The sequence below is a fragment of the Pseudomonas sp. AN-B15 genome (assembly GCF_019056475.1).
Taxonomy (GTDB): Bacteria; Pseudomonadota; Gammaproteobacteria; order Pseudomonadales; family Pseudomonadaceae; genus Aquipseudomonas; species Aquipseudomonas parakoreensis.
In genome coordinates this window covers 3,095,409-3,210,751 of sequence record NZ_CP049737.1, presented here as the reverse complement: position 1 = coordinate 3,210,751, position 115,343 = coordinate 3,095,409, and the positions used below count along the sequence as shown (strand labels likewise).

The 115,343-nt window shown below is 58.6% G+C and carries 98 protein-coding genes and 3 pseudogenes (1 of these 101 only partly in view); 49 read left to right on the top strand and 52 right to left on the bottom strand.

Annotated features, from left to right (window positions below; genetic code table 11):
- Window positions 1-29: 29 nt before the first annotated feature.
- Complete coding sequence (locus GTQ41_RS14370; protein WP_047294735.1) at window positions 30-1,355, top strand: sigma-54 dependent transcriptional regulator; 1,326 nt, start codon at window positions 30-32, stop codon at window positions 1,353-1,355.
- Window positions 1,356-1,441: 86 nt separating this feature from the next.
- Here GTQ41_RS14370 and GTQ41_RS14365 read toward each other — a convergent pair whose 3' ends face one another.
- The 9 genes from GTQ41_RS14365 to GTQ41_RS14325 all read right to left on the bottom strand — a co-directional run bounded on the left by GTQ41_RS14365 (window position 1,442) and on the right by GTQ41_RS14325 (window position 9,647).
- Complete coding sequence (locus GTQ41_RS14365) at window positions 1,442-2,764, bottom strand: hypothetical protein (protein ID WP_041064443.1); 1,323 nt, start codon at window positions 2,762-2,764, stop codon at window positions 1,442-1,444.
- Between the two features lie 45 nt (window positions 2,765-2,809).
- A complete protein-coding gene (locus GTQ41_RS14360) occupies window positions 2,810-3,556 on the bottom strand; it encodes a hypothetical protein (protein ID WP_047294733.1) in 747 nt (248 codons plus the stop codon).
- A gap of 44 nt (window positions 3,557-3,600) precedes the next feature.
- Window positions 3,601-4,281, bottom strand: coding sequence for a C39 family peptidase (locus GTQ41_RS14355; protein WP_041064439.1), 681 nt, complete (start codon window positions 4,279-4,281; stop codon window positions 3,601-3,603).
- 63 nt (window positions 4,282-4,344) lie between these two features.
- On the bottom strand, window positions 4,345-5,346 hold the full coding sequence (locus GTQ41_RS14350; protein ID WP_007964628.1) for a hypothetical protein: 1,002 nt from the start codon (window positions 5,344-5,346) through the stop codon (window positions 4,345-4,347).
- Between the two features lie 73 nt (window positions 5,347-5,419).
- On the bottom strand, window positions 5,420-5,992 hold the full coding sequence (locus GTQ41_RS14345) for a hypothetical protein (RefSeq protein ID WP_047294730.1): 573 nt from the start codon (window positions 5,990-5,992) through the stop codon (window positions 5,420-5,422).
- Between the two features lies 1 nt (window position 5,993).
- The gene (locus tag GTQ41_RS14340; protein WP_047294729.1) at window positions 5,994-6,443 is read right to left on the bottom strand and encodes a hypothetical protein; all 450 of its coding nucleotides are present in this window, start codon (window positions 6,441-6,443) and stop codon (window positions 5,994-5,996) included.
- A gap of 335 nt (window positions 6,444-6,778) precedes the next feature.
- Window positions 6,779-7,303, bottom strand: a complete 525-nt coding sequence (locus tag GTQ41_RS14335; RefSeq protein WP_047294727.1) for an AAA family ATPase — start codon at window positions 7,301-7,303, stop codon at window positions 6,779-6,781.
- On the bottom strand, window positions 7,300-7,863 hold the full coding sequence (pnuC, locus tag GTQ41_RS14330) for a nicotinamide riboside transporter PnuC (RefSeq protein ID WP_047294725.1): 564 nt from the start codon (window positions 7,861-7,863) through the stop codon (window positions 7,300-7,302). Before pnuC ends, GTQ41_RS14335 begins: the two co-directional genes overlap by 4 nt.
- Before the next feature lie 149 nt (window positions 7,864-8,012).
- Window positions 8,013-9,647, bottom strand: a complete 1,635-nt coding sequence (locus tag GTQ41_RS14325; RefSeq protein ID WP_047294723.1) for a methyl-accepting chemotaxis protein — start codon at window positions 9,645-9,647, stop codon at window positions 8,013-8,015.
- 302 nt (window positions 9,648-9,949) lie between these two features.
- Here GTQ41_RS14325 and GTQ41_RS14320 point away from each other — a divergent pair, with 302 nt between their 5' ends.
- Window positions 9,950-10,780 (top strand): undecaprenyl-diphosphate phosphatase, encoded by an 831-nt coding sequence (locus GTQ41_RS14320; RefSeq protein ID WP_047294722.1) that lies wholly within the window; start codon window positions 9,950-9,952, stop codon window positions 10,778-10,780.
- The gene (locus GTQ41_RS14315) at window positions 10,777-11,205 is read left to right on the top strand and encodes a DUF1294 domain-containing protein (RefSeq protein ID WP_047294720.1); all 429 of its coding nucleotides are present in this window, start codon (window positions 10,777-10,779) and stop codon (window positions 11,203-11,205) included. Before GTQ41_RS14320 ends, GTQ41_RS14315 begins: the two co-directional genes overlap by 4 nt.
- A gap of 114 nt (window positions 11,206-11,319) precedes the next feature.
- Here the strand turns inward: GTQ41_RS14315 and GTQ41_RS14310 are convergent, their stop codons facing one another.
- Together GTQ41_RS14310 and GTQ41_RS14305 are read right to left on the bottom strand one after the other, a co-directional pair.
- Complete coding sequence (locus GTQ41_RS14310; protein ID WP_041064415.1) at window positions 11,320-11,679, bottom strand: MmcQ/YjbR family DNA-binding protein; 360 nt, start codon at window positions 11,677-11,679, stop codon at window positions 11,320-11,322.
- Window positions 11,676-12,581, bottom strand: a complete 906-nt coding sequence (locus GTQ41_RS14305) for a LysR substrate-binding domain-containing protein (protein ID WP_217325291.1) — start codon at window positions 12,579-12,581, stop codon at window positions 11,676-11,678. The genes GTQ41_RS14310 and GTQ41_RS14305 overlap by 4 nt, the downstream gene beginning before the upstream one ends.
- A 125-nt stretch (window positions 12,582-12,706) precedes the next feature.
- On the opposite strand from GTQ41_RS14305, the gene GTQ41_RS14300 reads away from it, so the two are divergent.
- Both GTQ41_RS14300 and GTQ41_RS14295 read left to right on the top strand, forming a co-directional pair.
- Window positions 12,707-13,318: an FMN-dependent NADH-azoreductase gene (locus GTQ41_RS14300; RefSeq protein WP_047294717.1), complete on the top strand. Its 612-nt coding sequence runs from the start codon at window positions 12,707-12,709 to the stop codon at window positions 13,316-13,318.
- Between the two features lie 238 nt (window positions 13,319-13,556).
- Window positions 13,557-14,594, top strand: coding sequence for a dienelactone hydrolase (locus tag GTQ41_RS14295; RefSeq protein WP_041064406.1), 1,038 nt, complete (start codon window positions 13,557-13,559; stop codon window positions 14,592-14,594).
- Between the two features lie 106 nt (window positions 14,595-14,700).
- Here GTQ41_RS14295 and GTQ41_RS14290 read toward each other — a convergent pair whose 3' ends face one another.
- Together GTQ41_RS14290 and GTQ41_RS14285 are read right to left on the bottom strand one after the other, a co-directional pair.
- Window positions 14,701-15,888, bottom strand: coding sequence for an MFS transporter (locus GTQ41_RS14290; RefSeq protein WP_047294715.1), 1,188 nt, complete (start codon window positions 15,886-15,888; stop codon window positions 14,701-14,703).
- A 278-nt stretch (window positions 15,889-16,166) separates the two neighbouring features.
- Window positions 16,167-17,753, bottom strand: a complete 1,587-nt coding sequence (locus GTQ41_RS14285) for an ABC-F family ATPase (RefSeq protein ID WP_041064399.1) — start codon at window positions 17,751-17,753, stop codon at window positions 16,167-16,169.
- Window positions 17,754-18,148: 395 nt separating this feature from the next.
- Here GTQ41_RS14285 and GTQ41_RS14280 point away from each other — a divergent pair, with 395 nt between their 5' ends.
- From GTQ41_RS14280 to lpxO, 3 genes are all read left to right on the top strand, one after another.
- Window positions 18,149-18,622: an anti-virulence regulator CigR family protein gene (locus tag GTQ41_RS14280; RefSeq protein WP_047294713.1), complete on the top strand. Its 474-nt coding sequence runs from the start codon at window positions 18,149-18,151 to the stop codon at window positions 18,620-18,622.
- 175 nt (window positions 18,623-18,797) lie between these two features.
- Window positions 18,798-19,331: a hypothetical protein gene (locus GTQ41_RS28635; RefSeq protein WP_254369332.1), complete on the top strand. Its 534-nt coding sequence runs from the start codon at window positions 18,798-18,800 to the stop codon at window positions 19,329-19,331.
- Between the two features lie 474 nt (window positions 19,332-19,805).
- Entirely contained in the window at window positions 19,806-20,705 is a 900-nt protein-coding gene (gene lpxO / locus GTQ41_RS14270; protein WP_047294711.1) for a lipid A hydroxylase LpxO, read from the top strand.
- A 131-nt stretch (window positions 20,706-20,836) separates the two neighbouring features.
- On the opposite strand, the gene GTQ41_RS14265 is transcribed toward lpxO, so the two are convergent.
- Window positions 20,837-21,709, bottom strand: a complete 873-nt coding sequence (locus GTQ41_RS14265; protein WP_047294709.1) for a Ku protein — start codon at window positions 21,707-21,709, stop codon at window positions 20,837-20,839.
- Between the two features lie 192 nt (window positions 21,710-21,901).
- Here GTQ41_RS14265 and GTQ41_RS14260 point away from each other — a divergent pair, with 192 nt between their 5' ends.
- Window positions 21,902-22,243 carry a hypothetical protein gene (locus tag GTQ41_RS14260; RefSeq protein ID WP_047294653.1) on the top strand — a complete coding sequence of 114 codons (342 nt, stop codon included), beginning with the start codon at window positions 21,902-21,904 and terminating at the stop codon, window positions 22,241-22,243.
- A 52-nt stretch (window positions 22,244-22,295) separates the two neighbouring features.
- Complete coding sequence (locus GTQ41_RS14255) at window positions 22,296-23,441, top strand: PQQ-dependent sugar dehydrogenase (protein ID WP_217325289.1); 1,146 nt, start codon at window positions 22,296-22,298, stop codon at window positions 23,439-23,441.
- A gap of 130 nt (window positions 23,442-23,571) precedes the next feature.
- On the opposite strand, the gene rimI is transcribed toward GTQ41_RS14255, so the two are convergent.
- Entirely contained in the window at window positions 23,572-24,690 is a 1,119-nt protein-coding gene (gene rimI, locus GTQ41_RS14250) for a ribosomal protein S18-alanine N-acetyltransferase (RefSeq protein WP_217325288.1), read from the bottom strand.
- A 92-nt stretch (window positions 24,691-24,782) separates the two neighbouring features.
- Between rimI and GTQ41_RS14245 the strand changes: the two genes are divergently transcribed.
- The 3 genes and pseudogenes from GTQ41_RS14245 to ilvA form a co-directional block, all read left to right on the top strand.
- Complete coding sequence (locus tag GTQ41_RS14245; RefSeq protein WP_047294647.1) at window positions 24,783-26,357, top strand: RimK family protein; 1,575 nt, start codon at window positions 24,783-24,785, stop codon at window positions 26,355-26,357.
- A 7-nt stretch (window positions 26,358-26,364) separates the two neighbouring features.
- Window positions 26,365-27,288, top strand: a complete 924-nt coding sequence (locus tag GTQ41_RS14240) for a magnesium transporter CorA family protein (RefSeq protein ID WP_047294645.1) — start codon at window positions 26,365-26,367, stop codon at window positions 27,286-27,288.
- A gap of 340 nt (window positions 27,289-27,628) precedes the next feature.
- A pseudogene (ilvA, locus tag GTQ41_RS14235) lies at window positions 27,629-28,624 on the top strand (threonine ammonia-lyase, biosynthetic); the annotation flags it as partial.
- Between the two features lie 30 nt (window positions 28,625-28,654).
- Here the strand turns inward: ilvA and GTQ41_RS14230 are convergent.
- Both GTQ41_RS14230 and eco read right to left on the bottom strand, forming a co-directional pair.
- On the bottom strand, window positions 28,655-28,960 hold the full coding sequence (locus GTQ41_RS14230) for an NIPSNAP family protein (RefSeq protein WP_003225174.1): 306 nt from the start codon (window positions 28,958-28,960) through the stop codon (window positions 28,655-28,657).
- A 21-nt stretch (window positions 28,961-28,981) separates the two neighbouring features.
- A complete protein-coding gene (gene eco / locus GTQ41_RS14225; RefSeq protein WP_047294643.1) occupies window positions 28,982-29,467 on the bottom strand; it encodes a serine protease inhibitor ecotin in 486 nt (161 codons plus the stop codon).
- Between the two features lie 370 nt (window positions 29,468-29,837).
- Here eco and GTQ41_RS14220 point away from each other — a divergent pair, with 370 nt between their 5' ends.
- Window positions 29,838-30,107, top strand: coding sequence for a DUF1652 domain-containing protein (locus GTQ41_RS14220; protein ID WP_047294641.1), 270 nt, complete (start codon window positions 29,838-29,840; stop codon window positions 30,105-30,107).
- Here GTQ41_RS14220 and GTQ41_RS14215 read toward each other — a convergent pair.
- Both GTQ41_RS14215 and GTQ41_RS14210 read right to left on the bottom strand, forming a co-directional pair.
- A complete protein-coding gene (locus tag GTQ41_RS14215; RefSeq protein ID WP_047294639.1) occupies window positions 30,104-30,502 on the bottom strand; it encodes a hypothetical protein in 399 nt (132 codons plus the stop codon). The genes GTQ41_RS14220 and GTQ41_RS14215 overlap by 4 nt on opposite strands.
- Window positions 30,503-30,592: 90 nt before the next feature.
- Entirely contained in the window at window positions 30,593-30,862 is a 270-nt protein-coding gene (locus tag GTQ41_RS14210) for a DUF2790 domain-containing protein (protein WP_047294637.1), read from the bottom strand.
- 489 nt (window positions 30,863-31,351) lie between these two features.
- On the opposite strand from GTQ41_RS14210, the gene GTQ41_RS14205 reads away from it, so the two are divergent.
- On the top strand, window positions 31,352-31,651 hold the full coding sequence (locus tag GTQ41_RS14205) for a hypothetical protein (protein ID WP_047294635.1): 300 nt from the start codon (window positions 31,352-31,354) through the stop codon (window positions 31,649-31,651).
- Window positions 31,652-31,725: 74 nt separating this feature from the next.
- On the opposite strand, the gene GTQ41_RS14200 is transcribed toward GTQ41_RS14205, so the two are convergent.
- The 5 genes from GTQ41_RS14200 to GTQ41_RS14180 form a co-directional block, all read right to left on the bottom strand.
- Window positions 31,726-32,202, bottom strand: a complete 477-nt coding sequence (locus GTQ41_RS14200; protein WP_230679380.1) for a DUF3304 domain-containing protein — start codon at window positions 32,200-32,202, stop codon at window positions 31,726-31,728.
- Window positions 32,203-32,267: 65 nt separating this feature from the next.
- Complete coding sequence (locus tag GTQ41_RS14195; protein WP_155416814.1) at window positions 32,268-32,588, bottom strand: hypothetical protein; 321 nt, start codon at window positions 32,586-32,588, stop codon at window positions 32,268-32,270.
- A 28-nt stretch (window positions 32,589-32,616) separates the two neighbouring features.
- Entirely contained in the window at window positions 32,617-33,495 is an 879-nt protein-coding gene (locus GTQ41_RS14190) for a hypothetical protein (protein ID WP_047294705.1), read from the bottom strand.
- Window positions 33,492-34,490 carry a hypothetical protein gene (locus tag GTQ41_RS14185; RefSeq protein WP_047294631.1) on the bottom strand — a complete coding sequence of 333 codons (999 nt, stop codon included), beginning with the start codon at window positions 34,488-34,490 and terminating at the stop codon, window positions 33,492-33,494. The genes GTQ41_RS14190 and GTQ41_RS14185 overlap by 4 nt, the downstream gene beginning before the upstream one ends.
- Entirely contained in the window at window positions 34,487-36,697 is a 2,211-nt protein-coding gene (locus GTQ41_RS14180) for a type VI secretion system tip protein VgrG (protein WP_080963278.1), read from the bottom strand. Before GTQ41_RS14180 ends, GTQ41_RS14185 begins: the two co-directional genes overlap by 4 nt.
- A 374-nt stretch (window positions 36,698-37,071) precedes the next feature.
- Here GTQ41_RS14180 and GTQ41_RS14175 point away from each other — a divergent pair, with 374 nt between their 5' ends.
- Window positions 37,072-38,373: an OprD family porin gene (locus GTQ41_RS14175; protein WP_047294629.1), complete on the top strand. Its 1,302-nt coding sequence runs from the start codon at window positions 37,072-37,074 to the stop codon at window positions 38,371-38,373.
- Between the two features lie 111 nt (window positions 38,374-38,484).
- Here the strand turns inward: GTQ41_RS14175 and GTQ41_RS14170 are convergent, their stop codons facing one another.
- The 12 genes from GTQ41_RS14170 to GTQ41_RS14115 all read right to left on the bottom strand — a co-directional run bounded on the left by GTQ41_RS14170 (window position 38,485) and on the right by GTQ41_RS14115 (window position 51,679).
- The gene (locus GTQ41_RS14170; RefSeq protein ID WP_041064347.1) at window positions 38,485-39,105 is read right to left on the bottom strand and encodes a lipoprotein; all 621 of its coding nucleotides are present in this window, start codon (window positions 39,103-39,105) and stop codon (window positions 38,485-38,487) included.
- A 42-nt stretch (window positions 39,106-39,147) separates the two neighbouring features.
- Window positions 39,148-40,086 carry a carbohydrate kinase gene (locus GTQ41_RS14165; protein ID WP_047294627.1) on the bottom strand — a complete coding sequence of 313 codons (939 nt, stop codon included), beginning with the start codon at window positions 40,084-40,086 and terminating at the stop codon, window positions 39,148-39,150.
- Window positions 40,087-40,099: 13 nt separating this feature from the next.
- Window positions 40,100-41,596, bottom strand: a complete 1,497-nt coding sequence (gene xylB / locus GTQ41_RS14160) for a xylulokinase (protein WP_047294626.1) — start codon at window positions 41,594-41,596, stop codon at window positions 40,100-40,102.
- Between the two features lie 152 nt (window positions 41,597-41,748).
- Window positions 41,749-43,224 (bottom strand): mannitol dehydrogenase family protein, encoded by a 1,476-nt coding sequence (locus GTQ41_RS14155; RefSeq protein WP_047294624.1) that lies wholly within the window; start codon window positions 43,222-43,224, stop codon window positions 41,749-41,751.
- Window positions 43,225-43,241: 17 nt separating this feature from the next.
- On the bottom strand, window positions 43,242-44,345 hold the full coding sequence (locus tag GTQ41_RS14150; RefSeq protein ID WP_047294623.1) for an ABC transporter ATP-binding protein: 1,104 nt from the start codon (window positions 44,343-44,345) through the stop codon (window positions 43,242-43,244).
- A 123-nt stretch (window positions 44,346-44,468) separates the two neighbouring features.
- Window positions 44,469-45,299: a carbohydrate ABC transporter permease gene (locus GTQ41_RS14145; protein ID WP_047294621.1), complete on the bottom strand. Its 831-nt coding sequence runs from the start codon at window positions 45,297-45,299 to the stop codon at window positions 44,469-44,471.
- Window positions 45,300-45,307: 8 nt separating this feature from the next.
- Window positions 45,308-46,234 carry a carbohydrate ABC transporter permease gene (locus GTQ41_RS14140; RefSeq protein ID WP_047294620.1) on the bottom strand — a complete coding sequence of 309 codons (927 nt, stop codon included), beginning with the start codon at window positions 46,232-46,234 and terminating at the stop codon, window positions 45,308-45,310.
- A 173-nt stretch (window positions 46,235-46,407) separates the two neighbouring features.
- Window positions 46,408-47,718, bottom strand: coding sequence for a sugar ABC transporter substrate-binding protein (locus GTQ41_RS14135; protein WP_047294617.1), 1,311 nt, complete (start codon window positions 47,716-47,718; stop codon window positions 46,408-46,410).
- A 233-nt stretch (window positions 47,719-47,951) separates the two neighbouring features.
- The gene (locus GTQ41_RS14130) at window positions 47,952-48,857 is read right to left on the bottom strand and encodes an AraC family transcriptional regulator (protein ID WP_041064319.1); all 906 of its coding nucleotides are present in this window, start codon (window positions 48,855-48,857) and stop codon (window positions 47,952-47,954) included.
- Window positions 48,858-48,925: 68 nt separating this feature from the next.
- Complete coding sequence (locus tag GTQ41_RS14125; protein WP_047294613.1) at window positions 48,926-49,795, bottom strand: phospholipase; 870 nt, start codon at window positions 49,793-49,795, stop codon at window positions 48,926-48,928.
- Between the two features lie 146 nt (window positions 49,796-49,941).
- Complete coding sequence (locus tag GTQ41_RS14120) at window positions 49,942-51,234, bottom strand: glycosyltransferase (RefSeq protein ID WP_047294611.1); 1,293 nt, start codon at window positions 51,232-51,234, stop codon at window positions 49,942-49,944.
- 82 nt (window positions 51,235-51,316) lie between these two features.
- Complete coding sequence (locus GTQ41_RS14115) at window positions 51,317-51,679, bottom strand: response regulator (RefSeq protein ID WP_047294609.1); 363 nt, start codon at window positions 51,677-51,679, stop codon at window positions 51,317-51,319.
- A 260-nt stretch (window positions 51,680-51,939) separates the two neighbouring features.
- Between GTQ41_RS14115 and GTQ41_RS14110 the strand changes: the two genes are divergently transcribed.
- Genes GTQ41_RS14110 through GTQ41_RS14090 form a run of 5 tightly spaced genes read left to right on the top strand, consistent with a single transcriptional unit; the run spans window position 51,940 to window position 58,493 of the window.
- The gene (locus tag GTQ41_RS14110) at window positions 51,940-55,440 is read left to right on the top strand and encodes a response regulator (RefSeq protein ID WP_047294608.1); all 3,501 of its coding nucleotides are present in this window, start codon (window positions 51,940-51,942) and stop codon (window positions 55,438-55,440) included.
- The gene (locus GTQ41_RS14105) at window positions 55,440-56,273 is read left to right on the top strand and encodes a protein-glutamate O-methyltransferase CheR (RefSeq protein ID WP_041064296.1); all 834 of its coding nucleotides are present in this window, start codon (window positions 55,440-55,442) and stop codon (window positions 56,271-56,273) included. Before GTQ41_RS14110 ends, GTQ41_RS14105 begins: the two co-directional genes overlap by 1 nt.
- Window positions 56,270-56,863: a chemotaxis protein CheB gene (locus GTQ41_RS14100; RefSeq protein WP_047294607.1), complete on the top strand. Its 594-nt coding sequence runs from the start codon at window positions 56,270-56,272 to the stop codon at window positions 56,861-56,863. Before GTQ41_RS14105 ends, GTQ41_RS14100 begins: the two co-directional genes overlap by 4 nt.
- The gene (locus GTQ41_RS14095) at window positions 56,857-58,071 is read left to right on the top strand and encodes a hybrid sensor histidine kinase/response regulator (protein ID WP_041064291.1); all 1,215 of its coding nucleotides are present in this window, start codon (window positions 56,857-56,859) and stop codon (window positions 58,069-58,071) included. Before GTQ41_RS14100 ends, GTQ41_RS14095 begins: the two co-directional genes overlap by 7 nt.
- 44 nt (window positions 58,072-58,115) lie before the next feature.
- Window positions 58,116-58,493 carry a response regulator gene (locus tag GTQ41_RS14090; RefSeq protein ID WP_016774860.1) on the top strand — a complete coding sequence of 126 codons (378 nt, stop codon included), beginning with the start codon at window positions 58,116-58,118 and terminating at the stop codon, window positions 58,491-58,493.
- A gap of 114 nt (window positions 58,494-58,607) precedes the next feature.
- Here GTQ41_RS14090 and GTQ41_RS14085 read toward each other — a convergent pair whose 3' ends face one another.
- The 9 genes from GTQ41_RS14085 to GTQ41_RS28795 all read right to left on the bottom strand — a co-directional run bounded on the left by GTQ41_RS14085 (window position 58,608) and on the right by GTQ41_RS28795 (window position 70,564).
- Window positions 58,608-60,278, bottom strand: coding sequence for an ATP-binding protein (locus GTQ41_RS14085; RefSeq protein WP_047294605.1), 1,671 nt, complete (start codon window positions 60,276-60,278; stop codon window positions 58,608-58,610).
- Window positions 60,275-61,777, bottom strand: coding sequence for an ATPase domain-containing protein (locus GTQ41_RS14080; RefSeq protein WP_047294604.1), 1,503 nt, complete (start codon window positions 61,775-61,777; stop codon window positions 60,275-60,277). Before GTQ41_RS14080 ends, GTQ41_RS14085 begins: the two co-directional genes overlap by 4 nt.
- A 140-nt stretch (window positions 61,778-61,917) precedes the next feature.
- The gene (locus GTQ41_RS14075) at window positions 61,918-62,973 is read right to left on the bottom strand and encodes a tetratricopeptide repeat protein (RefSeq protein ID WP_047294601.1); all 1,056 of its coding nucleotides are present in this window, start codon (window positions 62,971-62,973) and stop codon (window positions 61,918-61,920) included.
- Window positions 62,974-63,231: 258 nt separating this feature from the next.
- The gene (locus GTQ41_RS14070) at window positions 63,232-64,653 is read right to left on the bottom strand and encodes an efflux transporter outer membrane subunit (protein WP_041064275.1); all 1,422 of its coding nucleotides are present in this window, start codon (window positions 64,651-64,653) and stop codon (window positions 63,232-63,234) included.
- Complete coding sequence (locus GTQ41_RS14065) at window positions 64,653-67,841, bottom strand: efflux RND transporter permease subunit (protein WP_047294599.1); 3,189 nt, start codon at window positions 67,839-67,841, stop codon at window positions 64,653-64,655. The genes GTQ41_RS14070 and GTQ41_RS14065 overlap by 1 nt, the downstream gene beginning before the upstream one ends.
- Before the next feature lie 15 nt (window positions 67,842-67,856).
- Window positions 67,857-69,110: a multidrug efflux RND transporter periplasmic adaptor subunit MexE gene (mexE, locus tag GTQ41_RS14060; RefSeq protein ID WP_047294597.1), complete on the bottom strand. Its 1,254-nt coding sequence runs from the start codon at window positions 69,108-69,110 to the stop codon at window positions 67,857-67,859.
- 273 nt (window positions 69,111-69,383) lie between these two features.
- On the bottom strand, window positions 69,384-69,836 hold the full coding sequence (locus GTQ41_RS14055) for a DUF805 domain-containing protein (RefSeq protein ID WP_047294596.1): 453 nt from the start codon (window positions 69,834-69,836) through the stop codon (window positions 69,384-69,386).
- Between the two features lie 15 nt (window positions 69,837-69,851).
- A complete protein-coding gene (locus GTQ41_RS14050; protein ID WP_041064263.1) occupies window positions 69,852-70,199 on the bottom strand; it encodes a DUF4190 domain-containing protein in 348 nt (115 codons plus the stop codon).
- Window positions 70,200-70,429: 230 nt separating this feature from the next.
- Window positions 70,430-70,564 carry a hypothetical protein gene (locus GTQ41_RS28795; protein WP_257012240.1) on the bottom strand — a complete coding sequence of 45 codons (135 nt, stop codon included), beginning with the start codon at window positions 70,562-70,564 and terminating at the stop codon, window positions 70,430-70,432.
- On the opposite strand from GTQ41_RS28795, the gene GTQ41_RS14040 reads away from it, so the two are divergent.
- Window positions 70,563-70,829 (top strand): hypothetical protein, encoded by a 267-nt coding sequence (locus GTQ41_RS14040; RefSeq protein WP_047294593.1) that lies wholly within the window; start codon window positions 70,563-70,565, stop codon window positions 70,827-70,829. The genes GTQ41_RS28795 and GTQ41_RS14040 overlap by 2 nt on opposite strands.
- Before the next feature lie 192 nt (window positions 70,830-71,021).
- Window positions 71,022-72,200 carry a sugar transporter gene (locus GTQ41_RS14035; protein ID WP_047294591.1) on the top strand — a complete coding sequence of 393 codons (1,179 nt, stop codon included), beginning with the start codon at window positions 71,022-71,024 and terminating at the stop codon, window positions 72,198-72,200.
- Window positions 72,201-72,655: 455 nt separating this feature from the next.
- Here the strand turns inward: GTQ41_RS14035 and GTQ41_RS14030 are convergent, their stop codons facing one another.
- Both GTQ41_RS14030 and GTQ41_RS14025 read right to left on the bottom strand, forming a co-directional pair.
- Complete coding sequence (locus GTQ41_RS14030) at window positions 72,656-73,321, bottom strand: hypothetical protein (RefSeq protein ID WP_131670492.1); 666 nt, start codon at window positions 73,319-73,321, stop codon at window positions 72,656-72,658.
- A 594-nt stretch (window positions 73,322-73,915) separates the two neighbouring features.
- Window positions 73,916-74,409: pseudogene (locus GTQ41_RS14025) on the bottom strand (IS5 family transposase); the annotation flags it as partial.
- A gap of 233 nt (window positions 74,410-74,642) precedes the next feature.
- Between GTQ41_RS14025 and GTQ41_RS14020 the strand changes: the two are divergent.
- From GTQ41_RS14020 to GTQ41_RS14005, 4 genes are all read left to right on the top strand, one after another.
- Complete coding sequence (locus GTQ41_RS14020) at window positions 74,643-75,380, top strand: hypothetical protein (RefSeq protein ID WP_047294586.1); 738 nt, start codon at window positions 74,643-74,645, stop codon at window positions 75,378-75,380.
- Window positions 75,346-75,666 carry a hypothetical protein gene (locus GTQ41_RS14015; protein WP_155416813.1) on the top strand — a complete coding sequence of 107 codons (321 nt, stop codon included), beginning with the start codon at window positions 75,346-75,348 and terminating at the stop codon, window positions 75,664-75,666. The genes GTQ41_RS14020 and GTQ41_RS14015 overlap by 35 nt, the downstream gene beginning before the upstream one ends.
- Before the next feature lie 174 nt (window positions 75,667-75,840).
- On the top strand, window positions 75,841-76,902 hold the full coding sequence (locus tag GTQ41_RS14010; protein ID WP_047294582.1) for a hypothetical protein: 1,062 nt from the start codon (window positions 75,841-75,843) through the stop codon (window positions 76,900-76,902).
- A gap of 30 nt (window positions 76,903-76,932) precedes the next feature.
- Window positions 76,933-77,991, top strand: a complete 1,059-nt coding sequence (locus tag GTQ41_RS14005; protein WP_047294580.1) for an alpha-xenorhabdolysin family binary toxin subunit B — start codon at window positions 76,933-76,935, stop codon at window positions 77,989-77,991.
- A 211-nt stretch (window positions 77,992-78,202) separates the two neighbouring features.
- Here GTQ41_RS14005 and GTQ41_RS14000 read toward each other — a convergent pair.
- Window positions 78,203-78,304 (bottom strand): annotated as a pseudogene (locus GTQ41_RS14000) (IS5/IS1182 family transposase); the annotation flags it as partial.
- Between GTQ41_RS14000 and GTQ41_RS13995 the strand changes: the two are divergent.
- Window positions 78,288-78,983, top strand: coding sequence for an SAVED domain-containing protein (locus tag GTQ41_RS13995; protein WP_230679379.1), 696 nt, complete (start codon window positions 78,288-78,290; stop codon window positions 78,981-78,983). The pseudogene GTQ41_RS14000 and the gene GTQ41_RS13995 sit on opposite strands and share 17 nt — an antisense overlap.
- Before the next feature lie 458 nt (window positions 78,984-79,441).
- On the opposite strand, the gene GTQ41_RS13990 is transcribed toward GTQ41_RS13995, so the two are convergent.
- Window positions 79,442-80,356, bottom strand: coding sequence for a LysR family transcriptional regulator (locus tag GTQ41_RS13990; RefSeq protein ID WP_047294579.1), 915 nt, complete (start codon window positions 80,354-80,356; stop codon window positions 79,442-79,444).
- 270 nt (window positions 80,357-80,626) lie between these two features.
- On the opposite strand from GTQ41_RS13990, the gene GTQ41_RS13985 reads away from it, so the two are divergent.
- The 4 genes from GTQ41_RS13985 (at window position 80,627) to pgm (ending at window position 86,849) form a co-directional block, all read left to right on the top strand.
- Window positions 80,627-81,649, top strand: coding sequence for a zinc-dependent alcohol dehydrogenase family protein (locus GTQ41_RS13985; RefSeq protein ID WP_047294577.1), 1,023 nt, complete (start codon window positions 80,627-80,629; stop codon window positions 81,647-81,649).
- 547 nt (window positions 81,650-82,196) lie between these two features.
- Window positions 82,197-83,657 carry a hypothetical protein gene (locus GTQ41_RS13980; RefSeq protein ID WP_047294575.1) on the top strand — a complete coding sequence of 487 codons (1,461 nt, stop codon included), beginning with the start codon at window positions 82,197-82,199 and terminating at the stop codon, window positions 83,655-83,657.
- 48 nt (window positions 83,658-83,705) lie between these two features.
- On the top strand, window positions 83,706-85,106 hold the full coding sequence (locus tag GTQ41_RS13975) for a GntR family transcriptional regulator (RefSeq protein WP_047294573.1): 1,401 nt from the start codon (window positions 83,706-83,708) through the stop codon (window positions 85,104-85,106).
- 96 nt (window positions 85,107-85,202) lie between these two features.
- On the top strand, window positions 85,203-86,849 hold the full coding sequence (pgm, locus tag GTQ41_RS13970; RefSeq protein ID WP_047294570.1) for a phosphoglucomutase (alpha-D-glucose-1,6-bisphosphate-dependent): 1,647 nt from the start codon (window positions 85,203-85,205) through the stop codon (window positions 86,847-86,849).
- Window positions 86,850-87,022: 173 nt separating this feature from the next.
- Here pgm and GTQ41_RS13965 read toward each other — a convergent pair whose 3' ends face one another.
- On the bottom strand, window positions 87,023-87,718 hold the full coding sequence (locus tag GTQ41_RS13965; RefSeq protein ID WP_047294568.1) for a pirin family protein: 696 nt from the start codon (window positions 87,716-87,718) through the stop codon (window positions 87,023-87,025).
- 279 nt (window positions 87,719-87,997) lie between these two features.
- On the opposite strand from GTQ41_RS13965, the gene GTQ41_RS13960 reads away from it, so the two are divergent.
- A complete protein-coding gene (locus GTQ41_RS13960; RefSeq protein ID WP_047294566.1) occupies window positions 87,998-90,472 on the top strand; it encodes a UvrD-helicase domain-containing protein in 2,475 nt (824 codons plus the stop codon).
- A gap of 70 nt (window positions 90,473-90,542) precedes the next feature.
- Here GTQ41_RS13960 and GTQ41_RS13955 read toward each other — a convergent pair whose 3' ends face one another.
- Window positions 90,543-90,815, bottom strand: coding sequence for a DUF1652 domain-containing protein (locus GTQ41_RS13955; RefSeq protein ID WP_047294563.1), 273 nt, complete (start codon window positions 90,813-90,815; stop codon window positions 90,543-90,545).
- Between the two features lie 263 nt (window positions 90,816-91,078).
- Between GTQ41_RS13955 and GTQ41_RS13950 the strand changes: the two genes are divergently transcribed.
- From GTQ41_RS13950 to GTQ41_RS13885, 14 genes are all read left to right on the top strand, one after another.
- A complete protein-coding gene (locus GTQ41_RS13950; protein WP_047294561.1) occupies window positions 91,079-91,894 on the top strand; it encodes an AraC family transcriptional regulator in 816 nt (271 codons plus the stop codon).
- Between the two features lie 52 nt (window positions 91,895-91,946).
- A complete protein-coding gene (locus GTQ41_RS13945; RefSeq protein ID WP_047294559.1) occupies window positions 91,947-93,353 on the top strand; it encodes an FAD-binding oxidoreductase in 1,407 nt (468 codons plus the stop codon).
- Window positions 93,354-93,384: 31 nt separating this feature from the next.
- Window positions 93,385-93,729: a cupin domain-containing protein gene (locus tag GTQ41_RS13940; RefSeq protein ID WP_047294557.1), complete on the top strand. Its 345-nt coding sequence runs from the start codon at window positions 93,385-93,387 to the stop codon at window positions 93,727-93,729.
- Between the two features lie 56 nt (window positions 93,730-93,785).
- Entirely contained in the window at window positions 93,786-94,871 is a 1,086-nt protein-coding gene (locus GTQ41_RS13935; protein WP_047294555.1) for a polyamine ABC transporter substrate-binding protein, read from the top strand.
- A gap of 456 nt (window positions 94,872-95,327) precedes the next feature.
- The gene (locus tag GTQ41_RS13930) at window positions 95,328-96,794 is read left to right on the top strand and encodes a serralysin family metalloprotease (protein ID WP_047294553.1); all 1,467 of its coding nucleotides are present in this window, start codon (window positions 95,328-95,330) and stop codon (window positions 96,792-96,794) included.
- A 92-nt stretch (window positions 96,795-96,886) separates the two neighbouring features.
- Window positions 96,887-97,315: an AprI/Inh family metalloprotease inhibitor gene (locus GTQ41_RS13925; protein WP_155416816.1), complete on the top strand. Its 429-nt coding sequence runs from the start codon at window positions 96,887-96,889 to the stop codon at window positions 97,313-97,315.
- Window positions 97,316-97,518: 203 nt separating this feature from the next.
- Window positions 97,519-99,294 carry a type I secretion system permease/ATPase gene (locus GTQ41_RS13920; protein ID WP_047294551.1) on the top strand — a complete coding sequence of 592 codons (1,776 nt, stop codon included), beginning with the start codon at window positions 97,519-97,521 and terminating at the stop codon, window positions 99,292-99,294.
- Window positions 99,291-100,640, top strand: coding sequence for an HlyD family type I secretion periplasmic adaptor subunit (locus GTQ41_RS13915; protein WP_041064170.1), 1,350 nt, complete (start codon window positions 99,291-99,293; stop codon window positions 100,638-100,640). The genes GTQ41_RS13920 and GTQ41_RS13915 overlap by 4 nt, the downstream gene beginning before the upstream one ends.
- Before the next feature lie 2 nt (window positions 100,641-100,642).
- Window positions 100,643-102,007 carry a TolC family outer membrane protein gene (locus GTQ41_RS13910; protein ID WP_047294549.1) on the top strand — a complete coding sequence of 455 codons (1,365 nt, stop codon included), beginning with the start codon at window positions 100,643-100,645 and terminating at the stop codon, window positions 102,005-102,007.
- A 172-nt stretch (window positions 102,008-102,179) separates the two neighbouring features.
- Window positions 102,180-105,131, top strand: coding sequence for an autotransporter serine protease (locus tag GTQ41_RS13905; protein ID WP_217325523.1), 2,952 nt, complete (start codon window positions 102,180-102,182; stop codon window positions 105,129-105,131).
- 303 nt (window positions 105,132-105,434) lie between these two features.
- Window positions 105,435-108,521 carry an autotransporter serine protease gene (locus tag GTQ41_RS13900; RefSeq protein ID WP_047294545.1) on the top strand — a complete coding sequence of 1,029 codons (3,087 nt, stop codon included), beginning with the start codon at window positions 105,435-105,437 and terminating at the stop codon, window positions 108,519-108,521.
- Window positions 108,522-108,577: 56 nt separating this feature from the next.
- Window positions 108,578-110,266, top strand: coding sequence for a polyurethanase (locus GTQ41_RS13895; protein ID WP_217325522.1), 1,689 nt, complete (start codon window positions 108,578-108,580; stop codon window positions 110,264-110,266).
- A 197-nt stretch (window positions 110,267-110,463) separates the two neighbouring features.
- On the top strand, window positions 110,464-112,317 hold the full coding sequence (locus GTQ41_RS13890; RefSeq protein ID WP_047294541.1) for a polyurethanase: 1,854 nt from the start codon (window positions 110,464-110,466) through the stop codon (window positions 112,315-112,317).
- Between the two features lie 256 nt (window positions 112,318-112,573).
- Window positions 112,574-112,948 carry a hypothetical protein gene (locus tag GTQ41_RS13885; protein ID WP_047294539.1) on the top strand — a complete coding sequence of 125 codons (375 nt, stop codon included), beginning with the start codon at window positions 112,574-112,576 and terminating at the stop codon, window positions 112,946-112,948.
- A gap of 120 nt (window positions 112,949-113,068) precedes the next feature.
- Here the strand turns inward: GTQ41_RS13885 and GTQ41_RS13880 are convergent, their stop codons facing one another.
- Complete coding sequence (locus GTQ41_RS13880) at window positions 113,069-113,293, bottom strand: YgdI/YgdR family lipoprotein (protein WP_047294538.1); 225 nt, start codon at window positions 113,291-113,293, stop codon at window positions 113,069-113,071.
- Window positions 113,294-113,498: 205 nt separating this feature from the next.
- Here GTQ41_RS13880 and GTQ41_RS13875 point away from each other — a divergent pair, with 205 nt between their 5' ends.
- On the top strand, window positions 113,499-115,151 hold the full coding sequence (locus GTQ41_RS13875; protein ID WP_047294536.1) for a VRR-NUC domain-containing protein: 1,653 nt from the start codon (window positions 113,499-113,501) through the stop codon (window positions 115,149-115,151).
- On the top strand, window positions 115,148-115,343 hold the beginning of the coding sequence (locus GTQ41_RS13870) for an ATP-dependent DNA helicase (RefSeq protein ID WP_047294535.1). 2,096 nt of this gene lie beyond the right edge of the window; the window shows 196 of its 2,292 coding nt (coding positions 1-196); the start codon lies at window positions 115,148-115,150; its stop codon lies off the right edge, out of view. The genes GTQ41_RS13875 and GTQ41_RS13870 overlap by 4 nt, the downstream gene beginning before the upstream one ends.

The following is a 115,343-nucleotide window of genomic DNA, read 5'->3' as shown; positions in this document are numbered from 1 at the left end:
TTCCTCAAATTTGGCGCCAAGGAACAGTCATGATCGAAGCGCCAGCGTTACGACGTTTATTGGTAGTCGACCCCTGTGACGACTGTCACCGCCTGTTACCCGGATTGCGCGCGGTGGGCTGGGATGTCGACAGCTGTACCCTGGAAAATGCCGCCGATCGGCCATGCGACGTCGGCCTGCTCAGATTGCAACCCTTTCACCTCGAGCGCCCGGAAGCCGTCAAGGAACTGATCAGCCGCAGCGGCACCGAGTGGATCGCGGTGCTGAATCAGGAGGTCCTGCGGTTGCAGAACGTTGGCGACTTCGTCTGCGAATGGTTTTTCGATTTCCATACATTGCCGTTCGATGTCTCGCGGGTCCAGGTGACCCTTGGGCGCGCGTTCGGCATGGCGCGTTTGCGAGGACAAGGTACGATTCACGTCGATCAGCCGGAACACGAGTTGCTCGGCGACAGCAAGCCGATCCGCGAGCTGCGAAAACTGTTGAGCAAACTGGCGCCGACCGAGTCCCCGGTATTGATCCGCGGTGAAAGCGGTACCGGCAAAGAACTGGTCGCGCGCACGCTGCACCGCCAGTCCCAGCGCCACAGCAAGCCGTTTGTGGCGATCAATTGCGGGGCGATTCCCGAACACTTGATTCAGTCCGAACTGTTTGGCCACGAAAAAGGAGCCTTTACCGGTGCCCATCAGCGCAAGGTCGGGCGCATCGAAGCGGCCAACGGTGGCACGCTGTTTCTCGATGAAATCGGCGATTTGCCGCTGGAATTGCAGGCCAATCTGCTGCGTTTCCTGCAGGAGAAACACATTGAGCGTGTCGGTGGCAGCCAGCCGATTCCGGTGGATGTGCGCGTCCTCGCGGCCACCCACGTCGACCTGGAAGCCGCCATCGAGAAAAAACGCTTTCGCGAAGACCTGTATTACCGCCTCAATGTGCTGCAAGTGGTAACCGCGCCATTACGCGAGCGACACGGTGATCTGTCGATGCTGGCCAACCACTTTTCTCATTTCTACAGCCATGAAACCGGCCGCCGTCCACGCAGCTTCAGCGAGGATGCGTTGATCGCCATGGGCAAGCACGACTGGCCGGGTAATGTGCGCGAGCTGGCCAACCGCGTGCGACGGGGTCTGGTGCTGGCGGAGGGGCGGCAAATTGAAGCGCGGGATCTGGGGTTGATCAGTCAGCACTCAATCTCCACGCCGATGGGCACGCTTGAAGACTACAAGACCCGGGCCGAACGCCAGGCCTTGTGCGATGTATTGAACCGGCACAGCGACAACCTCAGCGTCGCAGCGAAAGTGCTTGGGGTCTCCCGGCCAACGTTTTATCGCCTGCTGCACAAACATCAGATTCGCTAGAAAACAAAGATCAAAAGATCGCAGCCTGCGACGACTCCTACAGTTGTAATCCCTGTAGGAGCTGCCGCAGGCTGCGATCTTTCGCTTTAGAAGTAGTACGGGAATTTCAGGCTGAAGGAGAAGTCCGGGGCATCCGGGGTCATGCCGATCGACAGGTTGGGTACGATGGTGAGGTTATCCGTGGCGGCAATGGTCATGCCGACGTTGAAGTAACCCGCGTTTGCGTCACTGGACACCACCGATTGCCAATCCCCGCCATCGGGTTTGAGTTTGCTGCGGCGTTGCACCAGATCAGACATCGAAAACGACATACTCATCTTTTCGTTGAGTGCAAACGCGATACCGGCGCCGATCTGGAAGCTGTCGCCAATGCTGACCTTGCCTGGCGTTTTCTGATTGACGGTGGCACTGATGTCGTCAAACGACTCCTCCAGGTTGTGGGTGTAGGACAGGCTGCCGAACAACACCGCCGGGTCGAACGTCTTGACCAGCGAAACCCCGGGAGTGATCGACCAGACGCCGTTACCGGTGGGCAAGGTATCAGGCACGAACAGGTTGGAGTTGGCATCGGTCTGGCGCAATTTGATCCCGAACGGATCCTTGCCGGTTGGCGCCTTGACTCGCAGGGTGACCACGGCGTCCGGGGTGTTGACCGACTCGTCGAGGAACTTGTAGGCGATACCGAAGTTGACGTCGCCGATGGTTGGATCACGCGAAACATCCTGTTCCGTCGTGACGTTCGATGCACCACCGTTGCCGCCACCGGACTGGTAGGTCGACTCGCGGTAAACCACCGGTACGTTGACGTCGAACTGCCAGCGGTTGTCGAAGTTGTAGCGGCCGGTCAGGTCCAGCGTCCAGGTGTCGGCCTTGATCCGGTCGAGGTTGATGTTGCCAAGAAAGATCGAGTCCAGTGCGAGGAAGCCGTTGAGGATCAGCTGCCGGGTGTCGTAACGCGAGTAGGTCACCCCGGTTTCAAAGCTGAATTTGCCGCCGCCGAAGAAGCCGCTGGCCTCGTCGTAGAGGTTGGACACACTCTGTGCCGGTTGCGAATCGTCGGCCAGCGACTGGCCGTAAGACGCGCCACTGCCCCCTGCTGCGCCCCCCGACGCTGCTGCCGCCCCAGTCCCGGGCGCGCCGGTGCTGGTGGCCACTCTTGGATTGCCTTTCATGTCAGACGGCGACTTGGCCAGCCGTTTGGGTTGCGGCGCTGCCGGTTGATCTTCAACCTGACGAACCCGTTGTTCGAGCACCGCCAGGGCCTTTTGTTGTACTTCGTATCGTTGCTTCAGCTCCAGAAGTTCCTGTTTCAGGGTCTCCACATCTGCGTCGGGTGCTGCTTGCAGCATCGCCGCAGGTAGAAGAGTACTCAAACATACAGCGGCACGCAGTGATACTGATCGATACATGAATAAGCCGTCCCTTTAAGCCCAATGATCGAGACTCAGCGTAGTTCAATATCCGATATTGCGTAGTGCCCTGAGTTGAGTCAGGTTGCAGTCCAGTGCGCCGGGGCTGATGCCGTTATTGTTAAGTACAACATTGAGTTGGGTCATGTTGTTGACCACGTTGGCGCTGCCCAGCAGGCGCGTGTTCTGCAGCAGGCCGCCCTGGGCGATTTGTTGCAGGGCGGTGCCCTGATTTCCCGAGGCCTGGATCGCCATTTGCACGCCACTGCTGCTGGCCGAAACGGCGACGTTGCCAGCGGCATTGCTGGCACCGATGGTTTGCCCGGCAATCAGGGCCTGACCTTGTGCGGGGGCCAGTGGAGGAGGGGTGTTGGCCTCTTTTACGTTGATCGCCACATTGTTGTTGGCGGTGTTGCCGTCGCCGGCGGCGCGTACGCTCTGGGTCACGCCCTGGCTGTTGTTGAGTGCCGCACCACCAATGACATTGCCAGTACCCGGCGTCGGGGTGCTGCCGTTGCCCTGTTCCTTGATGGTCGAGACATAAAATTCCGGTTTGATCGTGGCGGCCTGGATTTGCATCGACGTCGCAGCGCCGATCAGATCACCGCTGGCGTTGCGCCAGGTACTGCTCATGACAATGCCGAAGCTGATGATCCGCCCCGGCATGACGTAACGACCCCGAAGCTGTGACAGCTCCTGATCCTGGATTTCGATAGGTTTGAACCCTGCATTGGCGTAGCCTGACGCGCTCGCTGCCAGGCAGGCGGCGGCCAGCCAGTATGAGGTTTTCATCTGCTGCTCCCGGGACATCCAGCCCCATTCTTTATAATCGGCGATTAAAAGAAGTCGCTCTGTATGAACCCGAAGTCCATCAATTCAGCATCTTTGACAGGGTTGAAGTTATCCAGCTTGTTCTTGGCCGTCAGCGGAGTCGGTGGTGAGCGCAATGCATTGGTTTTGTCATAACCGGGGCCGACGATGGCGAAGACGATGCCGTTCCAACCTTTGACAAAGTCATCATGGGTGTAGCGTTTGTGGCCTAAGACGGGATCTCCGATGTAAACCCAATCCTTGTCCGAACGCTGCAGAACCACGAAATGCTTGTAGCCGCGAATTTCCAACAGTACCACCACCGGGATCGTGACTGCGTCGAGCTTTTCCGGTGGAATCTTGTAACCCCTGGCGCGCATGCCGATGCTTTCTACGTAGCGCTTCATGTCCAGCATGGAAAAACCCTGAGTGCGAACAAGGTCCTGGTCGGCGTTGACCAGCATGCCTTTGATGATGTGCTCCTCATCGACGTCGAGCCAATAGGCCTGGCGCAATACCGTGGCCAGTGCGGCGGCGCCGCAGCTGAAATCGGTTTTCTGTTCGACAATGTCGGCAAACTTGCGCTCACGGATGCTTTGCACGTTTTTGTAGACGAGTACGCCGCCGGGCAGGGCAGCGACGGGCATCTGGGCAGCCTGGGTCAGGCCGGACAGGCAAAGCAGGGCGATAAAGGCAGTCTTACGCATGATCGATACGCCTTTGCGGACTGAGGAAAAGCCCCGTTTCCGGGGCTTTCGTTTCGATCGCGATTACATGCAGGCTTTGCAACCTGCAGCGATGGACAGCGAGTTGCTTTGTTGGTTGCCAACACCGGCGGCGTTGTTGTAACCAGCGTTACCGGAGAAGTTGTTACCAACGTTCGAGATGTTCGCGTTGTTGGTCACAGGGTTTTTCCAGCCATCAGGGGTCAGCACTTGTTGAGTGGTGACGCCAGCCAGGCCGAAGACACCGACAGCTTCGAAGGTGGCTTTCTGATCTTTGCTGCCGCCGTTACCGCCATGGCCGCGATCGTTGTCACCATAGCCGCCACCGCCGTGGCCTTTATCACCTTCGATGGTAGCCTTGCCAACGGCAGCGAACGCGCCGACGGCGGCCACGGTGCCGGTGAGGGTATCTTTTTTGTAGGTTTGAGTGCCGTTATTGGACACAGTCAGGCCAGTGGAGCTTTGGTTCGCAGCAGCAGCCGCGTTAGCTACACGACCACCCGATACAGCAATAGCCAGGTTGTTTTTCTGTTGGTTGAAGTTGCCGGCACTGTTGTTCACGCCAATGTTGCCGGAACCGCCGTTACCCACGTTGTTGAGGTTGGCGTTGTTGGTTGTCGAGTAGTTGGCAACCGCGTTGTTGTTGTTGACCTGAGTGGCGCTGGAGACAGATACCGCGCTGCCGAAGATAAAGCTTTCGTCGGCAGTCGCCAGTGCAGCAGCGTTGTCTTGCTGGTTGCCATCGCCGGCGGTGTTGTTCATGCCGACGTTGCCGTTGGTGCCATTGGCCGAGTTATTGACGTTGGCATCATTTTTGGTGCCTTGGTTGCCCACCAGGTTGCCATCGCTGTTCTGCGTGTCGAGTACGGCAGCCCCGGCGCCGGCTCCGATTTGCAGAAGTTGTTCCAGGGTAGGGCCTTTGGGTTCATGGTTGCCATGGCCATTGCCGTGCCCGTTACCATGATCATTGCCGCCTGCCTGAGCCGCCATTGCCATTACTGCTGCAAGTGCGAAAACCAGTGGTTTGAGAGCCATTGTAGGTTTCATGGTGTTTCTCCATCGTGCTTATTAGTTGGTTAAGTGTTGGTACTTTCTAATTGCACTGCTTTTGTTGTTTGGGTCAGTCAGCGACCCGGATGCTCAGGGTGTTAGCCATACGGTTCCCCACCCCGGCACTCTGGTTCACCTGAATCACCCCTCGGCTGCCGGTGAAGGCCTGATCACTTGTCGTGACCTGGCGACTGCCGGGTGAGGTGCCAGTTGCTCCTGAGCTCGGTAAAAGCGCCACGTTCTGTTGCGACAGGGCGCTGTCGTCAACGCTCTCCGGGGCAGCACTGATGCTGACGCGCGTCACGTTGGCCATCTGGTTGTTCGCCCCGGCCCCCTGGTTCACACCCAGGATTCCGTTGCCATTGCTGAAAGAGGTGCCGCCAATGGTGGCGCTGGCGTTCATCGACGGGTTGGCCGGGGTATCCAGCTTTTGCCTGACGATGGTTGTGGCGCTGGCGTTGGTGCCGATGGCGATCGCTTTGGTGTTGGTCTGTTGCATCTGGTCGCCAGCAGCCTGGTTGACGTTGTAGTTGCCGCGGTACTGGACGCCGGTGTCCTGAATGTTCGCGTTATTGACCGAGTCGGGGGCGGCCAGCGCCTGGACGCAGCCGAAAAGGGCAAGTAAAAGAAGGGAACGATTCATTTCATTGACCTCCGGCCATGCGGGTCAGCGGAGCAAGACCGGAACTCATCGCACGGTTGACGGTGTTGGAGATCGAACCGCCCGCGCCACCGCCGTGACCGCCGCCCATGCCGGGCAGGCCATTGGGATTGGTCAGGGTGTTCATGCCAGGCATGTTGGCGGTGGGCGTGGTGATATTGCCGCGAATCGAAGAACCACTGGCTACACTGGCAAATTCACCGTCATTGAGCTCGGTGCTGGTCATCGCCTGATTGATGCGAGCCGAAGGGTTGGCATTGACCGTGGTTGGGTAGGGGTCTTTGCCACCGCTGCGCCCGATGGGAATGGGCTGGACGTCGCGGTTGAGAACGATCACGCCATTGCCTTCGGCCTGAACGTTGAAACTGATGAATGTGCTGGCGGCTGATCCAATCAGCAGAAGGCAGGTCAGGCCTTTATTGATATTCCCCACGGCGGCAATTCCTTCTTCAGTGGGCTGGCTCTTGTCAGCGTTGCGAAGGAGAGAGCGAAAGCTGTGCCGCTTTTGAGTTGTTGTTGGTTTTCAACGGGTTGGCGCTGGGCCGCACAGGGTTGATACAAAAGCTGTTTCAACGCTGAAACAGTCGTGCAGACGCCCACCGGTTCCATGGCGGCGCAAAGCTCTGGGACAAGGGTTTGCCGGGGACTGTTTCACTGGCGAAACAGATGTCCTGACAAAATGATGAAGGCCGTTGAATTGGCCGCTTTGCGCTCAGGGAGGTGTTTCAGGAATGGACACTTTCGCCCTGAACGGAGCTATTCGATGGATCAATCAGCCAATAACCGGGCGACGGCTTCAAAAGCCTGAACGCGGCGTTGATCCCAATCGCCCTGGATGATCTGCAACGGCTGCTTGTGCTGTTCCAGCCAGTCATGGGTGGCCTGAAAGAACGCCAGGCGTGCGCTCAGTTGTGGCTGGCAACGTTGGCCGTCATCCGTCCAGTCGATCTGCTCCGGGGACAGCAGCAGGTGCAGGTCGTAATGCCTTGCCAGCAGCTCGGGTTCCAGCCATGTCGGGCAGTCGCCAAACAGGGTCTGGCTCCACAGGATATTACTCAGTAAATGGGTGTCGAGAATCAGCAATCGCGGTTGCTGCGCCCGCGCGTGATCTTCCCATTGCAACTGTCCACGGGCGATGTCGGGAATGTCGTTCAGGCAGGTATCGCGAGGATTCTGCTCCATGAACCAGCGCACGTATTCGTCCACCCGCAGGCCGCCGAAGCGCTCCTGAAGGCCTGCGGCCAGCCAGCTCTTGCCGGTGGATTCCGGGCCGGTGAGGACAACCACCTTCATCGCTGCAACGCCGGATCGGCGCGCCATTCCCGCCAGCCTTGCACAGCAATCAGGGTGAACAGGGCATACAGCGCGGCGGTAAGGTACAAGCCCTTATATAGAAACAGACCGACGAAAATCACATCCAGCACGAACCACAGTGCCCAGCATTGCAGGCGTTTCTGTGCCATCCAGAGTTGTGCGACAAGGCTGAAAGCAGTCAGTGCGGCATCAAGCCACGGTTGTGCGGCGTCGGTCCAGTGCGCCATGGCCGCGCCCAGCAGCAGGCTACCGAATGCGCCCACACTCAGGCCGAGCAGAATAGCGCGCCGATCCAGACGTGTGACGTCGCGTCCGTCATGCATTGTCCCGGCGCGGGTCCATTGCCACCAGCCGTAGACTTGCAGCGCGGCGTAGATCACTTGCAGCAACATGTCCGAGTACAGCTTCACGTCATAGAAAATCCAGCTGTACAGCAACACCATGACCAGGCCGATCGGCCAGCACCATGGATTCTGTTTGACCGTCAGCCACACGGCAATCACACCGAGGGCGGCGGCAAACAGTTCAAGCTCGGACATGGGGGTTCCTTGGGAAAATTGAGGAGGGAGCGGATTGTACCCAAAAACCTGTGGGAGCGAGCCTGCTCGCGAACGCGGTATGTCACCAATGCAGATGTTGATTGACATTACGCCTTCGCGAGCAGGCTCGCTCCCACAAGGGTGAGGGGTCAGACGCGGAACTGGCGCAGAAGCTGATTCAACTGCTCGCTCAGTTGCCCCAGCTTCACGCTCGCCGCACTTGACTGCTCCGCCGCCAGCGCAGTGCTGTGAGACAGGCCGGCCGCCTGCGTGACGTTCTGGTTGATGTCCTCGACCACATGCGCCTGTTGCAGCGTGGCGCTGGCAATCGACGCGTTCAGGCCGTTGAGGTTGCGCAGTGCCTGGCCGATGGCGTTGAGACTGGCGCCGGCAAGGCCAGCCTGTTCAATGGTCAGCTGCGAGGCTTTGCTGCTGTCACCGATGACTTTCACGGCCGCTTCGGAATGGTTCTGCAGGCGCTCGATCATGGTCTGGATTTCCGCCGTCGACTTTTGCGTGCGCTGCGCCAGCAGCCGCACTTCATCGGCCACCACCGCAAAGCCCCGGCCCTGTTCGCCGGCACGGGCCGCTTCGATGGCCGCGTTGAGGGCCAGCAGGTTGGTCTGCTCGGCAATCGAGCGGATCACCTCCAGCACACTGCCGATCTGCGTGCTTTCGGCGGCGAGGGTGCGGATCACTTCGACCGCCTGGTCAATGGTGCCGGACAGTCTGTCGATCTGTTGCAGGCTGCCGTCGATGTTGATCTGGCCCTGCTGCGCCTGGGCTTCGGCATCGCGCATTTCAGCGGCAGCATGCTCGGCATTCTTCGCCACATCCTGCACGCCGTAGGTGACTTCGTTGATCGCGGTCGCCACCAGTTCCATCTGCTGCGATTGCTGCTGGCTGCGCTGCTGGGCCTGGGTCGCATCGTTGCCCAGTTCGCTGGACGACTGGCCCAGCGCGCTGGCCGAGATCTGCAGGTCACCGATGACCCGGCGCAACTTGGCGGTGAAGGCGTTGAAGTGATGCGCCAGTTGTGTGACTTCGTCTTGGCCATGGGTATCGAGGCTGCGCGTCAGGTCACTTTCGCCGCTGGCGATATTGGCCATGGCGTTCACGGTTTCCTGCAGCGGGCGCACGATGCTGCGGGCAATCAAAATCACCAGCAGGGCCATGATCAGTGCAATCGCCAGGCCGATTACCGAAGCCTTGATCACCTGGCCCTGGAACTCGCTCTGCACATCATCGACGTAAACGCCGGAACCAAGGATCCAGCCCCACGGCTCGAACAGTTTTACATAGGACGTCTTCGCGACCGGTTCGCTGGCGCCGGGCTTCGGCCAACGGTAATCGACCATGCCCGCGCCTTTGCTTTTGGCGATCGCGACCATCTCGTTGAATACCGCAAAACCGTCCGGATCGCGGATCGCCGAGAGGTTCTGGCCTTCGAGTTTGGGGTTGGTCGGGTGCATGACCATCACGGGGGTGAGGTCGTTGATCCAGAAGTAGTCGCTCTGGTCGTAGCGCAAGCCGCGAATGGCGGTCAGTGCCTGCTTCTGTGCGGCGTCGCGGGTGAGGGTGCCGGCGGTTTCCAGGTCGTGGTAGTAGCTCAGCAAGCCGCTGGCGGTCTGCACCACGTGCTGGGTTTTCTGCGCCTTGGCGTGGTAGAGGTCATCGTGGATCTGCTTGAGCATCAACATACCCAAGGTCAACAACATGACCACGGCCACAATCAAAATGAGCCACAAGCGTCGGCTGATCGACACACTGCGCAAGCTGTTCATAACGCTGCCACTCCGATTTCTTTTTCTTGTAATAAATCAACGCCAGCATCCAACCACGTTTGAGTGGTCGGGCATACGCGACCCAAGTCGTATAACGCCGCAGCACTATTAAGGCTTGTCTGTTAGGATTTCGGCCCCGCGCGCGAAAACCTGAATCCAAGTTGATATTTCACGGAATTTTGACCGTTTCGTGTGGATGCTGTGCGCGCGGAATCGGTACAGCAACAAACAGCTACGCTGATCGCAGTGAACGTAAAAATATTATCGGGGCATGCCAGCGTGCATCGCTCTTTGGGGGACTGATGGATCTTTGGATCGCTTTGCAGGCACTGATTCTTGGCGTTGTAGAGGGGCTGACGGAGTTTTTGCCCATTTCCAGTACCGGACACCAGATCATTGTTGCCGACTTGCTCGACTTCGGCGGCGAACGGGCCATGGCGTTCAACATCATTATTCAGCTCGGCGCGATCCTTGCGGTGGTCTGGGAGTTTCGTCGCAAGATTCTCGATGTGGTAATTGGCTTGCCGACCCAGCCGAGTGCGCGACGTTTTACTGCCAACCTGCTGATCGCATTCCTGCCGGCGGTGGTGTTGGGGGTGATTTTTGCCGACCTGATTCACCAGTACCTGTTCAACCCGATCACCGTCGCGACCGCATTGGTGGTGGGCGGCGTGATCATGTTGTGGGCAGAGCGCCGCCAGCATGAAGTGCACGCCGAAACCGTGGACGAAATCACCTGGAAAGACGCGCTGAAGGTCGGGTTCGCCCAGTGCCTGGCGATGATTCCCGGCACCTCGCGGTCCGGTTCGACGATTATCGGTGGTTTGCTGTTCGGCCTGTCGCGCAAGACCGCGACCGAGTTCTCGTTCTTCCTGGCGATGCCGACCATGGTCGGTGCGGCGGTGTACTCCGGTTACAAGTATCGCCACCTGTTCGTGCCGGCGGATTTCCCGGTTTTCGCCATCGGCTTCATCACGGCGTTTATCTTCGCCATGATTGCCGTGCGCGGTCTGCTCAAGTTCATCGCAAGCCACAGCTACGCGGCGTTCGCCTGGTACCGGATCGTTTTCGGTCTGGTGATTCTGGCGACCTGGCAGTTCGGCTGGGTGGACTGGTCGGCGGCCAAACCATGAGTGATTCCCGCGCACGCCGCCCGGATGGACGCCCGTCCGGTGGCGGCATTCAGCATTTGAAACTGAAACTGGCGGTGCTGCTGATCGTCTGCGCGTTGCCGCTGTTCGGCTCGCTGTCGATGTGGCTGCGCGGCATCTCGTTGGTGCCGTTGACTGCTTATGGAGTCGTCAGTGTGCTGGCGTTTTTCATGTACTGGGCAGACAAACGCAAGGCCCGCGTCGATGCCTGGCGCACGCCGGAGAACATCCTGCATGCGCTGGAACTGGCCGGCGGCTGGCCCGGTGCGCTGATTGCCCAGCAGGTGTTCCGGCACAAGACGCGCAAGGTGTCGTTCCAGATTCTGTTCTGGGTGATTGTGGCGCTGCATCAGGTGTTCTGGATCGACCAGCTGTTTCTGGGTTCGAACCTGCTTTCACTTTTCTGAATCACCACAAATCCCCCTGTAGGAGCTGCCGCAGGCTGCGATCTTTTGATCTTGCTTTTTCAAAGATCAAAGTCAAAAGATCGCAGCCTGCGGCAGCTCCTACAAGGATCGGGTTTAGAGCAGTAATCCGATTTGAGTTTTTTTCGGCAATTTGCCCACCACCAACTGATGCGAACGCGTCAGCAATCCCTGCAGTTCCTCGGCGCCCAGCGGGTAGGGCGGGTGCATGATGATCCACTGTGCCCGCGCCAGATACGGCGCCGGGTGAATACCCGGGCGGTCGCAATGGCCGAGAAACAGATCCTTGTCGACCTTGAATGCCAGTGAATCCCCGCGCAGCCCCTGCAAGGCAAACATCTTGTTGCCGGCAATCGAGAACACCCGCACGCCGCCCCATTTGTAATCCTCGCGCGCGCCCGGCAAGGCCAGGCAGAAGGCGGCGACATCCGCTTCGTTCATCTTTCCCTTGCTCATAACAGCCGCTCCCCACACGCATTGAACGATTCGACCAGATGGTCGATCCACGCCCGCACCGCCGGCATCACCCCGCGCCGGTGCGGATACACCGCCTGCAACCAGCCGCCGGGCAACGACCACTCGGGCAACAGTTGCACCAGCGCGCCGCTTTCGAGATCGGCTTCGCAATACATCATCGGCAGCAGGGTAAAGCCCTGGCCGGCGAGTACGCAGGCTTTGCGCACGATAAAGTCGTCGATGCCCAGGCGCGCTTCCATATTCAGCTCGACGCTATTGCCTTGCTGATCAAGCAAACGCACGTGAACCATGCGGTCGGCTTCCAGCGCGCCAAGTACCGGCAGGTTTTTCAGATCCTGCGGGTGGGCAATGGTTTTGCCTTCGACAAAGGCCGGGCTGGCCACCACCATTTGCGCCTGACGCAGACGGCGGGTGACCAGCAATGGATCTTCATCGCCCAGTTCACGTACGCGCAGCGCCACGTCGAAGCCTTCGGCGACCAGATCCACGCGGCGGTTGAGCAGCACCACCTCCAGCTGCACCTGGGGGAATTTGCCAAGAAATTCGCTGATTACCCATGGCAACATTTCTCGCGCCAGCCCGGTGGGGCACGATACCCGCAAGCGCCCGCGCGGTTCACTGGACATGCTGGCAACGGCTTCGTCGGCCATCTCCGCCTCCAGCAACATCGCCTGACAGTGACGCAAGTAGCGCTCGCCAACAGCCGTCAGGTTCAACTGGCGTGTAGTGCGTTGCAGGAGGCGGGCGCCCAAGCGTTCTTCGAGCTCGGCAATGCGCCGCGACAACCGCGACTTGGGAATGCCCAGCAAGCGGCCGGCTGCCGCAAAGCCACCGGCCTCGACCACTTTGGCGAAATAGTACAGATCGTTGAGATCCTGCATGAAAAGTCCACCGTTCTATCAGTGGGACGAACTATCGCATTGTCGGCGGCTAATCAGCTATTGGTTTCTTCCGTAGGATTGTCTCCATTCCGTCGCCGCCGGCGATTCTTTCCAGGAGATTCCACATGAAACTGCTGCACATCGATTCGAGCATTCTGGGCGACAACTCCGCTTCCCGTCAGCTGAGCAGCCAGGTCGTCAAAGCCTGGCAAGCCGCGGAACCTGCGGCCGTGGTGACCTACCGCGACCTGGCCGCCGACGCCATCAGCCACTTCTCGTCGACCACTCTGGTGGCTGCCGGTACTACCGCTGAACTGCGCGACGCCGCGCAACAGCACGAAGCCGAATTGAGCGCTTCGACCCTGGCCGAATTCATCGCTGCCGACGCCATCGTCATCGCCGCGCCGATGTACAACTTCACCGTGCCGACCCAGCTCAAGGCCTGGATCGACCGCGTCGCCGTTGCCGGCCAGACGTTCCGTTACACCGAAGCGGGTCCGGAAGGCCTGTGCGGTGGCAAGAAAGTGGTGATCGTCTCCACCGCCGGTGGCATCCATGCCGGCCAGGCGAGCGGCATCGCCCACGAAGAATATTTGAAGCTGGTACTCGGTTTCCTCGGCATCACCGACATCGAAATCGTCCGTGCCGAAGGTCTGGCCTACGGTGATGAAGTGCGCAACAACGCAATGAGCGCCGCTCAGGCGAAGATCGCCGGGCAACTGTTCGCCGCTGCGTAAGCATTGCGTAAAGACCAGCTACCGTTCAGGTAGCGCCTCAAAAAACTCTGTATTCTGGTTCTGCAAGGGCCAGGTGCGGAGTTTTTTGTTTCAGACTGTTGCATAATCTGGCCCGGGTTATGCAGTCAAACGATCAACGTCTGAGTGCAACGCCACGCCGGATCACCGAACCTCAGGGTTACGGGCGTGTCGGAACACAAAGGATCTTTCGATTGAGTAACACAGGGTGGGCCATCCGATGATGCGTCTTTGTGCAACGTTACTGATTTGCCTGCTTGGCAGCCTCGGTTCAGTGCATGCCGCGCCCGGGCGACACCCTGTCTGGAGTGTCGGTTACCACGAGATGACGTTCCTCGATCCGCTGGATCTGCAACCGATGCGCGCCATCGCCTTCTATCCCTCCAGCGACCGCGAGCACAGCAGCCTGCTTGAGGGCTACACCGTCGAGGCGGGCGCCGACACCAAGGTTGCCATCGGTCGTTTCCCGATGCTGATGCTGTCCCACGGCAACACTGGCACGCCGCTGGCGCTGCATGACCTCGCCACCTCGCTGGCACGCAAGGGCTTTGTGGTGGTCGCGGTGATTCATCCCGGCGACAACTCCAAAGACCACAGTCGCCTCGGTACCCTGAGCAATCTGTATGGGCGGCCAATCCAGATTTCCGAAGCGATCACCGCCACCCTTGGCGACCCGATGCTCTCGCCGTTCGTCAACGCCGATCAGGTCGGGGTGATCGGCTATTCGGCCGGTGGCGAAACCGCGTTGATTCTCTCCGGTGCGCAGCCGGATCTGGATCGCCTGCGCCGGTACTGTCAGGAGCGCCCGGACGACCGTGACGCCTGCAACACTCAGGGCGAACTGATCGTCGATCGTGATGACTTGCAACCGGTGGCCGATCCGCGCGTGCATGCGCTGTTGCTGATGGCGCCGCTGAGCCTCAAATTTGGCCGTCACACCCTTGCGGACGTGCATGTGCCGGTGCTGCTGTACAGCGGCGATGGCGACAAACTGGTGGCGTTCGACAAGAACGCCGCGGCGCTGGCGCGCAAGCTGCCGACCGCGCCCGACTTCAAATTGCTGGCCGGGGCAGGGCATTTTGTGTTCATGGCGCCGTGCAACGAAGAGCAGATCCGCGCCATGCCGGCGCTGTGCACCGACGCTGATGGCGTGGATCGCGAAGACATCCACCGCAACCTGATTTCCGAGGCCGGACAGTTTTTCTCGCGCACGCTGGGCAGGCCGAGCCGGGCGGGGATGCAGACCGCGGATCAATAAAGATCAAAGATCAAAAGATTGCAGCCTTCGGCAGCTCCTGCCGTGGATTTTTGTCGGCGCTGCCGAAGGCTCGGGCCGCGATCGGACGATCTTGTGATTTCGTTTTTCAGCTCATCGCCCGGCGCTTGAGCAACAAGGTCAACCCCAGCCCGAGCACCGACAACAGCGCCGCACTGAAGAAAATCCACGCATACCCCAGGTTCAGCGCCACCGCGCCCATCAACGGCCCGGCAATCGCCAGTGCCAGATCAAAGAACACTGCATAAGCACCCAACCCCGAGCCACGGCTGGAACTGGGCACCTGCTTGATCGCCTCGACCCCCAGCGCCGGATACACCAGCGATAAGCCAAACCCGGCCAGCCCCGCGCCGATCAAAGCGAACGTGGTCGATGGTGCCAGCCACAGCAGCACCAGGCCGAGGGTTTCGATGCTCATGCAGGCAATGGCCGAGTTGAACCCGCCAAAACGGCTGATCGCCGAAATGAACAGCAGCCGCGACAGGATGAAGCACACGCCGAATACCGTCAGGCAATACGCGGCGCCGCTCCAGCCACGGTTGAGGTAATAAAGGGTGATGAAGGTGGTCAGCGTGCCGTAACCGATCGACGCCAGACTCAAACTGGCCCCATACGGTGCGATGCGCCCGAATACTGCCCAAAAAGACAGCCGTTCGCCGCGCACCACCGGTACCGAGGGTTTATTACGGATGATCACCAGAGCGGCCGCCGCCAGTACCGACAGGGCAATGCCCAGGCTGGTAAAGCCGTAGTCGGCAACCATCACCACGCCCAGTGGTGCGCCAATCGCAATCGCGCCGTAGGAGGCAATGCCGTTCCAGCCGATCGACCTTGCCGTGTGCTCCACGCCGACCTGGCCCATGCACCAGCTGATGGTGCCGACGCCGATCAAACCCTGTGCAACGCCAAGCAGCAGCCGACCGATGATCAGGATAATCAGGCTCGGCACCGGGAAATCCTGCAGCAGCGTCGAAATCAGCGTCAGCAGCCCGCTGAGCACAATCCCCGACAAGCCATACACAATCGCCCGTTTGGTGCCCAGCGTGTCCGACATGCGCCCGGCCATCGGTCGACTGAGCAACGTGGCCAGATATTGCGAGCCGATGACCAGTCCGGCAACGATCGCGCTGAACCCCAGTTGCTCGTGAACATAGCCGGGTAACACTGCAATCGGCAGACCGATGCACAGGAAGGCGACAAAGGTATAGAAAACGATGGAGACGATCTGCAGGGTGATCGCCAGTGAGCTTTGCAAAGGCTGTTGCTGCGCAGACATGTGGACTCGTTCGCGGGCGGCGGTGGGAGAATCGGCATCATGGCTGGGTGCTGAAATAAAAGGAAGCAGGCTAACTAATTTACTTGGAGTCGGTGGTGTTTTTGAGGGCCTCTTCGCGAGCAGGCTCGCTCCCACATTTGGAACGCGATTACCGTGGGAGCGAGCCTGCTCGCGAAGGGCTTCGCAGCACGAAATCAAGATCCCTTGAAATGCAAAAAGCCCTGTCACACCGACAGGGCTTTCGCTTGAAGCTTGGAGCAAGAAGCTCGCAGCTATCTTTAGAACACCACACCCTGACTACGCAGGTAGTCATCGTAAGTGCCGCTGAAGTCAGTCACGCCGTTCGGGCTCAGCTCGATGATGCGCGTGGCCAGAGACGATACGAACTCACGGTCGTGGCTGACGAAGATCAGCGTACCCGGGTAGTTTTCCAGCGCCAGGTTCAGCGCCTCGATCGACTCCATGTCCAGGTGGTTGGTCGGTTCGTCCATCACCAGCACGTTCGGCTTTTGCAGGATCAACTTGCCGAACAGCATACGACCTTGCTCACCGCCGGAGATGACCTTGACCGACTTGAGGATCTCGTCGTTGGAGAACAGCATGCGACCCAGGGTGCCACGAATCACTTGCTCGCCCTGCGTCCATTGACCCATCCAGTCGAACAGGCTGACATCGTCTTCGAAGTCGTGGGCGTGATCCTGAGCGTAGTAGCCCAGCTCCGCGCTCTCGGTCCATTTCACAGAACCGGCGTCGGGCGTCAGCTCGCCCATCAGGGTGCGCAACAGCGTGGTCTTGCCGATGCCGTTCGGGCCAATGATCGCCACGCGCTCGCCGGCTTCCACGGTGAAGCTGAAGTTCTTGAACAGGGTCTTGCCGTCGAAGCCCTTGGACATCTGCTCGATGGTCACGGCCTGGCGGTGCAGCTTTTTGGTCTGTTCGAAACGGATGAACGGGCTGACACGGCTCGATGGCTTGACCTCGGCCAGCTGGATCTTGTCGATCTGCTTGGCGCGGGAAGTGGCCTGTTTGGCTTTCGAGGCGTTGGCCGAGAAACGGCTGACGAACGTTTGCAGTTCGGCAATCTGGGCTTTCTTCTTGGCGTTGTCCGACAGCAGTTGCTCGCGGGACTGGGTCGCGGCCGTCATGTACTCGTCATAGTTGCCCGGGAACAGACGCAGTTCGCCGTAGTCCAGGTCAGCCATGTGCGTGCACACGCTGTTGAGGAAGTGACGGTCGTGGGAAATGATGATCATAGTGCTGTTACGCACGGTGAGAATCGATTCCAGCCAGCGAATGGTGTTGATGTCCAGGTGGTTGGTCGGTTCGTCGAGCAACAGCACTTCCGGATCAGAGAACAGTGCCTGAGCCAGCAAGACCCGCAGCTTCCAGCCTGGCGCCACTTCAGACATCGGGCCGAAATGCTGTTCCAGTGGAATGCCCAGACCCAGCAGCAGTTCACCGGCACGGGACTCGGCGGTGTAGCCGTCCATCTCGGCGAACTCGGTTTCCAGCTCGGCCACGGCCATGCCGTCTTCTTCGCTCATTTCCGGCAGCGAGTAGATACGATCGCGCTCGGCTTTGACCTTCCACAACTCTTCGTGACCCATGATCACGGTGTCGATCACGGTGAATTCTTCGTAGGCAAACTGATCCTGACGCAATTTACCCAGGCGTACGTTCGGCTCGAGCATGACCTGACCGCCGGACGGCTCGAGATCGCCACCGAGGATTTTCATGAAGGTCGACTTGCCGCAACCGTTGGCGCCGATCAGACCGTAGCGGTTGCCGCCGTTGAATTTGACCGAAACGTTTTCGAAGAGCGGCTTGGCGCCGAACTGCATCGTGATGTTAGCTGTGGAGATCAATTGCTTTACCTATCAATGGGTTGCGAGCCGCACATTTGGCGCTTGGGCCATTTCTGGGGCATTTTGGAGCGTTTTCTTCCCTACCCGGTCAGTGTTGGCGGTGGCCAGCAGGCGAGGGGTGAGAGCAGCAACTGGACATGGCGTCCAGGCTGTTGGGCATTAAAGGCGGGATTCATGCCAGACATTGCGCGCATTGTCGCATAAGTCATGCGGCAGTTGTATGGCGGACGCTGACGAACCGGCAGACTGCCTGCATCGGGAAGCGTCAAATGCGCGTTCACGCAGCGGTCTATCGAATTCATGAGTGTCGATGCGGGCTTCCAACAATCGTGGGAGGAACTAAAACGCCTGATATCGTCTACATTTCATCAAGGAATTTCGATGAGAGGACGGTCATGTTTAAAAAACGCTTACTGGTTGCGTCTGTTACCTGTCTGGCCTTGGCGGTGAGCTCTGTAACGGCACTGGCCGATCCGGGAAATGGCAATGGCAACGGCAACGGCAAAGGGAACGGAAAGGGTGGCCCGCAGAACAGTCAGGGACATGGCAACCAAGGGGGCAAAAACAAAGGATCCAGTTCGGGCAATTGGGATCATGCACCTGTGGTCGATCGAAGCGGTGTGCTGAGCGTACTCAACGGCTACCGGGACTACTGGAGCCCGGGTCCGGCGTTGCCTCCCGGTATTCAAAAGAATCTGGCGCGCGGCAAACCGCTGCCGCCGGGCATCGCCAAGAAACTGGATGGACGATTGGCGGGGCGACTGCCTCATTACGACGGATATGAGTGGCAGCAGGTGGGCACCGATTTGATTCTGGTGGCCATTGCAAGCGGGCTTATCTACGAAGTGCTCAATGGCGCTTTCGATTAGTTTGATAGCAAGTCAATGAAACTGACTTTTGAATCCGTTCACCTAAAGTAAAAGCAATACATTCTCACCCACTTTATATATGAGGCGATTGGCTTCCGCTGATCGCTTGTGGGTGAACCAGATCTAAATGAATGCATCTCAGATGACAGTAAAACCAACCCCAGTGGATGCCGTCATGCGTTTTAAAAAGAAAAATCTGTTTGCCGTTATGTCCTGCGTAATGATGTTTGCGGCTGCGCCATTACTGCCTGCTCAACTGTCCATAATGGCCTCTGCCCACGCCAAGGATGGTGGTGGTGGTGGTGGTGGTGGTGGTGGTGGTGGTGGTGGTGGTGGTGGTGGTGGTGGTGGTGGTGGTCACGGTGGTGGCGCCGGTGGTGCTGGCGGTGGAGGCAGTCACGGCGGCGGTGCCGGCAGCGCTGGCCACAGCGGCGACAGTGCCGGGCATTCGGGCAGCGTCTCCAGCAATGGCCGCGCTGAAGGCCAGGAAACGGATCATGACGGCAGGGCCGTACGGGATCATGGCGTCAGTGGCCAACATATTGGACGCGACCACAATACCGACCGCGGGCACGGCCTGGCCACTTCAGGTGTAGCGCATTCGAAGGACACCAAGGGGGTGTCGAAAGCCACGGCGGTCTCCGCCACGACGCCAGGCGATCACAATACCAAGGGATTGAGCAAGGCGAGCCTTTCCACCGATAAATAAGCCCTTACTCGTAACCCGCCAGGTCTCATGCTCGGTTGAGCTCCAAACCTGGCGGGTTTCGCTTCACCCTTTCAAACTCATTTCTCATGGCCCGCGGACCCTTTTCAAGTCAGGTGCGAATTGCATCGGGCTCGGTACGCAGCGGCTGAAGCGTACACGTCAAAGCTCAGCGCAAACGCTGCGGCGCTTCCCGGAATAATCTCTGTTTTGCTCTGCGTCAGCACTCATGCGCCTGCACGAGCGTACTGTCGCGCCTGCCGTTTGGCAGATTCAGCCGACAGTTTTTCACAGATCAGGTTCACCCTTGGTTACAAAGTATGGCTAAAATGCCATCCGATTACCCAATAGCCGCTCACGGCACGGGCTCAAGGAAGTGCCACCGGGACAGTATTTGTATTCATGCCACTGCATCAGACCCTGGGCCTTTGGCCGGCAGGCGCGCAGTTTGTTCACTTTTGACGTGTGACGATTTCCGTGAAACTCATCATTGCCGCTATTTATGTCCTTTCCATTGCATACGTTCACCTTCGTGGTCGTGTGCGTCACAAACTGGGCCGTCAGTTGAGCGACCACTCGACGTTTCTGGCGCCGATCAACTGCTTTCTGTACCTGTTTTCAAAGAAACCAAACAAGCCCTATCTCGATCCTTCCGAGTTTCCGGACCTGAGCCCGTTGCAGGCGCATTGGGAAGAAATTCGCCAGGAAGGGCAGGATCTGCTGCGTGCCGGTGAGATCAAGCGCTCGAATCAGTACGACGATGTGGGTTTCAACTCATTCTTCAAAAGTGGCTGGAAGCGTTTCTACCTCAAGTGGTACGGCGAGAGTCATCCGTCGGCGATGAAACTGTGCCCGCGCACTACCGAACTGGTGCAGAGCATCGGTTCGATCAAGGCCGCGATGTTTGCCGAACTGCCACCGGGTTCGAAACTGGTTCGTCACCGTGACCCTTATGCGGGCTCCTATCGCTACCACTTGGGCCTGGATACGCCGAACGATGCGGGTTGCTACATCAACGTCGACGGTGAAAGCTACCACTGGCGCGACGGTGAAGCGGTGATGTTCGATGAGACTTACATCCACTACGCCGAAAACACCACCGACAAAAACCGCATCATCCTGTTCTGCGACATCGAGCGTCCGATGAAATATCGCTGGGCGGCCGCGTTCAACAGATGGTTCAGTCGCACCGTGATGTCCGCTGCTGGTGCGCCGAACGATGCCGGCGACCGCACTGGCGGGATCAACCGTCTGTTTACCAAGATCTACAAAGTGCGACTGCGTGGCAAAGAGCTGAAAAAGCGCAATCGCGCGCGTTACTACATGGAAAAATGGGCGATCTTTGGCGGTTTGCTGGCGATCTTCATTCTGATCTGACTGGTGTGTCGCACCTGTTTGTCATTGCCAAAGACTGGTGTCCACAGGGGCATTGCAAACCGTGGGCGCCAGCCTGCTGGCAATGACTGTCTCAAAAGCAACCTGTCAGTTACCTGACAGGCGTTGAATATTCATTCCCCAGAGGCTTTTTTGGTTTTCCTTGCCGGCGTGGACTTCGTGGGTTTCTCCGGTTTAGCCTTGGACTTGGCCGGCGCTTTCCCACCCAGACTGCGTTTAAGCAGCTCGGTCAAGTCGATCACATCCGCAGACTTGCGCTCCTCTTCGCCACCCACGGTTTCGACATCCTCGATCTTGCCTTCGTGGGCCTTTTTCTCGACCAGGGCCATGATCTTGTCCTCAAACTCGTCCTTGTAGTCCTCCGGGCTCCAGTCGCCGCTCATGTCCTGCACCAGACGTTTAGCCATGTCCAACTCGCCCTTGGCCAGTTGCGGCTTGGTCACCTCGCTGCCCAGTTCCAGTTCGTCGAGGCCGCGCACCTCCTGCGGCCAGCGCAGTTTCACCAGCACCAGCGCCGATTCCAGCGGCATCAGCGCCGCCAGATATTGCCGAGTGTGCAGGACGACGCGGGCGAGGGCGACCTTGTTGGTTTTGCTCAATGTTTCGCGCAGCAGGGCGTAGACCTTGCCGCCGCGTTTGTCCGGGGCCAGGTAATAAGGCGTGTCGATGTTCTGCAGTGGAATCTGCTCGGCATCGACGAAGGAGAAAATGTCGATGGTCTGCGTGGACACCGGGTGCGCCGAGCGGATTTCTTCCTCGCTGAGCACCACATAGCGGCCCTTCTCATAGGCCACACCTTTGACGATGTGCTCCTTGGTGACCTCCTTGCCGGTGACTTTGTTTACCCGTTTATAACCCACCGGATCCATGCTGCGGCTGTCGAGCCAGTCAAAGTCGACGCCGTGCGAAGACGTTGCCGACACCAGCGCAACGGGGATATGCACCAGTCCGAAACTGATTGCGCCTTTCCAGATTGCCCGAGCCATGGTGAGTCCTCCGCGAATGATGTTCAGGTGACCTGCAGCCGGCGGCGAAAGTTTCCAGCGTTTGCCGGAGACAGCAGTGCTGTCGGTCAAGCCGTGTTACATCTTGTTTAAGGGCGATGGGTTAACAAATCCGAACCCGGGGCGTAGCGTGGACTCGAAGGCTCTATCACCTGTGCATCGAGAGGCCATCCCATGAACCGAATATTGCCCGGCATCATCGTTCTGCTCCTTGGGGCAGGTCTTGTACATGCCGAGGTCACGGCACCGTCCGCGCCGCTGTTGCTGGCACAAAGTCCCACCGGCAACAGCAACAATCCCTACAACAGCCCGATTCGCCGCGCCAATCCCAACAGCATGCAGGGCACCCAGCCCAGTACGCCGGTGATTCGCGGGCCGAATACAGTGCCGGTGCCCAGCACGCCCACCGTTGGCAATGGCGGCATCGGCAATGGTCAGCAGCAACGCTCGGTACCGAGTACACCACCCAGATTCATTCCCAACCCACCGCCGCGTGATGGAGACAGCAACCGTTGAACATCAGGCCTGAGCGCCTGTCAGCCTTCGAAACGAACAAAAGGAATCGTGCATGTTGCGTAAAACCTTTCTAGCCACGCTGTGCGCCGGCACGTTGCTCAGCGCGCCCGCCTTCGCTGCGACCCCCAAAGCGCTGCAGAGCGAGCAGGGCGCCCTTGAAGTCACCACGATTACTCAAGGCCTGGAGCATCCGTGGGCGCTGGCGTTTCTGCCGGATCGTCAGGGCATGCTGGTAACCGAGCGGCCGGGCAACCTGCGGGTGATTACCGCTGATGGCAAGCGTTCCGAGCCCGTCAGCGGCGTGCCCAAGGTCTGGGCCAAGGGCCAGGGTGGCTTGCTCGATGTAGTGCTGTCGCCGGACTTCAGGCAGGATCGGTTGGTCTACCTGTCCTACGCCGAGGGCGGGGGCGCCGGAGACAAGGCCGGGACGGCGGTGGGGCGAGGCCGGTTGTCGGACGATTTGAAGACGATCAGTGATTTCAAGGTGATCTTTCGTCAGGAGCCGAAGCTCTCGACCGGTAACCATTTCGGTTCACGTCTGGTGTTCGACCGCGACGGCTATCTGTTCATCACTCTGGGCGAAAACAACGACCGGCCGACCGCGCAGGATCTCGACAAACTGCAGGGCAAGGTCGTGCGGATTTTCCCTGATGGCAAGGTGCCGGATGACAACCCGTTTGTGGGCCAGTCCGGCGTGCGTCCGGAAATCTGGTCCTACGGCCAGCGCAACCCGCAGGGCGCGGCGCTCAATCCGTGGAATGGCACTCTCTGGGAGAACGAACACGGTCCCCGTGGCGGCGATGAAGTGAACATCATCGAGCGCGGGAAAAACTACGGCTGGCCGCTGGCGACCCACGGCATCAACTATTCCCTGCAACCGATTCCCGAAACCAAGGGCAAAAGTGTCGAAGGTGCGGTTGACCCACACCATGTCTGGGAGAAGTCGCCGGGTGTCTCCGGCATGGCGTTCTATGACGCTGATCGCTTCAAGCCGTGGCAGCAGAATCTATTCATCGGCGCGCTGGTCAGTCAGGAGCTGATCCGCTTGCAGTTCGATGGCGACAAGGTGGTGCATGAGGAGCGGCTGCTGGGTGAGCTTAAACAGCGGATTCGTGATGTGCGGCAGGGGCCGGATGGCTATTTGTATGTGCTGACGGATGAGCAGGACGGTGCGTTGTACAAGATCGGCCTGAAATAATTTCACTTCCAGTTTTCACTGATGTCCTGTGGCGAGCGCGCTTGCTCCCGCTGGGTTGCGCAGCAGCCCCAAGACCTTGTGAGCGCTACGCACTCATGCGGGAGCAAGCTCCCTCGCCACAAAAAAACCTCTAGGGCCTGACAATAGTTGGCACAGCGCGGGCATACACAACCACCGCCGCCCGTAATTTCCCACGCCCAAACCGACTCATCTTCTCAAACTCGTCATGGCTGACCGGCACATGCTGGCAGTCCATCGGTTGACGATGCTGGCTGTGGTCGACATCCGGATCGTGCAGGTACACAAAGTCTTCATCGCAATCGGTGACCACCACCCAATGCGGTGACTTGGAGCGGGTCAGGCGATAGCTGCTGATCAGCACCAGAGGCTGTCCGCCAGCCTGCAGCAGGCGCGGTAAATCCAGATGGTTGCCAATTTTGCGCTCGATATCGGTCTCGTGCATTTGTGCGCTGAACTCCTCATGCACCAGGCGCATGACGTCTTTTTTATGCTCATCGCGCACACCATCGAGAAACAATGGCCCGGCCATGCTGAGCTGCAAACGCACTTGGAAACCTCGACGCCAAGCGGCCAGTGCCAGGCCTTGAGGACTGCAGCCACCATGGCCGGAGGTCATGAACACCGTGGTCGCCTCACGCCAGATCTGCAATTCTTCACGTCGCTCCAGCAAGCGCTCAGGTTGCAGCGCGCCCATGGCCATCAGCAGACAGGCCGGGCCACAAGTGAAATCGGTGGTTTGCGGGTAATAGGGCACCTTGATGTTGCGCGAATCGCGATGCTGAACAATGCGTTTTTCCAGGCGTAACGCATCGGCATGGTCTTCGTAGTAATCGTGAATCAACGCAAAGCGTCGGTAGCCGTTGCGCTCGTAAAGCGCGATGGCGGTGGGGTTGTCGAGGCGCACCTCAAGACGCAGGTACGCGCAGTCATGCTCGACGGCGCAGGCCTCGATACGTTGCAGCAATTGTTTACCCAGCCCAGTACCGCGAGCTTCGCCGGCAATGGCGATGGAATACAGGCGCGCCAGTGATGTGCCGCGATGAAACAGCACCAGGGCGTAGCCGAGCAATTGACCGTCAAGTTCGGCGACCAGCAGTTGCGCATGGGCGCGGGTGATCATCCATTGAAAGCTGCGGCTGGTGAGCCGGTCGCTGGTGAAACATTGCATTTCCAAGGCCAGCAGCGCTGGCAGATCTTCAACTACCGCCAAACGGAAAACAGCATTCATATGACCACCGTAAAAGTTGCGTAACGAAACGGGACTTTCGAAAAACTTCGTGCTTAATAGAAATGGTCTTGTTCTCCAACGGATCAATCTCTATGTCAGCGGTACAGGGTCATTGGCGCGAAGTATCCGAGCAAAGTTTGCCGGCGGCAACTTTTTTAAATCCAGCCATCAGAACTTCCAGTCAAGTGTTGATCATCGTCGAACGCAAGGAAGATTGGGCCTCGTACTTCCCCAGCGAGGACATCGTCACCGCTCAGGAATACCTCGAGCAAACCCGTGACAACGAGCCGGGCAAGCGGGTGCAGGTGATCAATCTGTGCCGCAGCTACAAGTACCTGGGGCACGGTTACTACTGCTCACTGCTGGCAGAAGCCCGCGGCCACAAGGTGATTCCATCGGTGCGCACCATCAGCGAACTGACGAAAAAATCGCTTTACGGTCTGGCACTGGACGATCTCGATAAAACTCTGGAAAAAGCTCTCACGCATCATCTGTACAGCGATACCGAAGGTTTCACCTTGACGCTTTACTTCGGCAAAACGCATATCGAGCCGCTGCAGGATCTGGCTCGACAGTTGTTTGAAGTGTTTCCGTGCCCGATTCTGTTAGTTGAGTTTAGACGAACTAACGGTTGGCACATCGAAGGCATTAAGTCCGGTGCCCTGCACAAGTTGCGCGACGATCAGGAAGATCAGTTCGCCAATGCGCTGGACGGTTTCAGCCGTAAAGTCTGGCGGGCGCCACGCTCGCCGCAAGTGGCGCGTTACGACCTGGCGATCCTCCACGATCCGCAGGAGGCCTTGCCGCCATCCAACGCCAAGGCACTGGAGAATTTCGTCCGGGTCGGCAAGCGCATGGGCATCGACGTCGAGCTGATCGAGCGCAAGGACTATGCGCGGATCGCTGAGTACGACGGCTTGTTGATTCGCGAGACCACCAGCGTCGACAACCACACCTACCGCTTTGCCAAGAAGGCTGAAAGCGAAGGCCTGGTGGTGATGGACGACCCCACGTCGATCCTGCGCTGTACCAACAAGGTCTACCTGACCGACCTGCTCAACAGCCATCAATTGGGCATGCCCGCCACGGAAATTCTCTACAAGGAACGACCGGAAGATTTCGAACGGGTCGGTGAACGCCTCGGTTTTCCGCTGGTGTTGAAGATCCCCGACGGCTGTTTTTCTCGCGGAGTGATCAAGGTCGAAAGCCAGCAGGCGCTGCTGGAAGCCACCGCCGAACTGTTCGAACACTCGGTATTGCTGCTGGCTCAGGAGTTTTTCTACACCGAGTACGACTGGCGCATCGGCGTGCTCAACCGCAAACCGATCTTTGCCTGCCAGTACTTCATGTCCAAGGGCCACTGGCAAATCTACAACCACAAAGCCAAGGGCCAGGACGTTAACGGCGAGTGTCGCACCCTGGCCGTGCACGAGGCGCCGCGAGCGGTGGTGGAACTGGCGGTGAAGACCGCCAACCTGATCGGCGATGGCCTCTACGGCGTGGACCTGAAACAGGCCGGCGACAAAGTGGTGGTGATCGAGGTCAACGACAACCCGAACCTCGACGCCGGTATCGAAGACGCTTACTTGCAGGACGATCTGTATTCACTGGTGCTGGAGGAGTTTGTGCGACGGCTGGAACTCAAACGTCGCGGCCAGGCCTGGTGACGCGCCGATGATCAGCAGCTTCGCACTGACTCATGGCGCGTTGCAGCGGGTCGAGCGGCTGGACGCCGAGGTGATGCTGTTCAGCAATCCCGATGCGGCCGAGCGTGACTTGCTCCACAGCCACTACAAGGTCGACGAACACGCGTTGGCCTCGGCGCTGGACCCGGACGAAGTCTCGCGAATCGAGTTTCACCCCGACCACTTGTTCCTGATCTGGAAACGCCCGGAAAACTATTCCGGCGGTGGTAGCCTGGCGTTTGAGGTGTCGTCCTGCGGCCTGCTTTTTTCGCCCGGTCAGTTGCTGGTGATCGCCACCGATGACACGCCGCTGCACGGCATCGGCACGCGCCAGCCGCTCAACGCGCCGCTGGATGTGTTGCTCGATCTGCTGTTCAACAACATCCACCATTACCTCGGCCATCTGAAGGTAATCAAACTGGTCGCCCGCGAGCTGCAGCAGAAGTTCAACGCCTCGATGCAGAACCAGCATCTGGTGCAGATGTTCAACCTCAGCGAAAGCCTGATCTATTACATCAACGCCCTGCACAGCAACGGCGCGGTGTTGACGCGGCTGCGCAATCATGCGGAAAAACAGCATTTCGGCAGCGAGGCGATCGGACTGATCGACGACCTGATCATCGAAAACAACCAGTGTTACAAGCAGGCGGAGATCTACTCCACGGTGTTCTCCGGGTTGATCGATGCGCGTGGCAACTTGATGAACAACAGCATGAACAATCTGCTGCGCAAACTGACGTTGATCAACGTGGTGTTTCTGCCGTTGAACCTGATTGCGAGCATTGGCGGGATGTCGGAATTCAGCATGATGACGGCGGGTACGCCGTGGTGGATTTCCTACCCGGCGTTTCTGCTGGTGATGTTGTTGGGGGCCGGGGGGATGTTGTTCGGGTTGCGGCGGTTGGCCAAGTGATCCGTGGTGACTTGGCCGACGCCAGCCTATAGCGTCAGCGTCAAATAAACCATTGACTCGCCGGTCGCCGCCGGGCTAATTTCAGGCCCATGACTTCCACCGTATTGCGCTGCCAGCCAAGCATTATTACCGCCATTCCTCATTTGGCGGGCTAGCTCACGACTGCAGCACCCAACCCGCCCTAGAGGCGGGTTTTCATTTTCTGTCTCCGGGGTTTTACCAACGAAAGCTCCCTGTAGGAGCTGCCGAAGGCTGCGATCTTTTGATCTTGCTTTGGATTTGAGAAATACAAAGTCAAAAGATCGCAGCCTCCGGCAGCTCCTGCACACAGCGCCCGGAGATGACGATGAAATACAGCCCCGACCAGCAAACCCTGCTTGAGCAGTACGTGAAAAAGATCCTCGCCGCGCCGGTCTACGACATCGCCGTGCGTACGCCGTTGCAAGCGGCACCGGCGCTGTCCGAGGCGCTGGGCAACCGGATCCTGCTCAAGCGCGAGGACCTGCAACCGACGTTCTCCTTCAAGATCCGTGGCGCTTACAACAAACTGGTGCAATTGAGCGATGCGCAGAAAGCACGCGGGGTGATCACCGCTTCGGCGGGCAACCATGCGCAGGGCGTGGCGCTGGCGGCGCGTGAACTGGGGGTCGCGGCGACCATCGTCATGCCCTCTACCACGCCGGAACTCAAGGTGCTTGGGGTACGAAGTCGGGGTGCCGAGGCGCTGCTGCACGGCGAGAGTTTTCCGTTTGCCCTGGCCCATGCGCTGCAACTGGCCGAGCAAACCGGGCGCACCTTTGTCTCGCCTTTTGATGACCCGGAGGTGATCGCCGGCCAAGGCACGGTGGCCATGGAAATCCTCCGTCAGCATCAGGGGCCGCTGGATGCGATCTTCGTTCCGGTCGGTGGGGGCGGGCTGATCGCCGGCATCGCGGCGTACGTTAAATACCTGCGGCCGGAGGTACGGATCATCGGTGTCGAATCGGAGCATTCGGCCTGCCTGAAGGCGGCGCTGCAAGCGGATGCGCGCGTTGTGTTGCCCAGTGTCGGAACGTTCGCCGATGGCGTGGCGGTGGCGCAGATCGGCGCTTATGGTTTTGAGGTGTGCCGGTTTTGCGTGGACGAGGTGGTCACCGTCAGCAATGACGAGCTGTGCGCAGCGATCAAGAATATCTACGACGATACCCGCTCGATCACCGAGCCTTCCGGAGCATTGGCGGTGGCCGGCATCAAGCAATACGTGGCGCGCAGCGGTGTTCGCGAGCAGACCTTCGTCGCGGTCGACTCCGGCGCCAACATCAACTTCGACAGCCTGCGCCACGTCGCCGAGCGCGCCGCGATGTGCGGCGTCCCGGCGTGATTACACTCAGGGCAGCAGTGGGCGCAGGAAACTGCGCTCGTAGCTGACGATGAATTTCTTCTGCACCAGCGATTCCACCAGCGCCGTGCTTTCCGGGTCGGTCAGCGCGATGTGCCGGTAGCTTTCGTAATCGGCCAGCGAAGGAAAGCTGAACAGGCAATAAGCTATATTGCTCGCGCCCTCGGAGGGCAGGAAATAACCGTGATGAGTGCCGCCCAAGCGCTCGACGATGCCCAGCCAGGCCTTGGCATAGGCTTCGAACTCGGTCAGTTGGTACGGATCGATCACGTATCGCACATGGCAAGTAATCAAGGTTGGTGCTCCCTGTTCAGGTCATTCCGCAATGGCGGTGCCGACCTTGTCCGAAGCCGACCAGATGCGATAGCGCACCTCGACATCTTTCGGGGCGTAGATCACCAGTGGCAGCTTGCTGTTGTAGCGCAGCATGAAGCCGTCACCGACAACCGGGACAAACGCGCGTTTCTTCGCGGTGCCGGGTGGGCAGGCCATCATGGTACTCATCGGGCCGATGACTTTTTCCAGCCGGTAGAACGGGTAGCCCCAACCTTCGAGGTTTTTCTCGTCCAGTACACCACCCAGACGTTGACGATTGCAGTCGACTTCCAGGGTTTTGCCGGCGAGCACTTCAACCTGGAAATTCTCTTCCTGATCCTGTTTGGGCAGGTAGATGACTTGGCGGGTGAAGCCGTTTTCCGCCTTGGGATAGGGTGCAACGTCTTCGAGCTTGGCCGCGTGGGCGAGGGTGGACAGGCCGGCAACGAGCAGACCGATTGTCGCGCGAGCGCGTAAAGAACCCATGAAAGCCTCCTGGCGGGTGTAGGGTGGATGTCGGGCATTCTCACTGTCATCAGCGATGAATGCAAACCGGCGGCGACTTGCAAATTGCAGTGCCCAAGAGGGGCGATCTTGCAATTTGCAACTGGCCAACTGCTGGCCACCGCGCCAAGTGCTTGATTTCAAAAGAGGCTGTATGACCCGATGAAAGGCACGTTTTATGCGTCGCTTTGGTGCAGCGCACCGGCTTCGGGCGCCTACACTCCAATGGGCATTTCGCCGTACAACCGTTTGCCGCACCAGGGAATCAGCGGGGACACACCCGTGCAGGGGCAGCAAAAGCGGTCAACGTGAAGAGTTGATTGGCAGTTTCATCAATAAGGAGAGGTACACCATGTTTCTGTCTGCCTTGGAACTACGCAATATCATTGAAAGCAGTTTTCTGCCTAAACGCTGCCAGTGCACGCTGTCGCCCGACCTGTCGATGACCGTCAAGGTCTTCGGCGACCACCAGACTGACCAGGTTGATCTGCACGTCACGGGTATCGATGCCAGCCATCTGAATGGCTGCCGCGAGATCAACGACCTGATCGCCGGCCTGCGTTCGGATCTGGCGCAACAAACCACGCAGTCGCATTACAGCCCACGATCCAGAGCCGTTTAACTTACGGTTTCACCCAGTTCGACCGTCACGCGCCGGGCCTGCACAAAGCCGAGGCCCAGCGCGAACTCGACCAGCACCGCGAGCAGAATCCCGGGGCCGGCATGGCCGTTCAGCCATTCGCCAAACCCCAGCACCGCCAGACCAAAACAACCGACGATAAACCCGTTGCTCAGGGCATTGCGACCCAGCGACGGCGGCGCGCTGCGCACCAGATAAAACATCACCCCCAACGCCGCAAACAGCACCGCACTGCGCCGCGCGACAAAACCTACCGAGCTCGAATACTCAATGCTCCAGATCGCCAGCAACACCTCCGGGAAAAAGCCCCAGGCCAGCGCCAGTACAGAACACAACGAAGCGGTGATGATCGACAATGTGCGAAACGACAACTGCATGGCGAGTCCTTGCGGCAGTAAGAAGGGACCCCGAGCATAACCCGCGAAGCCTTCATCGCCTACCGCAAAGCCGCAAATCAGAGCCTTCTGTCAGTTCTGGAAGTTGCAGGCGTCAGACATTTTCCGATAGGTGATTTCCGCCGGCTTGCCGGCATTGTCGATGTACTTCATGTCGGCGGTGATGACCTTGCACTGCTGAGTCTGTGGCTCGGTCAGGGAAATCACTTTGTTCACATGCAACGGCATGCCGTACTGATAGGGAACGGGCTGGGTAGCAGCGTTGGTGTCATTGGCCTGAGCCAGCCCGGCGAATGCGCTGCAGGCGAGGGCGGAGGTGAGCAATAGCGTGCGAATGTTCATGAATCGGACTCCCGTGCGACGGAATAAGCGTTCGGCGCCTTACGGCCGAACCTGCCGCACTCGGCGTCAGCCAGGGGCTGAGGTGTGCGGTTCAGTACAGTCTTGGACTGCGGCGTTAAGCGATGGTTAACCGGGCTGAACGCCGGCTGTCTGGCAGAGGGAGGATTTCTCGGGGATGCGGTGCCGATTCCTACAAGGGGTGATGCCTTGTCTGCTTTCGGCGGTGGGAGCGGGGCGGGTATGGTTTGGCGTCGCTGCAAAATCAGCGATTCGGGTTTGGTCACCTGAGAATAATCGATTGCATATGTGCCATCATTTGCACCGCGGAGTTCTTTGACCGTGTAGTGCATTGCTGTGGTGGCCGTGTGCAGGACGCCTTCGGGCGAGCTGAGTTGATTGTTCTCGGTTGACCAAGCCTGTACACGGTCCGCCTCCCATCGTTTGGTCACGGTGCTGGCGGGTTACTTTCGAAACAATCGAGTAATCAATATGCTTACACCAAATCCGCTCCCAAACCGCTATCACCCGCTCAACAGCAGCGTCACCGACAGCGCGCCAATGGTCATCGACACCCAAGCCAACCCCCAAGACATCCTCGAGTCCGCCGTCCAGCGCATCCGCGCCTGCAGCGACCTGCTCGAAACCCTGCACTGCCTGTGCTTCCGGCATGGCGATGTTCAGGACATTCCACACATCACCCATGCGCTGTACCTGCTGGCGCAGGACGGCAATGATTTGCTGCAGGTGGCGCAGCAGCAGATGCTGGATTGGAAGGCGCCGGTTTGCTGATTTGCCTAACGGTTAAGCATTCACGGGCAGGTGAGTTATCTGCCCGTGCTTAGGCGGATGCCATTCGAGGGTTTTCAGAGACGGGGAGTTTCATCTGGGACAGGATCGAATGGACTAATCAAGCCAGGGCTCCATTTCAGTTCAACAACATTTCCGGGCAAAAAACGGACGTGAAGATAATCATCACCGCGTTCCCGACGAGGGAGAGGCACGGTTGCTTCATGATTTTCTTTCTTGACTCCTTGCCTGAGCTGTTCGCCTGTACGGCTGAGTATCCACTTGATCTGAACCGTTTTCCCTTCGATTTTCTGGCAACACATAATTCCGCCACCGCCCATTGCAGCCAAATTGCCACCCCAAAAATCATTGACCCAAAAACTAAGAATTGGCCGATCCGTGTGGTTCTCCGATGTCAGCATGGCGCCGGGTGTGCGAAATAACCCCAGAATTTTCGGGGCGGCGTAGATAAATATCAAAGCCACCAAAGCCAGGAAGATCCGTCTTCGTCGCCAGGCTCTGCGCCGGCGTGCGTCCGCAGCAATATCTATCAAGCGATTAAAACCCCATCAAGAGAGCGATGCCCAGACTTTGAGCCCGCGATGAGATTTGCCTTGATTTAGGTCGATGCACTTGGAGACTCTGCTGAAGGTTTGCGCATCATCTGCTCCAGATAGTCAGGGGCCATCCCTTTGGTTTTATTCAGGCTCGGCATGTCGAATTCTCGAACGCGGAAATACTTCGGTATTGGAGCACCCGTGCCTTTAAGTATCTGTTGGATCATGTATTGATCGTTTAAGGAAAATTCGAGCAGATCTTCCACGTCGAACCTGAGGCCTTTGGGGCCGGGAGCGAACCACTTGTCCAACAGCGCTTTCACTGGGGCGTAAGGGAAGCTGGTTTTCAATTTCCAGGCTTCCCGATCTACGTCTTCAGCCAACTGAGTTCGGCACGAGGGTAGCCCAGCCTTATTGAATTGCTTTTATGACAGGGTCTTTGTAGTTTTCATCTATTTCTATTCCAGCAGCCCGCGCATTGTTTTCGGCAGCGGCGCGAGCGTCATGGTCACGCTTCAATTGAGCAGGCAACAGCTCTTTCCATTTCGCTTTTTCTTCATCTTTGGTAAAGCCTGAAGACCAAAAATCGCGCTCGCTCAGGAATTCCATCGACAACAAATAGGTGCCGGTCTCGTTCGGGGTGTCTTTGGAATCGCGACGCCAAGCTTTAAATGTCAGATAGACGCCATCATTGTAAAAGTACCAATTATAAAATGATTCAATTTGCAACCAGCGATCAATGTCGAGTTCGTAATCAGGATCCAGCCAAGGATGACTGGAGGTCAAGTATCCCAGTACGCTATCGGGCGAGGGTATTTTTTTTAGCTGAGAACCGGAAATTCGTGGATCTCCTGGATAGTAATAGTGTTTCCAGCCAGCCGCTTGTATTTTCTTTAGCAGGTTATAAATGAAGGTTTTTTGTTTTTCGTGCGGGCTGTTGTCAGGAAGTCCTCTTACTGTGAGGTCAAGATTTTCAATAGTGTCGCCGACTTTTTTGTCTACCACCATTGTGATGCTTGTCGCTTTTTCAATTGTAAGTGAGCTGCTTGAGTTTTTTACTGTGATAGTAGGCAGCTCTTTTTCATTTGCCGATCTTTTAAATTTGTACCAGCAGAGGTCTAACTCACTCATGCATTCTTGAGAGAATTTTAATGGACTATTTTGGACGGCTTTTTCTATTTGGTCGTGCAGCTCTATCTCAATGTTGTTTTGTGCGGTTGTCATGTTGGATTCACCATTGTTGCAAGCGGCAAGTAGCAGGCCAGAAAAAAGCATCCATAAAAACTTCATTTTGCATTTGACCATGTGGCGATTGTCTTGATTTGGCCTTCCATGTAGCTTTCTCGTTCTCCCATGAGTTTATGGTATTGCTTGGCAATGGACCCAATAAATTCCATCCGATCTGTTTCGTCGTAAAGATCGCCTTCCGACATCTGTACTCTGAGGTCAGGACTCTCAACATCGCAAGCGGTACTTAAGGCAGCTACTCGCACCGGTACAAATGGTGCCCACTCGAAACCTGCTTGCATTTTTAGCGTAGCTCTAAATGGCGTACTTTCATAAATCAGTGGTTGCAGGATACGACGTTGCTCATGGTCAGCGATGGCAAGCAGAGAAGTAAGCTGGGCATTTCTTCTTGCAGGTCCCTGAGAAAGCTCCTCTGTTGCTTTGATGGCTTTAAAGCCTTTCACAATATCGTTGGTTACAGCCAGGTTGTTCAGAATTGACAGTGCGTCATCTGCCCAAGGCAAACTGTCGATGTTGGTTTTTATTTGTCCCTCACAGCTCCGCGCGTTGCGTTCCGGAGCGCACTCATCAAACTGGTCTTTATATTTTGCGTAAAACCAATGCCAAACAAAAATATCCTGAAATAGCCAGAAATTCCCTTTACCTAACGAATTTTTACCAATTCGCAAGGGGGGCTGTACGATTGGCGGGGTGAGAGCTAGATAAGGGTCATTAGGAATAAAGTCCAGTCCACACTTAACTTGTTTGCTTGCAAATGCAGCTAAGCCCATCCAGTAGAATCTACCTTTCAATTCTGGCTTTCCATCTTCACCAGTCTCGAGATAGAACCCTGCATACGCAGCCGCAATTCTCGCGGCTCGCGCACTGAAGTCAGATATCAGCTCGTACTTTCCTGAGTTCGCAGTACGTCGCTCGCTCAGGCGTCGTATAGCTTCTTCTTGCCCCATGGCCCAAAGTTTTTCGCAACCAAGAATGACTTCATGCACAGAGCATTTTTTGTCGTTGGTAGTAAATGTTGTAATCGGTTGAGCACTCATTTTTTTCGACTCGCCTCATAGTCATCCGCCCCAGAAGGAACAGTAAGCTCATCCCATACCAGATGAGCCTTCACGGGCTCTTTAGCGTCTGTTTGCACTCGAGGATGAAGTCCATCCGCATCGCTTTTTGATATTTGCGGTGCTGTTTCGGAAGGAATAATCAGTGCAGCCTTCACGGACTTGACAGGTTTTCCGTGTTTTGTAACGAACTTCAGTTGTTCGTCAAAGCGCTCCTCTATTACTTTGGCTTTAAGTACGCTTCCGGCTCTAGCCTGATCTGCAATTACCGGAATCAACGGCACTAAAATCCCGATCCCAGTTCCCACCCCAGGCGCACCACCGGTATTCACCTTCACCTCAGCCCCGCTGATGGTCACTCCACCGGCATCGACCTTCACAAAGCTCCCGCCCGCCTTGGCCGTGAGTTCCATACCTCCCTCAACCACCACCTTGTCACCCGCGTGATAGTGAATCTCGGTCCCGGCCTCGACAAATTGCGCCGTACCGACTTTCACATGCTGCGTCACGCCCACCGTCAGGTGATCGTCCGCGCGCATTTCACTGACGCGATTCAAATGGGTGATGCGGTGCTCTTCGACTTTGAATTCGCTGTAGGTGTTGGCTTCAACCGTGTCATGCCGCTCATTCCCCACGCGGATCTTCTGGTCGTGCTCGATGTTCTCATCCCAATCGCGCTGGGCATGGATGTAGATCTGTTCCACACCCTTTTTGTCTTCAATCCGAAACTCGTTGTAGCCCTTGCCGCCCGGGGAGCTGAGGGTTTTGAAGGTGCTGCGGGTTTTGTTCGCCGGCAGGTCGTAGGGGACGACGTTTTCCTTGTGGTACAGGCAGCCGGTGACGAGTGGCTGGTCGGGGTCGCCTTCGAGGAAGGTGACGAGGACTTCCATGCCGATGCGCGGGATGGCGATGCCGCCGTAGGCGGCGCCGGCCCAGCCGCTGGCGACGCGCAGCCAGCAGGTGGTTTTGTCGTCGGACTGGCCGTCGCGGTCCCAGTGGAACTGGACTTTGATGCGGCCGTACGGGTCGCAGTGGATTTCTTCGCCGGCCGGGCCGGTGACGACCGCGGTCTGGCTGCCGAGGACTTTGGGTTTCGGGTGTTCGAGGGCAGGGCGGTAGTGCGCGTCCCACGGGGTGGCGAGGAAGCTGTTGCGGTAGCCCTGGTGGAAATCGCTTTTGTTGTCGGTGACGTCGCTGGTGACGTTTTCACCGAGCACTTGCGGTTGTTTGCCTTCGTGGAAGACTTCCAGCAGCAGCCACAAGTCGTTCCATTCAGCGCGCGGGTGTTCGGCCAGGGTCAGGAAGTGGCCGCTGGTCAGGGTCGGTTCGTCACCTTTGCCTTCGGCGAGTTTGTAGTCGCTGCGATGACGTTCGAGGGCACGGGTCGAGAGGAATTTGCCGCGCTCGCGGGTGGTGAAGCGGCCGGGGTAATCGTAGTCCTCAAGATCCGGGGCGAACTCGGATTTGACCGCGCCTTCGGGCAGGATCTTCGGTTTTTCGAAGTCGTAGTCGCGGCGGCTGACGCGGGTGGTGCGGGTTTCCAGGCGCAGGTTGAAGCGTTTGATCACCGGTTTGTCGGCGCTCATGCCGGAGTCTTGCTGGTAGCTCACGGCCTTGAGTTTGCGGAACACCGTCTGGTCGTCGCCGAACACCAGTTTGTGCCCGCTGCTGCTGTGCTGGAAGTGGAAGTGAATGCCTTCCTCTTCGCACAGGCGCTGGATGAAATGCAGGTCGGACTCGTCGTACTGCACGCAGTAATCTCGCGGCGGGTACTCGGCGTTGAGCTGGAAGCTGTAGGCGTCGGCGAGGATGCCGCGATCTTCGAGGACCTGGGCAATGATCTTCGGCACCGTGAGGTTCTGGAAAATCTGCTGGTCATGGTTGTGCCGCAGATAGGCCAGTTGCGGCACCAGGCTGATGCTGTAGCGGGTCAGGGTCTTGCCGGAATCGCCTTGTTCGATGCGATACACCAGGCCGTGGATCTTGCCTTCGCCGGTGGCGCCGAAGGTCAGGACGCCGGGCTTGTGCAGCAGCTCTTCGAGTTTCAGGTCGGGGCGGGCGCTGACCAGTTCGAGGTCGAAACGGAAAGGCTCGTTGAGGGCTTCGCGACCGGTGAAGCTGAGCACTTGCAGGTCGGCGGAGGCGCCTTCGAGGGTAAGGGTAATGTGGGTAGCGTTGGCGTCCAGCATGCCTTGAATTCCGTCCATTGAATAAGCAGGTGACGGATGATGGAGGATTAGACCGCCTCGTTCAAGGCGCAAATGCCGTAGGCGCCGGAGCTGCGACGTATAGGGAAAACCCTTAGATCGGTGTTTCGAGCCAATGAAAACGCGGGTTGCGCCGTTCTGAAGGAGCCGGCAATGCGTGGTTCAGAGCGGTCCAGCGCTTGAGAATCGCCAGTCAGTTTCAGACTAAAGTCGCCTTCAGACCGTCAAAGCCATCTGCCATCATTGCAACTCACCCCTGCGTGTCCACTTCTTCCCGGCGGTTTCTGACCCGGGACGGGAGCTATTTTTCTGGCTGACTGCGCTCTGGCGCAAACGCTGTACTGTTGGAGTTTTTCATGCGTCCCCCATTCCCTCTCATCACCCCGCGCCAGTCGTTTGGCTTCGGCGCCGCTGTGCTGTGCGCCGGTTTTGCCGCGCCGGTTCAGGCCAGCGGTTTTCTCGAAGACACCACGGCGAAAATCGAATCGCGCACGGTGTACTTCAACCGCGATTTCCGTGATGGGCACACCTCCAGCGACCAGGGCGCTTCCAAGCGGGAAGAGTCGGCGCAAGGCTTTATTCTCAATCTGCAATCGGGTTACACCGAGGGCACGGTCGGCTTCGGTATCGATGCGCTGGGCATGCTCGGTTTTCAGCTCGATTCCAGCCCCGATCGCAGCAACAGCGGCTTGCTGCCGTCCAGCGGCGAGAACCCGCGCGGCTCGAAGGGCCAGTACGCGAAGATGGGCCTGACCGCCAAGGTCAAGGTTTCGGACACGGTGTTGAAGTACGGCGCGTTGCTGCCCGATCTGCCGCTGCTCAAGTACAACGACGGCCGCCTGCTGCCGACCATGTTCAACGGTGCGATGCTGACCTCTAAAGAAGTGAAGGATCTGACCTTCATGGCCGCGCGTCTGGACAAGTACAAGGCACGGGATTCCACTGATTCGCAAGACATCCGCGTGCACTGCAAGAACAAGCGCTACGCCTGTAACACCACCGCCGATCATTTCGACATGTACGGCATCGATTACAAGATCAACGATCGACTGATCGCGCAGTATCACTACGCGGAACTGGAAGACATCTATCGCCAGCACTTTGTGGGGATGTTGGCTAACCAGCCGCTGGGTGACGGTGTGCTGAAGGCCGATGTGCGTTTGCTGAAAAGCGCCGACAGCGGTGATGCCAAGGCCGGTTCCATCGACAACCGCGCGTTGAGCGGCATGCTCTCGTACGGCATCAGCGGCCACACCTTCAGCGCCGGCTGGCAGCGCATGAACGGCGACAATTCGATGCCGTACCTCGATGGCAGCAATCCGTATCTGGTCAACTACGTGCAGGTCAACGACTTCGCCGCGGCGCAGGAACGCTCCTGGCAGCTGCGTTATGACTATGACTTCAAAGCCATCGGCATCAACGGCCTGAGTTTCCTGACCCGTTATGTGAACGGTGACCACATCAAAGTCCCGGGCAGCGATCAGGAAGGCAAAGAGTGGGAACGCGACAGCGAGCTGAAGTACGTGATCCAGACGGGCACGTTCAAGGATGTCAGCCTGCGTCTGCGCAATGCGACTTACCGCACCAACTATGAGAAATTTGCGCGGGATGTGGATGAGACCCGGTTGATTGTGAGTTACAACTTCTCCGTCCTGTAAACCCCACCCCCTGTAGGAGCTGCCGAAGGCTGCGATCTTTTGATCTTGATTGTAAAAAACAAAATCAAAAGATCGCAGCCTGCGGCAGCTCCTACAGGGATCTTCGGCGGCCTACAACCAATGCCAGAACCGGCTCCAGAAGCCGCGATTCAGATCTTCCTTGCACCCGGCATACTGCCGCGCATACACGTCGGAGCGCGCCTGCACCTTGCGCGCAGTCGGCATCAGCCAGGCCTTGCTGGCGTATGTTTTGTTGCGGAAGCCGCCCCAGCCTTCGTGGTAATTCAGGTACTGGTTATAGGCGTCGTATTTGTACACGCCGTTGATTGAGGTGGTCTTGTCCATGTACCAGCCCACGAAGTCGATGGCGTCGTCGAAGTCTTCGCGGTCGGCCCAGTTGCGTCCGGTACTCTTCTGGTAGTCGGCCCAAACTTCATCCTTGGCCTGGGCATAGCCGGCGGCCGTCGACACCCGGCCCCATGGAATCACCCACAACAGGTATTTGCGCGGCGTCTTGGCGTCGTAGCGGTAACCGGACTCCTGATACATGATCGCGAAGGGCACCTGGATCGGTACGCCCCAGCGCTTTTGCGTGACTTGCGCGGCGTCGTACCAGTCGCTTTTTTCGCGGAAGATTTCGCAGATGTCTTCCGGCGAACGCGGCGGCGAGGTGCCGCAGCCGCTGAGTAATCCCGCCAGTATCAAAAGTCCCGCCGTCCGCCCCGACATCAAACTGTCATCCCCATGCGCGCAAAAGGGCGACAGTCTACGCGCTCAGCTCAACTGGTGACGATAGGGCAAATCCGGACCGGTCTTGCTGCACGTCAGGGCGGCCGCCTGTACGGCAAACCTGAGCATCGCGTCGATCTGCTCGCGATCGAGTTCCCGAACCCCTTCGACCGAGTCCAGCCCCTGCTCGGTCAGCCATGTGATCAGCGCCGCCTGGAAGGTATCGCCGGCGCCAACGGTATCGGCGATCTTCACCGAGCATGCTGGTACTGACCACGAACCATGAGCGCGACTGAACACGGTGGCGCCTTCGCCGCCACGGGTCAGAAACACCAACTGGCAGCGATGCTGTAGCCAGCCTTCGATCACGCGCTGCGGGTCCTGTTCGGGATACAGCAGGCTCAGGTCTTCGTCGCTGACCTTGATCATGTCGGCCAGTTGCACCAGCGTCGCCACGCGCTCGCGCCACCGGTCGATGTTCGGCTCGGGGTTGAGGCGCACGTTGGGGTCGAGGGTGATCAGGCGCTTGCCGCTTTCGCGCTGCACCAGCGTCAGCAGGGTGTCGGCAATCGGTTGCACCACCAGCGAGAACGAGCCGATGTGCAGGCCACGGACTTCAGCGCCGAGCTGCGGCAAATGCGCAACGCTCAACTGGCGATCCGCGCAGCCTTCACCGCGAAAGCTGTAATGCGGCGAGCCATTGGCACCGACCGCGACCATCGCCAGCGTGGTTGGCGCGGCGAAGTCGACCAAGTAGTCCGCCCGCACGCCTTCATCCCGCAGCACTTGCTGCAAACGTCGGCCGAGATAGTCGGTAGACAGCCCGGCAAACAACGCCGAGTCCACCCCCAAACGGCGCAAGCCGACCGCGACGTTGAACGGCGAGCCGCCGGCAATCGCCTTGAAATTCACTTTTGAAGCCAGACCGCTGGCATCGTCTTCGCTGAAAAAATCGAACAGGGCTTCGCCACACACCAAATACATGATTGTTTGCTCTTTATAGGGTTGCGACATGCTGTTGATAGCGTTCATAGGCCTGCTGGAACGCCGCGACATGGGCGGCAACCGGCAGGGTTTCACTGTGCAGATCGAGCTTCACGCAGCGCTGGCACAGATCGGCCAAAGTGTCTTCGTGGCCGTTTGACCAGGACTTGCACCACGCTGCCTGAATCGCCGCGCCGAGGGCTGCGGCTTCGCTGTGTTCGGTGCAGATCACCGGGGTGTCCATGATGTCGGCGACGATCTGCCGCCACACCGCACTTTTCGAGCCGCCGCCGATCAGGCAAATGCCGCGGCTTTGTAAACCATTGCGGCGCAACAGATCCAGTCCATAACGCAAACCGAAGGTCGTACCCTCGACCACGGCGCGACACAGATTGGCCTGGGTCAGGTTGCTCAGGGTCAAGCCGTGCAGGCTGCCGGTGGCATGGGGCAGGGCGGGGACGCGTTCGCCGTTGAGGAATGGCAGCATGCTCACGCCTTCCGCGCCTATGGGCGCCTGGGCCACGAGTTGATTGAACTGCTCCAGGTCGAGGTTGAACAGTTCGCGGATTGCGCCGGTGGCGTTGGTCAGGTTCATGGTGCAGATCAGCGGCAACCAGCCGCCGCTGGATGAGCAGAACGTCGCGACCGAAGCATCCGCGCTGACCTGCGGCGCCTCGGCGTAGGCGTACACCGTGCCGGAGGAACCGAGGCTCATGGTGATCGCCCCGGGCTGAATGTTGCCGGTACCGATGGCGCCCATCATGTTGTCGCCACCGCCGCTGGCGACCAGTGCATTCGGGTTGAGGCCCAACTGCTCGGCAATCGCTGGCAGCAGCGTGCCCACCGCCTGATGCGCGTCGATCAGCTCCGGCAATGCCGCTTGCAGGCGACCGGTGGGGTCAATGTCACGCAGCAACTGCAAGTCCCACTGGCGGCTGCGCACGTTGAAATAGCCGGTGCCGGAAGCGTCGCCGTACTCGCTGCAGGCGCGCCCGGTGAGCCAGAAATTCAGGTAATCGTGGGGCAGCAGAATCCGCGCAATACGTGAGAACACCTCCGGGTGTTGTTCTTTGGTCCACAGCAGTTTCGACACGGTGTAGCCCGGCGCGATGACCACGCCGAGGCGCTCCAGCGCGCCTTGTTCACCGCCGAGGTGTTTGAGCAGGCGCTCGTTTTCTTCCGTGGTTTCGGTGTCGCACCACAGCTTGGCCGGGCGCAGCACCTGGCCCTGATCGTCGAGCAGCACCAGGCCGTGTTGCTGGCCGGAGACACCAATGCCGAGGATCGCCTGCCCGTCGACATTGGCTGCGAGCAGGGCGCGGCGGGAGGCGAGGGCGAACGCGTCGAGCCACTGTCGGGTGTCCTGCTCGCGGCGACCATTGGCGCCGCTGATCATCGTGTGCGTGGCGGCGCCTTCGCCGAGCACCTGACCGCTGGCCGCATCGAGGATGATCGCCTTGGTGCCCTGGGTGCCGCAGTCGATGCCGAGGAAGAGTTGTCGGGTGGTCACAGTGAGGTCCTCAGGGTGTCAGGTGAGTCAAGGTGAAGCCAATCGCTGGCAAGCCAGCTCCCACAGGTTCTCGGTTGTACGCAAAATTCATCAACGATTGAAAACCCTGTGGGAGCTGGCTTGCCAGCGATGGCGTCGGTGGTTTCACCGCATCACTCAGCCAGCACCCGCTCCAGCGTGCGCGTCACACCCACCTCACGCAAGCTGTTGCAGCACCACTCAAACGCCGCCACAAATGCCGCCGAACGTGGAATCGCCGTGCCGAAAATTTCCTCGACCGCCAACAAGCGCTGGGTGATCAACGCATCATCCGCCACCAGTCCCTGACAAAATTCCGCCCGTGGATCCGGAATCGTATAGGTGTCGCCATTTTCATCCACGCCCTTCAGATACAACGCCCAGGCCGCCACCACCAACGCTGCGCGCCTGGTTTCCTGGCCATCGGCAATCAAGCGATTGATCGTCGGAATAGTGAATTTCGGAAATTTCGATGAACCGTCCGAACACACCCGCTCCAGTTGATCGGCGATCGCCTGATTGGAAAAGCGCGCCACCAGCGTGTCCTTGTAGTCGGTCAGGTCGATGCCCGGCACCGGCGCCAGTTGCGGGGTGACGTCAAGGTCCATGTAGGCGCGCATGTAGCGTACGAACAGCGGGTCATTCATGGTCTCGTGGACGAAGCGATAGCCCTTCAAAAAACCCAGGTAAGTCAGGGCCAGGTGGCTGCCGTTGAGCAGTTTGATCTTCATCTCTTCGTAGGGCGAAACGTCATCGGTGAACTGCACGCCAACCTGTTCCCAGGCCGGGCGACCGTTGACGAACTTGTCTTCCAGCACCCACTGCACAAACGGCTCGCAGACCACCGGCCAGGCATCGTCGACGCCGTGTTTGTCGGCCAGTTGCAGGCGGTGCGCGGTGCTGGTCATCGGTGTGATGCGATCGACCATGGCGTTGGGAAAACTGACGTTTTGCGCGATCCAGTCACGCAGCCCCGGGTCACGCAGGGTGGCGAAGGCCAGCAACGCCTTGCGGGTCACCGCGCCGTTGTGCGGCAGGTTATCGCAGGACATGATCGTGAACGCTGGTGTGCCCGTGTCACGGCGTTTTTCCAGCGCTGCACAGAGGAAGCCGAACACGGTTTTTGGCGCCAGCGGATGGGCCAGATCGTGCTGAATCTGCGGCAGGTGCGCCATGAACTCGCCGTTGCTGTCGTCGATGCAGTAACCGCCCTCGGTGATGGTCAGCGAGACAATGCGGATCTGCGGATCGGCGAGTTTGTCGATCAGCACCTGCGCGCCGTCTTCGGCCAGAAGCATGTCGCGAATCGCACCGATCACCCGCACTTCGGTGTCGTCGCTGTCGCCGAGTTCGAACAGGGTGAACAGGTAATCCTGCTCTTTGAGATCGTCGCGGGCACGGCGGTCCTCAGTGCGCAGGCCAACGCCGCAGATTGCCCAGTCCAGCGCCTGACCGGTATTCATCAGTGCATCGGTGTAATACGCCTGATGCGCGCGATGGAAGCCGCCGACGCCAATGTGCGCGATGCCCTGGCGGGTGTCGCTGAGGCTGTAGGCCGGCAGTTGCACCTCGGGGGCGAGGCGCTGCAAATTTTGCTTATTGAGTTTCATCGTACAAGTCTCGAGGTTCAAGCCGCGGCGCGCAGCGGGCGGGTCAGCGCCACGCCGTCGGCGTCGAACAGGTGGCAATGGCTGGCGTCCAGGTGCAGGTTCAGTTGCTCGCCGTAGCGGCTCGCCAAGTCACCGCGTACGCGCATGGTCAGGGCTTCGCCGGCGTTGGTGGTGACGTGGCAGAAGGTGTCGCTGCCCAGGCGCTCGCTGACGTCGGCGGTGACTTGCAGGGTGCAGTCGCCCGGTTGCGCCAGTTCCAGATGCTCCGGGCGAATGCCCAAGGTCACCGCGCTGCCCACGCTCAGGTTGGCGGCATTGAACGGCAGGGTGATGCGCGTGCCAGCGTCCAGTGAAACCTCGCAGCTCTGGCTGTCGATGCGGGCGATCTTGCCCTTGAGGAAACCCATTTTCGGCGTGCCGAGGAACCCGGCGACGAACAGGTTGGCCGGGTTGTGATAGAGGTCCAGCGGCGAGCCGACCTGCTCGATTTTGCCGCCATTGAGCACCACCACCTTGTCAGCCATGGTCATCGCTTCGACCTGGTCGTGGGTCACGTAGATCATCGTGGCTTGCAGGTCCTTGTGCAGGCGCAGCAGCTCCAGACGCATTTGCACGCGAAGGGCGGCGTCGAGGTTGGACAGCGGCTCGTCAAACAGGAAGATTTTCGGATTGCGCACGATGGCGCGGCCGATGGCAACCCGTTGCCGTTGACCGCCGGAGAGCTGTTTCGGCTTGCGTTCGAGCATCGGCCCCAGTTCGAGAATCCGCGCCGCTTCGCCGACCTTTTTCTCGACTTCGGCTTTTGGCACGCCGGCCAGATCAAGGGCGAACGACATGTTCTTTTTCACGGTCATGTGCGGGTACAGCGCGTAGGTCTGGAACACCATCGCCAGATCGCGCTTGGCCGGACTGACTTCGGTGATGTCGCGGCCATCGAGTTCGATGGTGCCGCCGCTGACTTCTTCCAGACCGGCGATCAGCCGCAGCAAGGTGGATTTGCCGCAGCCGGACGGGCCGACGAAAACTACGAATTCCTTGTCGTTCACCTCAAGGTCGATGCCCTTGATGATGGAGAAGCCTTCGAAGCCTTTTTGCAGATTCTTGATTTTCAGGTTGGCCATGGTGATGGGCCTCCGCATTGTTGTTTTTTTAAGATCAAAAGATCGCAGCCTTCGGCAGCTCCTACAGCGGGATGGCTGATACTGTGCAGGAGCTGCCGAAGGCTGCGATCTTTTGCTTTTGATTCATTTCACGGCGCCAAATGAGAGGCCGCGCACCAGTTGTTTCTGGCTGATCCAGCCAAAGATCAGGATCGGCGCACAGGCCAGGGTCGAGACCGCTGACAACTTGGCCCAGAACAAGCCTTCGGGGCTGGAGTACGAGGCGATCAACGCGGTCAGTGGCGCGGCTTTCGACGACGTCAGGTTCAGCGACCAGAACGCCTCGTTCCAGCACAGGATCAGCGACAGCAGCACGGTCGAGGCCAGGCCGCCCTTGGCGATCGGCAGCAGCACGCGGAGCATTTCCTGGGCGAGGGTGGCGCCGTCGAGGCGGGCGGCTTCAAGGATGTCCTTGGGAATGTCCTTGAAGTAGGTGTAAACCATCCAGACCACGATCGGCAGGTTGATCAGCGTGTAGATCACGATCAGCGCGATACGCGTATCGAGCAGGCCGAAACTCTTGGCCAGCAGGTAGATCGGCATCAGCACACCTACCGGCGGCAGCATCTTGGTCGAGAGCATCCACAGCAGCGTGCCCTTGGTGCGCTGGGTTTCGTAGAACGCCATCGAGTAGGCGGCGGGCACCGCGATCAGCAGGCACAGCGCCGTGGCACTGAACGAGATCACCACCGAGTTCCAGGCAAAACTGAAGTAGTCGCTGCGCTCGTTGATGTGCAGGTAGTTCTCCAGCGTCGGCGTGAAGATGAACTGCGGCGGCGTGGCGAACGCGTCGATTTCGGTTTTGAAACTGGTCATCACCATCCAGAAGATCGGGAAGAAAATCACGATCGCGATGGCCCAGGCCAGGGTGCCGAGCAGCAGGCTTTGCAGCCGGCGGGATTGTTGAAGGGTCATGGCAGGCCTCAGGCTTTGTCAGTCAGGTTTTTGCCGATCATCCGCACCAGAATGATCGCGGCGATGTTGGCGATGACCACGGCAATCAAGCCGCCCGCCGAGGCCATGCCGACGTCGAACTGCACCAGCGCCTGGTTGTAGATCAGGTAGGCGAGGTTGGTCGAGGCGTAGCCGGGGCCGCCGTTGGTGGTGGTGAAAATCTCGGCGAACACCGACAGCAGGAAGATCGTTTCAATCATCACCACCACGGCAATCGGCCGCGCCAGGTGCGGCAGGGTCAGGTGCCAGAAGATCGCGACGGGGCCAGCGCCATCCAGGCGCGCGGCCTCCTTCTGTTCCTGGTCGAGGGACTGCATGGCGGTCATCAGGATCAGGATCGCGAAGGGCAGCCATTGCCACGAGACAATGATGATGATCGACAGCAGCGGGTAGTGCGCCAGCCAGTCCACCGGCTCGGCGCCGAACAGCCGCCAGACGTAGGCGAGAATCCCCGAGACCGGATGGAAAATCAGGTTCTTCCAGATCAGCGCACCGACCGTGGGCATGATGAAGAACGGCGAGATCAGCATCACCCGCACGATGCCGCGGCCGAGAAACTCGCTGGCTTCGAGCAACGCGCTGATCAACACACCGAACACCACGCTGATCAGCAGCACGCTGCCCACCAGCAACAGGGTGTTGGTGGCGCCGGGCAAGAAGCCTGAGTCGGTGAGGAAATAGCTGAAGTTCTCCAGCCCGACGAACTCGTTCACCCCCGGATCGAGCAGGTTGTAGCGAATCATCGAGAAGTAAATGGTCATGCCCAGCGGCACGATCATCCACAGCAGCAACAGGGCCACCGAAGGGCTGACCAGAAACCAGCCGGGATTGCGTACGCGGACTTTGCGCTGGGGTTGCGCCAGGTCGAGGTGGGCTTTGGCAGTTGAAGTATTCATGGTGATCACAACCGGTTGGGTGCAGATACATGTTCAGGAAAGACAACCGTCCTGACATCGACGCGAACCCTGTGGGAGCTGGCTTGCCAGCGATGAGGCAGGCACATCCGACATTGATGTTGGCTGTTCAATCGCCATCGCTGGCAAGCCAGCTCCCACAGGTCAAGTACTGGTTACTTGGGATAACCCGCGCGCTTCATCTCGCGTTCGGTGGTTTGCTGCGCGGCGGCCAAGGCCTGATCCACCGTGGTCTGGCCGATCAGCGCTGCCGAGAACAGCTTGCCGACCTGGGTGCCTACGCCCTGGAATTCAGGAATGGTCACCAGTTGAATGCCGATGTACGGCACCGGTTTCAGCGTCGGTTTGCTCGGATCTGCCGCTTTCAACGATTCCAGCGTGACCTTGGCGAACGGCGCCGCGCTCATGTAAGCATCGCTGTAGGTCGAGGCGCGGGTGCCTGGCGGCACGTTGGCGATGCCGTCGGTCTTGGCTACCAGCTCGCCATATTCCTTGGAGGTCGCCCAGGCACTGAAGGCCTTGGCGGCGTCCTTGGCCTTGGAACTGGTCGGAATCGCCAGTGCCCACGAGTACAACCACGCCGAACCTTTGTCAGTGACCTGATGCGGGGCGAAGGTAAAGCCGACGTGATCGGCGACTTTGCTCTGGGTCTTGTCGGTGACGAACGAACCGGCGACAGACGCATCCACCCACATCGCGCACTTGCCACTGTTGAACAGCGCGAGGTTCTCGTTGAAACCGTTACTGGAAGCACCTGGCGGGCCGGATTTTTTCATGGTGTCGACGTAGAAGTTCAGTGCGTTCTTCCACTCGGGACCCTTGAATTCCGGCTGCCATTTCTCATCGAACCAGCGCGCGCCGTAGGCATTGGCGACGGTAGTGATCAGCGCCATGTTCTCGCCCCAGCCGGCCTTGCCGCGCAAGCAGATGCCGTATTGCTCTTTGTCCTTGTTGGTGAGTTTTTCGGCGAAGCCGGCGATCTGTTCCCAGGTCGGACGCTCGGGCATGGTCAGACCGGCGTCCTTGAACAGGTCGGTGCGGTAATAGGTGATCGAGCTTTCGGCGTAGAACGGCAAAGCGTACAGCGAGCCCTTGACCGAGAGCCCTTCGCGCACTGACGGGAACACGTCGTCGAGGGCGTAACTGGCCGGCAAGTCCTTCATCGGTTCCAGCCAGCCTTTGGCGCCCCAGAGTGCGGCTTCGTACATGCCGATGGTCAATACGTCGAACTGCCCGCCCTGGGTGGCGATGTCGGTGGTCAGGCGTTGGCGCAACACGTTTTCTTCCAGCACCACCCAATTGAGCTTGATCTCCGGATGCTCGGCCTCGAAGGTTTTCGAGAGTTTTTGCATGCGGATCATGTCGCTGTTGTTGACGGTGGCGATGGTCAGGGTCTGGGCACCAAGGCTGACGCTGCTGAGGGTCATGCAAGTGAGGGCAAGCAGAGCTTTTGCAGTGGGTTGCATCGTGCACTCCTTTTCTGCGTCCGTTGGGAAGCAGAAGGACAGTTATTGTTTTTGTGTCTTCCTGTGCAGGAAGAATGTGTGCTGATTACAGCCCTCAATCGACAGGCTGACAAATCATCCATCGCACTTGAACCGATACTTTTTTGCACTGGCAAAAAAGATCGCAGCCTGCGACAGCTCCTACAGGGATCGGTGTAGGAGCTGTCGCAGGCTGCGATCTTTTGATGTGGCTATCAAGCGTGATTCTGTTCGGTCAGGCGCTGCACCGCGAGGCGTCGATAGTGTGAAGGCGTCATGCCCTTGAGTTGCTGGAAGCGCCGATTGAAGTTGGAAATATTGTTGAACCCCGACTCGAAACACACCTCGGTCACTGGCTTGTCGCCGTCGGCCAGCAGTTCGCAGGATTTGCTGATGCGCAGGCGATTGACGAACTCGATGAAGTTGCGCCCGGTGGCCTGTTTGAATACGCGACTGAAGTAGGTCGGCTTCATCCCCAGATGCTCGGCGACTTCTTCCAGCGTCAGCTCCCGGGCGTAATGGTCGAAGATGAAATCGACGGCGCGGTTGGTGCGGTCGATGTTGTGCTCGTCGGCCAGTTGCGTGTTGGTGGCGCCGGACAGCAACTGATAGTCGTCTGTCGCCGCCAGCAACTCCATCAGAATGAAAAAATGCCCCAGACGAGTGATCCCGCGCGTATCGGCAATTCGCTGCATCAGCGTCATGGCCTGGCGGATCGTGTCTTTGTCGCGAAACTCGATGCCGTATTGCGCGCGCTCCAGCAGCGGCGCCAGGGTCTTGAGTTCGGCAAACACCTGGTGCCCGCTGTCGAACAACTCATCGGTGAAGTTCACCAGCATGTCGCGCTTTTCCACCACTTCGTCTTCGGCCACCTGGCTGATCCAGTTGTGCGGCAGATTAGGCCCGGTGAGGAACAGTGTTTGCGGATAAAAGTTGCCGATGTAGTCGCCGATGAAGACCTTGCCGGAACTGGCGACGATCAGGTGCAGTTCGTATTCCTTGTGAAAATGCCAGCGCACTAAAGGGCAGGGAAAACCATGCTGACGGTAGATGATGGACAACCCGTTGTGATCGTCCATCAGCTCGTAGGAGGGATCAGTGATTCTGGTAGCCCGAGTCATGTCCGATACGTTCTGTTGTTATGTCCGGATGCTCATCATGCACGCGCGTCACGGACAGTTCCAGCACCTCAACCCCGGGCCTTGACCAGACCTTTGGCATGGTTGATCTGCTGGCAATATTCCGCCAGCCGCGTGGCACCGACGAAATCGGCATTGATAATGCTGCACTTTGGCGCCCAACCCGAGTCCGGGCCAAACCATTGATTGAGTTCGTGGGTGATCCGCTTTACGCCGGCCAGTTCGCCATAGCTGGTGGCCGATAACGACCAGAGGCTGCCGGACGGCGGCGGATTGGCCAGTGTTCGTGTGATGTGTTGCTTGAGTTGCTCGGCAGAGGTGATATCTGAACCGCTCCACTCATGACGGATTTTCGGCCAGTACAGGGGCGACCTGAAATCGGGGTGCGAGTCGCTTGCCAGCACCACTCGCTGTACCGGACTGATCTTTTTAAGTTGTTCAATGGTCAGCTGGCTATTGTTTCTGGGAATAAGCCGCGAACCCAACTCCATGGTGATGACTTCGTGCAAGCCCTTGTAATCGAATAGTTGATTATTGATGCCCTTGAGTTCATGTATGTCCAATACGATGAACTCGTTCGGGTTATCACTGAGGAAGACGTTGAGACTTTTGACAAGTTCGCTCAAGGCACGCCCCCGGAACAGTTTCAAGCCATGAAACGTATGGAATTTCTTGATGCCCAGCCAGTGTTCATCGGCATGCAGGCGCACGTCGAAAGCGCGCACGCCTTCGTTAAGTTGCTGAATGAACGGGCCATCCTGGCAAACAAACCAGTTTTTTGCCGGCTGCAGATACGCCGGATACGAAAAGTCGTAATCCAGCCCGGCGTTATGGGCTCCGGGCCAGACCACTTCGCCCAGGGTCAGTTGGTCGATACCGGGTGCGGACGCCATCCAGTTTTTCAAAGGGTAGTTGCTCATGATGCATTCCGTTGCAGATAAAGTTTTATTCCGACCAGTCACATTGTTTGGTCACTTCGGAAGTTATTCTTTTATGCAAGCGGACAAAAGTACAAGTCAGCACTCTTTGCAAAGTGTTGGTGCTGCGCTTTCTCAGTTTTGGTTTATCAACTTTTCTGGTTTTTGGCTTCGATCCACTGCGCCATGTATTGGGTACTTTTGTGCAAGTGGTGACGCAACATGCTGCCAGTAAAGTTGGCGCGCCGTAATGCTGACAAGTTATCGCGGCAATAGTGCAAGCGAGCGATCAGCGCCGGGCCGTGATCAGCCTGCCGATAGCGCGCGTTCAACAACGCGACGCCGGCCTGCTGTGCGTCAGTCCAGCGCTGTTGGTCTTCGTGCAGAGCGACCGCGGCATCGGCCAGGGCCTGGGCCGACAGCGCCACTTCACCCGGCCATGACAGCGCACCGCACATGCCTTCGGCACCGATGGGCGTGGTGACATTGGGTGTACCGCAGAGCATTGCATCGACGAGCTTGCCCTTGATCCCCGCGCCAAAGCGCAAAGGCGCCAGGCAAACCCGGGCTTGCGACATCACTTGCAGCGCATCTTCTGCCCAGTTCATCACATGAAACCCCTGCGCCGCGTTGTGCAGGGCAGTGGCCTTGGGCGGCGTATAGGCGCCGTAGATATGCAGTTGAGCGCCGGGCAATTGCTGGCGGATCAGCGGCCAGACGGCGGTCTTCATCCACAGCACGGCGTCCCAGTTGGGCGCGTGACGGAAGTTGCCAATACTCAGAAAGTGCGCGCGCTCTTCAAAGGAAATGAACGAACCGCGCGGGGGGTCGAGCATCAGCGGGCACCAGTGCAGCAGTTCGCCAGGGACTTGAAACTGTTCGACCAGCAACTGGATTTCCACTTCGGAAATCATCAGATTCAGATCGCAGCGGTACAACGCGGCGACTTCCCGCTTGGCCAGATCGGTATCGGCCATCAACTCGAACTCTTCGCGCAGCGCCGGCGCGAACAGTGCGCTGAAGTCCTGATTGTCCGGGTCGTCTTTCAAACGTTCCTTGAGCCGTTGGTGGCGGGCGTGGCGCAGGCTCTGCAGGTCGGAAGTCTCCAGCACCCGCAAGGCATCCGGGCATTGCTTCTCGACGCGCCAGCCAAATTGCTCTTCCATCATGAACTGGTCGAACAGCACGATATCCGGCGCCAGTTCACGGATGAAAACATCGAAGCTGCTGTTGTTGAGTTCGATCGGCACCTCACGGATGCCCAGTGCGGTCAGGTCAGCCTTGTGCTCGCCCGGGCCGGCCGGGCTGCTGAAGGTGATGTCCCAGCCTTGCTGCAGGAATGTATCGAGGATCTGCATCACGTGCCCGCTGGCTGCCGAAGAGCGCGGTTCGGGCCAGACGTAACCGATGACCAGAACTTTGGTGGCGGGGGATGCAGTCATTGACAGGTGTTCCTTGCAGGCAGGCGGCTAAAAATGGCGCGCAATTAGACCACATCTGCAGCCGCTGCCGGATCAAGGCCAATCACTGGCCCAGGATGCCCTTGACCTTGTCACGCAATTGATCGATGGAGAACGGTTTGCCGATCACGTGCATGCCGGCAGGTACGTCGATGTTTTCGGCGTAACCGCTGGCGAACAGGACGGGCAGGGTGGCGCGGAGTTCACGTGCCTTGCCGGCCAGTTCACTGCCTGTCATGCCCGGCAGGCCGTAATCGGTCATCATCAAGTCGATACCCTTGCTCTGATCCCCGAGAATATTCAGCGCAGACTCGCCGTCGTCCGCCTCCAGCACCCTGAACTCCAGTTCCTCCAGCACATCGACGATGAGCATGCGTACGATGTCGTCGTCTTCTACTACAAGGATGGTGGGCGCTGGGGTGGACATATGGGTGCTCTCAAAAAAGGAAATCGGAATGGCGACCGGTCGAAAATGCCGGGCTCTTGCATGAGTAAGTGGCGCATGGCCACAAGTTCCCGATTCAACGGAAAAAAGATTAGCTGCTCTTCGCGGCGCAAGGATAACGGTTGGTGCTCGGTAAGCGCAGGAAAATGTAGGAAATTGCTGCCAAAGCAGTCAGAAAAATGGATCCATACGACCGTTTTGGGGCAAACTCCCGGGTTTCGACAGTTCGACAAGGCCGCCCCATGCCCACTCCGTCTTCGATTGATGAAACACGGTTTCGCAAACTCCTGACGCGCAACATCGGATTGCCGCTGGGCGTTGGCGCACTCAGCGCCGTGTTCTTTGTATCCCTGATTACTTATCTGCTGTCGGTGATCCAGTGGGTGGAGCACACCGATCGCGTCATCAATAACGCCAACGAAGCGGTGAAACTCACGGTTGATCTAGAAACCGGCATGCGCGGCTTCCTGCTCAGTGGCGATGAGCATTTCCTCGACCCGTACGAGACCGCCAAGCCGCGGATCAACGTGGCCCTCAACACCTTGCTCGAACTGACCGCCGACAACCCGGTGCAGACCGACCGGTTGCGGCGTCTGCAGGCGTTGCAGGTCGAGTGGGCCAATTACGCGCAGTCGATGATCGATCTGCAGCGCTCCAGCGGTGATTACCGGGGTGCGGTCAAGGCCGGGCGCGGCAAGCGCTTGACCGACGAGATCCGCAAGCAATTCGAAGACGTGATCGACATGGAGCAACAGTTGCGCACCACGCGCAACGAAGAGGTGCGCCGCACCACAATCTGGAGCATCACCCTGTACCTGCTGTTTATCGCCGGGATCAGTGGTTTGCTGGCGTATGTCGGTCGCCGTGATCTGGTTCGTCTGTCTGACAGCTACAGCGCCACTCTCGCCGCGCAACAGGCCAGCGCCGAGCGGCTGGAACGCCAGGCATGGATGCGCAGCGGCCAGACCGAGCTGGCGGAGCAGGTGCTGGGGCAACTGACGCTGAACCTGCTGGGGCGCAATATTCTGCAGTTCTGCGCGCAATACCTCGGCACGGCGGTGGCGGCGCTGTACGTGCGTGAAGAACACGGCGGCCTCAAGCGCGTGGCGTCCTACGGATTCTCCCGCGAGCAGGAAGAAAAGGATCAGCAGATCTACAGCGGCGAAGGCATCGTCGGCCAGGTGGCCCAGCAGGGGCAACTGATTCGTCTGGATTCGGTTCCGGCCGACTACTTCAAGGTCAGCTCCGGCCTGGGCGCGGGCCTGCCGCGCAGTGTGCTGGTGGTGCCGACCAGTGATGACGACCGGGTCAACGGCGTGATCGAGCTGGGCTTCTTGCGTCCGCTCACCGACCGCGATATCGATTTGCTGGAACTGATTGCCGGCAACATCGGCACCTCGATCGAAGCGGCGCGTTATCGCCAGCGTCTGCAGGAAGTGCTGGCCGAAACCCAGCAGCTCAACGAAGAGTTGCAGGTGCAGCAGGAAGAGCTGAAAACCGCCAACGAAGAGCTGGAAGAACAGTCGCGGATTCTCAAGGAATCCCAGGCGCATCTGGAAACCCAGCAAGTCGAGCTGGAACAGACCAACGAGCAGTTGGCCGAACAGGCGCAAACCCTGGCCGAGCAGCGCGACGCCATGGACCAGAAGAACACCGAACTCAATCAGGCTCAGGTGCAGCTTGAAGAGCGCGCCGAGGAGCTGCAGCGCTCGAGCAAGTACAAGTCCGAATTCCTCGCCAACATGTCCCACGAACTGCGCACGCCGCTGAACAGTTCACTGATCCTCGCCAAGCTGCTGGCCGAGAACCCGCAGGACAACCTGACGGCCGAGCAGGTCAAGTTCGCCGAGTCGATCTATTCCGCCGGCAACGATTTGCTGAACCTGATCAACGACATTCTCGACATTTCCAAGGTCGAGGCTGGCAAATTGGAAGTGATCCCGGAAAACACCAGTGTCGCGCGGCTGGCCGACGGCCTGCGCAGCGTGTTCGAGCCGCTGGCGGCGGACAAGCAATTGACCTTCAGCGTCGAGTTGCAGCCGGATGCGCCGATCATGCTGTACACCGACCGCCAGCGCCTGGAGCAGGTGATCAAGAACCTGCTGTCCAACGCCGTGAAGTTCACCGAGCACGGCGCGGTCAGCCTGACCATCGCCGGCCAGCCAGACGAGCGCATTGCCTTCATCGTGCGCGATTCGGGGATCGGTATCGCCGCGGATCAGCAGGAAAGCATCTTCGAAGCGTTCCGCCAGGCTGACGGCACCACCAACCGCAAGTACGGTGGCACCGGTCTTGGTCTGTCGATTTCGCGGGATCTGGCGGCCTTGCTCGGCGGCTCGATCAGCGTCAGCAGCGTGCCGGGGCAGGGCAGCGTGTTCACCCTGGTGTTGCCACAGCAATACAGCGAGCCGTGCGACACACCGTCCGCGCCGTTGTCCTTTACGCCGCCGCCGGTATCGAGTCCGGCCCCGGTGGCGCCGCCGTCGATTGCGGTTTCGCCCATGGCCCCGGTGCACATCCCGCGCTTTGCCGACGACCGTGGCAAGGCACCGTTCGCCACGCGCTGCATTCTGGTGGTGGAGGACGAGCCGAATTTCGCCCACATTCTTTACGATCTGGCCCACGAACTGGGTTACCAGTGCCTGGTGGCTCACGGTGCCGACGAAGGTTACGACCTGGCTCGCGAATTCGTACCGGATGCGATCCTGCTCGACATGCGCCTGCCGGACCATTCCGGGCTGACGGTGCTGCAACGCCTGAAAGAACATGCCGAAACCCGGCACATCCCGGTGCATGTGATCTCGGTCGAGGACCGCGTTGAAGCGGCGATGCACATGGGCGCGATCGGTTATGCGGTCAAGCCGACCACCCGTGAAGAGCTCAAGGACGTGTTCGCCCGTCTCGAAGCCAAGCTGACCCAGAAAGTCAAACGCGTGCTGCTGGTCGAAGATGACGATCTGCAGCGCGAAAGCATTGCCCGCCTGATTGGTGACGATGACATCGAGATCACGGCCGTCGGTCTGGCGCAGGATGCGCTGGAGAGACTGCGTACCACGATCTACGACTGCATGGTGATCGACCTGAAGTTGCCGGACATGCTCGGCAACGATCTGCTCAAGCGCATGTCCACCGAGGACATCTGCTCGTTCCCGCCAGTAATCGTCTACACCGGGCGCAATCTGACCCGCGATGAAGAAGCCGAGCTGCGCAAGTATTCGCGTTCGATCATCATCAAGGGCGCGCGCTCGCCGGAACGCCTGCTGGATGAGGTCACACTCTTTCTGCACAAAGTCGAATCGCAGTTGTCCCATGAACGGCAGAAGATGCTCAAGACCGCCCGCAGTCGCGACAAGGTCTTCGAAGGCCGCAAGGTGTTGCTGGTGGACGACGACGTACGCAACATCTTCGCCCTGACTAGTGCGCTGGAACACAAAGGTGCAGTCGTGGTGATCGGCCGTAATGGTCGCGAAGCGATTGATAAGTTGAATGAAGTCGAGGACATCGATCTGGTGCTGATGGACGTGATGATGCCGGAGATGGATGGCTTTGAAGCCACCATTGAAATCCGCAAGGATCCGCGCTGGCGCAAGCTGCCGATCATTGCGGTGACGGCCAAGGCCATGAAAGACGATCAGGAGCGCTGCCTGCAGGCGGGCGCCAACGATTACCTGGCCAAGCCCATCGACCTGGATCGCCTGTTCTCGTTGATTCGCGTGTGGTTACCGAAGATGGAACGCATTTAGTGGACAGCAGTCACTCCGTGGAGCGCAACAGCGAAATCGAATTACGCTTGTTGATTGAGGCGATCTACCTCAAGTACAGCTACGATTTTCGTGATTACTCGGGCGCTTCGATCAAGCGCCGGGTGCAGCACGCCTTGAGCCAGTTCGAGTGCGCGACGATCTCGGCGTTGCAGGAGAAAGTGCTGCACGATCCGACTGCGTTCATGCAGCTGCTGCAATTGCTGACGATCCCGGTCAGCGAGATGTTTCGCGATCCGTCGCACTTTCTGGCGATCCGCCAGGAAGTGGTGCCGCTGCTGCGGACCTATCCGTCGCTGAAGATCTGGATCGCCGGGTGCAGCACCGGTGAGGAGGTCTATTCGATGGCGATTCTGCTGCGCGAGGAAGGCCTGCTCGAGCGTACGATCATCTACGCCACCGACATCAACCCGCGCTCGCTGGACAAGGCCAAGCAGGGGATTTTCTCAATGGAGAACGTGCGCGCCTACACCGCCAATTATCAGCAGGCCGGCGGCCAGCGCTCCTTCGCCGATTACTACACCGCAGCCTACGGCTACGCGATTTTCGACAAGAGCCTGTGCGAGAACGTGACCTTTGCCGATCACAGCCTGGCGACCGACAGTGTGTTCTCCGAAACTCAATTGATTTCCTGCCGCAACGTACTGATTTACTTCAACAAGAAACTTCAGGACCGTGCCTTCGGTCTGTTTCATGAATCGCTGTGCCACCGTGGCTTTCTGGTGCTGGGCAGCAAGGAAACGCTGGATTTTTCCGGCTACTCGAATCAGTTCGAGCCGCTGGTCAAACAAGAACGGATCTACCGCAAATTATGAACGATGCCTTGGATTTGCCTCGTGTCGAGGCCATCGTGGTCGGCGCTTCGGCTGGTGGGGTCGAGGCCCTGCTGACCCTGCTCGCGCCGCTGCGCCAAGGCTATGTGCTGCCAATCATTGTCGTGTTGCACCTGCCGGAAGAGCGCCGCAGCCAGTTGGCCGAAGTCTTTGCCCGACGGTTGATGCTGCCGGTGGAAGAGGCGACCGACAAACAGGACATCGCTCCCGGTACGGTTTACTTCGCGACACCCGGTTACCACCTGTCGGTTGAGCAGGATCGCAGTCTGTCGCTGAGTCTTGAAGACCGCGTGCACCATTCCCGGCCAGCCATTGACTACCTGTTTGAATCCGCCGCTGATGCTTACGGCGCAACCTTGGCTGCCGTGTTGCTGACCGGTGCCAATCACGATGGTGCTCGCGGTCTGGCGCAAGTCAAACGGCGCGGCGGACTGACCATTGTTCAAGACCCGCAGGACGCGCAGGTCGCCACCATGCCTCTGGCTGCGCTGAAGATTCAGCAGCCTGACCATGTCCTACCCATTCACGGCATCGGCCGTCTGCTTGTCGAGCTGGAACGAATCGCATGCTGAGTAATATCCAGGCCAAATTGCTGATCGTCGACGATCTGCCGGAGAACCTGCTGGCCCTCGAAGCGCTGATCAAGCGCGAGGACCGCACGGTGTATAAGGCGCTGTCGGCGGACGAAGCACTTTCGCTGCTGCTGCAACACGAGTTCGCCATGGCCATCCTCGATGTACAGATGCCGGGCATGAACGGCTTTGAACTCGCCGAGTTGATGCGCGGCACCGAGAAAACCAAAAACATCCCGATCATTTTCGTCAGCGCCGCCGGCCGCGAACTCAATTACGCGTTCAAGGGCTATGAGAGCGGGGCGGTGGACTTCCTGCACAAGCCGCTGGACATTCACGCGGTGAAGAGCAAGGTCAACGTGTTCGTCGACCTGTACCGCCAGAGCAAGGCCATGAAGCAACAGGTCGAAGCCCTGGAGCAGGCGCGCCGCGAGCAGGAAGCGCTGCTGCAACAGTTGCAGAGCACTCAGTTGGAACTGGAGCAGGCGGTGCGTATGCGCGATGACTTCATGTCAATCGTCGCCCACGAAGTCCGCACGCCGCTCAATGGCCTGATACTCGAAACCCAATTGCGCAAGATGCACCTGGCCCGGGACAACGCTGCAGCGTTCACCCTCGACAAGATGCACGCGATGGTCGATCGCGACGAGCGCCAGATCAAAAGCCTGATCCGTCTGATCGAAGACATGCTCGACGTCTCGCGGATTCGTACCGGCAAGTTGTCGATCCGTCCGGAGCGATTCGATCTGGTGCAACTGGTGAGCAACCTGCTGCAGAATTTCGCCCAGCAGATAGAAGCCGCCGAGACCGAAGTGTCGTTCACTGCGTCCGGGCCGGTGGAAGGTTATTGGGACGAGTTCCGCATCGAGCAAGTGGTCTCCAACCTGCTGACCAATGCTCTGCGTTACGGAGGTCGCAGCCCGATCCAGGTGCGGGTGTACCGTGAAGGTGATGAGGCGCGGGTCGAAGTTCAGGACCGCGGCATCGGCATCAGTGAAGAGAATCAGAAACGTATTTTTCAACAGTTCGAACGGGTTTCCGCCAAGACGGTAGTGGCTGGTCTCGGGCTGGGTCTGTTCATTTCCGAGCAGATCGTCGCCGCCCATGGCGGTTCCATCGTCGTCGAGAGTCAAATCAACGAAGGCGCCCTGTTTCGCGTTTGTCTGCCAATCCAGGAAAACGGCATATCCGACGCAACCTCTGAGTGACCGCACGGTCGTATCAGCAGCTATTGACCGAACAAAGGCTTCCCATGAGCGTAGATGCACAAGATGTAGTACTCGTCGTCGAGGACGAACCGGTTATCTTGATGGTGCTGACAGACTACCTGTCGGGGCAGGGTTACCGCGTGTTGCAGGCCGAAAACGGCGAGCAGGCGTTCGAGATTCTCGCGAGCAAACCGCATCTGGACATGCTGATCACTGACTTCCGCCTGCCGGGCGGGATCTCCGGCGTGCAGATCGCCGAGCCGGCAGTCAAGCTGCGTCCGGACCTGAAAGTAATCTTCATCAGCGGCTACCCGCAGGAAATCCGCGAGACCGGCAGCCCGATCACCAGCAAGGCGCCGATCCTGGAAAAACCGTTCGATCTGGACGTGTTGCAGGAAAAGATTCAGGAATTGCTGGCCTGATCAAAAACACTGAAATGCCCCTGTAGGAGCTGCCGCAGGCTGCGATCTTTTGATTTTAAAAAACAAGATCAAAAGATCGCAGCCTGCGGCAGCTCCTACAGGCGTTTTTGGGGGTCAGTTCTTGATCATCTCGCGGACCTTGGCGGTCAGCAGATCAAAGGTGAACGGCTTGGTGATCATCTGCATGCCCGGGTCGAGGAACCCGCCGCGCACAGCGGCGTGCTCGGCATAACCGGTAATGAACAGCACCTTCAGCCCCGGCCGGTACTGCCGACCGATTTCCGCCAGTTGCCGGCCGTTCATGCCCGGCAGGCCGACGTCACTGATCAACAGATCAATGCGCTGCGTCGAGTTGAGGATCGGTAAGGCGCCATCGGCATCGCCGGCTTCGACAAATGCATAACCCAACTCACTGAGCACTGCACTGACCAGCACGCGCACGGCAGGGTCGTCTTCGACGATCAACACCGTCTCGCCGTCCATCGCCTCCGGGGCCTGTTGAACAGCGGACACCGGATGCTCCAGTTCCTCGCCGCGGAAGCGCGGCAGGTACAGTTTGACCGTGGTGCCCTGATCGATTTCGCTGTCGATCGAGACGTGACCACGGGACTGTTTGCTGAAGCCATAGATCATCGACAGGCCCAAACCGGTGCCCTGGCCGATCGGTTTGGTGGTGAAGAATGGGTCGAACGCGCGGTTGATCACGCTCTGTGGCATGCCGCTGCCGTTGTCGGTGACGCTGAGCATGACGTACTCGCCAGGTTCGAGGTTGGTGTAGGCCTCGGTGAACTCCTGTTTAAGGACCTGATTGCTGGTTTCGACCACCAGTTTGCCACCCTCGGGCATCGCATCCCGGGCGTTGAGCACCAGGTTGAGCAGGGCACTTTCCAGTTGATTGGGGTCGGCTTCAGCGACCCACAAATCGTCGTTCAGGCGCATGTCGAGCTGAATGCTTTCGTTGAGGCTGCGTTGCAGCAACTCGCCCATCGACAGCACCAGGGTATTCATCTGCACGGCTTTGGAGTCCAGCGATTGCCGGCGGGAAAATGCCAGCAAACGGTGGGTCAGGCCGGCGGCGCGGTTGGCTGAGGTGACGCCCAGATCGATCAGGCTGTCGAGGTCATCAAGGCGCCCGCGAGCCAGTCGCCGGCGCAGTAATTCAAGGCTGCCGATGATCCCGGTGAGCATGTTGTTGAAGTCGTGAGCAATACCGCCGGTGAGCTGACCGACCGCTTCCATTTTCTGCGACTGGCGCAAGGCTTCCTCGTTGTGGCGAAGCTGGGCGGTGCGTTCCTCGACTTGCTGCTCAAGGGTTTCAAGGGTTGATTGCAGGCGCCGTTCACTTTCACTCAGATCGATCAGGCGATCACGGGCTTCGTACTGTCGTCGTCGCCCGCGCAGGGCGGTGGATACCAGACTGACCAGGGTCGCCGGATGAAACGGACGCTCGAGAAAGGTCACGTTGCCCAATAATTCACTCAGGCGAGAAGACGGGCCTTGTTCGGGGCCGCCGTGGTGCGTCAGCAAGACGATCGGCAGATCCGACCAGGCCGGTTGCTGCTCCAGAAAATGCAGAAGCGTTTCCAGTTCCGGGCCGCGCAACGCTTCGGCGGCAATCAACAAGAGCCCGGCGCCAGGTTCCAGTTCAGCGCACAATGCGCCCAGATCCGGGGTGATGACCCCGCCGTAACCCGCCTCATTGAGGATCATCAGCGCCACTTGGCTGTCGCGGCCCATGGGCGCGAGAATCAGCGCCCGTTCCGGCAGTGAAACGGAGGCTGTCACAAGGCTTCTTCCCGCAACAGCGGATTGCTGGCGCCAAGGTAAGTCGGTACGCCCCGCAACACACCCTGGAACGCTTCCAGCGGTTCGCCAATGGTCATGCCCTGGCCCGAAATGCGGAATTCACGGATGGTCGACTCGTGGTTGCCGGTGCGTTTCTTGATAATGGAAATGGCTCGGCGGACTTTGCCGATGGCTTCGAAGTAGCGCAGCAGGATCACCGTGTCGGCCAGGTAAGTGATATCGACCGGCGCCTGCATGTCGCCGACCAGACCATGTTGGGCAACCGTCATGAATGTCGCCGCACCTTTGCGGTTCAGATACAGCAGCAACTCATGCATGTGCAGCACCAGCGCGTTTTCTTCCGGCATCGCGGCCTGATAGCCGTTGATACTGTCGATCACGACGGTCTTGATGTTGCCCTCATCGACACAGCGACGCACCCGGTGCGAGAACTCGCCGGGGGACAGTTCGGCGGCGTCCACCTGATCGATCAGCAGGTTGCCGGTCGCTTGCAGGGCCTTGAGGTCGATGCCGATATTTTTCATCCGCTCGAAGAGCAGACCCAGCTCTTCATCAAAGATGAACAGCGCTGCCTTTTCACCGCGTGCTACGGCAGCGGCAGCAAAGATCATTGAAATCAGCGATTTGCCGGTACCGGCCGGGCCCAGGATCAATGTGCTGGAACCGGTCTCGATGCCACCACCGAGCAGGGCGTCCATTTCCTTGATGCCGCTGGTCAATTGCAGGCGTGGATAGTCGCCACGGTGTTCGGCAGCGACCAGGCGCGGAAATACATGGACCCCGTCGCCCATGATGGTGAAGTCATGGTAACCGCCACGGTACTTTTGCCCGCGGTACTTGATGATGCGTACGCGGCGGCGCTCGGCGCCGTAATTGGGGGTCAGCTCCTCGAGACGGATGACGCCGTGGGCGACGCTGTGCACGGTCTTGTCGAGGGACTCGGTGGTCAGGTCGTCAAGCAGCAGGACCGTGGCGTCGTAACGCACGAAGTAATGTTTGATCGCCAGAATCTGCCGGCGGTAACGCAGCGAGCTTTGCGCCAGCAGGCGGATCTCCGACAGGCTGTCGAGCACTACACGGGTCGGTTTGAAGCGCTCGACCACCTCGAAAATCTGCTTGGTGGCTTCACCGAGCTCAAGGTCTGAGGAATACAGCAGGCTTTGCTGATGTTCGGCGTTGAGCAGGCTTTCCGGCGGTGTCAGCTCGAAAATCTCGATGTTCTCGTTCAGTTCCCAGCCGTGAGAGGCTGCGCCCTGGCGCAGTTCACGCTCGGTTTCCGACAGTGTGATGTACAGACAGCGTTCGCCGGCACGGGCGCCCGCCAACAGGAAATGCAACGCGACGGTGGTTTTGCCTGTACCGGGTTCACCCTCGAGCAAAAACACATGCCCTCGGGACAGACCACCGGCGAGGATGTCATCCAGGCCAATGATGCCGGTGGCGGCTTTTGCACTGATCAACTCGTTGGACGTAGACAAAGAATGCCCTCTCATGACTAGGGGAATCGAGGCAGCAGGCTGTACCAGCCGTTGTGCTCTACCTGATTACTTGACCGCTGCCGCTCATGACGGTTCCGAGGTTTCGATAGCAAAGTGTCATTGAATCAGCGGCCAACGGCTCAAAGTCCCTGCTGCAGGGCCGGGTCGTCGGGGTTCATCTGCTCCAGTTGCGCCAGCAGAATCTGCACGTTCTGCAACTGTCCGCTTTCCTTCCAGTAATTGATCAACAGCACCCGAGCCTTACGGTCGGCGGGGTGGCGCTGCACGACTTCCTGCAATTGTTTTTGCGCCGCTTCCAGTTCTTCGGCGGCATGCAGGGTGGTGGCGAGGTCGTAGCGGTAATCCTTGTTGTCCGGTTCCAGTTCGACGGCTTTGGACAAGCCGAGCAGGGCGAATTCGCGCTGGCCGTGGTGCAACAGCCACAGGCCCAAGGCGTGTTGCAGATAGGCGGAATCCGGCTGGGCCTGCAGTTGTTTGGCGAGCAACTGGCGCGCGGCGTCGCTCTGACCCTGGCGATCGAGCACATCGATTTGCATCACCAGCGCCGGCAGGTTGCCCGGTTCCAGACGCAGCGTGTTGTCCAGCGCTTGCTGCGCCTGTTTGAGCTCGGCGTTGTGCAGATACAGGCGCGCCAGCTGCGCAAAGGTGGCGGCGCTTTCCGGTTGGCCCTTGAGCACTTGTTCCCAGCCATCGATGGCTTGCTGCAACGGGGCGAAATACAGACCCAGCTCATCTGGCGTCAGACCGAGGAGGGCGTTGATCGCGGCAAAACGCACGTTTTGATCTTCATCGTCGAGCATCGGCCCGAGCAGCAGGCTGCGTTGCCCGCCAGGCACCAGCCCGACCACACTTTGAATCGCTGCCAGCCGGACTTCCGGGGCTTCGTTCTGCAGGTGTGCGTCGGCCAGTTTCAGCGCTTGTGGGCTTGGATAGTTGGGCAGTTCGGCCAGCAGCCAGACGCTGCGCTTGGCCGACAAGTCCGGGCGCCCCAATTGCTGGTACAACTGCCGTGCCGCCCCGGGCTGCCCGGAGCGGGCCGCCGTCAGGGCTTCGCTGTAGCCGCGCTTGATCGCCTCGGGCACTACCGGGGCGGTGGAGCGCAGAGATAACCAGGCAACGACGATGATCAGCACGAGGCCAAGGCTGATGAGCAGGTAGCGGCGGGACTGAGGCATGCGATTTCCGTGAACGGGTGTTCTTTAGCAGAGGGGCAAGCTTCGGTCAGAGAAGGCCATGAGTCAAACCCGTGCTTGCGAATTGACCTGTAGGAGCTGCCGCAGGCTGCGATCTTTTGACTTTGATGTTCAAGATCAAAAGATCGCAGCCTGCGGCAGCTCCTACAGGGGCGGGCACAAAAAAGCCCCGCGACCGAATGATACGCGGGGCAAAAAATTGGTTGGTTGCGGCCAACCAAAGGAGCGCTTTGAAAACCTTTACTTGCTGGCGACGGTTTCTGGCTGCCAGCCACCACCCAGCGCCTTGTAAATCGCCACGATGCCGCGATACAGATCAACCTCGGCCTGGGCCTGACTGTCTTCGGCGTTCAGCCGTTCACGCTGGGCGTCGAGCAGCACGAGGAAGTCGGTGGTGCCTTCGCGGTAGCGGATTTCAGCCAGGTCGGCAGCCTTGCGGCTCGATTCACTCTGACGAATCAGCGAGATCAACCGTTGCTGACGCTTGCCGTAATCGCTGAAGGCGTTTTCCGATTCTTCCAGCGCCAGCAACACTTGCTGCTCGTAGGTGGCGAGTGCGCCTTCGGCATCGGCATCGGCGCCACGCAAGCGGGCGCGCACGCTACCCAGATCGAACGCCGCCCAAGTAATGCTCGGGCCGAGTGCCCAGGCGTTGGCCGCCGAGGAGCCGATCTGCGAACCACGCCCGGCCGTCCAGCCCAGGAACCCGCTGAGGCTGACCCGTGGAAACAGGTCGGCTTTCGCTACGCCGATCCGCGCGGTGGCCGAGGCCAGTTTGCGTTCGGCGCTGAGGATGTCCGGACGGCGTTGCAGCAGCTCACCCGGATCGCCGATCGGCAAAGCCTTGGCAATTGCCGGCAAGTCTTTCGGGCTCAAGTCCACGGTCATTTTGTCCGGACGCTCACCCAAAAGGGTGGCGATGCGGTTTTTCTGCCGAACCTGTTCCGCCTGCAGTTGCGGCACGCTGGCTTCGACCGAGGCCAGACGCGCATCGGCACGTTCGACGTCGAGCTGATCACCGACGCCGGCGTCACGCAGGCTGATGGTGATCTTGCGCGACTCCTGCTGGTTTTCCAGGTTGGCCACGGCGATTTTCTCGCGCAGTTGCGCACCGCGCAGTTGACCGTAGGCGTCGACCAGTTCGGCAATCATCGTGACTTGCAGTTGATACAGATCGGCTTCGGCCGCCTGCTGGTCGGCGTCGCTGGCTTCCAGATTGCGCTGGATCCGGCCGAACAGATCAAGCTCCCAAGCCATGTCCAGGCCCAGATCGTAGCGCTCGCTGTTGACCCGCTTGGTGGTCTGGCCGGGAATTTGTCCCTTGGCCAGATCACTGCTGGCGCGGCTGGTGATGGTCGGCATCGCATCGTTGCTGACGTCGTCGCGGATCGCCCGGGCGGCTTTCCAGCGGGCGAACGCCACGCGCAGTTGACGGTTGCCTTGCAGCGATTGCGTCACCAACTGGTTGAGGGTCGGATCGTCGAATTGCTGCCACCAGATGCCTTCGAATTTCGAACGGTCAAAGTTCTTTTGCCCGGCGGCGCCATCGGTGGCGGCCGTGATATTGGCCGCCTCCGTGGCTGGGGTCTTGTAGTCGGGGCCGACGGCACAGGCGCTCAGCGCCAGCACCAGAAGACTCGGCAGGAAGACTTTCAGACTCATTATTGCGCCTCCAGTGGCTTTTGAAGAGCGTGCGCTCTGGCCGCTTTGCGGGCTTCCCCGCGTTCGACAAAGTTACGGATCAACACGTAGAACACTGGCGTCAGCAACAGACCGAAGAAGGTCACCCCGAGCATCCCGGAGAACACGGCCACACCCATGGCGTGACGCATCTCGGCACCGGCACCGCTGGAGAACACCAGTGGCACCACACCCATGATGAACGCGAACGAAGTCATCAGGATCGGCCGCAGACGCAGACGGCAGGCTTCCAGTACCGCAGCCAGCGGGTCGAGGCCTTCCAGCTGTTTGTCCTTGGCGAATTCGACGATCAGAATCGCGTTCTTACAGGCCAGGCCCACCAATACGATCAAACCGATCTGGGTAAAGATGTTGTTGTCGCCGCCGGAGACAATCACCCCGGTGATGGCCGACAGCAGGGTCATCGGTACGATCAGGATCACCGCCAGTGGCAGGCTCCAGCTTTCGTATTGAGCGGCGAGCACCAGGAACGCCAGCAATACGCAGAGCGGGAACACGAACAGCGCGGTGTTGCCGGACAGAATCTGCTGATAGGTCAGGTCGGTCCACTCGTAGGTCATGCCGTTTGGCAGTTCATCCTTGAGCAGTTTTTCGATGGCTTTTTCGGCCTGGCCGGAGCTGTAGCCAGGGGCTGCCGCACCGTTGATTTCAGCGGTGATAAAGCCGTTGTAGTGCATCACGCGATCCGGGCCCGAGGTGTCGCTGACCTTGATGAAGGTCGCCAGCGGGATCATTTCGCCCTTGTTGTTACGCACTTTCAGCTGACCGATCTGATCAGATTCGAGGCGGAACTGCTGTTCAGCCTGAACGTTGACCTGATAGGTGCGCCCGAAGCGGTTGAAGTCGTTGGCATACAGCGAACCCAGGTAGATCTGCAGGGTGTCGAAGATGTCGCTGACGGCCACGCCGTGGGTCTTGGCCTTTTCGCGGTCGATGGCGGCATCGACTTGCGGCACGTTCACGGTGTAGCTGGTGAACAGTCCAGCCAGTTCCGGCACGTTGTGGCTCTTGGCGATGATGTTCATGGTTTCCTTGTACAGCTCGTCGTAGCCCAGGTTGCCCCGGTCTTCGATTTGCAGGCGGAAACCACCAATGGTGCCCAGGCCTTGTACCGGCGGTGGCGGGAAGATCGCCATGTACGCTTCCTGAATGTTCGCGTACTGACCGTTCAAGGCCCCGGCGATGGCACCGGCGGACATGCTCGGGTCTTTACGTTCGTCGAACGGTTTCAGGGTCACGAACACGATGCCGGCGTTCGGGCTATTGGTGAAGCCGTTGATCGACAGGCCCGGGAACGCTACGGCGCTTTCCACGCCAGGCTGTTTCAGCGCCAGGTCGGACATGCGCTTGATCACGTCTTCGGTACGATCCAGGCTCGCGGCGTCCGGCAGTTGCGCGAAGGCCACCAGGTATTGCTTGTCCTGGCCGGGCACGAAACCGGTCGGCGTGCTGGAGAAACCGAAGAACGTCAGCACCATCAGGCCTGCATACAGCAGCAGAGCGATGCCGCTGCTGCGGATCACGCGGCGCACCGTGCCGACATAGCCATGGCTGGCCTTGTCAAAGAAACGGTTGAACGGACGGAATAGCCAGCCACCGAAGATCCTGTCGAGAATCCTGGAAAAGCGGTCTTTCGGCGCGTCATGCCCTTTGAGCAACACGGCGGCCAGCGCGGGCGACAGCGTCAGCGAGTTGAACGCCGAGATCACGGTCGAGATCGCAATGGTCAGCGCGAACTGCTTGTAGAACTGACCGGTGAGGCCGGAGATGAATGCCGCCGGAACGAACACTGCACACAGCACCAGTGCGGTCGCGATGATCGGGCCGGTCACTTCGCCCATGGCCTTTTTGGTCGCATCGAACGGGTTGAGCCCCAGTTCAATGTTGCGCTCGACGTTCTCCACCACCACGATGGCGTCGTCCACCACGATACCGATCGCCAGCACCAGGCCGAACAGCGACAGGGCGTTGAGCGAGAAGCCGAACAGGTGCATGACCGCAAACGTACCGATCAACGACACCGGCACCGCCACCAATGGAATGATCGAGGCGCGCCAGGTCTGCAGGAACAGAATCACGACCAGCACCACGAGGATCAGCGCTTCGAAGAGGGTGTGAACCACCGCCTCGATCGAGCCGCGCACGAAGATCGTCGGGTCATAGACGATGCTGTAGTCCATGCCTTGCGGGAAGCCTTTCTTCAGCTCTTCCATCTTGCCGCGAACTTCGTTCGAAATATCGATGGCGTTGGAGCCTGGACGCTGGAAGATCGGGATTGCTACCGCTGGCTGGTTGTTCAGCAACGAACGCAGGGCGTACTGGCTGGAACCCAACTCGACGCGGGCGATGTCCTTGAGACGAGTGATCTCACCGTTGTCGCCTGCGCGAATGATGATGTTCTCGAACTCTTCTTCAGTGACCAGACGGCCCTGAGTGTTGACCGACAACTGGAAGCTCTGGGCATTCGGCGCAGGTGGCGCACCGAGCTGACCGGCAGCGACCTGACGGTTCTGCTCACGAATCGCCGTCACCACGTCGGTGGCGGTCAGGTTGCGCGAAGCGGTCTTGTTCGGATCGAGCCAGACCCGCAGCGAGTAATCGCCCATGCCGAACAGTTGCACGTCACCGACACCGCCCAGACGCGCCAGCTCATCCTTGATGTTGAGGATCGCGTAGTTGGACAGGTAGAGCATGTCGTAGCGTTTGTCCGGCGAGGTCAAGTGCACAACCATGGTCAGATCGGGCGAGGCCTTGTCGACGGTGATACCAATGCGCGTCACTTCCTCGGGAAGTTTCGGCTCGGTACGGGTCACCCGGTTCTGCACCTGTACCTGCGCGTTGTCCAGGTCGGTACCCAGAGCGAAGGTGATGGTCAGGGTGATCTTGCCGTCAGCGGTGGATTGCGAGGACATGTACAGCATGTTCTCGACGCCGGTGATGGCCTGCTCCAGCGGAGCGGCCACGGTTTCACCGATGACTTTGGGGTTGGCACCCGGGAAGTTGGCACGTACCACCACGGTCGGTGGCACGACTTCCGGGTATTCGCTGATCGGCAGCTGGAACAGCGAGATCGCACCGGCGATCAGGATCAACAGCGAGAGCACCGCTGCGAAGATCGGCCGTGAAATGAAGAATTGGGAAAAATTCATCGGAGTTGTCGTCCCTTAACCGCGTGGGGTCGTAGCGGCCAGCTTCACAGCCGTACCCTGTGCACCTTTGGCAGGTGCGACTTTGGGCAGGTTGCTGGCTTCCAGCGCTTGACGTTGTTGAGCCAGAGCGGCAAGGGTCTGCTCGCTGGCCATCGGGATCACTTCAGGCGTCACCGGCGAACCCGGACGTACCCGCTGCAGGCCCTTGACGATAATCGTGTCGTCCTTGTTCAGACCGGTGCGCACGATGCGCAGGCCTTCGATCTTCGGCCCCAGTTCAACGGCGCGATAAGCGGTTTTGTTGTCCGCATCCATCACCAGCACGAACTTCTTGCCGAGGTCGGTACCGACCGCTTCGTCGTTGATCAGCATGGCGTTGTAGGTGCCGCTGCCGACCAGTTTCAGCCGTGCGTACAGGCCCGGGGTGTAGGTGCCGTCGCTGTTGTCGAACACCGCGCGACCACGGATGGTGCCGGTTTTCGGATTGACCTGGTTGTCGACGAAGTTCATCTGACCGAGGTGCGGGTTGCCGTCTTCATTGGACAGGCCCATGTACACCGGCGTGGTGGCGCCACGTTGGCCGTTGCGGGCGAGTTGGGTGTATTTGAGGAACACACGCTCGTCGGCGTCGAAGTAGGCGTAGACCTTGTCAGTGGAAACCACGCTGGTCAGCGGTGTGGTGTCGGCGGTCACCAGGTTGCCGGCGGTGATCTCGGCACGGCTGACGCGGCCGCTGATTGGCGCGGTGACGCGGGTGAAACTCAGGTTCAGTTTGGCCAGATCCAGTTGCGCTTGCAGGGCGCCGACGGCGGCGCGGGCCTCTTGTGCGGCACTGGTGCGAGAGTCGGCCAGTTCAGCAGAGATCGCGTTGCTGGCGCGCAGACGTTCGCCGCGACCGGCTTCGTTTTCACTGCGGGTGGCATTGGCGCGCGCCTGGGCTACCAACGCTTCGAGACGGCGAACTTCTGCCTGGAAAGGACGCGGATCGATCTGGAACAGCAGGTCACCTTTCTTGACCAGCGCGCCTTCGGTGAACGCCACCTCGTCGATCTGGCCGGAAACCCGCGGACGAATTTCAACGGTTTCCGGCGCTTCGAGGCGCCCGGTGAATTCGTCCCACTCGTTGACCGGTTGTTCCAGCACCTTGGCCACGCTGACTTTGGCAGCGGGCATGGTGGCGGCAGTCTCCGGAGTCTTGCCGCAAGCGCTCATCACCAGCACGGCCAACATGGCCAAGGGGAAGCGCAAATGTTTGAGTGACTGTTCCATGGAATCATCCGCCAATGTATTGAAGATGGGCGGATGATGCTCGGCGGGCTGTGATGGCACGAATCGAATGAAGCAAAGGTAACTATCATTCGGAATGATATAAGAGCGATTCGAGCCCTCTAGCATGCACCTTTCGTTAGGGTGCTATCAATTGGTTTGATGACAAATGTGTGTTGCGCCGCCAGTAAAAATCCAGTGGCGGCTTCAGGATCAGAATGCACAAACAAAGAGACGGCCATGAAGGCCGTCTCGTTCAACGTGTTGCGAAGTGACTCAGTTGTTGCCTTTGCGGTTCGGCCCGAAACGGTTCGGACCTGGCTGGCTGTCTTGCACCAGGAACACCAGGTTGACGATCGGCAGCAGCAACCACCAGCCGCTACGGTCAGTGTCGTGCATACGGCGCGCGCCCACTGCGATGCTCGGCAGCAACATCGCCAGGCTGTATAGGTTGTAGAGCACGCCCTTGGTGTTGAGCATGGCGTCGAGAACGCCCATGACAATGCAGATACCCATGTTGATCAGCACAAACATCCAGTACTCGCGGCGGGTGGCGCGGCCTTTGAATTCGGCGTAATTCTTCAGCGCTTCCACGTAAGGATTGCCCGTGGTGATGGCGGGGCCGCTTGCATAGGACGGTTGAGCGGCCTGAGGTGCACCGCACTGTGGGCATGCCACGGCCAGGCTACTAATTTCCTTGGCGCAACCACGGCAGAAAACCAAGCTCATATTTTTTCCCTAAAATTATTCAATCGATAGACAGGACAAAACGAACGCGGCAAGGCCAGACAAAACGATGCCGGCGATCGCGAGGTTTCTTCCTGGGTGTTTTTGGTTGATACAGACGATGCCGCAAGTGAGGCCCGCAAGGCTGAGGATGCCCACACCGACAATCGCATCCCTGTCCCATTCGGAATCATCAAATAGGTTGAGTGCGCTGATAATCCCGAGGATCAATGAAACGATGGCCAGCCAGGGTGTTTCGGCTTGCGTTTGCGGCACGGAGGCCTGTTGGGGCGCCCCGCATTGGGGGCAGGTGAGCGCCGTTTCGTGTAGCTCCTTGGCGCAAGCACGACAATAGACCATTGCCATCGTTTTCCTTAACTGAGTGCAAATGCCCGATCCTCCAGCGGTCGGGGCGGCGGTAAGTTAAACTTTATTACCGGATTTGTCATTATCACTTTGCCATCATTGCTGCCGTGGGTGTGCGGGGACTCAAGGACTGAAGGCTATCGGGATTGTGGAAGCGTCTGGAGCCGTGCCAGCCAGCGAGGCCATTTACCGCTTCGGCATGGTCGAACGCTTCACCGGCTCCTTGCTGCTCAAGATACGTCGCGCAGCACGAACCGCATTTCCATGCGCGGCGATTGCAACGCCCAGGCGTGCCAATAAAACTCTACATCGGTGAAATGATTCGGCGCGACATCTACCCGCTGGCGAATACCGTCACCTTGCATGCAGTCTCGCGAGTCAGACCGTGGCACACCGACATCCATACACGATTGGTCCAGGCCCGGCGCCAGTGCTGCTGAAATCCAGCACGATATAGCTGAATGCCAATATCAGGCCAACGCTGCGACCGCCAGCTACCATTCGACCCCGGCAGCGAACGATAAAACCCACGGCATGGGCAGTGCCGTGGGTGACGGGATTATCATCGCGGAGAAACAGATCGACCTGAAGAATGACTGCATGCAGGGCAACGTCTACTTGCGCCAGTGAACAAGGCAGCTTGTTTGATCAAGACCTCGTATGCTTCTACCGCATTGGATCAGATCAGTGTGGCTTGACCCTCTGATGATGCGTCCCCCTAAACGTCGAAACATTCGGCAATCGGTACCAAGACACCGACAGATGGGCACAGATCGCTTGCGTGCATTCACGCGCGATCATCGACGAGTAATACGACGTTCAATGAGTGATTCTACGGCGACAAACACCGGCAACTGGTACGCAGTCATTGCCCTGGCATTGGCCGCGTTTGTGTTCAATACCACCGAGTTTGTGCCTGTCGGGCTGTTGAGCTCGATCGGCAGCAGCTTCGACATGTCGACGGCGCAGGTCGGTTTGATGCTGACCATTTACGCGTGGGTGGTGTCTCTGACGTCGCTGCCGATCATGCTGCTGACGCGCAACGTCGAGCGACGCAAACTGTTGCTCGTGCTGTTCGCAATGTTTATCGCCAGCCACATTCTATCGGGTCTGGCGACCAGCTTCGGGGTGCTGCTGGTGAGCCGGATCGGCGTGGCGCTATCGCATGCGCTGTTCTGGTCGATCACCGCTTCTCTGGCCGTGCGCCTGGCTCCGCCGGGCAAGCAGGTTCAGGCGCTGGGCTTGCTCGCAACCGGTACTTCGCTGGCGATGGTGCTGGGCATTCCCCTCGGCCGCTTGCTGGGGGAGGCCATGGGCTGGCGCACCACGTTCATCGTGATCGCGGGCTTCGCGGCAGCACTGGTGTTCTGTCTGGCGAAGGTGCTGCCGTTGCTGCCCAGCCAGAACTCGGGCTCGCTCAAGAGCCTGCCTATATTGCTGAAGCGACCTGCGCTGGTAGCCGTTTATGTCCTGACAGCTCTGGTGGTGACTGCCCAGTTCACCGCCTACAGCTACATCGAGCCGTTCGTACTGACCGTGGCCAACATGAGCGGTGAGGTGGTGACGCTGCTGCTGTTGTTATTCGGCGGAGCCGGCATTTTCGGCTCGCTGCTGTTCAGCTATTTGCACAGCTATAACCCGCAACGTTTTCTGATCATCTGCGTATCGGTGCTCGCCTTGTGCCTGGCGTTGCTGTTGCCGTTCAGCGGCAACGTCTCATACCTCGGCGTGCTGAGTGTGTTCTGGGGCATGGCGATCATGGGCTTCGGGCTGGCGCTGCAGTCGAAAGTCCTGGTGCTGGCGCCGGACGCCACCGACGTGGCGATGGCGCTGTTTTCCGGGATCTACAACATCGGCATCGGCGGCGGGGCGCTGGTGGGCAGTTGGGTCGGCAGCCAGTTCGGCTTTGCTTACGTCGGGCTTGTCGGCGGGATGCTGGCGGCGTTGGCGTTGGCGTCTTACTGCGTGTCGATCTATCGCATCAGCCGGCCGAGGACTTGAGCCTTTGGCTGCCTGCTTAATGTGCAGGCAGTTCAAGGCTGTCCGGGTTGCCAAAGAACATTTTGACTGGGCACTATTACGGTAGTTTCAGAGCTGAATGTTTGTGTTATGCCCCCAAGTTTGGCCCCAGCCGCGGTTAGTGCGTGATCAATCACGATTGGCGATTTCTGATATGGATCAGAGTGGTCGTCGGCAGTCTCAGTTTCCATTGCCACCGGGCCACACCGTTCGTCGATAGTGCTCAGAGCTTGGTTGGCAGCTCTAACCGGGCACACGTCGGCTGCAGTGCCGATGGTGTTCATCGCGGGGGTTCTTGAAGCCGACCGAGGGTAGAAAGTCTAATTGCTTCGGACTCCCATGCTGACTGTTTGAGGAATGAGTGCAAAGGGCTGTCAAAGTGCGTCGGGTAGGTAAGTGCCCCCTGTAGAGCGAGGCACCTGCCGTGCAGGCACTTCCTATTGGCCGCTAGTAATAGCCTTTTGAATGGTATGGTTCAGGCTATGAGATTTGAGTTGGTCAGGATCACCCTTCATGTAGGTGAGTAGTTCGGTGCTGGTGGCATAATCCCGGTATGTATCGGGAAGCCGGTCAATAATCTCCTCGCTCTCAAGCAGAAGTTCAGCCAGTGATGGGGTTGCATCAACATCAACCAGTGCGTCGATTCGTCGAGCCAATGCATAGAGCCAGAGGTTCACTTCATGCGCTCGAATGTGCGATTGCCAGCTCACCTGAGCGCTGAAAGGTTGACGAATCGTTCGAGCCAGCGCATTGAAGATCTTCCACAGCTCAGCGACGATCGCTTTCTGATCTTCTGGAGCCAGATAGCGGGTCAATGTGGCAAGTTCATCAGTGAAGGCACCGTCTGCCTTCAGCTTGAAATACAGGCTGTTGTTGTTTTTCAGTGAGCTGCGCCATTGGCTTGTCAATTCGCTGAACCATTCTCTGGAGACCTGAGCCGCGTCTACTGTCTTCTGTTCGAGCATGGGCAGAAGCAATGACTCGGGAATCCAAGGCGTAAAGTGATGTAGCCTTCCTAGACGCCCGCGCACAGACTGCAGGATGTCCTGAAGTTCCTGATCAGACAATGGTCTTTCAAGTGATTGCGTCAGCTTTGCAATCAAATGGTGCTTGACGTCCGACTCATCATAGTTCGCTTCGTTGATCAGCCAGCAAAGAATGATTCGATGAGCGCTGGCAGGTGTTACCTGATCGATTAGGTCAAGTGTTTCAACGCCCCACGCGCCTTTGTTGATTGCATCCTTGAAAGCATGTAGACCTACTCAGGTGACGATGCTTGTCTCACTGTGCAGGAGGGCTTCTATTTGTACTGGGTGCTTGTCGAAGCCGAGCGACAGACAGATGCGCTTGAAGACCTCAATGACCAATAAGTTGGGACGTAAGCCCTTGACGGGTTGCGCACATACTTCGCTCAACCAGTTGACAAGCGCCTGTGGTGCATGTGACCAGAGAAGCTTGAGAGCATACTAGTCACTCCATGAGGTATCCGGTGGCGAGTAGCGGAAAGCCGCGTCGGGATCATCAGTGGAAAGCATAAGCTTGGTGAGGTCTTGCGAGCGATAGTGCTCAAGATCTAGCAGCGCGTTTCGGACCCTTGGCTGTAAAGCATCTTGGCGGGCAGGATTGAGGTGTTCGAGCAAGGCGCTCTGCAGCACCTGAGGGAACGGCTCGTTCTCCTCTGTGTATAGTTGACCCCCTTGTGCATAGGCGATGTCGCTGACTTGCCCACCGGACAGTAGAAAGTTCAGCGGTACGCCATTGGCATCGCACAGCATGGGAATCTTCGTCGTCAGGCCGCCCCGGCTTCGTCCGAGGGCATGGTCTTGCGGTTCTTCAGGCCCCCTTTTTTCCCAGCACCAGAAGAGGCCGGGGTTGCGCGTACCGCCGTGGAATCGATCATCCGGGTCTGCAGATCGATTAACCCTTGCTCGTTCAATCTAATGTGAAGCCGCTTAAGCATCTGGTCGAATGTCCCGCGATTACTCCAGTCACAAAAGCGCTGATACACCGTCGACCATGGGCCGAAGCGCTCGGGCATGTCGCGCCAGGCAGTGCCCGAGCAGAGCACCCAGAGCACGCCGTTGAGCATCGGCAGATCATCTGCCCGTGGGCGCCCGTTCCGGCGCGATTCACTGAAAATGTCTGCAACCAAATCCCATGCTGCGTCGGGAAGTTCGTACCGTTTGGCCATCGTGGGCTCGTGCCTTTGATGGACGCGAACTTTACTGAGTCCCGACGATTGCTGGGTTCAAATGAGTTTCAGCTGATTTCGTAAAGAGCCTAGTACTGACCATTCGCCGTTATTTATCAACCGCCTGTCGGATAATGGCGACTACCTGTCAGATCTGACAGTAGACGGTATGTCGCCTATGCCCTATTACTTGATTACACACAGCACCGAATCTCATATTTAAGGGGATGAACATGTCTAACTCAGTTCTAAGCCTGTATTTAGCTGACGAACAAGTTACGCAGATCAGGTTTTTTTCGACAAAATACGTGCCAGAAATAAGAGATGCTCTTATAACTCTGAAGAGTTTTTCCAAAGAGCAAATTGATAAACACGGCATCAAAGAATTGCAGGTGTCTGACGTTCAAGAGCTATTAGATAAGTCAATAGACACCGCAAGACATTTAGGGGGGCTCGAATCGTGGAAAGAAAAATTGAGCATTGACCTACCCGATATGGCTAAAAATATTATTGAATTTTGCAAATCCGTTATTGATGTCATAGAGGGACTGCCAAGTATCAAGGGTTTGAAAGTGGCAGACCTTACAGAGGAAGAAATAAAATCGTTTCCTAAAATGCTGCTTACCTCAATGGAGTTGAACAATGTCTGCACAATTAAAGACCACGTTTCGGCATTGAAGGTTTCGATAAGCAGTAGCCAGGAAACAGTGTCCGACTTTCAAAAGGCAATCACTCGATTCAAAAGCTCTCTCGAAATAGAGGTTGAGCCACGGCTCAGAAGATTGCTTGAATTGTTTGCAGTAGCGGGGCTCGGTATTGAGGTCAGGGAAATTGACCTAGATATTAAGCGAATAAATAGCGAGCTTAAACTCGCAATAGAAGCGCACCGAAAAGCGTCTGGATATATTGAAAATTTATCTCAGGCGAGTGTTATTAATGCAAAATTTAAAAAAAATAAAAGAGCTGGTTAGCAAAAAAGAACTTCTAATAATTGCCGGTAAAAACAGTAACAGTGGATTTCATTGGGTGTTTGAAAATCTAAATAATTCGGCGTTCTACCTACTTGAGACGATCTGGCAGAACGCCCCCCTTATTAGGGAGTTCGAGGCTCTGTGGATCGATACGCTAGCGCTTATAGACTCGTCGCAGGTAAAGGTGGACAACATAAAAGACACTGATGGACTTTTGTTTTTCAAACTAACTGTCAAGGGAATTAAGAGCGGCTGGGAGAAAATCGATAAAAACTTATTTGGGTAATTTGAGTTTTTACATGTCTTGAGGTTTTGCGAGTCAGAAGCTAGGGCGACTTAATCTATAAATTAGTTGTCTGGTTATGTCTCAATGCTAATGGGAAGGCACAGGATGCTTATGCGGCTGTCAAGCTGCTGGGTGTCAACATTAAGCACGTCTAAAAGAGAAGGGATCTATACCATGAGTAATGTAACTATTGACTACTCTGTTGTAAAGTCAAAAATAACAGCTGACGATATAAGTAAAATCAGAAACTATGTAAGAGAAGGTTTCGCACTTCCCCAGGATTCAAAAGGTGTCGAAATAAAATTCAAGTCTCAGGTGTCCGCAACGGATGAGCTATCAGTCAATAGCCTCTTAATAACGTTCAAAAATATCAAGGAGCACGCAGTAACCTGGAGTGGTATCGAAACGGATATGCGAACGTGCATTTCAACATTAAGCGCTTTCCGGGATGATCTTGGCACCTATGCAGGACCTGCACTTGAGGAGATAAAAAAAATGCCGGGATACATTAACTACAAAGGAGAGATAAATAAAATGGATCAGGCAGCTCTGGCGAGCTTCAAGTCGCTTGTGAATATTTCCGACAGAGCTAACTGTCAATCGGTAGCTGAGATCTTTGAGGGCATCAAAAAATCAATTGAAGCAAAAAGCGGATCCGTTACAAAACTTAGGAGTGACCTCAAAGGTTTTGAAGAGGTTTTAAAAAATAAAATTCAACCCGATGTTGGGAGTAAATTAAAAACCGCAAGCTCGACCAATACACTTAAAGAGATTTCAGATATTGACAGGGAGATCGCAGAGTTTTATCCAAAAATTGAAAGCGCGAGGGAAAAAACTGAATCCAACGCTTCAGATTTTTTTTGGATGTTTGTTAATCCCGAAAAAGTTCGGAGTGAAGAACGGGAGGGCTGGCATGAACTTAATGAAATATCTAATAAAGTTAGTGCCTTATTAATCCGCAAAAGAAGTCTTAATGCTCTATCCGGGTTGCTTCAGGCGCTTTCAGCATACTTAAATAGCTTGCATCTTGTTGTTAAGAACGCTATTGATGGGCTAGGGCAAATTGACAATGCGTGGAAGGTAACATCTAATTGTATTGCCGATTCAAAAGCAACACTTGAAAGCCCCGGCGACTGGAAGCTTGTTGCACAACTCGTTATCAAAGTTGAGAGTGTGCTTGACGATTGGAGCAAAATCAAACAGATGGTTGAGGATGTCAAGAAAGCATTAAACTGATCAAATTCTAATACACAATTCGGAGTTAATATGATGGTCGACTTCATCTATAAGGTGCCAGAGCTACCAATGATTCGGAAGGCTCGTATCATTTCAAGTGATCAGGCGCTCGTAACGTCGAGTGATGTATATATAAAGGAGTTGGGTGAGGAGTTAAAACGTCTTAATGCAGCTATAAATACCTGCGACACCGAGATCAACAGTGCGCTGAGCCTAATTCCAATTAAGCTGAAAATAGCTGACGTAAAAAAATATCTGGATGCTTTCCAGAGTACGAACTACGAAGTGTATAAAGGTGATTTGAAAGCTTCTTTGGTGCGTTGCTTTAATGAGATGTATCCTCTTCAAAAAAGCTGTGTAGATAGATTGCTTAATGTTGAAACTGTAACCCTTAGCGATACGTCAAGAATTACAGAGGATCTGCGTAAGGAAAATTCTATTTTGTTGAAAGACATGCCTGATGACAAGAAGGAACTTTTACAGCTTAAAGCAGACAAGGCGAAGCTCGACCAGGCAATATTAGAGTATGAGACTAGTACGTTTATCGATAGAATTCAGCCTGCCTTGAAAGCGTTGGAGGAAAGTTTTTCTGTGACTGAGCAGATCTCAAGCGAGGACTCGAAAGATGTGAAAACAGTCAAGTCTGGTGTTCCTGAATCAATCAAATCTGTGATTAGACTAGGAGTCAGCGTTGCAGCCCAAGCGCTTGGGATTATTAACTCAATAATCAAATATGACGACCTGCGCAAGGCGCGACGGGAACTCGTCGATAAAATTTCAACTAAACAGTCCAACATGACTGCGCTGGAGATTAAAGTGGATGCAATTACTGATAAGCTGGAACAGCTCAACATTCTGGCGAGTGTAAAAGAACCTAGAAGGCAGTATGTGTTGGAAGCCGGAAAAGTCAGTCAGTCATTTGTTCACTTTGTGGGTGCTGTTTTTCCCTTGGGTGTTGACCAAACTATATCGGACTATCTATCAGACTCTACACATTTATTAGTGTCGGGAAAGAAGCTTGTCTCGGACGCGCCAATACTGATAAATTACTGCAATAAGGTTCAACCGTACTGGCTCCGTAGTGTTTAGATAGAGGCTTAAAGAATCGCCGATTCTTCTGTTTGCCATCCATTGCTTGAAGTCGGCGATCTTTAAGGAAGGTCTGAAGTACCCGCTGATTTTTGAAGCCCGCGCTACTTGAGGTTCAAAAAATCGTGAGTCGGTCGAAAGTCAGACCTTTCCTGCCTTTAGTTCATCGGGTTTTCCTCTGATTGCTGTGTTTCAAGGCAATCAACCCGCACTACAGGCGCACCTCTCCTGCATTCAACAACCGTTTGCGCACCATCCACAGGTTCGACAAAGCGAACAAGGTTGTCTGTTGCGCGATGTTTTTCGACAAGCCGCAAGGAATTGTCGATGGACAGATCGTGAGCCCAGAGGCTGCAGTACGTCGAATTTCCAGCCTGCCTGATGACATTGCACGACGTTGCGATGGGTTGGACCGATCCGATATATCGTTTGTGCTCGGTGGGCTTGCACCGGTGCCATTGCTTTTTTTCCTCGGAGTGATCGTCGACGACGAGACAAACACGGTCATCATGGACTGGGATCGGCAACTGCGTGCCTGGCGTGGGTTAACCGTTGATGATGACGGTAAACGCTTTGTGGTGGCAGGCTTGAATACCTTGCAAGCAGGGGCGACCCGCGTGGCGCTCTGTGTGTCCGCTTCGTTCGATGTTTTGGATGTAGATGTGCAGATCGCTGAAACAGGAACGCCCATTATCCGGATGGATCTGGAAGGGCGTGGTACCGACACGCATTGGTCCGAGTTGAAACAACAACAACTCGCTCAGCAGTTTCTCGATACAGTGATGTCCTTGGTTCGAAAAGGCGTTACAGAAATAACTTTGTTTCTGGCTGCCCCTGCAAGCCTGGCATTGCGGCTAGGCATGCTGTATGACAAGCGGAATCTCCCTCGCCTGGAGGTCAATCAGTACGAACAGGCCGATCCCAAAAGATTCCCTTGGGTAGTGCGCATACCTGTAGCGGGGGTGCTCCAGCCGGAAATCGTGCACCGATGATGTCCCTAAAGTTCTCTTGGCGCTTAGCGACACACTGATGCTTAGGCAGGAATGTGGGCAGTGAGTCCACTGTTCGCACCCTCCATTATCTTGATTGTGGTCAGAGATGCTTCTTGAACCGACCGCCCAGTAGTGCGCGGCGGCAATTGCCATCTCATCCAGTGGGCGGGGACTTGCGGCAAAAGTGGCATTTTTTGTGGTTTGAAATGCTGTCCAGTAAAAGCATCGCCGCGATTGTTTCGTCAAGGCAATCTGGCAGGCATCGGCCCAAGTCACGCTTGGATGAAGGTGTAGAAATGTACAGCCATTCTGCCTCCATCGTCCGCTACAGCACACTTCCTACCGCTTCTCCTTCCGGCGTAGCGTCCAACAAATCGTGTGACTGCAGCTCATCAAACAACGCGATGTTGGAAAAGCGACGCCATGCACTGCTGAGCCAGTTGATGGCAGTCAGTTACTCAAAGACTCTCAGGGTCGCCGAAGAACATCTGAATCCGCGACCGCAACCAACGCTCCCCTGGATCGTTGTCCTGCGACCCACGCCACGCCATGTGCAGCTCAAACGTGCGCGTCGGCAACGGTGGATCTTCTGCGCGCACACCACCCGCAGCCGTCAGCGCATCCGCCGTGTAATCCGGCACTGTCGCAACAATGTCAGTGCCCGCGAGCAACGTGCTCAAACCATTGAACTGCGGCACGGCCAGCACCACATGCCGCTTGCGCCCGAGTTTCTCCAGCTCTTCATCGATGAAGCCACTCAGGTCGCCGGCGAACGACACCAGCGCATGCGGACGCGCGCAGTAGTCATCCAGGCTGAGCGGGCCGGGCACCGTGTCGGCGCGCAGCAGTTTCGGCTGGCTGCGCCGCAACACCTTGCGCTTGGCGTTGGCCGGCAGGTCGGTGGTGTAGCTGACACCGATGGAAATTTCGCCGGAGGCCAGCAGGCTTGGCATCAATATGTAGTTGACCCGGCGCACGACGAGGACGATCCCCGGTGCTTCGGCGCGCAGGCGTTTGAGCAGCATCGGTAGCAGGGCGAATTCGACGTCGTCGGACAGGCCGATGCGAAATACCGAGGTGCTGGTGGCCGGATCGAAGTCCGCCGCTCGGCTGACGGCGGTGGAAATCGAGTCGAGTGCCGGCGAGAGCAGGGCGAAGATTTCCACGGCGCGGGCGGACGGTTCCATGCTGCGTCCGGTGCGCACGAACAACGGGTCGTCGAACAGGCTGCGCAGGCGCGAGAGCGCCGCACTGATCGCCGGCTGGCCGAGAAACAGCTTCTCGGCGGCACGGGTCACGCTGCGTTCGTGCATCAACGTTTCGAATACGATCAACAGGTTCAGGTCGACACGACGCAGGTCATTACGATTCATCTGGAGTCCTGGCAGAGTCATCAAGCTTGACGAGAGCGACCATATGAGAACAATGGCCGGCATGAATATTACGGGGAAAGGCTGGTACTCTGCACCGCTAAATTCAGCTTTACCGAGCCGGTTGCGGCATTTTTTTCATCGATTTTGCCAATGCCGTTCATACTGCGGAATCAATGACAGGCATGTCGACTATTAATAGCCACTGATAGTCTTGGGTCAAAAGCCCAGATAGAGTTCAGGGCATTAGAGGTTACTTTGACGAGGTTTGCGATGTCCCGCACGATCCGTTTTCACAAGTTTGGTCCGGCCGAGGTGCTCAAATGCGAAGAGCATGCGGCCGCTCAGCCAGGTCCTGGCGAAGTGCAGGTGCGTGTCGAAGCGATCGGCATCAGCTGGTATGACATTCTCTGGCGTCAGAACCTGGCCTCGTCCCAGGCACGCTTGCCGTCCGGTCTCGGCCATGAAATGGCCGGCGTGGTCACGGCGGTCGGTGACGGTGTCGACGACCTGTCGGTTGGCGACAAGGTGGCCAGTTTTCCCGCCGAAAGCCCGAACGACTACCCGGTCTACGGCGAGCAGATCGTATTGCCACGAACCGCGCTGACTCGTTATCCGGACGTGCTCAGCCCGATCGAAGCCAGCGTGCATTACACGCCGCTGTTAATCGCCTATTTCGCCTATGCCGATCTGGCGCGGGTCAAACCGGGGCAGTTTGCCTTGGTCACTGATGCCAGCCATTGCGCCGGTCCGTCCTTTGTCCAACTGGGCAAGGCCATGGGTGTGCGGGTGATTGCCGCGACGAAAACCGCTGATGAGCGTGAATACCTGTTGTCGCTGGGTGCCGAGAAAGTCATCGTCACCGAGGAAGAAGATCTGTTGATGCGAATCAACAAGATCACCGACAACCGTGGTGTCGATGTGGTCTTTGACGGTCTTGGCGGCCCTCAGATGTCGTTGCTCGGTGATGTACTTGCGCCGCGTGGCAGCCTGGTTCTGTATGGCCTGCAAGGCGGTAATCAGACACCATTCCCGGCCTGTGCGGCCTTTCAGAAGAACATCCAGTTCTTTGTGCACTGCATCGGCAATTTCACCGGCAAACCCGAGCTCGGTATCACTCAGGATCACGTCGCTTTGCAGCGGGCCCTGCGTGACATCAACCAGCTCACCGCCGACCGCGTATTGCTGCCGCTCAAGACTCGGGTTTTCCCGTTCAACGAGTTCGTTGAAGCGCATCGTTACATGGACGAATGCCCATGCCGCGAGCGGGTTGCCCTGCAGGTCGAACCCGCGTAACCCCCCCTCCGATCAGAGTCCGTGGCCCCACGGACTCCAGCGTGTTGCGCCCTTGCCATCACAACAGTCGCCGGATCCAGTGCCTGGCCGTCTGTGCATCTGAACCGGTTTTTGCTCGCGACCTGTATCTTTTAATCGCCCTCCAAGCCCTGATAATTGAATGATTACTTTCATCTCAAGGAATGAGCCATGTCTGTGCATTCTGTTATTTATTCCGTGTTTAATTTTATCTCGCGAACGAAGCGTCGGTTTCTGTTTAATCGGTGTAGGGTCTTTCCTATCGTCGTTCTGCTTTTCTTGTACTCAAAGTTCGTGGGACGTTGTAAGAAGTTTCCTCAGATATTTTTCTCTCAGATAAAACCCAATGGAAACAATGGTTTGCGTCACTTTGGATGGTGTCTCTGCCAGCATCTTGGGTACATGTGTTTCAAATAACTTCAAAATCATAAGTGTTAGTATTTGATCGTCTATTACTTATTGATGAATTTATCGCGCCAGTGTCTTCATTGATGCGCGATATGAATTTTTTACGCCGGGTAAAGTACTGATGAGCACGATCCATGATCAGGCAATGAACTATGTCTACCAGCAAGTACTGCAACGTTTGCTGAGTTTCTTTTCCAGAGCCGAACGCACTGCACTGCAGCTCCTGATCCAGCGGCTGATGGTCGCCGCCGGCGGAGCGGAACGCATGGGTGACTACAAGGTTCTGGTGACCCCCTCCGGTACTCGCGACAGCTGCTATACCCTGGCGTTGCTGCGTGCCGCTCAACTGAGTATCGCCGGCCGCGCCCCGGCCACTTTCAAGTTGCGTGTCGCCATCCTGCGCAGCGGCGGCATAGGCGGTGCCCCACTCGACAATCTGCACCGCAGCTTTGCTGCACTGTTTCTTTACGATGACCCGCGGGTCGAATTGCTGATGGTGGATCACCGTCAAGTACTGCCGTTCAATCACCTGAAATCACCTGACAAGGAGAGTGCGGACGCCAATCGCATCAATCTACTGATGATGGGGCACCGCCGGGCGAGGGACGAGCAGCTTGAATTGTGGGTCGACGTTTGCCTCGCGCGGGCCGAGTTTTGCGGCCAGATTGCCCGCTGGAACAATGGAGTTGACGCCTGGGTTGCCAGTGAGTCGCCGCGGCGCCAGAAGCAATTCATCAATGATCTCGCGCGAGCGGTGCAGAAAGCCGGCCTGGAGGCTCCGCCATCCAATGCCGTCTCGTTCGATGATTTGTTCGCGATTCTCGACGGCCTGGGGGGGGATCTGTATCGCGGTCTTTACGCCGAATCCGAACTATTGCGCTGGCGTCCCGAAGACGGATTCGAGTCGTGCCGTCGCACTACATTCCTCGATATTCACGACATGGCAGTGGGCAAGCTGGAGGAGCGCTGGCCGTTGCTTAGCGAGTTTCTCGGGTTTCAGGCGGAGGAATGGGTGTTTCATCAGGGCGAAGGTGAATACGCCGATCCTTTGATTGAGGCTCATCTTCGCGGTCTTGAGGCCGAGTTCATTGACGGAAGCGGTTATGAATGCGGTTTTGCGGAACATGTTCAGCGCATGCTGGTAAAAATGCAGCAAATGCAGGTGCCGGATCCGGTTTGTGAACAGATGATCGCGAGGCTAGGGTTACAGCAGACTGAGGTATTGCGTGAAGCGGCGGCAACAGCATTGCACAAGACCTATGGTCTGAACGAAGCGCAATGGGTGTGTTTGCTGTTCACGCCGTTCATCGAACGGGGGGCCGGGCTTGAACGGTTTCTGCGCAGCTGTCATCCCGGCATGCTGGTGGCATTGCCCGATTTGCACCGGGCAATGCAAGGGCTGCACGGCCCCGAGCAAGTGTTGCAATGGATGACGGATGTCAGTGGGCTGCCAGTCAGTCTGATCGGTCATCTCTATGCCATGGAGCCGTTGCCGATCCGTGGTGCTGGCCGGTCGGCAGGAGAGGCGGCGGATGCTGGTAATGCCGACACCGGTGTGAGTAGCCGGTCAGCGGAGCGCTGAGGTGAGCGATGCATCTTTCAGGACCCCCGTCGTCCCGGCATCGGGATCATGAGGGTTGTACGAGAGCCTGGTTTCGCTTATCAGGCCGTCTATCGTTACCTGATGCGATTGATGGCGGAGACGGCTGGTGATGACAACACCAGGCTACCTTCGCTGCGTCAGCTGGCAGAGCGTCTGAACGTGTCGATTTCGACCATTCAATACGCTTATTCGTTGCTGGAGAAGGAAGGGCGGGTCTATTCAGTTGCCAAGTCCGGGTATTACGCCCGGGCATCAGCAGGGCTGTCGTCTCCAGTCATTGGCAATGACCTGCTTGAAACGCTCTACATCAATACGCGGCGCCCGGGAATGCGGCTGTTGAGCGCCGAAGACCCGGTCTCCGTGCAATCGCTGGACAGCCCGTTGCTCTTACTCGAACGCGAACTGCTACGGCAATATCCCCGGCAATCAACGCTGGTTGACCAGCCTTGCGGCGAGCTTGAATTACGCGGAGTCGTGGCAGCCCGCTATACCACTTCACCGCAGCAGTGCTGGCACGCCGAAGATGTCTACATCGGTGCGGATCTGCGCGGGGTGCTGGAAATTCTGGTTGCCGTTCTGAAGCTGAAACATGCAACGGTCCTGGTCGAGTCGCCCTGTGACTGGGTCATACTGCGGCTGCTTCAGGCTGCAGAGGTACGCGTAATCGAATTGCCGCTGCAGGCCTGCGGCGGGCTGGAACCGCAGCGCCTGGAAGCGCTGCTCAATACTGAAGATGTCAGGTTGATTGTGCTTTCTTCGGGGTTGTGCATGCCGCGTGGCACACAGGTTCCTGCAGATAATCGCAGCCGCATCGCCGGGTTGCTTGTCAAGCACGGCACCTGGGTGCTGGAAAACGATTGTTATGGTGAACTCAGCGAAGCAATGGACGGCGGGTGCCTGCGTGACTTGCTGGATCCTGAACGGCTGATGGTTTTCTCCACGTTCGAGAAATTCATGGGGATCGAAGCACCTTACGGGGTTGTGTTGTCGCGCCAATGGAAGAGCGAACTACTGCGGCATTTTCTGATGCGTTCGTTCCGACTGTCACCCATCCGCCAGAAAGCGATCGCTCGACTGTATGGAAACGGTCGGATCGATCAGCATCTGCATGTCCTTCGTCGGCTGCTCAGGGAGCGTCGGGCGCCCATGATCCACTTGCTGCGCGAGCGCTTGAGCGATGCACTGCAGGTCGTTGAGCCGCAGGGCGGTGCAACCGTCTGGGTGCGAGCAAAGCGTCCGGTGGACATGCGCGATGTATTTCAGCGCCTGCTCAGACAGCAGGTTCTGATCGCGCCGGGAGAGCTGTTCAGCTTGCAGGGTTTGCACCGTCGGCATCTGCGTCTGAACCTACTGGATCAGGGGGAAACCGGCTTGAGCGGAGCGATTGCAATGCTCGGGGATGCATTGCGCCTGGCTGCTGTGGAATGAACGTTGTAAACCGTCGGATAGATCCCGTCGCGCTGTGGTCGAACTGCCAGTAAACTGCGCTGTATTTCCTGAACCACTCTATTTCAGAGGTTTTGCATGACTATCAGTCCTTTTGCGGGCAAACCGGCACCGGCAGAATTGTTGGTCGACATCCCGCGACTGGTAACGGCTTATTACACCGGCCAACCGGACGCTTCGATTTCCACCCAGCGTGTGGCGTTTGGTACTTCCGGGCATCGGGGCAGCTCCTTTGACCTGAGCTTCAATGAGTGGCACGTTCTGGCGATCAGCCAGGCGATCTGCCTGTACCGCGAAGCACAGGGCATTGATGGCCCGTTGTTTGTCGGTATCGACACTCACGCACTGTCGACCCCCGCCGGAGCCAGTGCGCTGGAGGTGCTGGCAGCCAACGGCGTGACCGTGATGATCGCCGAAGGCGACGAATACACGCCGACGCCGGCGGTTTCGCATGCGATTCTCTGCTACAACCGTGGCCGTACTTCTGGCCTGGCCGATGGCATCGTCATCACGCCGTCGCACAACCCGCCACAAAGTGGTGGTTACAAATACAACCCTACCAATGGCGGCCCGGCTGACACCCATATCACCAAGTGGATCGAAGCCAAAGCCAACGAACTGCTGGCCAACAAGCTGGCAGGTGTCAAACGCATCAGTTACGAGCAGGCGCTCAAGGCGAGCACCACGCACCGCCATGACTACCTCAACACCTACGTCGCCGATCTGATCAACGTGATCGACTTCGATGCCATTCGTGGCGCCAAATTGCGCCTGGGTGTCGATCCGCTGGGTGGAGCAGGGGTGCGTTACTGGTCGGCAATTGCCGAGCATTATCGTCTTGATCTGGACGTTGTTAACAAACAGGTCGATTCGACGTTCCGTTTCATGACGGTCGATTGGGACGGTCAGATTCGCATGGACCCATCGTCCAGCCATGCGATGCAAGGTTTGATCGGTCTCAAGGAACGTTACGACGTGGCGTTCGCCTGCGACCCGGATCACGACCGTCATGGCATTGTTACGCCTTCAGGCGGTCTGCTGGCACCGAACAACTATCTGGCGGTATCCATCGATTACCTGTTCCAGAACCGCCCGCAATGGCGCGCCGACGCTGCCGTGGGTAAAACCGTGGTCAGCAGTGGCCTGATTGATCGTGTGGCCAAGCGCCTGGGTCGGCGCTTGTATGAAGTCCCGGTCGGCTTCAAATGGTTTGCCGATGGCCTGTTCGACGGTTCATTGGGCTTTGGTGGCGAGGAGAGTGCCGGCGCTTCGTTCCTGCGCAAGGATGGCGGCGTCTGGAGCACCGACAAGGACGGCTTGATTCCAGCTCTGCTGGCGGCTGAAATGACCGCGCGTACCGGTCGTGACCCAAGCCAGGCCTATCGCGCCCTGACCGATGAGCTGGGCGAACCGTTCTCGGTGCGCGTCGATGCCAAGGCCAACCCTGAGCAGAAAGCCCTGCTGAGCAAACTGTCGCCGGAGCAAGTGACGTCGACCGAACTGGCGGGCGAGAAGATTCAGAGCATTCTCAGCCATGCGCCGGGCAACGATCAGGCCATCGGCGGTTTGAAGGTGATGACCGAAAACGGTTGGTTCGCTGCACGTCCTTCCGGCACCGAAGACATCTACAAGATCTACGCCGAAAGCTTCATTGGCGACGACCACCTGAAGCAACTGGTGGCTGAAGCGCAAACGCTGGTGGATGGTGCAATCAGCACCAAGTGATCTTCAGGGAGGTGAGTTCTTCCTGTGGCGAGGGGATTTATCCCCGATGGACTGCGTAGCAGTCCGCTCCATTGAAAAGACGGCCGCTTTGCGGTCTATCGGGGATGAATCCCCTCGCTACAACAAAAGGGCGACTGTAATGGTCGCCCTTTTTTTGCCTGCAAATCAGCCGATCAAGCCAGATCCACCAAAACGATTTCGCTGTCTTCCAGCGCCGTTACCGTGAGCACCGCCTCCTGCTCGACGGCAACGCCATCTCGAGCTTGTGCACGCAAGCCATTGACTTCAATCAGGCCGGTGGCGGGCACCAGATACGCACGGCGTCCTGCATCCAGTTGATATTCAGCTGTTTCGCCCGCCTTGAGGTTGGCTGCGACCAGTCGCGCATCGGCGCGAATGCGCAAGCTCTGATCATCGCCTTCTTTGCCGCTGGCCAGGGTGACAAAGCCTTCTCGCTGACCTTTGGGGAACGGTTTGGCACCCCACGATGGCGGCGCCCCGGTTTCCGTCGGCAGAATCCAGATTTGAAAGATTCGGGTCTCCTTGTCTTCCAGGTTGTACTCACTGTGCGCAATGCCGGTACCGGCGCTCATGACCTGTACGTCGCCGGCTTCGGTCCGGCCCTTGTTGCCAAGGTTGTCCTGATGGGTAATCGCACCTTCACGCACGTAGGTGATGATTTCCATGTCGCGGTGCGGGTGTAACGGGAACCCGGTGCCGGCGGCGATCACGTCGTCATTCCACACCCGCAGATTGCCCCAGTTCATGCGTTGCGGGTCGTAGTATTCGGCGAACGAAAAGTGGTGATGGGCATCCAGCCAGCCGTGATGAGCGCCGCCCAGCGTGTTGAAAGGTCTGAGTTCAAGCATGATCGTCTCCTCAAAAGGTCCGTCATGGGGCGTAACGCCAGAGCCACGAAGCGAGACCGTCGGTTAATGACGGGCATCATCCATCAGTCAATCATCGATAAAAAGCGTAAAAAGTGCGGCATTCTTATCGAATCTATTGATGGGAGGCTGGCTCAAAACGATCTCACCCCACTTTCATTTCATCGCCTAAACCTATGAGCTGTAAGCATTTCGCTAGAACTCAGGGGCAAATGAAGACACCATAGCCCCCAACAGCCTCACACACTGGAGCCCCTCAGCGTGGCGCAACACACTCCCGATCTGCCTCCCGAACTCCGTCCACTGGCCGAGATGCCATGGTTCAAGCGTCTGGCCGCGCGTTTCTTCGGCCACGGCCTGACGCGCTTGCGCGCTCAACACCGCGCGTCATGGTTGCATGGTCAGGCTGACGGCTTTCGCAGTGGCCACACCGCTGGTGTGGAGTACGGCTTCAAGGAGGGCAAACTCGAAGGCCTGGAGGAGGGTCGGCAAGTGCTGTTGATTCGTGACAGTCGCAGCACCGAACATCGTCCGCCGAACGTGGACAATCATTTGTTCGACGACTGGCGCCTGCCCCTCAGTGCCGAGCTGAAGAAGCGTATGAAGGCCGATGTGGCGCGCTTGCTGCCCGAACATGCTCAGCCAAGCGCCGCGCAATGGAAAATGATTTTCAGTGATACGCCTTCGACCTCGGTGATTGCCGGTGCCGGAGCGGGCAAATCGACGACGCTGGTGCTAAGGCTTCTGTTGCTCACTCACTACCTGGGCTTTGAACTTGATTCGATGACCGTGGTGACCTTCACCCGCGAGTCGCGCAAGGACTTCATCAACAAACTGATCGAATTGTTTGCGCTCTGGGGCTTGGCCCTGAGCCTGAAACAGGCGCGGGAACTGGTGCGCACCTTTCACTCGCGGATTCTGCCGATGGTGCGCAGTCTGCCGGGATTTGAGCGCTTGCAGGCGTTCGAGAACCTCAGCGACCGAATTCAGGGTGCTGACGAAGAGGTCGACAGCAATCCGTTCGATTTGCGGATCAACGACGCTCAGCGCCGCCAGCTCAATGCCTGTTACCACCGGTTGTTCACGGAAGACGAGCGTTTCTGTCAGCTCATTCAGCCGTTGGCCAAGGCGGGTTTGCAGCTCAAGGAGCTGGAACGCGATCACCCGGACGTGCAAAAGCGCATGGCGGTGACAGAGTTGGCGGCCAAGCGCGATGAAGAGCTGTGCGATGCCATCGAAGACTTATGGTTTCGCGCAGGCGCCTGGCCGATCAAAGGCATCGAGCCCGGCCGGCAGACGTTCGAGATCAATGGTTCGACCTTTCACTGCCATGGCTACATTCCCAGCCTCGATGCCTGGGTGATGCTCGGGTTCGATCCTCGGGAAAACCCGCAGATCTGCCGACCCAACGCCAGGCTCGGGGTGCGCGCCGAGTGGGCGGTAAAGCGCACCCTGTTTCAAGCTTTTTGTCGTAAGCCATTGATTTGGTTGGATAGTTACGAAGCTTCGAAGCGGGTCTTGTCGACGTTGGCAGGCGACGCGAGCGCCGGTCCAGGCTTCGATTACAAGGTCAAAGGTGAGCTGGTTTCGGCCCCGCTGCTGGACTGCTTTGTCGCGGCGGCCGGCTTCATCGAAAACCTCGGGCTGGACGTGCCGGACGCTGTCGGCCGGATGAGTTTTGCCAAGGACGATCCGGACCGGTTCTTCTTCGAGGCGCTGAGCCTGTTCTGGCGTGCCCTGGAAGATCATTTGCTCGATCAGAAGCCGCCGGTGATGACCTATAACCGGATGTTTGCGCTGTTCAGCGAACATTCGCCAGAGAACCTCAAACTGCTCAGTGACGAGCTGCTGCGCCCCTTGTCGCACTTGATGATCGACGAGTTTCAGGACGTTTCGCCGCAAATCGTCTCCTGGATCCGTGCCAGTCTGGCGGAAATCCGCAGTCGTGGCCCGGCGATGCATGTTGGGCGGGGCGCACAGCGTTCGTCGTTGCTGTGTGTGGGCGATGACTGGCAGTCGATCTACGGCTGGCGTGGCAGTTCGCCGAGCTATTTCATGGAATTCAACAAGGAATTCCCTTCACCGGGCACTACACGGGTGATGCTCAGCGACAATTATCGCAGTCATCAACACATCATAGATGCCGCTGAACACATCGTCCGTGCGGCGCCGGCAATCCCGGGCAAAAAAGCCAAAGCCAGCGGCGCGCCCAAGGCCTTGCGGCCGGTAAACGTGCTGGAGCGCGATGATCAGGCTTTGGGGCAGCGCCTGGCCGAACACTATAATCGCGGCGATTCAATCTTGATGCTGTATCGAAAAGGTAGCGATAAGTCATTGATTGAGCAACATATTCAGTCTGTAGTTAATGTTGATTCGAGCTTGCCGTACGAAGCGCGACGCCTGAAACAGCTGACTTACCACAGTGCCAAGGGACTGCAAGCCGATGCGGTGTTTTTGCTGGGTGACTGCCAGCACCTGACCAGTTCTCCGTACAAGAACCAGGTGTATCGCATGGCCGGTCTGGGCAAGGTTGGCGACAGTGAGCCCTATGACACGGCGCAGAAGGACGAGATATTGCGGCTGGCCTACGTCGGTATCACCCGGGCGGTCAGCCATTGCTATTGGTACGTCGAGCCGCAGGACACTCAGTCAGTCAATATGCCGAGAGCGTCTGATCGGGTGGCCCAAGACAAGGCATTCTTCGTCGATCATCGTAAGCAGCCGCAAACCGCGTGATGCACGCCCACACGCTCACGCACAAAAAAGCCCGCCGGAATTGGCGGGCTTTTTCATTAAAAACAAAAGGTTAAGCGTAACTCTTGAGAGACTCTGGAGGAATGAAAGTCTCCAGTTCGTCTTCCACGGCTTCAATGATTCGTTCGACATCGGCCGCGTTCATCACCGTGGCGCAGGGAATGCCGGCGATGGCGATCATGGTCTCACCGCTGGCACGATCGAACAGTCGGGCAATCATGCTGCCCGGCGCATCCATCGTCGCTTCAAAACCCATTGGATGAAAATGCCAGCGCATCAACTGGCACGCGTTGGGGAAAGTGACTTTACTGGAACCTTTATTCATGTGTTGCCCGCCTTCTTCATCGAGCGATTCCTTTTGCTCATGTTAGGTGGGAAGAGCCTTCATTGGCTCAACCGGTCAGTGACATTAAAAGTAGCATCCGCATGTGAATTTTCCGTGAGCTTTTTCAGTTCATTTTGCGATTGCTGCGTATTTTTTGATGTAAGTCACGCCTCCATCACTCATCGCCAAAAGGCCACTACGGTTTACTGATTGATCGTCTGGGTGAAGTTGGGCAAGCTCGGTGCTTTTGCGCAGAGCCCTTTATGCATGTCGACGACGACGGCCCAGAACAGACCCCGGCCACGGCCGCTACGGTCATGCGCTATCACTTGAGCTGGAAACATCGCGACCTGGACAGCGTCATGGCGCTGTACCACCCGGACGTTCAGTACAACGATTTCTTTCAGAATCGGGTGCTCGGTTTTGATGAGTTACGTGAGTACGTGCGTGTCAGCATGCCGCGAGAATCCGACGAAGCGCTGGAGCATTGCGACCGGATCCGCGTGGATGGCAACACTGCCTACATTCAGTACGAAGTGACCTTGCGCGGTGGCGACGGACTGGTGTCGTTCCGTTCCAGTGAAGCGATCACGGTGAAGGACGGCCTGATCTGGCGGGTCAACGAATACGCCTCGCTGGTTCGCACGCCAACCGGTGGCACCGTTGCACCCAGCCAGCGTCCGGCGGTGAGTCGACTGGGCCTGTCACCGCGCCAGATCAGTTTCATGGCCGAAGACCTGCAGCAATATTTCGAACGGCAACAGCCTTACCTCGATCCCGAGCTGGATCTGCAACGGGTGGCGAAGGAGTGCGGGTACAGCCGCAATCAGATTTCCTACCTGCTCAATCAGGTGTTGGGGCAAAGCTTCTATCGATACGTCAACCAGGCGCGCCTGCAGCACTTGCTCAAGTCACTGGATCACGCCACGCCACCGTTGCGTATCGATGAACTGGCGTTTGCCGCCGGTTTCAACTCGCTGTCGGCGTTCTACAGTTGCTTTCGCCAGCACACCGGCCAGTCGCCGAAGGCCTACGCCAAACAAATTTCTTTGCGGACACGCGCGCAAGACAGCCGTTGAAGACTCGCACTAGGATCGACGCCATCGAAGGTTTTCAGTGGCGGAGTCTTGCATGCCGGCGTGGCGCACTATCAGTTTGTGGATGGATCAACTCGACGAGCCGCTGATCGCGCGGCCGGCGCTGGAACAGGATCTGGATGTCGACGTGGCCATCATCGGCGCCGGCTATACCGGGCTGTGGACCGCGTACTACCTGAAAAAACTCGCGCCGGGTCTGGATATCGCCATCATCGAGGCGCAAACCGCCGGTTTCGGTGCGTCCGGACGCAATGGTGGCTGGCTGATGGGCAATCTGCTGGGCGAGGATCGACTGCTCGCCGGTCTCTCGCCACAACAACGTCGCGCCTCTTTTGATCTGCTGCACAGCATCCCCGATGAAGTGGAAGTTGTCCTCGAACGTGAGGGCATCGACTGCGATTACCGCAAGGGCGGGGTGCTGTACTGCGCCGCTCGCTACCCGGAACAGGAAGCCAGCCTGCGCGAATACCTCGACAAGCTGCACGCCCAAGGCCTGACCGACAACGATTACCGCTGGCTGAGCCCCGAACAACTGGCGCAACAGATTCGCGTGGCGAAACCCTACGGCGGCATCTATGCGCCGCACGTGGCGACGATTCACCCGGCGAAACTGGTGCGCGGTCTGGCGCGTACCGTGCAGAACATGGGCGTGAAGATCTACGAAAACAGCCCGGTCACGCACTGGCAGTCCGGTAGTTTGCGCACGGCCAGGGCCAGTGTGCGCAGCCGCTGGATCGTGCCGGCCGTTGAAGGCTATTCGGTGACGCTGCCGCCGCTGGGTCGCTATCAGTTGCCGGTGCAAAGTCTGATTGTCGCCACCGAACCACTGTCGGCTGCGACCTGGGATGAAATCGGCCTCAACCGTGGCCAGGCCTTCAGCGAGTTCAGCCGTCAGGTCACTTATGGCCAGCGCAGTGCCGATAACCGCCTGATCTTCGGCGCTCGCGGGGGCTACCAGTTCGCCGGCAAGTTGCGCCACAACTTCGATCTGACCCGCGATGAAGTCGAACTGCGGCGTTATCTGTTCGGTGAGCTGTTCCCGCAACTGAAAAACGTGCAAATCACCCACGCCTGGGGCGGCAACCTCGGCATGTCGCGGCACTTCAAGCCACACATGCTTTGCGATCGCGCCAATGGCATCGCACTGTCCGGCGGTTATGGCGGGGAGGGCGTGGGTGCCAGCAACCTCGGCGGCCGCACCCTGGCCGATCTGATTCTGGAGCGCGATACCGAACTGGTACACCAGCCGTGGGTGCTGCCGGACGGCGGGATCCATGCGCTGCGCGCCTGGGAGCCGGAACCGTGCCGCTGGCTCGGTTACAACGCGATCATCAAAAGTTTTGTCCACGAAGACCAGACCCTGGCCAATCCGGCCACCGCACCGTGGCGGCGCAAGCTCGCCAGTCAGGTCGCGGGCTTCATGGAAGGTTTCATGCACTAACCGCCGTTTTCTTCACAAGACAGGTCCCACCATGAGCATTACGCAGTTCAAGAACACCGCCAGCCTGCAACTGGACCAATCCAACCCGGTCGCCGTGCCGATCGGCGAGCCGGTCGCGATGACCTCGACCACCAGCGTCGAGCGCGACGACGGCGTTGAAACCGGCGTCTGGGAATGCACCCCGGGGCGCTGGCGCCGGCAGATCACCGCGCAAGAGTTCTGCCATTTCATCTCCGGGCGTTGCACGTTCACCCCGGACAACGGCGGTGAAACCCTGCACATACAAGGTGGCGACGCACTGATGTTGCCGGCCAACACGCTCGGCATCTGGGATATCCAGGAGACCGTGCGCAAGACCTACGTCCTTATTTTCTGATTGTTTGATCCTTTGATTGCCTGCCAACAAAAATAGCCACTACAGGAATCGACCCCATGATCCAGAAAACCCTCGCTCTGGCGCCGCTGCTGCTGGCTGCCTCCATTAGCCATGCCGCCGAAACGGTGAAGATTTACAACTGGTCCGATTACATCGCGCCGGACACCACGAAAAACTTTCAGAAAGACACCGGCATTGGCGTCACCTACGACGTCTACGACAGCAACGAAACCCTCGACGGCAAGTTGATGACCGGCAAATCCGGGTATGACGTGGTGTTCCCGTCCAACCACTTCATGGCGCGGCAGATCCAGGGCGGGGCGCTGAAGAAGCTCGACAAGAGCCAGTTGCCGAACTGGAAGAACCTCAATCCGGTATTGCTCAAGGCCTTGCAGGTCAATGACCCGAACAACGAGCACGGCTTTCCGTACCTGTGGGGCAGCACCGGCATCGGCTACAACGTCGCCAAGGTCAAAGCGGTACTGGGCGACAACGCGCCGGTGGATTCCTGGGACCTGATCTTCAAACCCGAGTACATGGAAAAACTGCAGAAGTGCGGCGTGGCGATCCTTGATAACGGCCCGGAACTGCTGCCGGCGGCACTCAACTACCTGGGTTTGCCACCGCATAGCAAGAACCCCGAGGACTACAAGAAAGCCGAAGCACTGCTGATGAAAGTGCGGCCGTATGTCAGCTACTTCCATTCCTCGAAATACACCAGTGACCTGGCCAATGGCGATATCTGCGTGGCGGTCGGTTTTTCCGGCGACATCCTGCAAGCGGAAAACCGCGCCAAGGAAGCGAAGAACGGCATCGACATTGGATACGCGATTCCCAAGGAGGGCGCGGCAATCTGGTTCGACATGGTCGCCATGCCCGCCGATGCGCCGGACGAGAAGGCCGGGTACGCGTTCATGAACTACCTGCTGCGTCCGGACGTGATGGCCAGCATCAGCAATTACGTGCACTACGCCAATGGCAACCAGCAGGCCGACGGCCTGATCGACCCGGCCATCAAAAGTGACACCAAGGTTTATCCGAGCCCGGAGATGATGGGCAAGCTGTTTGCGCTGGAAGCCATGCCGCTGAACATCGACCGGATCCGCACCCGTGTCTGGAACAAGATTCGTACTGGTAGCTAACCCACCCCAAACCCTGTAGGAGCTGCCGAAGGCTGCGATCTTTAGATCTTCAAATGCAAAGATCGCAGCCTCGTTCCACTCGACAGCTCCTACAGGGACAGGGGTATCAGGCGTTATTAAATAGTTGATATCAATACACTGGCATCGCACTAATAGAGTGCAGGAAAGTGAGACGCGTCTAACAAAAAACAACTTACCAATATTTAATATTTAAATAGAAAATCGTCAGACAATTGGAGGCGGTGAAACCGGGTAAAACAATCTTTCGACCCCGCAGGCTTTGTTTACGGTAGTTTTGCGCAACAGTGCAATTTGATCTCAAAAAAAGGCTAGACGTATGATTTCAAATTGTGTCAGGTTCGTTACGCCTTCATTGGGCGAGTGATAGGACGATCTCGCCAGGGATCGTCGCTATCTGACAAAAACTGTTCCATTGCTAAACAAGGAAGTGTGTTTATGTCGAAAGTAAAAGCTAACGCTATTGATATCACCGCAGACACATTCGTGCCTGTGGGCGCAGTGCAGTCTCTGGCGGCAACTAGCTCCGCCTGGAATCAGATCAATAGCTTCAGCCATCAATACGATCGTGGCGGCAACCTCACGGTCAATGGCAAACCCTCCTTTTCCGTCGACCAGGCCGCAACCCAATTGCTGCGCGACGGCGCTGCCTATCAGGACAAGGATGGCAGCGGCAAGATCGAACTCACCTACACGTTCCTGACTTCGGTATCGTCCAGCACGATGAACAAGCACGGGATCACAGGGTTCAGCCAGTTCAGTAATCAACAGAAAGCCCAGGCCGTGCTCGCCATGCAATCCTGGGCCGATGTGGCCAACGTCACCTTTACCGAGAAAGCCACTGGCGGTGACGGCCACATGACCTTCGCCAACTACAGCGGTGGCGTGGACGGCGCAGCAGCGTTCGCCTACCTGCCGGGTACAGGTCCTGGTTACGACGGCACTTCGTGGTACTTGATCAACAGCGGTTACACCCAGAACAAGACCCCGGACCTGAACAACTACGGTCGTCAGACCCTGACCCACGAAATCGGCCACACCCTTGGCCTGGCGCACCCGGGCGACTACAACGCCGGCAACGGCAACCCGACCTACAATGACGCCACCTACGGGCAAGACACCCGCGGCTACAGCGTCATGAGCTACTGGAGCGAAAGCAATACCAGCCAGAACTTCAGCAAGGGCGGCGTAGAAGCCTATTCCTCAGGCCCGCTGATGGACGACATTGCAGCGATCCAGAAACTCTACGGCGCCAACATGAGCACCCGTACCGGTGATACGACCTACGGCTTCAACTCCAACGCCGGTCGCGATTTCCTCAGCGCCTCGTCGTCGAGCGACAAGCTGGTGTTCTCGGTGTGGGATGCGGGCGGCAAGGACACCTTCGACTTCTCGGGTTTCACCCAGAACCAGAAGATCAACCTCAATGAAGCCTCGTTCTCCGACGTGGGCGGCATGATCGGTAACGTATCCATCGCCAAGGGCGTGACCATCGAGAACGCCATCGGCGGTTCGGGCAACGACCTGCTGATCGGTAACAGTGCGTCCAACGAGCTCAAGGGCGGTGCCGGCAACGACATCATCTACGGCGCCGGTGGTGCGGACAAACTGTGGGGCGGTTCGGGTTCGGACACTTTCGTGTTCGCCTCCAGCTCCGACTCCAAGCCGGGTGCAATCGACCAGATCCTCGATTTCGTCAGCGGTCTGGACAAAATCGACCTGAGTGCCATCACCAACGGTTCCGGCCTGCACTTTGTCAGCAGCTTCACCGGTTCTGCCGGCGACGCGATCCTGACCTCGTCGGGCGGCAACAGCCTGTTGTCGGTGGACTTCTCCGGGCACGGCGTGGCGGACTTCCAGGTCAGCACCGTTGGCCAGGCAGCGACCAGCGACATCGTGGCGTGATGTAAACGGGAAAGCGGCGCTTCATGCGTCGCTTTCTTTGCTTGCATCGTGTTGATGGCTGGGCAAGGCTAGGTGCCGGAGCGAATTTTCTGATGATCCGTAAAGTTTTTACCTACAAGGGAATGGCGTGGCTTTCGGCGGCGCTGATCATGATTTCTGGAGAAGCAACCATGGCAAGCAGCCTCAGACTGGAAGACCCCTCCGTGTTCGCCGGGCAGTGGCAGGCGATTCTGACTGCGCCCGATGACGCCCCAGAGGCGCAGGCATTGCAGGATAAACCCTCGAACACCTGTCTGATCGATCTGAAACCCAACCAGACACTGGGCAAGGGCGCCGAATGCCTGGGGGCATGGCTTGAGCAAGCGCCAGTCGGCTGGTTTCCTGATCCGGACGGCCTGTCGATTACCGGCAAGGAAGGTTCAAGAATCCAGTTCTTCAGCCGACAACGTGATGGGCTTTATCTGAGCACTTTGAAGTCGGGACTGGTGATTACGCTGACGCGCCATACACCGCAGCCGTGAACAACGGCACCGACTGAACCGTTGACTATAAGGTTTGATGTTGCAGTTATAAGCAACAGCTCAATGCAACGAGTGGCGTTGAACTGTTGAAAGTTGTTATTGAAGTGTAAGTGCAAGTTGCAAGAACCCGTCCGGTCTGTGCACGGATAATTAATAGAAGCGTCTCGCCAAAGAATGGCGGGGATTACATTCAGGAATAATCAATGAAGATGGCGAAGGCCCCAGCCACCGCTCCCTTATTCAAGGCTTTGGGTGACTATAAAAGCATTCTGATCAGCGTCGGGTGCTTTACCGCACTGATTAACGTGCTGATGCTGGTGCCCTCCATTTATATGCTGCAGGTCTACGACCGCGTGCTGTCTTCGCAGAACGAAACCACCCTGGCGATGCTGTCCTTGATGGTGGTCGGCTTTTTCGCCTTCATCGGCATGCTGGAAGTGGTGCGCAGTTTCATCGTGATCCGCATCGGCAGCCAACTGGAGCGCCGCTTCAACCTGCGGGTGTATCAGGCAGCGTTCGAACGCAACCTGTTCAAGGGCGAGGGTAACGCCGGGCAATCGCTGGGCGACCTGACCCACATTCGCCAATTTGTCACCGGGCCAGCCCTGTTCGCGTTTTTCGACGCGCCGTGGTTCCCGGTCTATCTGTTCGTGATTTACCTGTTCAACGTCTGGCTCGGAGTCCTCGCCACGGCGGGTGCGCTGCTGCTGATCGCGCTGGCGTGCCTCAACGAATACATGACCAAGAAGCCGCTGGGCGAAGCTGCCGGTTACTCGCAGAAATCCAGTCAACTGGCGACCAGTCACCTGCACAACGCGGAAACCATTCAGGCCATGGGCATGCTTGGCGCGTTGCGCAAGCGCTGGTTCGGCGTGCATTCGCGCTTCCTCGGTCTGCAGAATCAGGCCAGCGACACCGGTGCGGTGATCAGCTCGATCAGCAAGACCCTGCGCCTGTGCCTGCAATCGCTGGTGCTGGGTCTCGGCGCGTTGCTGGTGATCAAGGGCGACATGACGGCCGGGATGATGATCGCCGGTTCGATCCTGATGGGCCGGGTGCTGAGCCCGATCGATCAGTTGATCGCCGTCTGGAAACAGTGGAGCGGGGCGAAGCTCGCCTACCGCCGTCTGGATGCCTTGCTGCAGGCGTTCCCGCCGAGCGACGAGGCCATGGCGTTGCCTGCGCCAAAGGGCCAGATTGCCTTTGAACAAGTCAGTGCCGGCCCGCCGGGGCAACGCGCGGCGACCCTGCACATGGTCAACTTCGCGATTGGCGCGGGCGAAGTGCTGGGCGTGCTCGGTGCTTCCGGGTCCGGCAAGTCGACCCTGGCCCGAGTGCTGGTCGGCGTGTGGCCGACCCTGGGTGGCACGGTGCGCCTGGACGGTGCCGACATCCATCGCTGGAACCGCGATGAGCTCGGCCCGTACATCGGCTACCTGCCACAAGACATCGAACTGTTCAGCGGCAGCATCGCCGAAAACATTGCCCGGTTCAGTGAAGCCAACCCGGAAAAGGTCGTGGCTGCCGCGCAACAGGCTGGCGTGCACGAGATGATTCTGCGGATGCCGCAAGGTTATGACACACAGTTGGGCGAGGACGGCAGCGGTCTGTCCGGCGGCCAGAAACAACGTGTCGCATTGGCGCGCGCCCTGTATGGCGACCCGAGCCTGGTGGTGCTGGATGAGCCGAACTCCAATCTCGACACCGTCGGTGAGGCTGCGCTGGCCAGCGCCATCGCCCAGCTCAAGGCCAAGGGCACTACCGTGGTGCTGGTCACACACCGCTCTTCGGTATTGGCCCAGGCCGACAAGTTGCTGGTGCTCAACGACGGTCGTCTGCAGGCATTCGGTAACAGTCAGGACGTACTCAAGGCGCTGTCCGGCGCTCAGGAACAATCACGGGAAAAATCTGCGCAGGCACCGGGCGGGCTCAGCATGAGCCGGCAGTACCAGCCCACGACAAGGAATTCGGGTGTATGAGCAGCGCCAGCATGAACACTGAAAACGAAGCCTCCATGGAACACGCATACGTCACCGAGCGCCCGGAGCGCGATGCGAAATTCTTCGCGCGCATGGGCTGGATTCTGGCCATCGTCGGCGCCGGCAGTTTCTTCACCTGGGCCGCACTGGCACCGCTGGATCAAGGCATTCCGGTGCAGGGCACCGTGGTGGTGTCGGGCAAGCGCAAAGCCGTGCAGTCGATGAGTGCCGGCGTGGTCAGTCGGATTCTGGTGCGCGAAGGCGAGAGCGTGAAACAGGGCCAGCCGCTGTTCCGCCTCGACCAGACCCAGGTCGCGGCCGACGTGCAGTCGCTGCAAGCCCAGTACCGCATGGCCTGGGCCAGCCTCGCGCGTTGGCAGGCCGAGCGCGATAACCTCAAGCAGGTGACCTTTCCAGCAGAGTTGAGCAATGATCCGGATCCGCGTCTGGCGCTGGTTCTTGAAGGCCAGCGTCAACTGTTCAGCAGCCGCCGCGAAGCGTTCTACCGCGAACAGGCCGGCCTGCGCGCCAGCATCGAAGGTGCCACCGCGCAACTGGCAGGCATGCGTCGCGCCCGCACCGACCTCAACGCCCAGGCCGATTCGCTGCAGCAACAACTGAGCAACCTGCAGCCGCTGGCGGACAACGGCTACATCCCGCGCAACCGCTTGATGGAGTACCAGCGGCAGCTGTCGCAAGTGCAGCAGCAACTGGCGGAAAACACCGGTGAAAGCGGCCGGGTGGAGCAGGGCATCCTCGAATCGCGCCTGAAGCTGCAACAACATGGCGAGGAATATCAGAAGGAAGTGCGCACGCAACTGGCCGACGCGCAGCTCAAAAGCGTGACCCTGTCGGAGCAACTGACTTCGGCCGGTTTCGACCTGCAGCACAGCGAGATCCTCGCCACCGCCGACGGCGTGGCGGTCAACCTCGGCGTACACACCGAAGGCGCCGTGGTGCGTCAGGGCGAAACCCTGCTGGAGATCGTCCCGCAAGGCACCACCCTGGAAGTCGAAGGGCACTTGCCGATCAATCTGATCGACAAGGTTGGCACGCATCTGCCGGTCGATATCCTGTTCACCGCGTTCAACCAGAGCAAGACCCCGCGCGTGCCGGGTGAGGTCAGCCTGATTTCCGCCGACCAGATGGTCGACGAGAAAACCGGCGTGCCGTACTACGTGTTGCGCAGCAGCGTCAGTGATCAGGCGATGGAAAAACTCCACGGCCTGGTGATCAAGCCCGGTATGCCGGCGGAAATGTTCGTGCGCACGGGCGAACGTTCACTGCTCAACTACCTGTTCAAACCGCTGCTCGATCGGGCCGGCTCCGCGTTGACCGAAGAATAAGGATGTTCGGCTGTATGAATAAGCTTTCGATGTTGGGGGCGGCGTTCGCGCTGCTCGCAGGAAACAGCGCACTGGCGGCCATGGGGCCATTCGAGGTCTACGAACAGGCATTGCGCAACGATCCGGTGTTCCTCGGCGCGATCAAGGAGCGCGACGCGGGCCTGGAAAACCGCATCATCGGCCGCGCCGGACTGTTGCCAAGACTGGGTTACAACTACAACCGGGGTCACAACACCTCGAAGGCCACGCAACTGACCGCTCGCGGCAACCTGACCGAAGACCGCAACTACAACAGCTACGGCTCGACCCTGACCTTGCAGCAACCGTTGCTCGACTACGAAGCTTATGCGGCGTATCGCAAAGGCGTGGCGCAGTCGCTGTTCGCCGACGAGGCGTTTCGCGGCAAGAGTCAGGAGCTGCTGGTACGGGTGCTGGACAACTACACCAAGGCCTTGTTCGCCCAGGATCAGATCGATATCGCTCAGGCCAAAAAGAAGGCCTATGAGCAGCAGTTCCAGCAGAACGAGCACATGTTCAAACAGGGCGAGGGCACGCGCACCGACATTCTGGAAGCCGAGTCGCGCTACGAACTGGCGACCGCCGAAGAGATCGAGGCGCGCAACGAGCAGGACGCCGCGCTGCGTGAACTGGGCGCGCTGGTTGGCGTGCAGACGGTGGATATCAGCGAGCTGGCACCACTGGATCAGAACTTCCAGACCTTCGCGTTGATGCCGGCCAACTACGACACCTGGCATGAGCTGGCGATCAGCAACAACCCCAATCTGGCGTCGCAACGGCAAGCGGTAGAAGTGGCCAAGTACGAAGTCGAGCGCAACCGCGCCGGGCACCTGCCGAAAGTCAGTGCCTATGCGTCGATCCGCAAGACTGAATCGGACAGTGGCAACACCTATAACCAGCGCTATGACACCAACACCATCGGCTTTGAAGTCAACGTTCCACTGTATGCCGGTGGCGGGGTGTCGGCCTCGACCCGTCAGGCCAGCCGCACCATGGAGCAGGCGGAATACGAACTCGACGGCAAGACCCGCGAAACCTTGATCGAACTGCGCCGCCAGTTCAGCGCCTGCCTGTCGGGCGTCAACAAGTTGCGTGCCTATCAGAAGGCCCTGGCGTCGGCTGAAGCGCTGGTGACGTCGACCAAGCAAAGCATTCTTGGCGGTGAACGGACGAACCTCGATGCGCTGAACGCCGAACAGCAACTGTTTACCACCCGCCGCGATCTGGCTCAGGCGCGCTATGACTATCTGATGGCCTGGACCAAGCTGCATTACTACGCGGGGACCTTGAACGAACAGGATCTGGCGCGGGTGGATGAGGCGTTCGGACAAGGCCCGAAAACCCAGTAACACTGAAAATCCTGTAGGCGCTTGAAGCAGAGCAAATGATCGCAGCCTGCGGCAGCTCCTACATAGAGCAAGAACTGGCCGAACAGTAATCCCTGTAGGAGCTGCCGAAGGCTGCGATCTTTTGATCTGGCTGTCAGTGCCTGCAAAACAATAAGAAAAGTGAGTGGTGAACATGGACGTACGCATCAAGCCGGCAGCGGTCGGCACCCTGTTGCTCGCAGTTTCCATCGCGCAAGCCCATGCGCAGTACCTTGAATCCGGCAAGCCCGGCGATCCGGCCAGTTGGCGCAGTGCCGAATTCCAGCGCGACTGGGGCCTGGCGCGGATGCAGGCCGATCAGGCTTACGCCGCCGGTATCACCGGCAAAGGCGTGAAGATCGGCGCCCTCGACTCCGGCTTCGATGCCGCCCACCCTGAGTTCGCCAGCGACCGCTATCACCCGGTAATGGCCTCTGGCAGTTACGTCGACGGCTCGCTGTTCAACGTCAATGGCACCCTCAACCCCAACAACGACTCCCATGGCACTCACGTGGTCGGCACCATGGGCGCGAGCCGCGACGGCACCGGCATGCACGGCGTGGCGTACAACGCGCAGATCTACGTCGGCAACACCAACAACAACGACAGTTTCCTGTTCGGCCCCAAACCCGATCCGCGCTATTTCAAAGCGGCCTACGACGCGTTGGCCGCCGCCGGCGTACGCGCGATCAACAACAGTTGGGGCAGTCAGCCACCGGATGTCAGTTACCGCACCCTGGCCGATCTGCACGCCGCGTACGCCCAGCACTGGAATCAGGGCACATGGCTCGATGCAGCGGCGGACGTCTCGCGCCGTGGCGTGATCAACGTGTTCAGTGCCGGCAACAGCGGCTACCCGAACGCCAGCGTGCGTTCGGCGTTGCCGTACTTTCAGCCGGATCTGGAAGGCCATTGGCTGGCGGTGTCCGGGCTGGACCAAAGCAATCAGCAGAAGTACAACCAGTGCGGCGTCGCCAAATACTGGTGCATCACCACGCCGGGGGCGAAGATCGACAGCACCATCCCGGGCGGCGGTTATGCGATCAAGTCCGGCACTTCGATGGCCGCGCCGCACGCCACCGGCGCACTGGCGCTGGTGATGGAACGCTATCCGTACATGAACAACCAGCAGGCGCTGGAAGTGCTGCTGACCACCGCCACGCAACTCGACGGCGCGGTCACCGATGCGCCGACCGAACGGGTCGGCTGGGGCGTGGCCAACCTCGGTCGGGCGATGCGCGGACCGGGGCAACTGCTCGGCGCGTTTGATGCCAATCTGGCCGCCGGGCAAAGCGATGTGTGGAGCAACGACATCTCCGACAAGGCCCTGATTCAGCGGCAAAGCGAAGACCTCGCCGAACATCGCGCCTGGCAGCAAATCCTGCAGGACAAAGGCTGGCAAAACGGTATCCCGGCCGGCGCGAGTCAGCAGGATCAGACTGACTACGCGGTCGGTATGGCGCGTGATGCCGCAGCGGCGACGCGGATCTATCAGGGCAGCCTGATCAAGTCCGGTGCAGGGCGCTTGTTGCTGACCGGTGACAACACCTTCCGTGGCCCGACCACGGTCAATGGCGGATTGCTCAGCGTCAACGGCTCGCTGGCCTCGGCGGTGACCGTCAACGACAGCGGCACCCTTGGCGGTTCGGGGCGCATCGGTGCGCTGATCGCCAACAGCGGCGGCCGCGTGGCGCCGGGTAACTCCATCGGCACGTTGAACGTGGCCGGTGACGTGACCTTCGCCCCCGGTTCGACCTACGCGGTGGAGCTGTCGCCGACCAGCAGCGACCGCATCGTTGCCGGCGGCAGTGCGCGCATCGGCGGCGCCTCCGTCAGCCTGTCGCTGGAAAACAGCCCGACCCTGCTCAGCACCACGCAAGCGCGCAGCCTGCTCGGTCATTCGTACGACATTCTGCAAGCGGCCGGTGGCATTCAGGGCCAGTTCGGCGCGGTGCTGCCGGATTACCTGTTCATCGGCGGCAACCTCGACTACGCGGCCAACGCCATTCAGCTCGACATCCAGCGCAATGCGACCTCGTTCGCCAGCGTCGGGCAGACCCCGAATCAGCGTGCGGTGGCGATTGCAGTCGAAGGTTTGGGCGCCGGCAACTCGGTGTACGAAAGCTTGCTGCTGTCAGCGTCTGCCGCTTCGGCGCAACAGGCGTTCCAGCAACTCAGCGGGGAAATCTACCCGGCACTGGGCTCGATGCTGATCAATGACAGCCGCCAGTTGCGCGACGCGATCGGTGAACGTCTGCACGATGCCAACGCCACGCCAGGCAATGGCTGGATCAAGGCCCTTGGCGCCTGGGGTTCGACCGACGCCGGTAACGACACCTCGCGCTACAGCACCTCGATTGGCGGTTTGCTCGCCGGTGTCGACGGCGCGCTGGACGAGCAGACGCGCATCGGTCTGGTCACCGGTTACAGCGACAGCTCGCTGAACATGGGCTCGGACACGCACTCGTCGGCCAAGGTCGACAGCTATCACCTCGGCGCTTACGCCGGTCATGACATCGGCGCCTGGCGCCTGAGCACCGGCGCGGCCTACAGCTGGCATCGCGCCGATGTGAAGCGCGATCTGCAATACGGTGACGTCAGCGCCAAACAGAAAGCCAAGGTCGATGCGGCCACCACGCAGGTCTTCGGTGAAGCGGCTTATCGCCTGAACTTGCAACCGGTCGCGCTGGAGCCGTTCGCCAACCTCGCTTACGTGCATCTGGATACCGAAGGCTTCACCGAAAAGGGCGACGCGGCCGCGCTGAAAAGCTCCGGCGAGCAGCGCGACGCAGTGCTCAGCACCCTCGGTGTGCGTGCGGTCAAGCGCTTCAACCTGTCGACTCAACAGTCGCTGGATGTCAGTGGTCGTCTCGGCTGGCAACACAGCTTGAGTGACATCGACGCCGAACAGCATCTGCGTTTCGCCAGCGGTAGCACACCGTACTCGGTCGAAAGTTCGGCGCTGGTGCGTGATGCAGCGCTGGTCGGCGTGCAAGCAAGCCTGGCGTTGAGCAAGGACGTACGGCTCAACCTCGATTACAACGGACAACTGGCCAACCGCGAGAAGAGCCATGGCGTGGGGTTGAGCCTGAACTGGCAGTTCTGACGGAGGGCGTACGCCTATCCCTGTAGGAGCTGCCGAAGGCTGCGATCTTTTGACTTTGATTTCTTAACAACAAGATCAAAAGATCGCAGCCTGCGGCAGCTCCTACAGGGGGATGTGAGCACACACCTGTGGTGAGGGGATTCATCCCCGATGGGACGCGAAGCGGCCCCGATAGTCGTCCGGGTGTGCGACTGCTGCGCAGTCGATCGGGGATAAATCCCCTCGCCACAAGCGTTATTTCCCATGCCCGGGTGTGGGCCTGGTAGACGGATTTTTCGCAACAACACTAAGGAAGGTCGCTGGATGAATAACAACAATACCCCCGCGCAAACGGGCGGTCGCTTCGCCATGAAAACCCTCAATTGCGCCGTACTCTGTGCGTTGACCAGCTGGGGCACCGCGCACGCGGCGCCTTATGTGGAAAACGGCCGCAGCGGTGATCCCGCCAGTTGGCGCAGCGCCGAGTTCCAGGCAGATTGGGGCTTGGGCGCCATCGGGGCGGATTCCGCTTACGCTGCCGGCTACACCGGCAAAGGCGTGAAACTGGGGATCTTTGACCAGCCGGTGTACGCCGCGCACCCGGAGTTCTCCGGCCCCAACAAAGTCGTGACCCTGGTCACCAGCGGGATCCGCGAATACACCGATCCTTACATCCCGGTCAAAGCCGGGGACGCGTTCCGCTATGACGGTTCGCCCTCGGTCGGTTCCGACGGCAAGCTCGGCGCCCACGGTACTCACGTCGGTGGTATTGCCGCCGGCAGCCGTGACGGCGGGCCGATGCACGGCGTGGCGTTCGGTGCGCAGATCATCAGCGCCGACAACGGCGACCCGGGCCCGGAAGACGGCATCGTCCGTGGCAACGACGGCGCGGTGTACAAGGCCGGTTGGGATGCGCTGATCGCCAGTGGCGCGCGGATCATCAACAACAGCTGGGGCATCGGTATCACTGACCGTTTCGACCTTGGCGGTCGCGACCCGGCGTATCCGCACTTCACCGTCAACGACGCGCAAGTGCAGTTCAACGAAATCCGCACATTGCTCGGCACCAAGCCGGGCGGCGCCTACGACGGCGCGATTGCCGCCGCCCGTAGCGGTATCGTGACGATTTTTGCCGCCGGCAACGATTACAACCTGAACAACCCGGACGCCATCGCCGGCCTCGGTTACTTCGTGCCGGACATCGCGCCGAACTGGATCACCGTCGCCGCGTTGCAGAAGAACCCGGATCTGGCCAGCGCCAACCCGTACATCATGAGTACGTTCTCTTCGCGTTGCGGCTACACCGCGAGCTTCTGCGTTTCAGCACCGGGCACGAAGATCTTCAGCTCGATCATCGAAGGCACCAATGCCGACAACCTGACCACCGGCTACAAAAACTACAACGGCACCTCGATGGCGGCGCCGCACGTGGCCGGCTCGATGGCGGTGTTGATGGAGCGCTTCCCGTACATGACGGGTGACCAGGTCGCCACGGTGCTGCGTACCACCGCCACCGACCTCGGCGCACCGGGCATCGACGCCTTGTACGGCTGGGGCATGATCAACCTGCGCAAGGGCATCGACGGCCCGGCGATGTTCGTCACCGAGCAGGACATTCCAGAAGAATTCCGCATCCAGGGTGCCTACGGTTCCGGGCAGTTTGTTGCGGACCTGCCGGGCATTGGCGCGATCATCGACAAGGGCAAACCGACCGAGCGCGTCTGCACCGACATCACTTGCGGGCTCGACACCTGGCGCAACGACATTTCCGGTCACGGCGGCCTGACCAAGCAGGGCATCGGCACGCTGGTGTTGACCGGCAACAACAGCTACAGCGGCCCGACCCTGGTCAATCAAGGGCGTCTGGCGATCAACGGCTCGCTGGCTTCGGCAGTCACGGTCAACGACAGCGGCATCCTCGGCGGTAACGGCCGCATCGGCGCCCTGACTGCGAAAAGTGGCGGTACCGTAGCGCCGGGCAACTCGATCGGCACGCTGAATGTCGCCGGTGACGTGACCTTCGAGCGCGGTTCGACCTACGCGGTGGAAGTCTCGCCGACCAGCAGCGACAAGATCGTTGCCGGTGGCCAAGCGCTGATCGATGGCGCCACGGTCAGTCTGTCGCTGGAGAACAGCCCGACCTTGCTGACCACGACTGAAGTGAAGAGCCTGCTCGGTTCGCAGTTCAACATCCTGCAAGCGGCCGGAGGTATTCAGGGACAGTTCGGGCAAGTGCTGCCGAACTACGCGTTTCTCGGCGGTACCCTGGCGTATTCGGCGAACGGCGTGCAACTCGACGTCGGGCGCAACGGCGCGTCGTTCGCCAGTGTCGGCCTGACGCCGAACCAGCGTGCGGTCGGTGCGGCTGCCGAGGGGCTGGGCGCGGGCAATGCGTTGTTCGAAACCTTGCTGCTGTCGCCAAATGCGGCGTCGGCGCAACAGGCGTTCCAACAACTCTCCGGCGAGATTCATCCGGCCATTGGCACGATGCTGATCAACGACAGTCGCTACCTGCGTGAAGCGGTGGGCGAGCGTCTGCGTGAGCGCGATCTGTTCAATGCCGACGCGCCCACTGACGAGCGCAGCAATGCCTGGGTCAAGGTGCTGGGTTCGTGGGGCAAGAGCGATGGCGGCCATGAAAACGCCGACTCCAACAGCTCCATCGGCGGCTTGCTGGCCGGTGTCGACGGCTTGATTGCTGAAGATACTCGTCTGGGTTTCGTTACCGGTTATAGCGACAGTTCGTTGAACATGGGCAGCGGCACGCATTCGTCGGCCTCGGTCGACAGCTATCACTTGGGTGCGTACCTGGGGCATCAGGTCGATGCGCTGCGTCTGACCGCCGGTGCGGCGTATAGCTGGCACCGCGTGGACGTGAAGCGTGATCTGCAGTTCGCCGGCGTCAATGGCAAAGAGAAAACCAAGCACGATGCCGCGACCACTCAAGTGTTCACCGAAGCGGCTTACGATCTGCGTCTGCAACCGATGAATCTGGAGCCATTCGCCAATCTGTCGTACGTGCACTTGAACACCGAGAGCTTCACCGAAAAGGGTGATGCCGCGGCGCTCAAGGGCGGTGAAGACAACCGCGATGTGGTGCTGTCGACCCTTGGCGTACGCGCCAAGCGCAGCTTCGCCCTGTCGGACAAGCATCAGCTGGAACTGGGCGCGACCCTCGGCTGGCAACACAACCTGAGCAGTGTCGATGCTGACAGCCATCTGGCCTTCGCCAATGGCAACAGCGCGTTCACCGTGCAGAGCGTTTCGATGGATCGTGATGCGGCCGTGGTCGGCGTCCGTGCCGGACTGGCGCTCAATCGCGATGTCCGGGTCAACCTGGACTACAACGGACTGATCGGTAACAACGAGAAGGACCACGGTGTGGGTCTGACCCTCGACTGGCAGTTCTAAAGGAGTACCGGCAGCCCTCCAGGGGCTGCCGGTTTTGAAGGAAGAGAGAGCACAACATGGGATTGTTCGATTACAAAAATGCCGATGGCAAAGCGTTGTACAGCGATGCCATCGCCCTGACGCTGTATGCCTACACGCCCACCGGCCAGCCTTTGCCGGCGACCGCCTGGAAACCGCTCAACGCCACGGCGCTGGGGTATCAGGGCAAGGTCGGCGCGCAGGGCACGTTCTTCGGCGAGAAGGACGGCTTCACCAGCGCCGAGGCCGAAGTGCTCGGCAAGTACGACGCCGGCGGCAAATTGATCGGCATCGGCGTGGCCTTTCGCGGCACCGGTGGGCTGGGTTACAGCGACACTTACGGCGACATGAAAAACAATCTGCTGGCCGCCATCGGCCCATCGGATTACGCGAGTAACTACGCGAAAAACGCCTTCGACAACCTGCTCAAGGCCGTCGCCGCGTTCGCGCTTGCCAACGACATTGCCGCCAAGGACGTGCTGTTCAGCGGTCACAGCCTCGGTGGCCTCGGGGTCAACAGCGTGGCCGAGTTGAGCGCCAGCAACTGGGGCGGGTTCTTCAAGGACGCCAACTACATCGCGTTCGCTTCGCCGACCCAGAGCAGCACCGGCAACAACGTGTTGAACATCGGTTACGAAAACGATCCGGTGTTCCGTGCGCTGGACGGCACCACGTTCAGCAGCGGGTCGCTGGGCAAGCACGACGGGCCGCATGAGTCGACCACCGACAACATCGTCAACTTCAACGACTACTACGCCTCCACCGCGCAGAACCTGGTGCCGTTCAGCATCGTCAATCCGCTGAGCTGGTCGGCCCACGGCTCGTTGGGGTATGCCGATGGCTTGAACCGGGTCATCGACTCGAAGTTCTACAACCTGACGCACAAGGACTCGACCCTCATCGTCTCCAACCTGGAGGAATCGTCCCGGGGCAAGACCTGGGTCGAGGACTTGGGGCGCAGCGGCGAGCCGCACACCGGCAGCACCTTCATCATCGGCACCCAGAGCGGCGACTGGCTCAAGGGCGGAGCCGGTAACGACTTTCTCGAAGGCCTGGGCGGTGATGACCGGTTCCGCGATGACGGTGGCTTTAACATTCTGCTCGGTGGTCAGGGCCACAACACGTTCGAGCTGCAGAAACCGCTGCAGAACTTCAGCTTCGCCAACGACGGTGACGGCACGCTGTATGTGCGCGACGCCTACGGCGGCATCAGCATGACCCGCGACATCGGTGCGCTGGTGAGCAAGGAGTCGGGGTCGTGGTGGGGCAGCAAGGACATCACCTGGGGCGTTACGGCCAAGGGTTTGACCAATGGCAGCGAACTGACCCAGTACACCCATTCGCTCAACGGCGATGCGTACGGCAATGCACTGCACGCCAGCGCCGACGGTGACTGGCTGTTCGGTCTGGGTGGCGATGACAAGCTGATCAGCGACAAGGGCCATGTGACCTTCGTCGGCGGCGCCGGCAATGACGTGATGACGGCGGTGGGCGGCAACAACACCTTCCTGTTCAGCGGCGCCTTCGGTTTCGACGCGATCAATGGCTACCAGGGCAGCGACAAACTGGTGTTCATGGGCGTCGAAGGCGCGGGGCAGGGCTACGACTACAAGCAGCACGCTGCACAAACCGGCGCTGATACCGTGCTGAAGATTGGCGAGTATGCCGTGACCCTGGTCGGGGTGGGAGTGGCTAACCTGTCGGACTCGGCGTTCGTCTTCGCCTAGCTCTAATGTGGGAGCGAGCTTGCTCGCGAAAGCGGTGTGCCAGCCAAGCAAATGGCAGCTGACACTCCCTCTTCGCGAGCAAGCTCGCTCCCACAGATTTGATGTGTAAGTAGTGAAAATGCTCCGGGGCGTGCCCGCGAGGGGCGCCCTGGCTGTGAGCTATCTCTGACAATTCCAACAAAAGAGAGGCAATAGCAATGGGTGTGTATGACTACAAGAACTTCGGTACAGCCGATTCCAAGGCGTTGTTCAGCGATGCCATGGCGATCACGCTGTATTCCTATCACAACCTTGATAACGGCTTTGCCGCCGGTTATCAGCACAACGGTTTCGGCCTCGGCCTGCCGGCAACACTGGTCACGGCGCTGCTGGGCGGCACCGATTCACAAGGGGTGATCCCCGGTGTTCCGTGGAACCCAGACTCGGAAAAACTCGCCCTCGACGCGGTGAAAAAGGCTGGCTGGACACCGATCACCGCCTCGCAACTGGGCTACGACGGCAAGACCGACGCGCGCGGAACCTTCTTCGGCGAGAAGGCCGGTTACACCACCGCTCAGGTGGAAATTCTGGGCAAATACGACGCTCAGGGCCATCTCACCGAAATCGGCATCGCTTTTCGCGGCACCAGCGGCCCGCGGGAAAACCTGATCCTCGACTCGATCGGCGACGTGATCAACGACCTGCTGGCAGCCTTCGGCCCCAAGGACTACGCCAAGAATTACGTCGGCGAAGCGTTCGGCAATCTACTGAATGACGTGGTGGCGTTCGCCAAGGCCAATGGCCTCAGCGGCAAGGACGTGCTGGTCAGCGGCCACAGCCTCGGCGGGCTGGCGGTCAACAGCATGGCTGACCTGAGTGGCGGCAAGTGGGGCGGATTCTTCGCCGATTCCAACTACATTGCCTACGCCTCGCCGACCCAGAGCAGCACCGACAAGGTGCTCAACGTCGGTTACGAAAACGACCCGGTGTTCCGCGCCCTCGACGGCTCGACCTTCACCGGCGCCTCGGTCGGCGTGCACGACGCGCCCAAGGAATCGGCCACCGACAACATCGTCAGCTTCAACGATCACTACGCCTCGACCGCGTGGAATCTGCTGCCGTTCTCCATTCTCAACATCCCGACCTGGATCTCGCACCTGCCAACCGCTTACGGCGACGGCATGAACCGGATCATCGAGTCGAAGTTCTACGACCTGACCAGCAAGGACTCGACGATCATCGTCGCCAACCTGTCGGACCCGGCGCGGGCCAACACCTGGGTGCAGGATCTGAACCGCAACGCCGAAACCCACAAGGGCAGCACCTTCATCATCGGCAGCGACAGCAACGACCTGATCCAGGGCGGCAGCGGCAATGACTACCTCGAAGGGCGCGCCGGCAACGACACGTTCCGTGATGCTGGCGGCTACAACGTGATTCTCGGTGGCGCCGGCAACAACACCCTCGAGTTGCAGAAATCGGTGAACACCTTCGACTTCGCCAACGACGGTGCCGGCAACCTGTACATCCGCGACGCCAACGGCGGGATCAGCATCACCCGCGACATCGGCAGCATCGTCACCAAGGAGCCGGGCTTCCTCTGGGGGCTGTTCAAGGACGACGTGACCCACAGCGTCACGGCCAGCGGTTTGAAGGTCGGCAGCAACGTCACCCAGTACGAATCCAGTGTCACCGGCACCAGCGGTGCCGACACGCTCAAGGCGCATGCCGGCGGCGACTGGCTGTTCGGTCTGGACGGCAATGACCACTTGATGGGTGGCGCGGGTAACGACGTGTTTGTCGGTGGCGCCGGCAATGATCTGATGGAGTCCGGGGGCGGGGCGGATACGTTCCTGTTCAACGGCGCGTTCGGTCAGGATCGGGTGGTGGGTTTCACGGCCAACGACAAACTGGTGTTCCTTGGCGTGCAGGGTGTGTTGCCTAACGACGACTTCCGCGCCCATGCGACGGCGGTGGGGCAGGACACGGTGCTGAAGTTTGGTGGTGATTCGGTGACGCTGGTCGGGGTGGCGCTGAATAGCCTCAGTGCCGATGGAATTGTGATCGCCTGAGGTTGAAGCGGCGTCTGTAAGGCCGCCATCGCGGGCAAGCCCGCTCCCACAGGGTTTTGCGGCGTACACAAGCTTTGTGAACGGCCTATAACCTGTGGGAGCGGGCTTGCCCGCGATTGAAGGATTACTCGGTATCAAAAGTGACTCGATAGCCACACCCTGACTCAAAAGCTGTGCAAACAGCAAAAGCGGCCTAAAGCCAGCACGTGCCCACACGTTCTATAGCCAGCCGCCATTGAGTACAGGAGATGCACACGTGAGAAGGGTCAAGGGGTATGTCGGATTTGTCGGACTGGCGCTGTTATCGGCCAATGCCTGGGCCGATCTGCCGCCAACCTCGATTCTGAGCCGTTACGGCATCAGCAGCGATCAACTGCCGAAACCGGCGAAGACGGAAGCCATCGAACCGGTCGAAGAGAAAAGCCTGTTTCAGATCCAGCCCGAACAGCCGTTCGTGACGTTTCGGCGGGGTGACGACAAACAGGCGCAAGCCACCGGCAACCTGAGCATCGACCGCATGACCCAGCAGGATCTGGAGCGCTGCCGACGTCTGCAAGCCGAGCTGGCGCGGCGCGGTGAGCAGTATTTCAGCTGTGATCACAGCATTGTGGGCCTGCCTGCTTTCGAATAACCCACACAGATCACGCTCTCCCTGTAGGAGCTGCCGCAGGCTGCGATCTTTTGATCTTGTTTTTAAGATCAAAGTCAAAAGATCGCAGCCTTCGGCAGCTCCTACAGGTAAAGCGGGGTGTCAGTCTTCCTTGCGTACGGTCGCGACTTCGTCGGAACGGACTTTCACCTTGGTCCCGGAAATGTCCTCGAACTCATAGAACCCGTCCTTGTTCTTGGTTTTCGGCATGTCCTTGGTCAAATACTGGGTGCCGTTCTGCAAGGTCACCACGGTCGGTGTCGAGCAGCCGGCCAATGCCAGAAAGGCTGCTACCGCCAGGGGAAGACCCAGAGTCTTGATGTTCATACCCACCTCAAATACCTCATTCCATATGAATTGACCGTATCCGGTCTCTAACGCGGTTGGTGCCATCGAACCGGGAAAAGTTCGACAGCACCCTGAAAAAATTCCGATTGCCGCTGCCATTGATCTTTTTCCGTTTGCACGCGACCGGCCAGAGCTGGTATCTGTACGCATAACCAGTACTCGCTCGCCATGGCCCTGAATTCCCGTGACTGCCAACCCACTCGACGATCCGTTCTATTACCTCAACAACTTCCGGCAAGTGCTTGATTGGCTTGGGCTTCGCTATGCCGATGTGATGAGCGAATCCGAGCATGGCTTCATTCGCGACTTCAAGATATTGCCGCGCGCTTCGCAGGGGCTGCTGGTGCGCATGGTCATGCGCAAGGGCGTGCATTTCCGCCTCGGCAAACTCAACTACCCGGAAATCGGCGACATCAGCGACGCCGCGCAGCCATTGTTGAGTCACGGCTGGCTCGACGATCAGGCTCTGTTGAGCGTGGCCGAGGTGTTCGACGTGTTGCTCAAGGCTGAACTGCTGCAGGCGTTCGGCCAGTTCATCGAGCAGCCCAAGGGTCGCAAGGACGACTGGCTGCCGGTGCTGGCCGGGCAATTCAGCCAATCACGCAGCCTTTGCGAATGGGCGCCGACGCTCGGCGACCGCTTGCTCAGCCTGACCATCATGGACCTGTGCGACCGTCTGCGTTTGATGTTCTTCGGCAACCTGTACCAGGACTGGTCGGAATTCGTCCTTGCCGACCTCGGCATCTTTACCTACGAAAAAGTCGAATTCTGCGCCGACTCCCGCGGCCTGCGTAGCCGCGAAGACGTGGACGCCTGCCTGTTCCTGCATCAGTGCCAGCAACGCTTCGAGGCCGGTGAGCCGTTGGAGATCATCGTCGAACAGGTCAGCGCACTGCAATTCGACAACCCGTGGCTGCAACGGCGGCGCGGCAAGGTGCTGTTCCAGATCGGCCAGTATTGCGAACGCATCACTGAGTTCGCCCTGGCGCTGAGGATTTACCGCGATTGCGCCTATCCCGGCGCCCGTCAGCGAATGATCCGCGTGCTGGAGCGCTGCGGCGAATACGCACTGGCGCTGGAGCTCGCGACGCTTGCCGAACAGGCGCCGGAAAGCGCCGCCGAACAGCAGAGCCTGCAACGGATGTTGCCACGGCTGCGGCGCAAACTCGGCGGGCCACCGCTCAAGCGGGCAACGCCACGCCCGGTCGAGCGCCTTGATCTGCAACTGCCGCGCACTGATCCGGGATTGTCAGTGGAGTTCTACGTGCAAGCACATCTGCACGAAGACAGCGGCCCGGTGCATTACGTCGAAAACAGTCTGATCAACTCGCTGTTCGGCCTGTTGTGCTGGCCGGCGATTTTCGCACCGTTGCCGGGGGCGTTCTTTCATCCGTTCCAGCGCGGGCCGGTGGATCTGCTCAATGAAGATTTTCAGCAACGCCGCGCCGAACTGTTCCAGGCCTGCCTCGACCAGCTCGACGACGGCCGTTACGCCGCAACCATTCGTGAGCGCTTCGTCGCCAAATGGGGCGTGCAGTCACCGTTCGTGTTCTGGGGCGCGTTGAATGAGCAACTGCTGGATCAGGCACTGGCGTGTTTGCCGCCCCAGCACCTCAAACACTGGTTCAATCGCCTGCTGCTCGACATCAAGGCCAACCGCACAGGCATGCCCGACCTGATCCAGTTCTGGCCGCAGCACAAGACCTACCGGATGATCGAAGTCAAAGGCCCGGGTGACCGCCTGCAGGACAACCAGCTGCGCTGGCTGGAGTTCTGCCACCAACACCAGATGCCGGTCGCCGTGTGCTACGTGCAATGGGCGGAGCAGAGCGCTTGAGCTACAGCATTGCCGTCCGCGCGCTGTGCGAGTTCACCGCCAAGACCGGCGACCTCGACCTGCGTTTTACCCCTTCGCCGACAGCGCTCGAAGGCATGCTCGGGCACCGTACCGTTGCCTCGCGGCGCAGCGATAAATACCAAAGCGAGGTGGCGCTGGAAGGCGAGTTTCTGCAATTGAAAGTCAGGGGCA

Coding starts and splice junctions, on each gene's coding strand:
- GTQ41_RS14355 (WP_041064439.1), bottom strand. CDS start 4,281: ATGCGTAAGACTGCCTTTATCGCCCTGCTTTGCCTGTCCGGCCTGACC.
- GTQ41_RS14065 (WP_047294599.1), bottom strand. CDS start 67,841: ATGAATTTTTCCCAATTCTTCATTTCACGGCCGATCTTCGCAGCGGTG.
- GTQ41_RS14120 (WP_047294611.1), bottom strand. CDS start 51,234: ATGACTGCATCCCCCGCCACCAAAGTTCTGGTCATCGGTTACGTCTGG.
- GTQ41_RS13965 (WP_047294568.1), bottom strand. CDS start 87,718: ATGCTTGAACTCAGACCTTTCAACACGCTGGGCGGCGCTCATCACGGC.
- rimI (WP_217325288.1), bottom strand. CDS start 24,690: ATGAATGCTGTTTTCCGTTTGGCGGTAGTTGAAGATCTGCCAGCGCTG.
- GTQ41_RS13935 (WP_047294555.1), top strand. CDS start 93,786: ATGATCCAGAAAACCCTCGCTCTGGCGCCGCTGCTGCTGGCTGCCTCC.
- GTQ41_RS14135 (WP_047294617.1), bottom strand. CDS start 47,718: ATGCAACCCACTGCAAAAGCTCTGCTTGCCCTCACTTGCATGACCCTC.
- GTQ41_RS14260 (WP_047294653.1), top strand. CDS start 21,902: ATGAACCGAATATTGCCCGGCATCATCGTTCTGCTCCTTGGGGCAGGT.
- GTQ41_RS14015 (WP_155416813.1), top strand. CDS start 75,346: ATGCAAAATTTAAAAAAAATAAAAGAGCTGGTTAGCAAAAAAGAACTT.
- GTQ41_RS13925 (WP_155416816.1), top strand. CDS start 96,887: ATGATCCGTAAAGTTTTTACCTACAAGGGAATGGCGTGGCTTTCGGCG.
- GTQ41_RS14280 (WP_047294713.1), top strand. CDS start 18,149: ATGTTTAAAAAACGCTTACTGGTTGCGTCTGTTACCTGTCTGGCCTTG.
- GTQ41_RS14020 (WP_047294586.1), top strand. CDS start 74,643: ATGTCTAACTCAGTTCTAAGCCTGTATTTAGCTGACGAACAAGTTACG.
- GTQ41_RS13880 (WP_047294538.1), bottom strand. CDS start 113,293: ATGAACATCAAGACTCTGGGTCTTCCCCTGGCGGTAGCAGCCTTTCTG.
- GTQ41_RS14365 (WP_041064443.1), bottom strand. CDS start 2,764: ATGTATCGATCAGTATCACTGCGTGCCGCTGTATGTTTGAGTACTCTT.
- GTQ41_RS13980 (WP_047294575.1), top strand. CDS start 82,197: ATGAGCACGATCCATGATCAGGCAATGAACTATGTCTACCAGCAAGTA.
- GTQ41_RS14175 (WP_047294629.1), top strand. CDS start 37,072: ATGCGTCCCCCATTCCCTCTCATCACCCCGCGCCAGTCGTTTGGCTTC.
- GTQ41_RS13945 (WP_047294559.1), top strand. CDS start 91,947: ATGCCGGCGTGGCGCACTATCAGTTTGTGGATGGATCAACTCGACGAG.
- GTQ41_RS14050 (WP_041064263.1), bottom strand. CDS start 70,199: ATGGCAATGGTCTATTGTCGTGCTTGCGCCAAGGAGCTACACGAAACG.
- GTQ41_RS14150 (WP_047294623.1), bottom strand. CDS start 44,345: ATGGCCAACCTGAAAATCAAGAATCTGCAAAAAGGCTTCGAAGGCTTC.
- GTQ41_RS14210 (WP_047294637.1), bottom strand. CDS start 30,862: ATGAACATTCGCACGCTATTGCTCACCTCCGCCCTCGCCTGCAGCGCA.
- GTQ41_RS14055 (WP_047294596.1), bottom strand. CDS start 69,836: ATGAGCTTGGTTTTCTGCCGTGGTTGCGCCAAGGAAATTAGTAGCCTG.
- GTQ41_RS14335 (WP_047294727.1), bottom strand. CDS start 7,303: ATGAAGGTGGTTGTCCTCACCGGCCCGGAATCCACCGGCAAGAGCTGG.
- GTQ41_RS14310 (WP_041064415.1), bottom strand. CDS start 11,679: ATGAGCAAGGGAAAGATGAACGAAGCGGATGTCGCCGCCTTCTGCCTG.
- eco (WP_047294643.1), bottom strand. CDS start 29,467: ATGGGTTCTTTACGCGCTCGCGCGACAATCGGTCTGCTCGTTGCCGGC.
- GTQ41_RS13920 (WP_047294551.1), top strand. CDS start 97,519: ATGAAGATGGCGAAGGCCCCAGCCACCGCTCCCTTATTCAAGGCTTTG.
- GTQ41_RS14095 (WP_041064291.1), top strand. CDS start 56,857: ATGCTGAGTAATATCCAGGCCAAATTGCTGATCGTCGACGATCTGCCG.
- GTQ41_RS14350 (WP_007964628.1), bottom strand. CDS start 5,346: ATGAAACCTACAATGGCTCTCAAACCACTGGTTTTCGCACTTGCAGCA.
- GTQ41_RS14005 (WP_047294580.1), top strand. CDS start 76,933: ATGATGGTCGACTTCATCTATAAGGTGCCAGAGCTACCAATGATTCGG.
- GTQ41_RS14265 (WP_047294709.1), bottom strand. CDS start 21,709: ATGGCTCGGGCAATCTGGAAAGGCGCAATCAGTTTCGGACTGGTGCAT.
- GTQ41_RS13950 (WP_047294561.1), top strand. CDS start 91,079: ATGCATGTCGACGACGACGGCCCAGAACAGACCCCGGCCACGGCCGCT.
- GTQ41_RS13915 (WP_041064170.1), top strand. CDS start 99,291: ATGAGCAGCGCCAGCATGAACACTGAAAACGAAGCCTCCATGGAACAC.
- mexE (WP_047294597.1), bottom strand. CDS start 69,110: ATGGAACAGTCACTCAAACATTTGCGCTTCCCCTTGGCCATGTTGGCC.
- GTQ41_RS14035 (WP_047294591.1), top strand. CDS start 71,022: ATGAGTGATTCTACGGCGACAAACACCGGCAACTGGTACGCAGTCATT.
- pnuC (WP_047294725.1), bottom strand. CDS start 7,863: ATGTCCGAGCTTGAACTGTTTGCCGCCGCCCTCGGTGTGATTGCCGTG.
- GTQ41_RS13940 (WP_047294557.1), top strand. CDS start 93,385: ATGAGCATTACGCAGTTCAAGAACACCGCCAGCCTGCAACTGGACCAA.
- GTQ41_RS13910 (WP_047294549.1), top strand. CDS start 100,643: ATGTTCGGCTGTATGAATAAGCTTTCGATGTTGGGGGCGGCGTTCGCG.
- GTQ41_RS13900 (WP_047294545.1), top strand. CDS start 105,435: ATGAATAACAACAATACCCCCGCGCAAACGGGCGGTCGCTTCGCCATG.
- GTQ41_RS14245 (WP_047294647.1), top strand. CDS start 24,783: ATGTCAGCGGTACAGGGTCATTGGCGCGAAGTATCCGAGCAAAGTTTG.
- GTQ41_RS14370 (WP_047294735.1), top strand. CDS start 30: ATGATCGAAGCGCCAGCGTTACGACGTTTATTGGTAGTCGACCCCTGT.
- GTQ41_RS14185 (WP_047294631.1), bottom strand. CDS start 34,490: ATGAGTGCTCAACCGATTACAACATTTACTACCAACGACAAAAAATGC.
- GTQ41_RS28795 (WP_257012240.1), bottom strand. CDS start 70,564: ATGCAAGGTGACGGTATTCGCCAGCGGGTAGATGTCGCGCCGAATCAT.
- GTQ41_RS14165 (WP_047294627.1), bottom strand. CDS start 40,086: ATGTATTTGGTGTGTGGCGAAGCCCTGTTCGATTTTTTCAGCGAAGAC.
- pgm (WP_047294570.1), top strand. CDS start 85,203: ATGACTATCAGTCCTTTTGCGGGCAAACCGGCACCGGCAGAATTGTTG.
- GTQ41_RS14100 (WP_047294607.1), top strand. CDS start 56,270: ATGAACGATGCCTTGGATTTGCCTCGTGTCGAGGCCATCGTGGTCGGC.
- GTQ41_RS14115 (WP_047294609.1), bottom strand. CDS start 51,679: ATGTCCACCCCAGCGCCCACCATCCTTGTAGTAGAAGACGACGACATC.
- GTQ41_RS13990 (WP_047294579.1), bottom strand. CDS start 80,356: ATGAATCGTAATGACCTGCGTCGTGTCGACCTGAACCTGTTGATCGTA.
- GTQ41_RS14090 (WP_016774860.1), top strand. CDS start 58,116: ATGAGCGTAGATGCACAAGATGTAGTACTCGTCGTCGAGGACGAACCG.
- GTQ41_RS14180 (WP_080963278.1), bottom strand. CDS start 36,697: ATGCTGGACGCCAACGCTACCCACATTACCCTTACCCTCGAAGGCGCC.
- GTQ41_RS13985 (WP_047294577.1), top strand. CDS start 80,627: ATGTCCCGCACGATCCGTTTTCACAAGTTTGGTCCGGCCGAGGTGCTC.
- GTQ41_RS14010 (WP_047294582.1), top strand. CDS start 75,841: ATGAGTAATGTAACTATTGACTACTCTGTTGTAAAGTCAAAAATAACA.
- GTQ41_RS14290 (WP_047294715.1), bottom strand. CDS start 15,888: ATGTCTGCGCAGCAACAGCCTTTGCAAAGCTCACTGGCGATCACCCTG.
- GTQ41_RS14220 (WP_047294641.1), top strand. CDS start 29,838: ATGTTTCTGTCTGCCTTGGAACTACGCAATATCATTGAAAGCAGTTTT.
- GTQ41_RS13955 (WP_047294563.1), bottom strand. CDS start 90,815: ATGAATAAAGGTTCCAGTAAAGTCACTTTCCCCAACGCGTGCCAGTTG.
- GTQ41_RS28635 (WP_254369332.1), top strand. CDS start 18,798: ATGCGTTTTAAAAAGAAAAATCTGTTTGCCGTTATGTCCTGCGTAATG.
- GTQ41_RS13890 (WP_047294541.1), top strand. CDS start 110,464: ATGGGTGTGTATGACTACAAGAACTTCGGTACAGCCGATTCCAAGGCG.
- GTQ41_RS14075 (WP_047294601.1), bottom strand. CDS start 62,973: ATGCCTCAGTCCCGCCGCTACCTGCTCATCAGCCTTGGCCTCGTGCTG.
- GTQ41_RS14140 (WP_047294620.1), bottom strand. CDS start 46,234: ATGAATACTTCAACTGCCAAAGCCCACCTCGACCTGGCGCAACCCCAG.
- GTQ41_RS13995 (WP_230679379.1), top strand. CDS start 78,288: ATGTTTTTCGACAAGCCGCAAGGAATTGTCGATGGACAGATCGTGAGC.
- GTQ41_RS14155 (WP_047294624.1), bottom strand. CDS start 43,224: ATGAAACTCAATAAGCAAAATTTGCAGCGCCTCGCCCCCGAGGTGCAA.
- GTQ41_RS14215 (WP_047294639.1), bottom strand. CDS start 30,502: ATGCAGTTGTCGTTTCGCACATTGTCGATCATCACCGCTTCGTTGTGT.
- GTQ41_RS14255 (WP_217325289.1), top strand. CDS start 22,296: ATGTTGCGTAAAACCTTTCTAGCCACGCTGTGCGCCGGCACGTTGCTC.
- GTQ41_RS14320 (WP_047294722.1), top strand. CDS start 9,950: ATGGATCTTTGGATCGCTTTGCAGGCACTGATTCTTGGCGTTGTAGAG.
- GTQ41_RS14070 (WP_041064275.1), bottom strand. CDS start 64,653: ATGAGTCTGAAAGTCTTCCTGCCGAGTCTTCTGGTGCTGGCGCTGAGC.
- GTQ41_RS14360 (WP_047294733.1), bottom strand. CDS start 3,556: ATGAAAACCTCATACTGGCTGGCCGCCGCCTGCCTGGCAGCGAGCGCG.
- GTQ41_RS13975 (WP_047294573.1), top strand. CDS start 83,706: ATGAGGGTTGTACGAGAGCCTGGTTTCGCTTATCAGGCCGTCTATCGT.
- GTQ41_RS14125 (WP_047294613.1), bottom strand. CDS start 49,795: ATGAGCAACTACCCTTTGAAAAACTGGATGGCGTCCGCACCCGGTATC.
- GTQ41_RS14295 (WP_041064406.1), top strand. CDS start 13,557: ATGATGCGTCTTTGTGCAACGTTACTGATTTGCCTGCTTGGCAGCCTC.
- GTQ41_RS14240 (WP_047294645.1), top strand. CDS start 26,365: ATGATCAGCAGCTTCGCACTGACTCATGGCGCGTTGCAGCGGGTCGAG.
- GTQ41_RS14145 (WP_047294621.1), bottom strand. CDS start 45,299: ATGACCCTTCAACAATCCCGCCGGCTGCAAAGCCTGCTGCTCGGCACC.
- GTQ41_RS14190 (WP_047294705.1), bottom strand. CDS start 33,495: ATGAAGTTTTTATGGATGCTTTTTTCTGGCCTGCTACTTGCCGCTTGC.
- GTQ41_RS14345 (WP_047294730.1), bottom strand. CDS start 5,992: ATGAATCGTTCCCTTCTTTTACTTGCCCTTTTCGGCTGCGTCCAGGCG.
- GTQ41_RS14040 (WP_047294593.1), top strand. CDS start 70,563: ATGCAGTCTCGCGAGTCAGACCGTGGCACACCGACATCCATACACGAT.
- GTQ41_RS14315 (WP_047294720.1), top strand. CDS start 10,777: ATGAGTGATTCCCGCGCACGCCGCCCGGATGGACGCCCGTCCGGTGGC.
- GTQ41_RS14305 (WP_217325291.1), bottom strand. CDS start 12,581: ATGCAGGATCTCAACGATCTGTACTATTTCGCCAAAGTGGTCGAGGCC.
- GTQ41_RS13905 (WP_217325523.1), top strand. CDS start 102,180: ATGGACGTACGCATCAAGCCGGCAGCGGTCGGCACCCTGTTGCTCGCA.
- GTQ41_RS14110 (WP_047294608.1), top strand. CDS start 51,940: ATGCCCACTCCGTCTTCGATTGATGAAACACGGTTTCGCAAACTCCTG.
- GTQ41_RS13895 (WP_217325522.1), top strand. CDS start 108,578: ATGGGATTGTTCGATTACAAAAATGCCGATGGCAAAGCGTTGTACAGC.
- GTQ41_RS14205 (WP_047294635.1), top strand. CDS start 31,352: ATGCTTACACCAAATCCGCTCCCAAACCGCTATCACCCGCTCAACAGC.
- GTQ41_RS13930 (WP_047294553.1), top strand. CDS start 95,328: ATGTCGAAAGTAAAAGCTAACGCTATTGATATCACCGCAGACACATTC.
- GTQ41_RS14300 (WP_047294717.1), top strand. CDS start 12,707: ATGAAACTGCTGCACATCGATTCGAGCATTCTGGGCGACAACTCCGCT.
- GTQ41_RS14130 (WP_041064319.1), bottom strand. CDS start 48,857: ATGACTCGGGCTACCAGAATCACTGATCCCTCCTACGAGCTGATGGAC.
- GTQ41_RS14325 (WP_047294723.1), bottom strand. CDS start 9,647: ATGAACAGCTTGCGCAGTGTGTCGATCAGCCGACGCTTGTGGCTCATT.